This window comes from Quadrisphaera sp. GCM10027208, from assembly GCF_042658805.1.
In the GTDB taxonomy this organism is placed as follows: domain Bacteria; phylum Actinomycetota; class Actinomycetes; order Actinomycetales; family SCSIO-59966; genus SCSIO-59966.
Genome location: NZ_JBHSRC010000003.1, coordinates 114368 through 229710, shown reverse-complemented (window position 1 = coordinate 229710; position 115343 = coordinate 114368). Strand labels below are relative to the sequence as shown.

At 73.7% G+C, this 115343-nt stretch carries 100 protein-coding genes, 6 rRNA genes, 2 pseudogenes and 1 riboswitch (1 of these 109 cut by a window edge); of the genes and pseudogenes, 97 read left to right on the top strand and 11 right to left on the bottom strand.

Features of this window, described 5'->3' with window-relative positions:
* The 4 genes from ACFP6A_RS06495 to ACFP6A_RS06480 all read left to right on the top strand — a co-directional run.
* A protein-coding gene (locus ACFP6A_RS06495; protein WP_379602499.1) for a DNA polymerase III subunit alpha crosses the window boundary here: on the top strand, positions 1-3661 show its 3' portion. It extends 443 nt beyond the left edge of the window; only the last 3661 of its 4104 coding nucleotides appear in the window; the start codon falls outside the window, past its left edge; it ends in the stop codon at positions 3659-3661.
* Positions 3662-3686: 25 nt separating this feature from the next.
* Entirely contained in the window at positions 3687-4484 is a 798-nt protein-coding gene (locus ACFP6A_RS06490; protein ID WP_379602497.1) for a methyltransferase domain-containing protein, read from the top strand.
* 84 nt (positions 4485-4568) lie between these two features.
* Positions 4569-5726, top strand: coding sequence for a DNA polymerase IV (gene dinB, locus ACFP6A_RS06485; RefSeq protein WP_379602894.1), 1158 nt, complete (start codon positions 4569-4571; stop codon positions 5724-5726).
* A 91-nt stretch (positions 5727-5817) separates the two neighbouring features.
* Positions 5818-6213 (top strand): DUF3040 domain-containing protein, encoded by a 396-nt coding sequence (locus ACFP6A_RS06480; protein WP_379602495.1) that lies wholly within the window; start codon positions 5818-5820, stop codon positions 6211-6213.
* On the opposite strand, the gene ACFP6A_RS06475 is transcribed toward ACFP6A_RS06480, so the two are convergent.
* Genes ACFP6A_RS06475 through ACFP6A_RS06465 form a run of 3 tightly spaced genes read right to left on the bottom strand, consistent with a single transcriptional unit; the run spans position 6158 to position 10823 of the window.
* Entirely contained in the window at positions 6158-8503 is a 2346-nt protein-coding gene (locus ACFP6A_RS06475) for a transglutaminaseTgpA domain-containing protein (RefSeq protein WP_379602493.1), read from the bottom strand. The genes ACFP6A_RS06480 and ACFP6A_RS06475 overlap by 56 nt on opposite strands.
* Positions 8500-9840, bottom strand: a complete 1341-nt coding sequence (locus ACFP6A_RS06470) for a DUF58 domain-containing protein (protein WP_379602491.1) — start codon at positions 9838-9840, stop codon at positions 8500-8502. Before ACFP6A_RS06470 ends, ACFP6A_RS06475 begins: the two co-directional genes overlap by 4 nt.
* A gap of 5 nt (positions 9841-9845) precedes the next feature.
* Complete coding sequence (locus ACFP6A_RS06465) at positions 9846-10823, bottom strand: AAA family ATPase (RefSeq protein ID WP_379602489.1); 978 nt, start codon at positions 10821-10823, stop codon at positions 9846-9848.
* Positions 10824-11184: 361 nt separating this feature from the next.
* Here ACFP6A_RS06465 and mraZ point away from each other — a divergent pair, with 361 nt between their 5' ends.
* The 22 genes from mraZ to dnaE all read left to right on the top strand — a co-directional run bounded on the left by mraZ (position 11185) and on the right by dnaE (position 36364).
* The gene (mraZ, locus tag ACFP6A_RS06460; protein WP_379602487.1) at positions 11185-11613 is read left to right on the top strand and encodes a division/cell wall cluster transcriptional repressor MraZ; all 429 of its coding nucleotides are present in this window, start codon (positions 11185-11187) and stop codon (positions 11611-11613) included.
* 206 nt (positions 11614-11819) lie between these two features.
* A complete protein-coding gene (gene rsmH / locus ACFP6A_RS06455) occupies positions 11820-12800 on the top strand; it encodes a 16S rRNA (cytosine(1402)-N(4))-methyltransferase RsmH (RefSeq protein WP_379602485.1) in 981 nt (326 codons plus the stop codon).
* Positions 12797-13276 (top strand): hypothetical protein, encoded by a 480-nt coding sequence (locus ACFP6A_RS06450; protein WP_379602483.1) that lies wholly within the window; start codon positions 12797-12799, stop codon positions 13274-13276. Before rsmH ends, ACFP6A_RS06450 begins: the two co-directional genes overlap by 4 nt.
* Before the next feature lie 47 nt (positions 13277-13323).
* Positions 13324-15117: a peptidoglycan D,D-transpeptidase FtsI family protein gene (locus ACFP6A_RS06445; protein ID WP_379602481.1), complete on the top strand. Its 1794-nt coding sequence runs from the start codon at positions 13324-13326 to the stop codon at positions 15115-15117.
* Positions 15118-15134: 17 nt separating this feature from the next.
* Entirely contained in the window at positions 15135-16721 is a 1587-nt protein-coding gene (locus tag ACFP6A_RS06440) for a UDP-N-acetylmuramoyl-L-alanyl-D-glutamate--2,6-diaminopimelate ligase (RefSeq protein WP_379602479.1), read from the top strand.
* The gene (murF, locus tag ACFP6A_RS06435; protein ID WP_379602477.1) at positions 16718-18163 is read left to right on the top strand and encodes a UDP-N-acetylmuramoyl-tripeptide--D-alanyl-D-alanine ligase; all 1446 of its coding nucleotides are present in this window, start codon (positions 16718-16720) and stop codon (positions 18161-18163) included. The genes ACFP6A_RS06440 and murF overlap by 4 nt, the downstream gene beginning before the upstream one ends.
* Positions 18160-19245, top strand: coding sequence for a phospho-N-acetylmuramoyl-pentapeptide-transferase (gene mraY / locus ACFP6A_RS06430; protein WP_379602476.1), 1086 nt, complete (start codon positions 18160-18162; stop codon positions 19243-19245). The genes murF and mraY overlap by 4 nt, the downstream gene beginning before the upstream one ends.
* Positions 19242-20768: a UDP-N-acetylmuramoyl-L-alanine--D-glutamate ligase gene (gene murD, locus ACFP6A_RS06425; protein WP_379602474.1), complete on the top strand. Its 1527-nt coding sequence runs from the start codon at positions 19242-19244 to the stop codon at positions 20766-20768. The genes mraY and murD overlap by 4 nt, the downstream gene beginning before the upstream one ends.
* Positions 20769-20771: 3 nt before the next feature.
* Entirely contained in the window at positions 20772-22082 is a 1311-nt protein-coding gene (gene ftsW, locus ACFP6A_RS06420; protein ID WP_379602473.1) for a putative lipid II flippase FtsW, read from the top strand.
* Positions 22079-23188 carry an undecaprenyldiphospho-muramoylpentapeptide beta-N-acetylglucosaminyltransferase gene (gene murG / locus ACFP6A_RS06415; RefSeq protein WP_379602471.1) on the top strand — a complete coding sequence of 370 codons (1110 nt, stop codon included), beginning with the start codon at positions 22079-22081 and terminating at the stop codon, positions 23186-23188. The genes ftsW and murG overlap by 4 nt, the downstream gene beginning before the upstream one ends.
* Positions 23185-24624, top strand: a complete 1440-nt coding sequence (murC, locus tag ACFP6A_RS06410; protein ID WP_379602469.1) for a UDP-N-acetylmuramate--L-alanine ligase — start codon at positions 23185-23187, stop codon at positions 24622-24624. Before murG ends, murC begins: the two co-directional genes overlap by 4 nt.
* The gene (locus ACFP6A_RS06405) at positions 24621-25592 is read left to right on the top strand and encodes a cell division protein FtsQ/DivIB (protein ID WP_379602468.1); all 972 of its coding nucleotides are present in this window, start codon (positions 24621-24623) and stop codon (positions 25590-25592) included. The genes murC and ACFP6A_RS06405 overlap by 4 nt, the downstream gene beginning before the upstream one ends.
* A 236-nt stretch (positions 25593-25828) precedes the next feature.
* Entirely contained in the window at positions 25829-27118 is a 1290-nt protein-coding gene (ftsZ, locus tag ACFP6A_RS06400; RefSeq protein WP_379602466.1) for a cell division protein FtsZ, read from the top strand.
* Positions 27119-27179: 61 nt separating this feature from the next.
* The gene (gene pgeF, locus ACFP6A_RS06395) at positions 27180-27878 is read left to right on the top strand and encodes a peptidoglycan editing factor PgeF (RefSeq protein ID WP_379602465.1); all 699 of its coding nucleotides are present in this window, start codon (positions 27180-27182) and stop codon (positions 27876-27878) included.
* An 11-nt stretch (positions 27879-27889) separates the two neighbouring features.
* On the top strand, positions 27890-28615 hold the full coding sequence (locus tag ACFP6A_RS06390) for a YggS family pyridoxal phosphate-dependent enzyme (RefSeq protein ID WP_379602463.1): 726 nt from the start codon (positions 27890-27892) through the stop codon (positions 28613-28615).
* Positions 28616-28720: 105 nt separating this feature from the next.
* The gene (locus ACFP6A_RS06385; protein ID WP_379602461.1) at positions 28721-29206 is read left to right on the top strand and encodes a cell division protein SepF; all 486 of its coding nucleotides are present in this window, start codon (positions 28721-28723) and stop codon (positions 29204-29206) included.
* A 46-nt stretch (positions 29207-29252) separates the two neighbouring features.
* Entirely contained in the window at positions 29253-29552 is a 300-nt protein-coding gene (locus ACFP6A_RS06380; protein ID WP_379602459.1) for a YggT family protein, read from the top strand.
* Between the two features lie 94 nt (positions 29553-29646).
* Complete coding sequence (locus ACFP6A_RS06375; protein ID WP_379602457.1) at positions 29647-30357, top strand: DivIVA domain-containing protein; 711 nt, start codon at positions 29647-29649, stop codon at positions 30355-30357.
* 173 nt (positions 30358-30530) lie between these two features.
* Entirely contained in the window at positions 30531-31112 is a 582-nt protein-coding gene (locus ACFP6A_RS06370) for a TraR/DksA family transcriptional regulator (protein WP_379602455.1), read from the top strand.
* 49 nt (positions 31113-31161) lie between these two features.
* Positions 31162-31719, top strand: coding sequence for a signal peptidase II (lspA, locus tag ACFP6A_RS06365; RefSeq protein ID WP_379602453.1), 558 nt, complete (start codon positions 31162-31164; stop codon positions 31717-31719).
* Positions 31712-32635, top strand: a complete 924-nt coding sequence (locus tag ACFP6A_RS06360) for an RluA family pseudouridine synthase (RefSeq protein ID WP_379602451.1) — start codon at positions 31712-31714, stop codon at positions 32633-32635. The genes lspA and ACFP6A_RS06360 overlap by 8 nt, the downstream gene beginning before the upstream one ends.
* Positions 32636-32827: 192 nt before the next feature.
* Positions 32828-36364 (top strand): DNA polymerase III subunit alpha, encoded by a 3537-nt coding sequence (gene dnaE / locus ACFP6A_RS06355; protein ID WP_379602449.1) that lies wholly within the window; start codon positions 32828-32830, stop codon positions 36362-36364.
* 41 nt (positions 36365-36405) lie between these two features.
* Here dnaE and ybaK read toward each other — a convergent pair whose 3' ends face one another.
* Positions 36406-36915 (bottom strand): Cys-tRNA(Pro) deacylase, encoded by a 510-nt coding sequence (gene ybaK / locus ACFP6A_RS06350; RefSeq protein WP_379602448.1) that lies wholly within the window; start codon positions 36913-36915, stop codon positions 36406-36408.
* An 8-nt stretch (positions 36916-36923) separates the two neighbouring features.
* A complete protein-coding gene (locus ACFP6A_RS06345; protein ID WP_379602446.1) occupies positions 36924-37574 on the bottom strand; it encodes an LON peptidase substrate-binding domain-containing protein in 651 nt (216 codons plus the stop codon).
* A gap of 43 nt (positions 37575-37617) precedes the next feature.
* On the opposite strand from ACFP6A_RS06345, the gene hisD reads away from it, so the two are divergent.
* A complete protein-coding gene (gene hisD / locus ACFP6A_RS06340) occupies positions 37618-38934 on the top strand; it encodes a histidinol dehydrogenase (protein WP_379602445.1) in 1317 nt (438 codons plus the stop codon).
* Between the two features lie 29 nt (positions 38935-38963).
* Here hisD and thpR read toward each other — a convergent pair whose 3' ends face one another.
* On the bottom strand, positions 38964-39545 hold the full coding sequence (gene thpR, locus ACFP6A_RS06335; RefSeq protein WP_379602443.1) for an RNA 2',3'-cyclic phosphodiesterase: 582 nt from the start codon (positions 39543-39545) through the stop codon (positions 38964-38966).
* Positions 39546-39641: 96 nt separating this feature from the next.
* Here thpR and ACFP6A_RS06330 point away from each other — a divergent pair, with 96 nt between their 5' ends.
* From ACFP6A_RS06330 to ACFP6A_RS06295, 8 genes are all read left to right on the top strand, one after another.
* Positions 39642-40739 carry a histidinol-phosphate transaminase gene (locus ACFP6A_RS06330; RefSeq protein WP_379602441.1) on the top strand — a complete coding sequence of 366 codons (1098 nt, stop codon included), beginning with the start codon at positions 39642-39644 and terminating at the stop codon, positions 40737-40739.
* The gene (gene hisB / locus ACFP6A_RS06325) at positions 40736-41350 is read left to right on the top strand and encodes an imidazoleglycerol-phosphate dehydratase HisB (RefSeq protein WP_379602439.1); all 615 of its coding nucleotides are present in this window, start codon (positions 40736-40738) and stop codon (positions 41348-41350) included. Before ACFP6A_RS06330 ends, hisB begins: the two co-directional genes overlap by 4 nt.
* Complete coding sequence (locus ACFP6A_RS06320) at positions 41347-42006, top strand: hypothetical protein (protein WP_379602438.1); 660 nt, start codon at positions 41347-41349, stop codon at positions 42004-42006. The genes hisB and ACFP6A_RS06320 overlap by 4 nt, the downstream gene beginning before the upstream one ends.
* Before the next feature lie 20 nt (positions 42007-42026).
* Positions 42027-42665 (top strand): imidazole glycerol phosphate synthase subunit HisH, encoded by a 639-nt coding sequence (gene hisH, locus ACFP6A_RS06315; protein WP_379602437.1) that lies wholly within the window; start codon positions 42027-42029, stop codon positions 42663-42665.
* Positions 42662-43195, top strand: coding sequence for a hypothetical protein (locus tag ACFP6A_RS06310; RefSeq protein WP_379602436.1), 534 nt, complete (start codon positions 42662-42664; stop codon positions 43193-43195). Before hisH ends, ACFP6A_RS06310 begins: the two co-directional genes overlap by 4 nt.
* Positions 43196-43298: 103 nt before the next feature.
* Positions 43299-44033: a bifunctional 1-(5-phosphoribosyl)-5-((5-phosphoribosylamino)methylideneamino)imidazole-4-carboxamide isomerase/phosphoribosylanthranilate isomerase PriA gene (gene priA / locus ACFP6A_RS06305; protein WP_379602892.1), complete on the top strand. Its 735-nt coding sequence runs from the start codon at positions 43299-43301 to the stop codon at positions 44031-44033.
* A complete protein-coding gene (locus ACFP6A_RS06300; RefSeq protein WP_379602434.1) occupies positions 44030-44740 on the top strand; it encodes an SseB family protein in 711 nt (236 codons plus the stop codon). The genes priA and ACFP6A_RS06300 overlap by 4 nt, the downstream gene beginning before the upstream one ends.
* 177 nt (positions 44741-44917) lie before the next feature.
* Positions 44918-46234: an MFS transporter gene (locus tag ACFP6A_RS06295; RefSeq protein ID WP_379602433.1), complete on the top strand. Its 1317-nt coding sequence runs from the start codon at positions 44918-44920 to the stop codon at positions 46232-46234.
* Positions 46235-46244: 10 nt separating this feature from the next.
* On the opposite strand, the gene ACFP6A_RS06290 is transcribed toward ACFP6A_RS06295, so the two are convergent.
* Positions 46245-46625, bottom strand: coding sequence for a DUF1844 domain-containing protein (locus tag ACFP6A_RS06290; protein ID WP_379602432.1), 381 nt, complete (start codon positions 46623-46625; stop codon positions 46245-46247).
* A 343-nt stretch (positions 46626-46968) separates the two neighbouring features.
* On the opposite strand from ACFP6A_RS06290, the gene infC reads away from it, so the two are divergent.
* The 21 genes from infC (at position 46969) to rrf (ACFP6A_RS06185) (ending at position 71253) form a co-directional block, all read left to right on the top strand.
* Entirely contained in the window at positions 46969-47541 is a 573-nt protein-coding gene (infC, locus tag ACFP6A_RS06285; protein WP_379602431.1) for a translation initiation factor IF-3, read from the top strand.
* A 79-nt stretch (positions 47542-47620) separates the two neighbouring features.
* Positions 47621-47815 carry a 50S ribosomal protein L35 gene (gene rpmI, locus ACFP6A_RS06280; RefSeq protein ID WP_379602429.1) on the top strand — a complete coding sequence of 65 codons (195 nt, stop codon included), beginning with the start codon at positions 47621-47623 and terminating at the stop codon, positions 47813-47815.
* Between the two features lie 31 nt (positions 47816-47846).
* Positions 47847-48221 carry a 50S ribosomal protein L20 gene (gene rplT / locus ACFP6A_RS06275; protein ID WP_379602427.1) on the top strand — a complete coding sequence of 125 codons (375 nt, stop codon included), beginning with the start codon at positions 47847-47849 and terminating at the stop codon, positions 48219-48221.
* A 29-nt stretch (positions 48222-48250) separates the two neighbouring features.
* Entirely contained in the window at positions 48251-49111 is an 861-nt protein-coding gene (locus tag ACFP6A_RS06270) for a TrmH family RNA methyltransferase (RefSeq protein WP_379602425.1), read from the top strand.
* Positions 49112-49147: 36 nt separating this feature from the next.
* Positions 49148-50218, top strand: a complete 1071-nt coding sequence (locus ACFP6A_RS06265) for an ATP-binding protein (protein ID WP_379602423.1) — start codon at positions 49148-49150, stop codon at positions 50216-50218.
* A 21-nt stretch (positions 50219-50239) separates the two neighbouring features.
* A complete protein-coding gene (pheS, locus tag ACFP6A_RS06260; RefSeq protein WP_379602421.1) occupies positions 50240-51334 on the top strand; it encodes a phenylalanine--tRNA ligase subunit alpha in 1095 nt (364 codons plus the stop codon).
* Positions 51334-53871 (top strand): phenylalanine--tRNA ligase subunit beta, encoded by a 2538-nt coding sequence (gene pheT / locus ACFP6A_RS06255; RefSeq protein WP_379602420.1) that lies wholly within the window; start codon positions 51334-51336, stop codon positions 53869-53871. The genes pheS and pheT overlap by 1 nt, the downstream gene beginning before the upstream one ends.
* Entirely contained in the window at positions 53864-54676 is an 813-nt protein-coding gene (locus ACFP6A_RS06250; protein ID WP_379602419.1) for an SDR family NAD(P)-dependent oxidoreductase, read from the top strand. The genes pheT and ACFP6A_RS06250 overlap by 8 nt, the downstream gene beginning before the upstream one ends.
* A 46-nt stretch (positions 54677-54722) precedes the next feature.
* On the top strand, positions 54723-55766 hold the full coding sequence (gene argC, locus ACFP6A_RS06245) for an N-acetyl-gamma-glutamyl-phosphate reductase (protein WP_379602417.1): 1044 nt from the start codon (positions 54723-54725) through the stop codon (positions 55764-55766).
* Complete coding sequence (gene argJ / locus ACFP6A_RS06240) at positions 55763-56917, top strand: bifunctional glutamate N-acetyltransferase/amino-acid acetyltransferase ArgJ (RefSeq protein WP_379602416.1); 1155 nt, start codon at positions 55763-55765, stop codon at positions 56915-56917. Before argC ends, argJ begins: the two co-directional genes overlap by 4 nt.
* Before the next feature lie 58 nt (positions 56918-56975).
* Positions 56976-57857 carry an acetylglutamate kinase gene (gene argB / locus ACFP6A_RS06235; RefSeq protein WP_379602890.1) on the top strand — a complete coding sequence of 294 codons (882 nt, stop codon included), beginning with the start codon at positions 56976-56978 and terminating at the stop codon, positions 57855-57857.
* Entirely contained in the window at positions 57854-59074 is a 1221-nt protein-coding gene (locus tag ACFP6A_RS06230) for an acetylornithine transaminase (RefSeq protein WP_379602415.1), read from the top strand. The genes argB and ACFP6A_RS06230 overlap by 4 nt, the downstream gene beginning before the upstream one ends.
* Positions 59071-60015: an ornithine carbamoyltransferase gene (gene argF / locus ACFP6A_RS06225; protein ID WP_379602413.1), complete on the top strand. Its 945-nt coding sequence runs from the start codon at positions 59071-59073 to the stop codon at positions 60013-60015. The genes ACFP6A_RS06230 and argF overlap by 4 nt, the downstream gene beginning before the upstream one ends.
* Positions 60012-60587, top strand: coding sequence for an arginine repressor (locus ACFP6A_RS06220; protein WP_379602411.1), 576 nt, complete (start codon positions 60012-60014; stop codon positions 60585-60587). Before argF ends, ACFP6A_RS06220 begins: the two co-directional genes overlap by 4 nt.
* Entirely contained in the window at positions 60584-61996 is a 1413-nt protein-coding gene (gene argG / locus ACFP6A_RS06215) for an argininosuccinate synthase (protein ID WP_379602409.1), read from the top strand. The genes ACFP6A_RS06220 and argG overlap by 4 nt, the downstream gene beginning before the upstream one ends.
* A 26-nt stretch (positions 61997-62022) precedes the next feature.
* Positions 62023-63435, top strand: coding sequence for an argininosuccinate lyase (gene argH, locus ACFP6A_RS06210; RefSeq protein WP_379602888.1), 1413 nt, complete (start codon positions 62023-62025; stop codon positions 63433-63435).
* A complete protein-coding gene (locus ACFP6A_RS06205; protein WP_379602408.1) occupies positions 63432-64151 on the top strand; it encodes a DNA-3-methyladenine glycosylase in 720 nt (239 codons plus the stop codon). The genes argH and ACFP6A_RS06205 overlap by 4 nt, the downstream gene beginning before the upstream one ends.
* Before the next feature lie 56 nt (positions 64152-64207).
* Positions 64208-65476, top strand: coding sequence for a tyrosine--tRNA ligase (gene tyrS / locus ACFP6A_RS06200; protein ID WP_379602886.1), 1269 nt, complete (start codon positions 64208-64210; stop codon positions 65474-65476).
* Positions 65477-66021: 545 nt separating this feature from the next.
* Positions 66022-67544 (top strand): 16S ribosomal RNA (locus ACFP6A_RS06195).
* 396 nt (positions 67545-67940) lie between these two features.
* A 23S ribosomal RNA gene (locus tag ACFP6A_RS06190) occupies positions 67941-71056 on the top strand.
* 80 nt (positions 71057-71136) lie between these two features.
* Positions 71137-71253, top strand: a 5S ribosomal RNA gene (gene rrf, locus ACFP6A_RS06185).
* Between the two features lie 261 nt (positions 71254-71514).
* On the opposite strand, the gene ACFP6A_RS06180 is transcribed toward rrf (ACFP6A_RS06185), so the two are convergent.
* Entirely contained in the window at positions 71515-71724 is a 210-nt protein-coding gene (locus tag ACFP6A_RS06180; protein WP_379602407.1) for a hypothetical protein, read from the bottom strand.
* Between the two features lie 875 nt (positions 71725-72599).
* On the opposite strand from ACFP6A_RS06180, the gene ACFP6A_RS06175 reads away from it, so the two are divergent.
* The 25 genes and pseudogenes from ACFP6A_RS06175 (at position 72600) to ACFP6A_RS06055 (ending at position 102217) form a co-directional block, all read left to right on the top strand.
* Positions 72600-74122: ribosomal RNA gene (locus ACFP6A_RS06175) — 16S ribosomal RNA — on the top strand.
* Positions 74123-74518: 396 nt separating this feature from the next.
* Positions 74519-77634: ribosomal RNA gene (locus ACFP6A_RS06170) — 23S ribosomal RNA — on the top strand.
* Between the two features lie 80 nt (positions 77635-77714).
* Positions 77715-77831 (top strand): 5S ribosomal RNA (rrf, locus tag ACFP6A_RS06165).
* The 16S, 23S and 5S rRNA genes sit together here, the layout of an rRNA operon.
* Before the next feature lie 287 nt (positions 77832-78118).
* Positions 78119-78913 carry a hypothetical protein gene (locus ACFP6A_RS06160; RefSeq protein ID WP_379602406.1) on the top strand — a complete coding sequence of 265 codons (795 nt, stop codon included), beginning with the start codon at positions 78119-78121 and terminating at the stop codon, positions 78911-78913.
* Positions 78914-79003: 90 nt separating this feature from the next.
* On the top strand, positions 79004-79423 hold the full coding sequence (locus ACFP6A_RS06155) for a tetratricopeptide repeat protein (protein WP_379602405.1): 420 nt from the start codon (positions 79004-79006) through the stop codon (positions 79421-79423).
* Positions 79420-80427, top strand: coding sequence for an HAD-IIA family hydrolase (locus ACFP6A_RS06150; RefSeq protein WP_379602404.1), 1008 nt, complete (start codon positions 79420-79422; stop codon positions 80425-80427). The genes ACFP6A_RS06155 and ACFP6A_RS06150 overlap by 4 nt, the downstream gene beginning before the upstream one ends.
* A 10-nt stretch (positions 80428-80437) precedes the next feature.
* Positions 80438-80689: a hypothetical protein gene (locus ACFP6A_RS06145; RefSeq protein WP_379602403.1), complete on the top strand. Its 252-nt coding sequence runs from the start codon at positions 80438-80440 to the stop codon at positions 80687-80689.
* 3 nt (positions 80690-80692) lie between these two features.
* Positions 80693-81547, top strand: a complete 855-nt coding sequence (locus tag ACFP6A_RS06140; RefSeq protein WP_379602402.1) for a TlyA family RNA methyltransferase — start codon at positions 80693-80695, stop codon at positions 81545-81547.
* Positions 81544-82455 (top strand): NAD kinase, encoded by a 912-nt coding sequence (locus tag ACFP6A_RS06135; protein ID WP_379602400.1) that lies wholly within the window; start codon positions 81544-81546, stop codon positions 82453-82455. The genes ACFP6A_RS06140 and ACFP6A_RS06135 overlap by 4 nt, the downstream gene beginning before the upstream one ends.
* 15 nt (positions 82456-82470) lie before the next feature.
* Positions 82471-84159 carry a DNA repair protein RecN gene (gene recN / locus ACFP6A_RS06130; RefSeq protein ID WP_379602885.1) on the top strand — a complete coding sequence of 563 codons (1689 nt, stop codon included), beginning with the start codon at positions 82471-82473 and terminating at the stop codon, positions 84157-84159.
* A 39-nt stretch (positions 84160-84198) separates the two neighbouring features.
* The gene (steA, locus tag ACFP6A_RS06125) at positions 84199-85431 is read left to right on the top strand and encodes a putative cytokinetic ring protein SteA (RefSeq protein WP_379602398.1); all 1233 of its coding nucleotides are present in this window, start codon (positions 84199-84201) and stop codon (positions 85429-85431) included.
* On the top strand, positions 85428-86456 hold the full coding sequence (locus ACFP6A_RS06120) for a copper transporter (RefSeq protein WP_379602397.1): 1029 nt from the start codon (positions 85428-85430) through the stop codon (positions 86454-86456). Before steA ends, ACFP6A_RS06120 begins: the two co-directional genes overlap by 4 nt.
* Entirely contained in the window at positions 86453-87295 is an 843-nt protein-coding gene (locus ACFP6A_RS06115; protein ID WP_379602396.1) for a hypothetical protein, read from the top strand. The genes ACFP6A_RS06120 and ACFP6A_RS06115 overlap by 4 nt, the downstream gene beginning before the upstream one ends.
* Positions 87292-88938: a lipid II flippase MurJ gene (locus ACFP6A_RS06110; RefSeq protein ID WP_379602395.1), complete on the top strand. Its 1647-nt coding sequence runs from the start codon at positions 87292-87294 to the stop codon at positions 88936-88938. Before ACFP6A_RS06115 ends, ACFP6A_RS06110 begins: the two co-directional genes overlap by 4 nt.
* The gene (locus ACFP6A_RS06105; protein ID WP_379602393.1) at positions 88935-90113 is read left to right on the top strand and encodes a glycosyltransferase family 4 protein; all 1179 of its coding nucleotides are present in this window, start codon (positions 88935-88937) and stop codon (positions 90111-90113) included. Before ACFP6A_RS06110 ends, ACFP6A_RS06105 begins: the two co-directional genes overlap by 4 nt.
* Positions 90114-90146: 33 nt before the next feature.
* On the top strand, positions 90147-91859 hold the full coding sequence (locus ACFP6A_RS06100; protein WP_379602883.1) for a CTP synthase: 1713 nt from the start codon (positions 90147-90149) through the stop codon (positions 91857-91859).
* A 5-nt stretch (positions 91860-91864) separates the two neighbouring features.
* On the top strand, positions 91865-92545 hold the full coding sequence (locus tag ACFP6A_RS06095) for an NUDIX domain-containing protein (protein ID WP_379602882.1): 681 nt from the start codon (positions 91865-91867) through the stop codon (positions 92543-92545).
* 25 nt (positions 92546-92570) lie between these two features.
* Positions 92571-93485: pseudogene (locus ACFP6A_RS06090) on the top strand (LLM class flavin-dependent oxidoreductase); the annotation flags it as partial.
* 99 nt (positions 93486-93584) lie between these two features.
* Entirely contained in the window at positions 93585-95855 is a 2271-nt protein-coding gene (locus tag ACFP6A_RS06085; protein WP_379602392.1) for an LLM class flavin-dependent oxidoreductase, read from the top strand.
* Between the two features lie 102 nt (positions 95856-95957).
* Entirely contained in the window at positions 95958-96608 is a 651-nt protein-coding gene (locus ACFP6A_RS06080; protein WP_379602391.1) for a hypothetical protein, read from the top strand.
* Between the two features lie 112 nt (positions 96609-96720).
* Complete coding sequence (locus ACFP6A_RS06075; RefSeq protein WP_379602389.1) at positions 96721-97506, top strand: matrixin family metalloprotease; 786 nt, start codon at positions 96721-96723, stop codon at positions 97504-97506.
* Between the two features lie 130 nt (positions 97507-97636).
* Entirely contained in the window at positions 97637-98038 is a 402-nt protein-coding gene (locus tag ACFP6A_RS06070) for a YkvA family protein (RefSeq protein ID WP_379602387.1), read from the top strand.
* Between the two features lie 119 nt (positions 98039-98157).
* Entirely contained in the window at positions 98158-99303 is a 1146-nt protein-coding gene (locus ACFP6A_RS06065) for a DUF4192 domain-containing protein (RefSeq protein WP_379602386.1), read from the top strand.
* 48 nt (positions 99304-99351) lie between these two features.
* Positions 99352-99469: riboswitch (SAM riboswitch) on the top strand.
* 253 nt (positions 99470-99722) lie between these two features.
* On the top strand, positions 99723-101045 hold the full coding sequence (locus tag ACFP6A_RS06060; RefSeq protein WP_379602384.1) for a bifunctional o-acetylhomoserine/o-acetylserine sulfhydrylase: 1323 nt from the start codon (positions 99723-99725) through the stop codon (positions 101043-101045).
* A complete protein-coding gene (locus tag ACFP6A_RS06055; protein WP_379602383.1) occupies positions 101042-102217 on the top strand; it encodes a homoserine O-acetyltransferase in 1176 nt (391 codons plus the stop codon). Before ACFP6A_RS06060 ends, ACFP6A_RS06055 begins: the two co-directional genes overlap by 4 nt.
* Positions 102218-102229: 12 nt before the next feature.
* On the opposite strand, the gene ACFP6A_RS06050 is transcribed toward ACFP6A_RS06055, so the two are convergent.
* Entirely contained in the window at positions 102230-102706 is a 477-nt protein-coding gene (locus ACFP6A_RS06050; RefSeq protein ID WP_379602381.1) for an NUDIX domain-containing protein, read from the bottom strand.
* Positions 102707-102806: 100 nt separating this feature from the next.
* Between ACFP6A_RS06050 and ACFP6A_RS06045 the strand changes: the two genes are divergently transcribed.
* The 16 genes and pseudogenes from ACFP6A_RS06045 to ACFP6A_RS05970 all read left to right on the top strand — a co-directional run bounded on the left by ACFP6A_RS06045 (position 102807) and on the right by ACFP6A_RS05970 (position 114481).
* Positions 102807-103208, top strand: coding sequence for a universal stress protein (locus tag ACFP6A_RS06045; RefSeq protein WP_379602380.1), 402 nt, complete (start codon positions 102807-102809; stop codon positions 103206-103208).
* Positions 103209-103211: 3 nt separating this feature from the next.
* Positions 103212-103322: pseudogene (locus ACFP6A_RS06040) on the top strand (Fe-S cluster assembly protein HesB); the annotation flags it as partial.
* 26 nt (positions 103323-103348) lie between these two features.
* Positions 103349-104755: a recombinase family protein gene (locus ACFP6A_RS06035; protein WP_379602379.1), complete on the top strand. Its 1407-nt coding sequence runs from the start codon at positions 103349-103351 to the stop codon at positions 104753-104755.
* A gap of 68 nt (positions 104756-104823) precedes the next feature.
* Entirely contained in the window at positions 104824-105243 is a 420-nt protein-coding gene (locus tag ACFP6A_RS06030; RefSeq protein ID WP_379602377.1) for a hypothetical protein, read from the top strand.
* A 126-nt stretch (positions 105244-105369) separates the two neighbouring features.
* Positions 105370-105654 carry a hypothetical protein gene (locus tag ACFP6A_RS06025; protein ID WP_379602376.1) on the top strand — a complete coding sequence of 95 codons (285 nt, stop codon included), beginning with the start codon at positions 105370-105372 and terminating at the stop codon, positions 105652-105654.
* Positions 105651-105968, top strand: coding sequence for a hypothetical protein (locus ACFP6A_RS06020; RefSeq protein ID WP_379602375.1), 318 nt, complete (start codon positions 105651-105653; stop codon positions 105966-105968). The genes ACFP6A_RS06025 and ACFP6A_RS06020 overlap by 4 nt, the downstream gene beginning before the upstream one ends.
* A 113-nt stretch (positions 105969-106081) precedes the next feature.
* Positions 106082-106336, top strand: a complete 255-nt coding sequence (locus ACFP6A_RS06015; protein ID WP_379602373.1) for a hypothetical protein — start codon at positions 106082-106084, stop codon at positions 106334-106336.
* A complete protein-coding gene (locus ACFP6A_RS06010; RefSeq protein WP_379602371.1) occupies positions 106333-108612 on the top strand; it encodes an AAA family ATPase in 2280 nt (759 codons plus the stop codon). The genes ACFP6A_RS06015 and ACFP6A_RS06010 overlap by 4 nt, the downstream gene beginning before the upstream one ends.
* A 169-nt stretch (positions 108613-108781) precedes the next feature.
* On the top strand, positions 108782-109051 hold the full coding sequence (locus tag ACFP6A_RS06005; protein WP_379602369.1) for a WhiB family transcriptional regulator: 270 nt from the start codon (positions 108782-108784) through the stop codon (positions 109049-109051).
* Between the two features lie 283 nt (positions 109052-109334).
* Entirely contained in the window at positions 109335-109556 is a 222-nt protein-coding gene (locus ACFP6A_RS06000; RefSeq protein ID WP_379602368.1) for a hypothetical protein, read from the top strand.
* The gene (locus ACFP6A_RS05995; RefSeq protein ID WP_379602366.1) at positions 109553-109993 is read left to right on the top strand and encodes a hypothetical protein; all 441 of its coding nucleotides are present in this window, start codon (positions 109553-109555) and stop codon (positions 109991-109993) included. Before ACFP6A_RS06000 ends, ACFP6A_RS05995 begins: the two co-directional genes overlap by 4 nt.
* A 164-nt stretch (positions 109994-110157) precedes the next feature.
* Positions 110158-111000 carry a phage major capsid protein gene (locus tag ACFP6A_RS05990; protein ID WP_379602364.1) on the top strand — a complete coding sequence of 281 codons (843 nt, stop codon included), beginning with the start codon at positions 110158-110160 and terminating at the stop codon, positions 110998-111000.
* Between the two features lie 235 nt (positions 111001-111235).
* The gene (locus ACFP6A_RS05985) at positions 111236-111607 is read left to right on the top strand and encodes a hypothetical protein (RefSeq protein WP_379602362.1); all 372 of its coding nucleotides are present in this window, start codon (positions 111236-111238) and stop codon (positions 111605-111607) included.
* Positions 111600-111830: a hypothetical protein gene (locus ACFP6A_RS05980; RefSeq protein WP_379602360.1), complete on the top strand. Its 231-nt coding sequence runs from the start codon at positions 111600-111602 to the stop codon at positions 111828-111830. Before ACFP6A_RS05985 ends, ACFP6A_RS05980 begins: the two co-directional genes overlap by 8 nt.
* Positions 111809-112369, top strand: coding sequence for an HhH-GPD-type base excision DNA repair protein (locus ACFP6A_RS05975; RefSeq protein WP_379602880.1), 561 nt, complete (start codon positions 111809-111811; stop codon positions 112367-112369). Before ACFP6A_RS05980 ends, ACFP6A_RS05975 begins: the two co-directional genes overlap by 22 nt.
* Before the next feature lie 198 nt (positions 112370-112567).
* Positions 112568-114481, top strand: a complete 1914-nt coding sequence (locus ACFP6A_RS05970; RefSeq protein WP_379602358.1) for an RNA polymerase sigma factor — start codon at positions 112568-112570, stop codon at positions 114479-114481.
* Positions 114482-114505: 24 nt separating this feature from the next.
* Here the strand turns inward: ACFP6A_RS05970 and ACFP6A_RS05965 are convergent, their stop codons facing one another.
* Entirely contained in the window at positions 114506-114994 is a 489-nt protein-coding gene (locus tag ACFP6A_RS05965; protein WP_379602356.1) for a DUF456 domain-containing protein, read from the bottom strand.
* Between the two features lie 67 nt (positions 114995-115061).
* A complete protein-coding gene (locus ACFP6A_RS05960; protein WP_379602355.1) occupies positions 115062-115289 on the bottom strand; it encodes a hypothetical protein in 228 nt (75 codons plus the stop codon).
* Between the last annotated feature and the right edge of the window lie 54 nt (positions 115290-115343).

Sequence of the window (115343 nt, the reverse complement as noted above, 5' to 3'; positions counted from 1 at the left end):
GTCCCGGCTGGTCTCGGCGACCCACCTGCGGGGCGAGCGGGGCACCCCGGTGGCGACCGCTGCCCTCGTCGGCGAGCACGCCGAGGCCGCCGACGGGACCCCCGCCCTCACCGTGCTGCTGGGTCCGGGCTCCGAGCTGGGCCGCGCCGTCCTGGCCCGCCGGACCGACCTGGCCCGGGCCGTGCTCGCCTCCTGGTACTCCGTCCTGCCGCCCGGGTCGCTCGCCGTCGAGGTGGTCTGCCACCGGGGACCGGACGGCACCCCCGGCAGCCTCGGGCACGCGGCCCGGATGCTCGCCCTGGCCCGGGAGGCCGGGATCCCGGCCGTGCTGACCAACGCCGTCCGGTACGCCACCGGTGAGGACGCGGCGACCGTCGACGTCCTCGACGCCGCCCGGCGGCTCGTCCCGATGGACGCCCGGCACCTGGACCGGACCACCGCCCAGGGCTACCTCAAGGGTGCCGAGGAGATGGCCGCCCTGGCGGCCGAGGTCGCCCGGGCGGCGGGCGGGAGCGGACCCGCCGACCTGCTCACCGGCACCGAGCGGGTCGCCGCCCGGTGCCGGCTCGACCCGGTCCGGGACCTCGGCCTCGGCTCGGTGCACCTCCCCGAGCCGGCCGTTCTCGGCCTCGGCCCGGACGACGACCCCGACGCCGTCCTGCGGGCCCGGTGCGAGGCCGGGATCGGCCGCCGCTACCCGGGCGCCGGGCAGCGCCAGCTCGCCGCGGTCCGGGCCCGCCTCGACGACGAGCTGGCCACCGTCGCCGCGCTGGGCTACCCGACGTACTTCCTCACCGTGGCCGACGTCTGCGACCTCGTCCGCTCGATGGGGGTGCGGGTCGCCGCCCGCGGCTCGGGGGCCGGCAGCCTGGTCAACCACCTGCTCGGCGTCTCGGGGGTGGACCCGATGGCGCACGGCCTGCTGATGGAGCGGTTCTGCACGCCGCTGCGCACCGAGCTGCCCGACATCGACATCGACGTCGAGTCCGCCCGCCGCACCGAGGTCTACGAGCGGGTGATCGAACGGTTCGGCGGGCAGCGGGTGGCCGCGGTGTCGATGATGGACACCTACCGGGTCCGGCACGCCGTCCGGGACGCCGGCGCGGCGCTCGGGATGCCGCCGGGCGAGATCGACGCGATCGCCACGGCGTTCCCGCACATCCGCGCCCGGGACGCGCGGGCCGCGCTCGCCGAGCTGCCCGAGCTGCGCGCCTCCGGGATCGGCTCCTCCCGGCTCGACCTGCTCCTCGACACCGTCGAGCGGCTCGACGGGCTGCCCCGGCACGTCGCGCTGCACCCGTGCGGGGTGCTGCTGTCGGACGCCACCCTGCTGGACCGCACCCCGGTCGAGGCGAGCTGGCAGGGCTTCCCGATGAGCCAGTACGACAAGGACGACGTCGAGGTGCTCGGCCTGCTCAAGCTCGACGTGCTCGGGGTCCGGATGCAGTCGGCGATGGCGTACGCGCTCGAGGAGGTCGAGCGGGTGGACGGGGAGCGCGTCGACCTCGACGCGGTGCCGCTGGACGACGAGCCGACGTTCCGGCTGATCCGCTCCACCCGCACGCTCGGCTGCTTCCAGATCGAGTCACCCGGGCAGCGCGAGCTCGTCGGCAAGTTCGCCCCCCAGGACTTCGCCGACCTCGTCATCGACATCTCGCTGTTCCGCCCGGGCCCGGTGAAGTCCGACATGGTGACCCCGTTCCTGTCGGCGCGGCAGGGCTGGCGGGCGCCGGAGTACCTGCACGAGACGCTGCGTGAGCCGCTCGCCGAGACCTACGGGGTCGTCGTCTTCCACGAGCAGGTGCTGCACATCGTCGCGCGGACCGCCGGGGTGAGCCTGGCCGAGGCCGACGAGGTCCGCCGTGCCCTCGGCTCCCGGGACGGGCAGGCCGAGGTGGAGGCGTGGTGGCGGCCCCGGGCCGCGGCGAACGGCTACTCCCCGCAGGACGTCGACCGGATCTGGACGGTGCTGCGCTCCTTCGCCTCCTTCGGGTTCTGCAAGGCGCACGCGGCCGCGTTCGCGCTGCCCACCTACCAGTCCGCGTGGCTCAAGACCCACCACCCGGCGGCCTTCCTCGCCGGGGTGCTCACCCACGACCCGGGGATGTACCCCAAGCGGCTGATCCTCGACGACGCGCGCAACCTCGGCATCGCCGTCCTGCCGCTCGACGTCAACCGCTCCGACGGCTGCTACCGGGTGGAGCGGGTGGCTCCGTGCCCGCCCGCCGGCGGTGGCCCCCGGGACGAGCCGCCGCCGGTCGCCTCCGGCGACCCGGGGGAGGGGCTGCGGCTCGACGCCGCGGTGCCGGACGCCCGGGGCTACGGCATCCGGCTGTCGCTGGCAGACGTCAAGGGGATCTCCGAGGCCGAGGTGTCCCGGGTCGTCGCCGGCCGGCCCTACCACTCGCTGGCGGACTTCTGGCACCGCGCGAGGGTGTCCCGCCCGGTGGTGGAGCGGCTCGTCCTCACCGGCGCCTTCGACGCCCTGTACGGGATCGGCTCCCGCTCCCCGGTCCGCCGCCGGGGAGCGGTCACCCGGCGCGACCTGCTGCTCCAGGTCGCCGACCTGGACCGCTGGACCCGGGGTGCCGAGCGGGCCGCCCGCCGGTCCGCGCCCTCCCGCGGCCGCTCCCGGACCGCCGCGACCCCGGCCGCCCCGGTCGAGGTGCTCGCCGCCCGGCAGTCCCGGGCCCCCGCCCGGGTGCAGCCGCCCGACCGGCAGGGCGTCCAGCTCGCGCTCGACCTCGGGGACGCCCCGGAGCACACCGTGCCCAGCGGGTTGCCGGAGCTGACCGGGGCCGAGCGGGTCCGTGCCGAGCTCGAGGTGCTCGGCCTGGACGCCAGCCGGCACGTGCTCGACTTCTACACCCCGCTGCTGGACGAGCTCGGCGTCACCCGCAGCACCGACCTGACCCGGTGCCGCAGCCGCAGCGAGGTGCTCGTCGCGGGCGTCAAGGTGGCCACCCAGACCCCGCCGGTCCGCTCCGGCCGCCGGGTCGTGTTCCTCACCCTCGACGACGCCCGCGGCCCGGTCGACGCGACGTTCTTCGAGGACGTCCAGGGGCCCTACGCCGCCACCGTCTTCGGCGCCTGGCTGCTGCTCGTCCGCGGCGAGCTGCGCCGGACCGGTCCACGCGGGGTCTCGCTGCGGGCCACCGGGGCGTGGGAGCTGCCGCTGCTGTGGGACGTCCACCGCTCGGCGGGCCTCACCGGGGTGCGCGAGCTGCTCGCCGGGTCGGCCGGGTACGACGAGCGAGCCGTGGCCGGGGCCGCACGCAGTCGCTCCACCCGCCCGGTGACGGCGCCGCTGCCCGGGTACGAGCGCGACGACGGGGGGCTGCCCGGTCGGGACGCCGTCCGCAGCGGACCCGCCGAGCGGGGGGCGGCCGCCGCGCACCGGGGTGCCGCGGCCGCCGCGTACCGCGACGCCACTGGCCCGGCCGGGCCGACCGGCCCGGCTGGGCCGGCTGGCCCGGCCGGGGAGCGCGCCGGCCGGCGGGTGCTCGTGCACGCCAGCGGGTTCCGCCAGTCCCCCTACGCCGACGTCCGGCCGGCCGGCGGCGACGTCCGGGACACCCGCAGCACGTCGTCGCGCCGGGAGCGCGACCAGGACCCGCCGCGGCGGCTGTGGCACGCCAGCCCCGGGAGCCCGGGACGGTGACCGGGCGCCGACTACGCTGCCGGTCGTGCCGGAGACCCGAGGCTCGGACCCGCGCGCCAGCGTGCGCACCGCCGTCGTGTGGGACGCCCTGGACGCCGTCGTCGAGGAGATCTCCCGGCGCACCGGCGTCCGCACCCTCGAGGTCGTCGACGTCGGCGGCGGGACCGGCGGGTTCGCCGTCCCGCTCGCCGTGGCCGGTCACCGGGTCACCGTCGTCGACGCCAGCCCGGACGCCCTGGCCGGCCTGCGCCGCCGGGCCGGGGAGGCCGGTGTCCTCGACCGGGTGGACGCCGTCCAGGCGGACGCCGCCGACCTGGTCGCCGCGGTCGGAGCCCGGTCGGCCGACCTCGTCCTGTGCCACGACGTCCTCGAGCACGTCGACGTACCCGCCCGGGTGGCCGCCGCCCTCGCCGAGGTGGTCCGCCCGCACGGCGTCGTCAGCGTGCTCGTCGCCCAGCCGACGGCCGCGGTGCTGCACCGGGTCGTCGCCGGCCGGGTGGCCGAGGCCCTGGAGCTGCTGCGTGCCCCGGCCCCGGCGCTCGACGACACCGACGACCTGCCCCGGCGGCTGGACGCCGCCACCGCCACCGCGCTGCTGCACGCGGCCGGTCTGGACGTGCGGACCCGGCACGGCGTCCGCGTGCTCGCCGACCTCGTCCCGGCCGCAGCCGTCGACGGGGACGTCGAGGCCACCCGGGCGCTGCTCGCCCTGGAGCGGCTGGCCTCCGGCCAGGACCGGTTCACCGACCTGGCCGGTGCGGTCCACCTGCTGGCCCACCCTCGTGCCGCCGGGTCCCTCGGCGCCGGGACCGCGCCGGACTGACCCCCTCCCTGCCCGCCGGGGGCCGTCGTGACCCCCCGCCCCCCGGTCGCGGGCGGACCGGCGGAGACCGTCCTGCACGTCGACATGGACGCCTTCTACGTCTCGGTGTCCCTGCTGGACCGGCCCGAGCTGCGCGGGCTCCCGGTCGTGGTCGGCGGCGGCGCCCGCGGCGTCGTGCTCTCGGCCAGCTACGAGGCCCGCCGGTACGGGGTGCGCTCGGCGATGCCGATGGGCCGGGCGCGCCGGCTGTGCCCCGAGGCGGCCGTCGTCCCCCCGGACCACACCCGCTACGCCGAGGTCTCCCGCGGGGTGATGGAGGTCTTCCGCTCGGTCACCCCGGTGGTGGAGCAGGTCAGCCCCGACGAGGCCTTCCTCGACGTGGCCGGGGCCCGGCGGCTGCTCGGCGACCCGGTGCGGATCGCCCGGCTGCTGCGCGACCGGGTCGCCGACGAGCAGGGCATCACCTGCTCGGTCGGGATCGCGGCCGGCAAGCTCGTCGCCAAGCTCGCCTCCACCCGCAGCAAGCCGGACGGCCTGCTGCACGTCCCCCGGGAGCGGACCGTCGAGTTCCTCCACCCGCTGCCGGTCGGTGCGCTGTGGGGCGTGGGGGAGCGCACCGCCGAGCAGCTGCGCCGGCTCGGCCTGCACACCGTCGGCGACCTCGCCCACACCCCGGCACCGACGCTGCGCCGCGCCCTCGGTGACGCCCTCGGGCAGCACCTGCACGACCTGTCCTGGGGCCGGGACACCCGCCCGGTCGTCGGCGGCGCCCCGGCCCGCAGCGTCAGCGCGGCGGAGACCTTCTCCCGGGACGTCGACGACCCCGACGTCGTGCGCCGCGAGCTGCTCCGGCTCGCCGAGCGGGTCGCCGCCCGGCTGCGGGCCACCGGGTCAGCCGGCAGGACGGTGTCGCTCACGGTCCGGTTCGCCGACTTCACCACCGTGAGCAGGTCCCGCACCCTGGCCGAGCCCACGGACCTCGGCCGGCAGGTGTACGCCACCGCCCGGGAGCTCTACACCGCGCTGCGGCTCGACCGGGCCCGCATCCGCCTCGTCGGCGTCCGGGTCGAGCAGCTCGTCGACGCCGGGCAGCAGCACCACCAGCTCACCCTCGACGAGTGGCCGGAGGACTGGCGCCGGGCCGAGCACGCGGTGGACCGGGCGGCGGCCCGGTTCGGGGCCGGAGCGGTCCGCCCAGCAGCCCTCATCGCGACCGCCGAGGACGACCGCAGCCGGCCCTGAGAGGTCCACCGCATCCCCGGCTTTCGCGCCGGGCGACGGCGACCTATCCTGAGTTCTCCACCACCCAGGGCTCGACCGCAGGAGGTCGACAGTGCCTCTCTCCGAGCACGAGCAGCGACTGCTCGCACAGATGGAGCAGCAGCTCCTGTCCGAGGACCCGAAGTTCGCCTCGGCGATGCGGGGTCGCCGCTCGGTCGCCCGACGGCACCTCGCCGTCGGGGTCCTCGGCGTGCTGGCCGGTCTGGTCCTGCTCGTCGTCGCCGTGTCCCAGAACGTCATCCTGCTCGGCGTCCTCGCCTTTCTGCTCATGCTCGGCGGCGCGATCTACGCGTTCTCCGCACCGCGCGGCCCGGTCGGCGTCGTCGACGGGTCCGGCCGGCCGCGGCCCCGCAGACCGGGCCAGGGACCCGCCTCGCAGGGCTCCGGGTCCTTCATGCAGCGGCTCGAGGAGCGCTGGGACCGTCGCCGCGGGGACCGCGGGTTCTGAGCGCGCGCAGCCGTCCGGCCAGCCGCCGCTCGGCGGCGTCCGCGGCCGTCCCCGCCCGGACCAGCCCGGAGCGCAGGTGGGCCACCCCCGAGCCGGGTAGCAACCGGGCCCGCCACCGGACCCCCCGCCCGACGCCGGCGTGCAGCGCCCGCTCGACGGCGCGCACGTCCCGGCGCAGGGTGGCGACGCCGGCGGTCCCGCCGTCCCGCGCGTAGCGGGCCCGCTCGACGACGGCGACGACGGCGTCCAGCGCCTGTCGGCCCGCGTCGTCGAGGTGCCCGCCGAGCCGGCGGCCGAGCTGGCGCGGGGTGAGCGGCCCGTCGGCGTCCAGCCCCAGGTCCGCCGCCGACTCCCGCAGCGTCGTCCACGCCGCCTCCGGACCCGCGCCAGGATCCGGCGAGCGGGCCGCCGACCGCCACCGAGACCGGCGGACCACCCGGGAGGTGACGAGCGGAGCGCCCGCCAGGGCCAGGGCGAGCAGCACGCCGGAGACGGCCCGCCACGGGACGGCGGCCAGCACCTCCGCCAGTGACGTCCCGGCGGCGGCCGCCGCGTCGTCCGCGGCCGAGGTGCTCGCGCCCCCCTGCTCCGGCGGCGGCGCGGACGTCGGCAGGTCCGTCGGGTCCCGGTCGGCCACCACGGACGGCGGGGGAGCGGCCCAGGACGGCAGCGAGCCGGTCCGGGTCGAGGGGGTGGGCTCGAACCGCACCCAGCCGACCCCGGCGAAGTACAGCTCCGGCCAGGCGTGCGCGTCCCGCACCGAGACCGTGTAGCTGCCGTCGGGCTGCCGCTGCCCGGGCAGGAACCCGACAGCCACCCGGGACGGGATGCCGAGGGTGCGGGCCATCACCGCCATCGAGGAGGCGAAGTGCACGCAGTACCCGGCCCGTTGGGCGAGGAAGTCGGCCAGCGCCGACGCGCTGTCGGCGGCCGGCGCGGTCAGCGAGTACCGGAAGCCGCCCTCGTTGCGGAACCACTGCTGCAGCCGGACGGCCTGCTCGTACGGCGTGCCGTCGCCGGCCACCTCCGCGGCGGTGGCGGCCACGCTCGCCGGCAGGTCCGCCGGCGGGGTCCCCCAGCGGGCGACGACGTCCGCCGGTGGCGGCGGGGCGTCCAGCAGCTGCTCGGGTGTCGGGGTGACCTCGAGGTAGAAGGCGTCGTAGCTCATGCCCGGGCTCGTCGACACCCCGTCACCCAGCACGTTGAGGGTGTCGTCGTACAGCCAGGGGCCCATGACGTCGACCCGGGTGGTCGGGTAGGGCACCGGCAGCCAGACGCTCTCCAGCCCCTGGACGGTGATCCGGAACCGCTGGCCCTGCGCCGTGACCTCGTCCGAGAGCCCGGGTGGGGCCGGCAGCCCGCCGGCCGCGGTGTCGCTGCGCGGCAGCGGCTCCAGCCGGGGCCGCCACTGCTCGCCGTCGTAGAGGTCGTTGGTGACGAGCCGCAGCGGCTGGGGCGTCCCCGTCGTCGTGTAGGTGAGGACGGTGTCGTCCCGCGGCGTGGTGAGGTTCTCCCGCAGGTCGAGGATCGGGTTGACCACCGAGATCCGCCCGCCCTGGCCGGGTCCGTCGCCCGTCCCGCTGCCGAGGTGCAGGGCCTCCCCGAGGCCGGGGACGACGGTCGGCACGACGACCGCGCCGGCCAGGGCCAGCGCCCCGACCCGGCGGCCGGTCGCCGCCAGTGGCGCAGGCCCCCCGCCGTCGCCGTCCAGCACCCGACCCCAGCGGCCGACCCGCTCGCCGGCGTCGGCCGCGACGAGCACCAGGTAGCCGGCGCCGGCCAGGACGAACCAGTACCAGTCGAGCCCTCCCGGAGCGAGGGCCGCCGGCACGAGGTAGACGGCGAGCAGCGGCAGCCCGGCGACCGCGGGCTGGCGCAGGCCCACCGCGACCGTGTCGACGACGAGGACCACCGCCCCGACGCCGGCCGAGACGAGCAGCCGGATCCCGGCCTCCGCGGGCGCCGGCGCGGCCACCGTGGCCACGAGGTCCGCCCCGGCGGCCGCGACGGCGATCAGCTCCCCGGTCGTCGCCACCGTGGGCAGCACCCCCCACCACGCCTCGGCCCGCGCGTACAGCCAGGTCAGGACGAGCAGCCAGGCGACGAGGCCGGCCGCCAGCGCCACCCCCGGGTGCCGGGACAGCCGGCGCGCCGCAGCCGTCGCGACGGCCACCGCGCCGACCGTGACGACAACCTCGACGAACCACCGGACGCCCTCGACCAGGGTGGACAGCGTGGCCGCGGTCAGCAGGGTGGCCACGACCGCGGCGAGCGGCAGGTGCGACCTCATCGCGCCGCCCCCGGCGCCCGGGCCGGGCCCCCTCCACCCGGCGAGAAGCCTGCCGGCCCGCCGTCCCGGGTGGCGTGCCGCTCGACGAGCCGCCGCCAGGCCTGCGGCACCGGCGTGGTCGCCTCCGGCTCCACCACGCTCCACCCGGCACGGTCCAGGACGAGAGCGGCCCGACCGCGGGCGGCGTCGACCTGGTCGCGGCGACGGCCCGGCAGCGTCGTCCAGGTGGGGGTCGCCAGCAGCAGCGCCAGCCCCGCGGCCCCCCGTCGCGGCAGCGCGGCGACCGGCTCGACGTCCGCGGCGTCCACCTCCCCGAGGAGGCTGACGACCAGCCCGTCCCCGCCGCTGCGGGTCAGCGCCCGGTGCGCCTCCTGGAGCTCCAGCGGGCTGCCGGGGGTGACGACGGCCAGCCGGTCGAGCAGCTCCCCGACCCCCTGGCGGCTGTCCCGGCCGGTCCACGGCGTCTCGACGTCGTCGGTGAGCACGCGGACCCCGTACCCGGACTCCGCCAGCAGGGCGGCGATCGAGGCGGCGGCGCTGACCGCCCACTCGAACGAGGACGCCGGGCCCTCACCACGGTGACCGACGGCGCGGGTGTCCAGGACGACGGTCGCCCGCAGCAGGTGCGGCTGCTCGTCCCGGCGGACCATGAGCTCACCGCGGCGGGCGGTGGAGCGCCAGTGCACCCGGCGCAGGTCGTCCCCGTGGCGGTACTCCCGGGTGGCGACGTCGTGCTCCCCGGCGGCCGCCGCCGTCGTGGCGACCGACTCCCCGGCACCGGTCCAGGCGCCGGAGGCCCGCAGCGGCAGCAGCGGGTGCACCCGGGGGACGACGACGAGCGGGTCGGTGGCCGTGAACGACCGGGTCACCTCGCACATCCCGAACGGGTCGGTGACCCGCAGCGACAACGGCCCGACCTGCCAGCGTCCCCGCACGTCGCTGCGGACCGGGTAGGTGACCGCCACCGAGCCGCCGGGAGCCAGCCGGGCCACGACGAACCGGGGCCGGGAGCCGAGCACGTACGGGACGTCGTCCTGGGCCAGCAGGACGCCGGTGGGCAACCGGGCCAGGTTCGTCAGCTCCAGGCGGACCGAGGCAGGCTGGCCCGCCGCGACCCGTGGCGGGGTCACCGTCCGCTCGTGCCCGACCTGGTGCCGGGCACGAGCCACGAGCAGCACGCTGGCCAGCGGCAGGGCGACGAGCAGCACTGCGACCCGCAGCAGGTCCCGCTGGCCGAGGACGACGGCGACGGCGGCGACCGCGGCACCGGCCGCGAGGAAGGACCGGCCCCGGGTGGTGAGGCCGGACAGCGCGGTCGCCGCGGCGGGGGACGCCACCGTGCTCAGCGCCCCCGTCCGCCCGGCACCGGCACCCGGGACAGCACGTCGTGCACGACGTCGGCGACTCCGCGGCGGGCCAGCTGGGCGTCAGGGCTCAGCAGCACCCGGTGCGCCAGCACGGCAACGGCGAGCTGCTGGACGTCGTCCGGCAGGACGTGGTCTCGGCCCGCCAGCGCGGCGGCCGCCCGCGCCGCCCGCAGCAGGTGCAGGCTGGCCCGCGGGGAGGCGCCCAGGCGCAGGTCCGGGTGCTCCCGGGTGGCCGCGGCGACCGCGACGACGTACTCCTTGACGGCAGGCGCCGCCCACACCCCGTGCACGGCGTCGATCATCGCCCGCACGTCCGCGGCGTCCGCCACCGGCTGCAGCGCCGCCAGCGGGTCCGCGGTGGAGTGGTTCTCCAGCATGTCGAGCTCGGCGGTCGTCGACGGGTATCCCATGGACACCCGGGCCATGAACCGGTCCCGCTGCGCCTCCGGCAACGGGTAGGTCCCCTCCATCTCGACCGGGTTCTGGGTCGCGACGACGATGAACGGCCGCTCCAGCGGGTAGGTGACCCCGTCGACGGTGACCTGCCGCTCGGCCATGCACTCCAGCAGCGCGGACTGGGTCTTCGGGGAGGCCCGGTTGATCTCGTCGCCGACGACGACGTTGGCGAACACGGCGCCCGGCTTGAACTCGAAGTCGCGGACCTCGGCGTTGTAGACGTTCACCCCGGTCACGTCGCTGGGCAGCAGGTCCGGGGTGAACTGGATCCGGCGCACCGAGCAGTCGATCGCGCGGCCCAACGCCTTGGCCAGCATCGTCTTGCCGACGCCGGGCACGTCCTCGACGAGCAGGTGCCCCTCGGCGAGCAGCACGGTCAGCGCGGTGCGCACGACGTCCGGCTTGCCCTCGATCACCGACTCGACCGCCCGGCGCACGGCCTCGGCGGTCCGGGTGAGCTGCTCGAGGGCCTGCGGCTCCACGCTCGCTGCGGTCAACGCGGTCTCCTTCTGGCGACGGTGCTGCGACGGTACGTCAGGTCGGGCCGCCGGCGGGAGCCCTCCACCACCCTCCACCGCGCGGTGTGACCGTGCCCGGCGAGGGCGTGATCGCCACCGGGGGAGGAGAAGCGGGCCGGCCGGGCCGGGTGACGCGTCGTCCGGTGGGCCGGTCCTCCTCCCGTGGCGATCACCGGACGTCGTACGCCCTCCACTTCCCTCCCCGCACCTGACCTGCGGTTTCCGGTCAAGTTCCCGGACGCCGCGGCCGATGGTGGTGTGAAAGTGGAGGACAGTGGAGTACCGTGGGGCATCGCGGAGGTCAGCGGGGCTCCGCGGACGCGGAAAGGTGGTGGGGCCGGTGTTCCTCGGGACGCACTCCCCACGCCTGGACGACAAGGGGCGGCTGATCCTGCCGGCGAAGTTCCGCGACAAGCTCGCCGGCGGCCTCGTCGTCACCCGCGGCCAGGAGCGCAGCCTCTCGGTGTTCCCGATGGCGGCGTTCGAGGCCAAGGTGGCCGAGCTCAGCGCCGGTGCCGGGTCGAGCAAGGCCGCCCGGGACTACCTGCGCGTCCTGCTCGCCGGCGCCTCCGACGAGGTGCCGGACAAGCAGGGGCGGATCACCCTGCCGCCGCCGCTGCGCGCCTACGCCGGGCTCGACCGCGACCTCGCGGTGATCGGCGCCGGGGACCACCTCGAGGTCTGGGACGCCCGCACCTGGGAGGACTACCTCGCCGCCCAGGAGGAGGTCTTCTCCGAGACGTCCGAGGGGGTGGTCGGCAGCCCCTGAGGAGCCGTCGCGCCGCACGACGAGGTCTCCAGCCGCTTCCCGCGTCCTGACGCACTTCCCCGGCGCCAGGCCGCGAGGCGGACTCCTTCCCGGGAGCGGATGGAGACCTGGTCGGGCGGACCGGCCCCACCGGCCACCGCACCACCGCACCACCGCACCACCGCAGCACCGGCAGCACCGCACCAGCAGCACCACGAAGGGTCGAGATGACGCAGGACGACGCCGCCGCGGCACGCCACGTGCCCGTGCTGCTCGAGCGCGTCGTCGCCCTGCTGGCGCCGGCCCTCGCCGAGCCGGGCAGCGTCCTCGTCGACGGCACGCTCGGGATGGGCGGCCACAGCGAGGCGCTGCTCGAGCGCTGCCCGCGGGCCCGCCTGGTCGGCATCGACCGCGACCCGGAGGCGCTCGAGCTCGCCGGACGGCGCCTGGCCCCGTTCGGCGACCGGGTCACCCTCGTCCACGCCGTCGCCGACCGCCTGCCGCAGGTCCTGGCCGGGCTCGGTCTCGAGCACGTCCAGGGGGTGCTCCTCGACCTCGGCGTCAGCTCCCTGCAGCTGGACGAGGATGGCCGCGGTTTCGCCTACGCCCACGACGCGCCGCTCGACATGCGGATGGACCCCACCGAGGGACCCACCGCCGCCGAGGTGCTCAACACCTACCCGCTCGAGGAGCTGGTCCGGGTGCTGCGCGAGTACGGCGAGGAGCGCTTCGCTCGGCGGATCGCCGCCGCCGTCGTCCGCGAGCGCGAGCGCGAGCCGTTCGCGCGCAGCGGTCGTCTCGTCGACCTCGTCCGCGCCGCCGTGCCGGCGCCCGCCCGGCGCACCGGCGGCAACCCCGCCAAGCGCACCTTCCAGGCGCTGCGGATCGAGGTGAACGGCGAGCTCGAGGTGCTCGAGCGGGCCCTGCCGGCCGCCGTCGGCGCGCTCGCCGTCGGCGGCCGGATCGTCGTGGAGTCCTACCAGTCCCTGGAGGACCGGATCGTCAAGCGGGTGCTCGCCGAGGGCGCCCGCAGCACCACCCCCGTCGACCTGCCGGTGGAGCTGCCCGAGCACGCCCCCGAGCTCCGCCTGCTGACCCGCGGCGCCGAGACCGCCGACGAGGCCGAGACCGCCGCCAACCCCCGTGCCGCCTCCGTCCGGCTGCGCGCCGCCGAACGAGTCCGACCCCCGCGAGGGAGAGCCGCATGAGCACCGCCACCGCGCCCGCGTCCCCACCGACCAGCGCCCCGGCGGCCGCCGTCGCGTCGGCTGCCACCCCGGTCCCGCGCCAGCGGACCACGCCGTCGACGTCCCCGGGACGGCGCGGCGCCCCGCCGCGGCTGCAGGTGGTGAGGGCGCCGGCCGGCCGGCGGCGCACGGTCCCGTTCGTCGCGGTGGTCGCCGCCCTGCTGGCGTCGACGCTGGTCGCGCTGCTCATGCTCAACATCGCGCTGTCCCGCGGGGCCTTCACCGTGCACGAGCTCGAGCGGCGCAGCGACCTGCTGGCCGAGGAGCAGCAGGCACTCGCCGAGCGCCTCGCCGTCGAGGCCTCACCCGCTCGGCTGGCAGAGCGGGCCGCCGGGCTGGGGATGGTCCCGAACGAGAACCCGGCCGGCCTGCGGCTCGAGGACGGCGCGGTCCTCGGGACGCCGGCGCCCGCGGCACCGCCTGCGGTCGCGCCCTGACGGCCCCCGACGTGACCAGCCCCAGACGACCGCAGGACGGAGCGCGCGTGACCCAGCCTCCCCACCCGGCCCTGCGGTCCGCCCCCCGGCTCGGGTCCCCCGACCGCCGGCTGCGGATCACGCTGCTCGCCGTCCTGTTCGTGCTCAGCCTGTTCGTCGGCCGGCTCGTGCAGATCCAGGGGCTCGACGCCTCCGCGCTGGCGGCCGAGGCCCTCGGCAACCGGCTGCAGGAGCACACGGTCCCCGCCGTCCGCGGTGACATCACCGACGCGGACGGCGTCGTGCTGGCCGGCACCGTCGAGCGCCGGAACGTCACCGTCGACCAGCGGGTGGTCGGTGAGTACCGCAAGCGGGTCGGCGACAGCGTGCAGACCGTCGGGGTGCAGGGCGCCGCCGAGGACCTCGCCCCGCTGCTCGGGCTGGAGGTCGAGGAGGTCGCCGAGCGGATCACCGGCGACCGCCCGTTCGCCTACGTCGCCAAGGGGGTCACCCCCCAGGTGTGGCGGGAGGTCGCCGCCCTGCAGATCCCCGGCATCCTCAGCGAGCCGGCCTTCGACCGCGTCTACCCGGCCGGGAACGTGGCGGGCAACCTGCTCGGCTTCCTCGGCAGCGACGGCACCCCGCTGGCCGGCCTGGAGATGACCCACGACGAGGTGCTCGCCGGCACCGACGGGATGCGCCGGTACGAGCAGGGCCGCACCGGTGAGCGGATCTGGACCGACGAGGCCGCCGAGGTGCCGCCGGTCCCCGGCGGCGACGTCCGGCTCACGCTGCGGCGGGACCTGCAGTGGTACGCCGAGCAGGTGCTCACCGAGCAGGTCGAGGAGATGGACGCCGAGTGGGGGTCGGTGGTCGCCATCGACGTGGACAGCGGGGAGCTGCTGGCCTTCGCCGAGGCACCGAACGTCGACCCCAACGACCCCGCGTCGACGCCCGCCGAGGACCGCGGCACCCGGGCGCTGAGCGACGTCATCGAGCCCGGCTCGACCGCGAAGGTGATCACCGCGGCGGCGGCCCTCGAGGAGGGCGTCACGACACCGACGGAGAAGCTGTCCGTCCCCTACCGGTACACCACGTCGAACGGGCAGACGTTCCGCGACTCCTCCCCCCACGGCGTCCAGCAGCTCACCTTCGCCGGGGTGCTCGGCAAGTCCTCGAACACCGGCACGGTCATGGTCGGGGAGCGGCTGTCGGTGCAGCAGCGGTACGACTACCTGCGCGCGTTCGGCATCGGCCAGCCGACCGGGCTGAACTTCCCCGGTGAGACGAGCGGCATCCTGCACGACGCCGAGGACTGGGACGGCCGGACGAAGTACGCCGTCCTGTTCGGGCAGGGCTTCTCGCTCAACATGCTCCAGGCGGCCCAGGTGTTCGCCACCATCGCCAACGACGGCGTCCGGGTCGCCCCCCGCCTGGTGGCCGGCACCACCGACCCGGACGGCACCTACCACCCGGCCCCCGAGCCGGAGTCGGTGCGCGTGGTGAGCCCGCAGACCGCCCGCGCCGTCCGGGAGATGCTCGAGGGCGCCGTCGGCGAGGACGGCACCGGCGCCAACGCCGCCGTGCCCGGTTACCGGGTGGCTGGCAAGACCGGGACCGCGCAGGCGCCCAAGGAGAACGGCCGCGGGTACAGCGGCTACACCAGCTCCTTCATCGGGATGGCCCCGGCCGAGGATCCCCAGGTGGTCGTCGCCGTCACCCTCCAGCGGCCGAAGAACGCCCACTACGGCGGTACCGTGGCCGCACCCGTGTTCTCCGACGTCATGACCTACGCGCTGCAGGAGCTGCGGGTCCCGCCCAGCGTCGAGGAGCCCGACCTGCCGCCGATGGAGTGGCAGTGAGCGCTAGCCTCGCCGCCGTGCCGACCCCCGCCCGGAGGTCCGACCACGGGAGCCCCGGCCTGCCCCGGCCGGCCCGCGTCCCGGGGCGCACCCTCGCCGACCTCGCCGACTCCGTGGGCGCCGTGCTCCGGCCGGGCACGGCCGGTGACACCGTCGTGCACGGGGTCACCCTGGACTCCCGGCAGGTCCGCCCCGGGGACCTGTACGCGGCCCTGCCCGGCGCCCGGGCGCACGGCGCCGACTTCGCCGCGCAGGCCGCGGCCGCCGGTGCCGTGGCCGCGGTCACCGATCTCGCCGGGGTGCAGCGGGTGGGCGGCGCCGGGCTGCCCGCCCTCGTCGTGGCCGACCCGCGGGCCGTGCTCGGCGCCCTCGCCGCCGACGTCTACGGGCGCCCGGCGGCGGACCTGCTGCTGCTCGGCGTCACCGGGACGAACGGGAAGACCACCACCGTCCACCTGCTCGACGCCGCCCTGCGCGCCGCCGGCCGCCGCACCGGTCTGGTCGGCACCGTCGAGGTCCGGGTCGGCGACGAGCGGGTGCCCAGCTCGCGGACCACCCCGGAGTCGCCGGACGTGCACGCCCTGCTCGCCGTCATGCGCGAGCGCGGCGTCACCGCCTGCTCGATGGAGGTGTCCAGCCACGCCCTGGCCCTGCACCGCGTGGACGGCGTCGTGTACGACGTCGCCGCCTTCACCAACCTGTCCCAGGACCACCTGGACTTCCACCGGGACATGGCCGACTACTACGCCGCCAAGGCCACGCTGTTCACCCCGGCGCGGTCCCGGCGCGGCGTCGTGTGCGTCGACGACGAGTGGGGACGCCGGCTGGCCCGCCAGGCGGCCGTCCCGGTCGTGACGGTGACGACCCGGCCGGACGCCGACGCGGACTGGACGGCCGGACCGGGGCAGCCGGACCCCTCCGGGACCACCACCGCGTTCACCCTCCGGCACCGCGACGGACGCCGGCACCGGCTCGTCAGCCCCCTGCCCGGCGACTTCAACGTGGCCAACACCGCCCTGGCGTTCGTCGTCCTGCTCGAGGCGGGCCTGGACCCCGAGGCGGCGGCGGCCGGGCTCGCCGGCGCCCCCGGCGTGCCGGGCCGGATGGAACCGGTGCGCACCGGTGCCCCCGGGGAGCCGCTGGCGCTCGTCGACTACGCCCACACCCCCGACGCCCTGGCCGCCGCGCTGCGGGCGCTGCGCCCCGCCACACCCGGCCGGCTCGTCGTCGTCCTCGGCGCGGGCGGGGACCGGGACCCCGGCAAGCGCCCGGCGATGGGTGAGGCCGCGGCCCGCGGGGCCGACCTCGTCGTCGTCACCGACGACAACCCGCGCTCGGAGGACCCGGCGACCATCCGGGCGGCCGTGCTGCAGGGGGCGCGCGCCGCCGGTGGGGCCGACGTCCTCGAGGTCCCCGACCGCGCCGAGGCGGTCGCCGTCGCGCTCGCCGCGACCACCGGCCCGCAGGACACGGTGCTCCTCGCCGGCAAGGGCCACGAGAGCGGTCAGGAGGTGGACGGGACGGTGCACCCGTTCGACGACCGGGTCGTGCTGCGGGCGGCCCTCGCGGCCCGGGCCGCCGTGGCGCCGGAGGCGGGCCGGTGATCCCGCTGACCCTCGCCGAGGTCGCCGACGCCGTCGGCGGCCGGCTCGCCGGCGGCGCCGCCCCCGACAGCGTCGTCACCGGCCCGGTCGTCGTCGACTCCCGGCAGGCCGCACCGGGGGCGCTGTTCGTGGCGCTGCCCGGCCAGCGCGCCGACGGGCACGACTTCGCCGCCGCGGCGGTCGGCCAGGGCGCCGTCGCCGTGCTCGCCGAGCGCGAGCTCGACGTGCCGTGCGTCGTCGTCGGCTCGGGGACCGGTGCCCTGGGCGCCCTGGCCCGGGCCGTGGTCGACCGGCTCACCGCCCCCCGTCCCGGCAGTGCGCCGGGGCTCGACGTCGTCGCCCTGACCGGTTCCTCCGGCAAGACCTCCACCAAGGACCTGCTGGCCGCGGTGCTCGGGGCCGCCGGCCCCACGGTCGCGCCGTCCGGGTCGTTCAACAACGAGGTCGGCGTCCCGCTGACCGTGCTGCGGGCCGACGAGCAGACCCGCTTCCTCGTCGTCGAGATGGGCGCCCGCGGGGTCGGGCACATCGCCCACCTGTGCCAGGTCGTCCCGCCCCGGGTCGGGGTCGTCCTCAACGTCGGCAGCGCGCACCTGAGCGAGTTCGGCTCCCGGGAGGGCACCGCCCGGGCCAAGGGCGAGCTCGTCGAGGCGCTGCCGCCCGCCCGGCGGGGCGGCGTCGCCGTCCTCAACGCCGACGACGACCTCGTCGCCCGGATGGCGACGCGGACCACCGCCGCGGTCCACTGGTTCGGCGAGTCCGCCCGCGCCACGATCCGCGCGCAGGACGTCGACCTCGACGCCGGCCGCCCGGTCCTCACCCTCGTCACCCCCGCCGGCAGCGCGCCGGTCCGCCTGCGGCTGTACGGCGAGCACCAGGTGCCCAACGCGCTGGCCGCCGCCACCGTCGCGCTCGCCCTCGGCCTGGAGCTGCCCGCCGTCGCCGAGGCGCTGAGCGCCGCGGAGCCGGCCAGCCGCTACCGGATGGAGGTCACCGAGCGCCCCGACGGCGTCACCGTCATCAACGACGCCTACAACGCCAACCCGGAGTCGGTGCGGGCCGCGCTCAAGGCGCTCGTCGCCATCGGCCGCGGCCGGCGGACCTGGGCGGTCCTCGGGGAGATGCTCGAGCTCGGGGAGTCCTCGGCGGCCGAGCACGACGCCGTCGGCCGGCTCGCCGTGCGGCTCGACGTGTCCCGGCTCGTCGCCGTCGGTGCCGGCGCCCGCGCCGTGCACACCGGGGCCGCGCACGAGGGCTCCTGGGGCGAGGAGTCGCTCGCCGTCCCGGACGTCGCCGCGGCCGAGGCGCTGCTCGCCGAGGAGCTGCGCCCGGGCGACGTCGTCCTGGTCAAGGCGTCGAACGCGGTGGGCCTGCACGCCCTCGGTGAGCGCCTGGCCGCCGGCGGGCACCACCCGGACGACGCCGGCGAGGTGGTCCGGTGAGGACCGTCCTCGGCGCCGCGGGCATCTCGCTGCTGCTGTCCCTGTTCGGCACGCCGCTGTACATCCGCTTCCTCGTCAAGCGGGGCTACGGGCAGTTCATCCGCGACGACGGCCCTACGACGCACCACACGAAGCGCGGCACCCCGACGATGGGCGGTGCCGTGATGATCGGTGCCACCGTCGTCGGCTACCTGCTCGCCCACGCCCTCACCGGCACCGGGGTGACCGCCAGCGCACTGCTCGTCCTGGGCCTCATGGTGGGCCTGGGCTTCGTCGGGTTCCTCGACGACTTCATCAAGATCACCAAGCAGCGCAGCCTCGGCCTGCGGACGGTGCCCAAGCTCGTCGGCCAGTCCCTCGTCGCCGTCGTGTTCGCGGTGCTGGCGCTGCAGTTCCCCAACGAGGCGTGGCGCACCCCGGCCTCGACGAAGATCTCCTTCATCCGGGACACGAACCTCGACCTGGCCTTCGCCGGCACGTTCGTGGGGATGCTGCTGTTCGTGCTGTGGGCCCAGCTCATGGTCGCCGCGACGAGCAACGGGGTGAACCTCACCGACGGTCTCGACGGCCTGGCCACCGGCGCCACCGCGTTCGTCGCCGGCGCCTACGTGCTCATCGGGCTGTGGCAGTCCAACCAGTCCTGCCAGCTCGTCGCCCAGGCCGGCCCGAACTGCTACGAGGTCCGCGACCCCCGGGACCTGGCCGTGGTCGCCGCCGCCCTCACCGGCGCCACGTTCGGCTTCCTGTGGTGGAACGCGTCCCCGGCGAAGATCTTCATGGGTGACACCGGCTCCCTGGCCCTGGGCGGGGCGCTGGCCGGGCTGGCCATCACCACCCGCACCGAGCTGCTGCTCATCCTGCTCGGCGGGCTGTTCGTCATCATCACGCTGTCGGTCCTCATCCAGGTCGCCTCGTTCAAGCTCACCGGCAGACGGGTCTTCCGGATGGCCCCGCTGCAGCACCACTTCGAGCTCGTGGGCTGGGCCGAGGTGACCATCGTGATCCGGTTCTGGATCATCGCCGGGCTGTTCGTGGCCCTCGGGCTGGGGATCTTCTACGCCGAGTGGCTGGTGCGGTTGTGAGCCGCACGGACACGCTGACCTCCGCGGACGCCGACTGGTCCGGTCTGCGGGTGGTCGTCACCGGCCTGGGGGTCAGCGGGCTCGCCGCCGCCGCCGCGCTCGCCGAGCGCGGCGCCCGGGTGAGCGTGCTCGACGAGCGGGACGGACCCGAGCAGCGGGACCGGGCGGACCTGCTGCGCGTGCTGGGGGCCGACGTCCGGCTCGGCCCGCAGGCCACCGCCGGTCTCCCGGACGTCGACGGCGCGGCCCCCGAGGTCGTCGTCACCTCCCCGGGCTGGCGGCCCACCGCGCCGGCACTGGCCGCCGCCGCCGCGGCCGGCGTCCCGGTCTGGGGAGAGGTCGAGCTCGCCTGGCGGATGCGCCCGCCCACCGGGGGCGCGCCGTGGCTGACCCTGACCGGGACGAACGGCAAGACGACCACGGTGCGGATGCTCACCGCCGTCCTGCAGGCCGCCGGTCTGCGGACCACCGCGGCCGGCAACGTCGGCACCCCGCTGCTGGAGGCGGTGCTGCACCCCGACCCCTACGACGTGATCGCCGTGGAGCTCTCGAGCTTCCAGCTGCACTGGGCGTCGTCCCCGGCGCCGCGGGCCAGCGCCTGCCTCAACGTCGCGCCCGACCACGTCGACTGGCACGGCTCGATGGAGGCCTACGTCGCGGCCAAGGGGCGGGTGTACGAGCGCACCCAGGTGGCCTGCGTGTACAACGTCCAGGACCCGACGACCGAGCGGCTGGTCCGGGAGGCCGACGTCGTCGACGGGTGCCGGGCCGTCGGTTTCACCCTCGACGTGCCGGACGTGTCGATGCTGGGCGTCGTCGACGACGTGCTGGCGGACCGGGCGTTCGTCCCCGAGCGGCGCACGTCCGCGGCCGAGCTGGCCACCCTGGCCGACCTCTCCCCGGACGGCGCCCCGGTGCCCCCGCACACCGTCGCCAACGCGCTGGCCGCGGCGGCGCTCGCCCGCGCCCACGGCGTGCCCGCCGCCGCCGTCCGCGACGGGCTGCGGGGGTTCCGTCCCGACCCGCACCGCATCACCCGGGTCGCCTCCGTGGCCGGGGTGGACTGGGTCGACGACTCCAAGGCCACGAACCCGCACGCCGCCGACGCGTCCCTGGCCGCGTTCGGCCCGGTCGTCTGGGTGGCCGGTGGCCTGGCCAAGGGCGCCGCCTTCGACGACCTGGTCCGCCACCACCGCGACCGGCTGCGCGGGGTGGTCCTCATCGGCGTGGACCGTGAGCCGCTGCGCGCAGCGCTGAGGCGACACGCACCGGATGTCCCCGTCGTCGAGGTCGACCCCGGCGAGACTGGGCGGGTGCCGGTTCCCTCGAGCGCCGCCGGGCGCGCCGTGATGGACGACGCGGTCCGCGCCGCGGCGGCGATGGCGCAACCCGGCGACACGGTCCTGCTGGCGCCCGCGTGCGCCTCCATGGACCAGTTCCGGGACTACGCCTCCCGCGGGGACGCCTTCGCCGACGCCGTCCGGGCCCGGGTCCGCGCCACCCACCCCGGCGCCGAGGGCTGAGCCGTGGCCGTGCTCACCGCCCCGCCCCGCACCCCGGAGCAGCGCGGCCGGTCGTGGTCGACCGCGCTCGTCGACCGGCTCACCCGCTGGGAGACCCCGGTCACCAGCTACTACCTGCTGCTCGGCTCGACCCTGCTGCTCGTCGGCATCGGCCTGGTCATGGTGCTGTCGAGCTCGAGCGTCGAGTCCTACGCGGCCAGCGGCTCCTCCTTCGCGGTGTTCTCCCGCCAGGCGGTGTTCGCCGCGGTCGGCGTGCTGCTCATGTGGGCGGCCTCCCGGGTCCCGGTGCGCGCCTGGAAGCGGTGGGCCTGGCCGCTGCTCGGCCTCGCCCTGATCGGTCAGCTCCTCGTCCTCACCCCGCTCGGCGTGGGGGTCAAGGGCAACACGAACTGGATCGAGGTCGCCGGGGTGCGGGCCCAGCCGTCGGAGGCGGCCAAGCTCGCCCTCGCCGTCTGGCTCGGTGCGGTGCTGGCCCGCAAGCGGCACCTGCTGAGCAGCTGGGCGCACGTGCTCGTGCCGGTCGGCCCGTTCGCCGGTCTCGTCGTCGGGCTCGTCCTCATGGGCAACGACCTCGGCACCGCGCTCGTCCTGCTGGCCATCGTCGGCGGCGCCCTGTTCGTCGCCGGGGTCCCGGCGCGGATGTTCGCCGTCGCGCTCGGGCTGGCCGGTGCCGCGGCCGCGGCGCTCGTCGTCACCAGCCCCAACCGGATGCAGCGGATCGACTCCTGGCTGTCCGCCGAGTGCACGGACTACTGGGGTGCGTGCTGGCAGACCACCCACGGCAAGTGGGCGCTGGCGTCCGGCGGCTGGTGGGGGGTCGGACTGGGTGCGAGCCGGGAGAAGTGGTCGTGGCTGCCCGAGGCGCACAACGACTTCATCTTCGCCATCATCGGTGAGGAGCTGGGACTGCCCGGCACCACCGTCGTCATCCTGCTGTTCGCGGCGATGGGAGTCGCCTTCGCCCGGGTCGTGCGCCGCACCGACGACCTGTTCGTCAAGATCACCACAGCCGGGGTGCTCGCCTGGGTGGTGGGCCAGGCGATGATCAACATCGGCGTGGTGCTCGGCCTCCTGCCCGTCATCGGGGTCCCGTTGCCGCTGGTGTCGGCCGGCGGGTCGGCGCTGGTGTCCACGCTCGTGGCGCTCGGCATGGTGCTGTCCTTCGCCCGCGCCGAGCCGGGCGCTCGGGAGGCCCTGCAGGCCCGGCCGGGCGTCGTCCGGCGCTCGCTGGCCGTCGTCCCGCTGCGCACCCCGGCCGGGGCCGGGCCCGGCTCCCGGCCGGCCCCGCGCCCACGCCGTGGAGGCCCGCGGTGAGCGAGGGCCTCGCGGTCCTGCTCGCCGGCGGGGGCACCGCCGGCCACGTCGCCCCGCTGCTCGCCACCGCCGACCGGTTGCGGGCCGACGACCCCAGGACGCGGGTGCTCGTGCTGGGCACCACGCAGGGTCTGGAGGCCCGCCTGGTCCCCGAGCGCGGCTACGAGCTCGCCGTCGTGCCCCGGGTGCCGATGCCACGGCGGCCCGGCGCGGACCTCCTCCGGCTGCCCGGACGGCTGCGTGGCGCCGTGCGCGCCGCGCAGGACGCCGTCGACCGGGTCGGTGCCGACGTCGTCGTCGGCTTCGGCGGGTACGTGGCAGCCCCGGCCTACCTCGCCGCCCGCCGGCGCCGGGTCCCCCTCGTCGTCCACGAGCAGAACCGGCGGCCAGGTCTGGCCAACCGGCTCGGCGCCCGGTTCGCCGACGCCGTCGCGGTCACCTTCGCGGACACCCCGCTGCCGCGCGCCGAGCTGACCGGTCTGCCGATGCGACCGGAGATCCGCGGGCTCGACCGCGAGGCGGCCCGGACCGCTGCCCGCGAGCACTTCGGTCTGCGCCCGGACCTCACGACGCTGCTCGTGTACGGGGGGAGCCTGGGGGCCCAGCGCCTCAACAGCACCGTCGCCGCCGTCGCCCCGGACCTCGCCGCGGCCGGCGTCCAGGTGCTGCACGGGTGCGGCGCCGGCAAGTCGGTCGACCTGCCCGCCGACCGGCCCGCCGACGTGCCGTACGTCGTCCGGGAGTACCTCGAACGGATGGACCTCGCCTACGCGGCCGCCGACCTCGTCGTCGGCCGGGCCGGCGCCGGGACGGTCTGCGAGGTCACCGCCGTCGGCCTGCCCGCCGTCTACGTCCCGCTGCCGATCGGCAACGGGGAGCAGCGGCTCAACGCCGAGCCCGTCGTCCGGGCCGGTGGCGGGCTGCTCGTCGAGGACGCCGAGTTCACCCCGCAGTGGGCCCGGGCCCGGCTGCTGCCGCTGCTCGCCGACCGCGCCGCGCTCGCCGAGACCGCGCGGCGGTCGGCGGCGCTGGGGGTCCGGGACGGCGACGAGCGGCTCGCCGCCGTCGTCCGCCGGGTCGCCGCTGCCCGGGGGGGCGCGCGGTGAGCCCGCGGTTCGACCTGTCCGCCCCGGTGCCCCCCGCCCGCGACCTCGGGCCGGTGCACTTCGTCGGGGTCGGCGGCGTGGGGATGTCGGGGATCGCCCGCATCCTGCTGGCCAGGGGCGTCCCGGTCAGTGGCAGCGACGCCAAGGACCTGCCGGTGCTCGCGGCACTGCGTGCCCTCGGCGGCGACGTCGCCACCGGCTTCGACCCGGCGCGGGTCGCCCGGGCCCGCACGGTCGTCGCGTCCTCGGCGATCCGGGACGACAACGTCGAGCTGGTGGAGGCCCGCCGGCGCGGGCTCACCGTGCTGCACCGCTCCCAGGCCCTGCACGCGGTCATGCAGGGCCGCCGCGGCGTCGCCGTGGCGGGGACGAACGGCAAGACCACCACCTCCTCGATGCTCACCGTCGTCCTGCAGCACGCCGGCTGGGACCCGTCCTTCGCCATCGGCGGCGACCTCGCCACCGCGGGCACGAACGCCCACGACGGCACCGGCGAGGTCTTCGTCGCCGAGGCGGACGAGAGCGACGCGTCGTTCCTCGTCTACCGGCCCGAGCTGTCGGTGGTGACGAACGTCCAGCCCGACCACCTCGACCACTACGGCACCGCGGCCGCCGTCGAGGCGGCGTTCGCCGAGTTCAGCCGGCGGATCGTCGGTGACGGCGTGCTCGTCACCTGCCTCGACGACCCCGGCGCCGCCCGGCTCGCCGACCTGGCTCGCAGCGAGGGCCGCCGCGTCCTGAGCTACGGCGAGCACCCGGACGCCGACGTCCGGCTCACCGACGTCACGCCGCGGGGTGGACGGGTCGCCCTCACCGTCGTCGACCGGGGGCGGCGGGTCGGCGACGCGCTGCTGCGGGTGCCCGGTCACCACAACGCCCTCAACGCCGGCGCCGCCTACGCCGCGGCGGTCACCCTCGGCGTGGCGCCCGCCGTCGCCCTCGAGGGCCTGGAGGCCTACGCCGGCACCAGGCGGCGGTTCGAGCCGCGCGGCGGCGCCGGTGGGGTACGCGTCTACGACGACTACGCGCACAACCCGGCCAAGGTGGCCGCGGCGGTCGCCACCGGACGGACCGTCGCCGACGGCGGCCGGCTCGTCGTCGTGTTCCAGCCGCACCTGTACAGCCGGACCCTCGACTTCGCCGACGAGTTCGGGGCGGCCCTGTCGGGCGCCGACGAGGTCGTCGTCATGGACGTCTACGCCGCCCGGGAGGACCCGGTCGCCGGCGTCACCGGCGAGCTGGTGGCCCGGGCCGTCGACCTGCCGCCCGGCCACGTCCGGTACGTGCCGTCCTGGTCGGCGGTGGCCGGGGAGGTCGCCAGGCTCGTCCAGCCCGGGGACGTCGTGCTCACCGTCGGGGCCGGAGACGTGACGATGATCGGTCCGGAGGTGCTGGCGCTGCTCGACCAGGACCGCGAGCGGGAGCACACGGCGTGAGCCGGCGACCGACGCCGCCCGTCCGCCGGCGTCCCGCCGGCGCGGGGGGGACGTCGTCCCGCCAGGACGCCGACGTCCGCAGCGCCTCCCCGGCCGCACCGGTGCGCACCGGTCGCCCGCGGCCTGCCCGCGCTGCCCGGTCTGCCCGGCCTGCCCGCAGCGCGCCACCGGACCGCACCACCTCGCGGGCGGCCACCCCGACGGCCGGTGGCCGGTCGTCCGGTCACGGCCCGCTGGTGCCCGGCTCCGCGGCCCGGTTCGCCGCCCGCGCCCGGGCGGCCCGGCGGCTGTCCTGGCGGCCCGTGCTCCTCGCGCTGGCCGCCGCGGCCCTGGTCGCCGTGGCCGGGTGGGCCGTCCTGGCCTCCCCGCTGCTCGCCGTCCGGGAGGTCGGGGTGGTCGGGAACGACCGGGTCCCCCGGGCCGAGGTCGTCGCCCTGGTGGAGCCCGCGGTCGGCACCCCGCTGGCCCGGGTCGACACCGGCGCCCTGGAGGAGGACGTCGCCGGGCTGCCCCTGGTCAAGGAGGTGGACGTCGTGCGGGCCTGGCCGCGGACCCTCGAGGTGCGCCTGGTCGAGCGCGTCCCGGTCGCGGCCGTCCCGGCCGACGACGGGTTCGCGCTGGTCGACCTGGAGGCCGTCGTCGTGGCCCACCAGGACGACGCCCCGCCGGACCTGCCGGTGCTGGACGTCGACGTCTCCGGCGACCCGGACGCCTCCGGGCGCGCGCTGGCCGCCGCCATCGAGGTCGTCACCGCGCTGCCGGCCGAGCTCGCCGCGGACGTCGCCTCCGTGGGCGCCGTCAGCCGGGACGACGTCCGGCTGACGATGCGGGACGGCGCCGCCGTCGTGTGGGGGAGCGCGGACGACAACGCGCTCAAGGCCCAGGTGCTCCAGGCGCTGCGCGGCCAGCCGGCCGAGGTGTACGACGTCAGCGCACCGCTCGTGCCGGTCACCCGCGCCGCGGACTGAGCCGGCACCCGGCGCCGGCGAGAAAACCGCAACCGAATCCGTGTGTCCCGGCGTGGCGGGTTGTCCCTCGGCGCCGTTGCCTCCTAGCGTCCGGGACACGACGTAGTTGACATAACTATAACCCTCTACCTGAAGGTGAGGGTCCGGCGACCGGGCCCGCACCGCGGCGTGGAAGAACCCCCTACCCAGCGGGCCGACCGGCCCGACCAACTCTCGGACGAAGGCGAGAAGACCCCGTGGCAGCACCGCAGAACTACCTCGCGGTCATCAAGGTCGTCGGCATCGGCGGCGGTGGCGTGAACGCGGTCAACCGGATGATCGAGGTCGGTCTGAAGGGTGTCGAGTTCATCGCCATCAACACCGACGCCCAGGCCCTGCTCATGAGCGACGCCGACGTCAAGCTCGACGTGGGTCGTGAGCTCACCCGCGGCCTGGGCGCCGGGGCCGACCCGGACGTCGGCAAGAGGGCCGCCGAGGACCACGCCGAGGAGATCGAGGAGGTCCTCAAGGGCGCCGACATGGTGTTCGTCACCGCCGGTGAGGGCGGCGGCACCGGGACCGGCGGCGCCCCGGTCGTCGCCCGGATCGCCCGCCAGCTCGGCGCCCTGACCATCGGCGTGGTCACCCGGCCGTTCACCTTCGAGGGCCGGCGACGCGCGAACAGCGCCGAGACCGGTATCGCCGAGCTCCGCGAGGAGGTCGACACCCTCATCGTCATCCCCAACGACCGGCTGCTGTCCATCAGCGACCGCAACGTCAGCGTCCTGGACGCCTTCCGGTCCGCCGACCAGGTCCTGCTCTCCGGCGTCCAGGGCATCACCGACCTGATCACCACGCCGGGCCTCATCAACCTGGACTTCGCCGACGTCAAGTCGGTGATGTCGAACGCCGGCAGCGCCCTCATGGGCATCGGCTCGGCGCGTGGGGAGGACCGGGCCGTCCAGGCCGCGGAGCTGGCGATCTCCTCCCCGCTGCTCGAGGCGAGCATCGACGGCGCCCACGGCGTGCTGCTGTCCATCCAGGGCGGCTCGGACCTCGGGCTGTTCGAGATCAACGAGGCGGCCCGGCTGGTGCAGGAGGCGGCCCACCCGGAGGCGAACATCATCTTCGGCGCGGTCATCGACGACGCCCTCGGCGACGAGGTCAGGGTCACCGTCATCGCCGCCGGCTTCGACGGCGGGACGCCGAACCGGCGCCGTGACGACCGGGCCCTGGGGCAGGTCTCCGGCCGGTCGGTGAACGGAAACGGGGCCGCCCCGGCCGGGGCCCGCCCGCACACCGCCTCCCAGGGGGCGACCCAGCACGGCGCCCCGACCGACGGCGGGGTGCAGTTCACCCCGTCCGGGCCGGGTCGTCCCGGGGCAGCGGTCGGCGCCGGGGAGGACACGGCGGCCACCGGGTCGGCGGCGTCCCCGGACCGCGCGGACCGTGAGCCCGTCCAGGTGCCCCGGGTGGTCGAGCCCGAGCCCCGGTCCGCGCGCGCTGAGGACGACGACCTCGACGTCCCCGACTTCCTGCGGCCCTGAGCCACCGGGACCGCCGGTGCTCCGCTGGTCCACCGCCGACCCCGGCCCGCGGGGACGGGTCGTGAGGGCGCTCACCTCACGGGCCGGCGGCGTCAGCCGCGGCCCGTGGGCCGGCCTCGACCTGGCCGAGCACGTCGGCGACGACCCGGACGACGTGGCCGAGAACCGCCGCCGGCTCGCGGCGGTGATCGGGGTGCCCGTCGAGCGGCTCGTCGTCGCCCGGCAGGTGCACGGCGCCGGCGTCGAGACGGTCCACGGCCCGTGGCCGGCCGGTCCTCCCGAGGCCGACGCGCTCGTCACCGGCGAGCCCGGCACGGTGCTGGCGGTGCTCGTCGCCGACTGCGTGCCGGTCATGATGGTGGCCCCCGACGAGGGGCTGGTCGCGGTCGCCCACGCCGGACGGCGGGGGCTCGTCGCCGCAGTGGTCCCGGCCACGCTCGAACGGATGCGCTCCCTGGGCGCCGGGCGTGTGCTGGCCACGATCGGGCCCTCGGTCTGCGGGGCCTGCTACGAGGTGCCGGCCGAGCTGCGCGACGAGGTCGCCGCCGACCACCCGGTGACGGCCACGACCACGCGGTGGGGCACCCCCGGGCTCGACGTCGCCGCCGGCGTGCACGCGCAGCTGCTCGACGCCGGCGCCGAGGTGGAGCAGGTGCCGGGGTGCACGTTCGAGGACCCGGACCTGTACAGCTACCGGCGGGACGGGGTGACCGGGCGGTTCGCCGGCCTGGCCTGGCTGGACGACGGCAGCCTGCGCTGAGCGAGGAGCGGGTGGACGAGAAGCAGGTGGACGAGGAGCGGGTCGCCGCGCTGCGCGCCGGGCTGGAGACGGTGCACGCCCGCATCGACGCTGCGTGCGCCGCCGCCGGCCGCGACCCTCGGGACGTCCACCTCGTCGTGGTGACGAAGACCTTCCCGGCCGCCGACGTCCGCGCGCTGGCCGGTCTCGGCGTCCGGGACGTGGGGGAGAGCCGCGACCAGGAGGCAGCGGCCAAGGCCGCCGAGCTCGCCGACCTCGACCTGCGGTGGCACTTCGTCGGCCGGCTGCAGACGAACAAGGCCGCCTCGGTCGCCTCCTACGCGGCCTGGGTGCACTCGGTGGACCGGGTGCGGCTGGTCCCCGCCCTGGCCCGGGGCGCCGAGCGCGCGGGGCGGACCCTCGAGGTGCTGGTGCAGGTGGGCCTGGACACCGACCCGGCCGAGGCCGCCCGCCGCGGCGGGGTCGCGCCGGCCGGTGTCGCCGCACTGGCCGAGGCCGTCGCCTCCGAGCCGCGGCTGCGACTGCGCGGGGTGATGGGAGTCGCCCCGCGGCGGGGACCGGCCCGCCCGGCGTTCGAGCGGCTGGTCCGGATCGGGGCGCAGCTGCGGCAGGTGTACCCGGGCGCCTCGGCGGTCTCCGCCGGGATGAGCGGCGACCTCGAGGACGCCGTGGCGGCCGGCGCGACACACCTGCGTGTCGGCAGCGCGGTCCTCGGATCCCGGCCACCGCTGCAGTAGCGTCGCCGCGTCGGGTCCGCCCGTACCCGAGGCACCCCAGGACGGCACGGTCACAGGACGGCCGCAGGACAGCGGCAGGAACAGTCGCAGGACGAGGAGCAGACGATGGCAGGCGCGCTGCGCAAGACGATGGTCTACCTCGGGCTCGCCGAGGAGGACGAGCGCTACGAGTCCTACGACGGCCACGACGAGGAGCAGCCGGTGAGCGACACGCACCAGGACCGTGCCGAGCGTCCGGAGCCCCGCCGTGCCCAGGTCACCCCGATCACCCGCGACCGGGTGACCCGGGTGGTGGCCGAGCCGGTCAGCGACCTGCGCCGGATCACCACGATCCACCCGCGGACCTACAACGACGCCAGGAGCATCGGCGAGAGCTTCCGCGACGGCGTCCCGGTGATCATGAACCTCACCGACATGCAGGACTCCGACGCCAAGCGTCTGGTGGACTTCTCGGCCGGCCTGGTGTTCGGCCTGCGCGGCAGCATCGAGCGGGTGACGAGCAAGGTGTTCCTGCTCTCCCCGGAGAACATCGAGGTCGACGGCGCCGACCGGACCGGGACCCAGCCGTCCGGGCTGTTCAACCAGTCCTGACGCCCGCAGGACGCCGGCCCGCCGGGCACCTGGGACACTGACCCGCGTGGGTGCGATCTTCGGAGTCCTCTCCTTCCTCGTCTGGCTGTACATCCTCGTCCTGTTCGGACGCCTGGTCTTCGACTGGATCCAGGTCTTCTCCCGCGACTGGCGTCCGCGCGGAGCCCTGCTGGTCGTCGCGGAGACGGTCTACAGCCTCACCGACCCTCCGCTGCGCGCCATCCGCCGCGTCGTCAGGCCGGTGCGACTGGGCCAGGTCCAGCTCGACCTTGCGTTTATCATCCTGTTCGTGCTCGCGGGGATCCTGCAGTCCGTCCTCGCCTCGGCTGCCGTCTCGCTGGGTTGAGGCGGCGCACGCGCCCGTCGTCCGCTACCGTGACCGCTGGTGATCTCGATCAGAGGGTCACTTTTGCACTGAACTCACGTCACGAGGTGACCACATGGCGTTGACGCCGGAGGAAGTAGTCAACAAGCGGTTCCAGCCGACGAAGTTCCGCGAGGGCTACGACCAGGACGAGGTCGACGACTTCCTCGACGAGGTCGTCAACGAGCTGCGTCGGCTGAACGCGGAGAACGACGAGCTGCGTCAGAAGCTCGCGGCCTGCGAGCGCCGCGTCGGCGAGCTGACCCGCGCCGGGGCCAGGGCCGAGACGGCCCCGGAGCCGCAGCGGCCCGAGGCTCCCGAGCCGGCCTCCCCGCCGCCCGTCCCCGCGCCCGTGGCCGCCTCGGCGGTCCGCGAGCCGGAGCCGGCGACCCCCGCTCCCGCGGCGGCCTCCAGTGGTCCCGAGGCGGCTGCCGGCATGCTCGCCCTGGCGCAGAAGCTGCACGACGACCACGTCAAGGCCGGCGAGGAGCAGCGCGACAAGCTCGTCGCAGAGGCCAAGGAGCACGCCGCCCGCCTCGTCCGCGAGGCGGAGGAGAAGCAGCGTCAGACCCTCGGCGCGCTGGAGCAGGAACGCTCGGTGCTCGAGCGGAAGATCGACCAGCTCCGGGCCTTCGAGCGGGAGTACCGCAGCCGGCTGAAGAGCTACCTGGAGAGCCAGCTGCGCGAGCTGGAGAGCAGTGGCACCGTCGTCCCGTCCGGTCACGGAGCCCAGCAGCCGCAGCCGGGCGGCGGCTTCGGCTTTGCCGGTGGCGCGATCTCCGGCTGACTCGTCCGACCAGCGGCCACGGGTCGGGACCCTCGGGTCCCGGCCCGTCGTCGTCCCGGGGGTAGAGGGAGCAGGACGGATCTCGGCGTGGAGCCTTGAGCCTGTCGCAGCCGGGGCCTACTGTTCGCCGCACGTGTCGGCCCGCGGGGGGTCGGGCGGAGGAGGCGACGAGGATGGCGGAGTCCGCCGCGGGCCAGGCGCGACCGGCGAAGAAGACTGTGCCGGCGAAGAAGACGGCGACGGCGAGAAAGACTGTGCCCGCGAAGAAGACTGTGCCCGCGAAGAAGACGGCGACGGCGAAGAAGACTGTGCCCGCGAAGAAGACTGTGCCGGCGAAGAAGGCGGGGAGCAAGGTTCCCCCGAGCGCGTTGCCGGTCCGCGAGGACGAGACACCGTGGACCGCTGCCGAGCTCGAGGCGGTGCGCTCCGACCTGCTGGCCGAGGTGGACCGCCTGCGGGCGGAGATCACCGCTGCCGAGGACCAGCTGGCCACGCTCATCGCCGACTCCGGCGACGGGGGCGGCGAGGACCAGGTCGACAGCGGGACCAAGGCCTTCGAGCGCGAGCACGAGATCACGCTCGCCAACAACGCCCGCGAGGCGCTGGCGCAGAACCTGCACGCGCTCGAGCGGATCGACGCCGGCACCTACGGCACCTGCGAGAGCTGCGGTGCCCCGATCGGCAAGCGGCGGCTCCAGGCCTTCCCGCGGGCGACGCTGTGCGTGCCGTGCAAGCAGCGGCAGGAGCGACACTGACCCTGCGCCGGGATGCCGGCCCCGCCGACATGGCAGGCTTGCCGACGCCATGGACGACACCGCCGCGGGCAGCAGCCCCGCCTCGCCCGGCCCGCGCCGCCACCTGCTCGCCCTGCTCGCCGCCGTGGCCGGCGTCGTCCTCCTCGTCGACCAGCTGACCAAGGCGCTCGCCGTGGAGCACCTCGACGAGAGCAGCTCGGTCCCGCTCGTGGGCAACCTGCTGTCGCTGCGGCTGCTGTTCAACCCGGGTGCGGCGTTCTCGCTGGCCACCGGGATGACGTGGGTGCTGACGCTGGTCGCGGTGGGGGTCGTGGTCGTCATCGTGCGGGCCGCCCGCCGGCTCGGCAGCCGCATCTGGGCCGTCAGCCTCGGGCTCCTGCTCGGCGGCGCCCTCGGCAACCTCGTGGACCGGCTGGTCCGACCGCCCGCGTTCGGTCGCGGCCACGTCGTCGACTTCATCGCCTACGGGGACTGGTTCGTCGGCAACGTCGCCGACATCGCGATCGTCGTGGCTGCCGGGCTGGTCGTGCTGCTCGGGCTGCTCGGCATCGACCTCGACGGCGTGCGCCGACGGCCGGAGTCCACGCAGGAGACGACCGGTGCCTGAGCGCCGGGTGCTGCCCGTCCCCGAGGGGCTGGAGGGCGAACGGGTCGACGCCGGGCTCGCGCGCCTGCTCGGCCTGTCCCGGTCCCGTGCCGCCGACCTCGCCGCGGGCGGCGGAGTGCGGGTCGACGGTGCCGTCGTCGGCAAGTCCGACCGGCTGCGCGCGGGCGCCCTGGTGGAGGTCGAGATGCCCGACGCGGCGACCGTCCCGGTGCCGGCCGAGCCGGTGCCCGGGATGCGCGTCGTCCACGACGACGACGACCTCGTCGTCGTCGACAAGCCGGTCGGGGTGGCGGCGCACCCGAGCCCGGGCTGGACCGGCCCGACCGTCGTCGGCGGACTCGCCGCCGCCGGCTACACCATCGCCACCTCGGGGGCGGCCGAGCGGCAGGGCGTCGTCCACCGGCTCGACGTCGGCACCTCCGGCCTCATGGTCGTCGCCAAGAGCGAGTACGCCTACTCGCGGCTCAAGCGGGCGTTCAAGGACCGCACCGTGGACAAGGTCTACCACGCTCTCGTCCAGGGCCACCCGGACCCGCTGACCGGCACCATCGACGCGCCCATCGGCCGCCACCCCCAGCACGACGGGAAGTGGGCCGTCACCGCAGCCGGGAAGCCGAGCGTCACCCACTACGAGGTCCTCGAGGCCTTTCGTGCGGCGTCCCTCGTCGAGGTGCACCTGGAGACCGGCCGCACCCACCAGATCCGGGTGCACTTCTCCGCGCTGCGGCACCCGTGCGTCGGTGACCTCACCTACGGTGCCGACCCGGTGCTGGCGGCCCGGCTCGGGCTGCAGCGGCAGTGGCTGCACGCCGTCCGCCTGGGGTTCGAGCACCCCGGCACCGGGCAGTGGCTCGAGCTCACCAGCGACTACCCCGCGGACCTGGCGACCGCGCTGGACCGGCTCGCCGGCGGCTGACTCGCTCCGCCGGCCGGGTCCGGCTCCGGCGACACGCCGAGCGGCCTGGGCTGCCGCAGGGGCGTCACCGGATGTCGCTGGCGGAACCTAGACTCGCTGTCGCACGACCAGGCCGGTCAGCGCCCGAGAGCGCAGGCCGGCCGCCTTCCCCGGGTCGTCGACGTCCTGACCCCACCAGGAGGCGCACGCACCATGCCGTCGGGCAGCACCAGTGACCAGTTCGTCCACCTGCACGTGCACACCGAGTACTCGATGCTCGACGGTGCGGCCCGGGTCGACGACCTGTTCGCCGAGGCCGCCCGGATGGGGATGCCCGCACTGGCCACCACCGACCACGGCTTCGTGTTCGGCGCCTACGACTTCTGGAAGACCGGCCGGCGGTACGGGGTCAAGCCGATCATCGGCCTGGAGGCGTACGTGACGCCGGGCACCCACCGGACCGACCGGACCAGGGTGAAGTGGGCAGAGGGCGGGCGGGACGACGTCTCCGGCGGCGGGGCGTTCACCCACATGACGCTGCTGGCCCGCACCACCCCGGGGATGCACAACCTGTTCCGGCTCGCCTCCAGGGCCAGTCTCGAGGGGCACTTCTACAAGCCCCGGATGGACCGTGAGCTGCTCAGCCAGTACGCGGACGGCCTCATCGCCACGACCGGTTGCCCGTCGGGGGAGGTGCAGACCCGGCTCCGCCTCGGCCAGTACGACCGGGCCGTGGCGGCGGCCGCGGAGTTCCGCGACATCTTCGGGGCGGAGAACTACTACGTCGAGCTCATGGACCACGGGCTCGACATCGAGCGCCGGGTGCAGAAGGACCTGCTGCGGCTGGCCGAGGACCTCGCGCTGCCCGTCGTGGCCACCAACGACCTGCACTACACCCGCGCCGAGGACGCCACCGCGCACGCCGCGCTGCTGTGCGTGCAGTCCGGGTCCACCCTCGCCGACCCGAACCGGTTCAAGTTCGACGCCGACGACTTCTACCTCAAGTCCCCGGCCGAGATGCGCCACCTGTGGCGGGAGATCCCCGAGGCCAGCGACAACACCTTGCTCATCGCGGAGCGCTGCGAGGTCTCCTTCACCGAGGGGGAGGGCCGCTACATGCCGCGGTTCCCCTGCCCGCCGGGGGAGAACGAGGAGTCCTGGTTCGTCAAGGAGGTCGAGAGAGGCCTGCTCGAGCGCTACCCCGACGGCGTGCCGGACCGGGTGCGCCAGCAGGCGCGCTACGAGACCGAGGTCATCGTCGGCAAGGGCTACGCCGGGTACTTCCTCGTCGTCGCCGACTTCATCACCTGGGCCAAGGAGCACGGCATCCGGGTCGGGCCCGGTCGTGGCTCCGGCGCCGGCTCGATGTGCGCCTACGCGATGCGGATCACGGACCTCGACCCGCTGCAGCACGGGCTGATCTTCGAGCGGTTCCTCAACCCTGAGCGGATGTCGATGCCGGACTTCGACGTCGACTTCGACGAGCGCCGCCGGGGAGAGGTGATCCGGTACGTCACCGAGAAGTACGGCGACGACCGCGTCGCCATGATCGTCACCTACGGGACGATCAAGGCCAAGCAGGCGCTCAAGGACGCCAGCCGGGTCCTCGGGTACCCGTTCTCGATGGGGGAGCGGCTCACCAAGGCGATGCCGCCCACCGTCATGGGCAAGGACGTCCCGCTGTCGGGCATCTTCGACCCGGAGCACAAGCGGTACGCCGAGGCGGGGGAGTTCCGGGCCCTGCACGAGCAGGACCCGGACGTCCAGAAGGTGGTCGCGACCGCACGCGGGCTCGAGGGCCTCAAGCGGCAGTGGGGCGTGCACGCCGCTGGTGTGATCATGTCGAGCGAGCCGCTGATCGACCTCATCCCGATCATGCGCCGGGAGCAGGACGGCCAGGTCATCACCCAGTTCGACTACCCGACCTGCGAGGCGCTGGGCCTGGTCAAGATGGACTTCCTGGGCCTGCGCAACCTCACCATCCTCGACGACGCCCTGCAGAACGTCCGCGCCAACCGCGGCGTCGACGTCGACCTCGACGCGCTGAGCAAGGACCCGACCGACCCCGCGACGTACGCGCTGCTCGGCCGCGGGGACACCCTCGGGGTGTTCCAGTTCGACGGCGGCCCGATGCGTTCGCTGCTGCGGCTGATGAAGCCGGACAACTTCGAGGACATCTCGGCCGTCGGCGCGCTCTACCGGCCGGGACCGATGGGTGCCGGGTCGCACACCAACTACGCGTTGCGCAAGAACGGCCAGCAGCCGGTGTCCTACCCGCACCCCGAGCTGGCCGAGGCCCTGGAGCCCATCCTGGGGACGACGTACGGCCTCATCGTGTACCAGGAGCAGGTGATGGCCATCGCCCAGCGCCTCGCCGGGTACACCCTGGGCAAGGCGGACCTGCTGCGCCGGGCGATGGGCAAGAAGAAGCGTGAGGTGCTCGACGCCGAGTTCGTCGGCTTCCGCGACGGCATGCGCGCCAACGGCTACTCCGACGACGCGATCCGGACCCTGTGGGACATCCTCGTCCCCTTCTCGGACTACGCCTTCAACAAGGCGCACTCGGCGGCGTACGGGCTCGTCTCGTACTGGACCGCCTACCTCAAGGCCAACTACCCCGCCGAGTACATGGCCGCGCTGCTGACCAGCGTCCGCGACGACAAGGACAAGTCCGCCCTCTACCTCAACGAGTGCCGGCGGATGGGGATCACCGTGCTGCCGCCGGACGTCAACGAGTCGGTGGCCACCTACGCGGCCGTCGGCGAGGACATCCGGTTCGGCCTGGCCGCCATCCGCAACGTCGGCCTCAACGTCGTCGAGGCCATCGTCGCCGCACGCCAGGAGAAGGGCGCCTTCACCTCCTTCCAGGACTTCCTGGAGAAGGTGCCCGCGGTGGTCTGCAACAAGCGGACGATCGAGTCCCTGATCAAGGCCGGGGCCTTCGACTCCCTCGGGCACGGCCGGCGCCAGCTGGCCCTGCGCCACGAGGACGCCGTCGACGCGGTCATCGACCTCAAGCGCAACGAGGCGGTCGGCCAGTACGACCTGTTCGGGGGCGGCGACTCCGGTGCGGCCCCCGGCGGGCTGCAGATCGTCCTGCCGGACGTGCCGGACTGGGACAAGCGCGAGCGGCTCGCCTACGAGCGGGAGATGCTCGGCCTGTACGTCTCCGACCACCCGCTGCTCGGCGTCGAGCACGTCCTGGCCCGGTCCGCCGACTGCAGCATCGCTGCGCTGCTCGCCGACGACGCCCGCCCGGACGGCGCGACCGTCACCATCGCGGGTCTCATCACCGGGGTGACCCGCAAGCTGACCAAGAACGGCAACCAGTGGGCGATCGCCACCGTCGAGGACCTCGAGGGCGCGATCGAGGTGCTGTTCTTCCCCCAGACGTACGCGACCGTGTCGACCGTGCTGGAGCCCGACACCGTGTGCGTCGTCCGGGGGCGGCTCAACCGGCGGGACGACGTGCCGACCGTCTACGCGTCCGAGCTGACCCTGCCCGACGTCAGCCAGGGCTCAGCGGGCCCGGTCGTCATCGCCCTGCCGGCAACCCGCTGCACGCCTCCGGTCGTCGGTCAGCTCAAGGAGGTGCTCGCCACCCACCCCGGGGTCACCGAGGTGCACCTGCGGCTCGAGCAGTCCGGCCGGGCGACGCTGATGCGGCTCGACGACGGGCTGCGGGTCACCCCCTCCCCGGCCCTGTTCGGGGACCTCAAGGCGCTGCTCGGCCCCAGCTGCCTGGTCTGAGCCCGCCAGAGCCGGCTGAGCCCGCCTGAACGGGCCGGGTCTCAGCGGCGGGTGGTGATCGCGGCGGTCACCGCCGCCGTGAGCCGGACGAGATCGACCGGGGAGAGCTCGACGTCCAGGCCGCGCCGGCCGGCGCTGACCAGCACGGTCGGCCAGCGGGTCGCGTCCTGCTCGAGGACCGTGGGCAGGCGTCGCCGCTGGCCCAGCGGGCTGATCCCGCCGACGACGTACCCGGTGGCCCGCTCCGCCGAGACCGGGTCGGCCATCTGCGCGCGCCGGCCGCCGACGGCCGCGGCCAGCGCCTTGAGGTCCAGGCGGGCGTCGACCGGCAGCACCGCGACGACGAGCCGGCCGTCGACGCCGGCCAGCAGGGTCTTGAGCACCCGGGCCGGCTCCACGCCGAGCGCCCGCGCCGCCTCCTCGCCGTAGGAGAGCCCCGCCGCGACGGCGTCCGGGTCGTGGTCGTAGGCCCGCACCGTGTGCTGGACGCCGGCCCGGGCCAGGACGGCGGTGGCAGGGGTGGCGGCGGGGGTCACCCGCTTGCGGCTCACCGGCGGCCTCAGCTCGGGCTGGCGGGGGACTGGGTGAGCCGCGGCGCCGGCACTGCGCCGAGGGCCTCGACGAGCCGGCGCTCCCGGCGCAGCAGGCTCCGCTCGGCGAGCAGCCGGCGAGCCGTGTCCGGCTGCTCGAGCAGCCCCTGGCGGTCCGCCAGGTCGAGCACCACGACCGCTGCGACGAGGTAGGACAGCACCCGCGGGCTGCTCGGCAGTCCGCTCTGCGCCAGCCCCACGGCCTGGCGGTAGGCGGCCAGCTCCAGCCCGACCTGCCGGGCCAGGTCGGGCAGGTCGACGTCATCGCCGTCCGGCTCCTCGAGCAGCTCGACCCGGCCGGTCAGGTACGGGGTGCCGGTGTCCGCCAGCCCCAGCAGGCGGAAGCGGCGGGTGCCGGTGGTGACGAGGTCGTACCGGCCGTCGGGGTGCTCGGTCACCTGCCGCAGCCGGGCGGTGCAGCCCACCTCGTACGTGCTCGGCGGCGCGTCCCCGCCCACCTCGACGCCCTGCCGGATCGCGACGACCCCGAGCTCGGCGTCCGGGTCGCCCTCCGAGGTGAGGTCCGCGACCAGCGCCCGGTAGCGCGGCTCGAACACGTGCAGCGGCAGCACGAGCCCGGGCACGAGCACCGTGCTGAGGGGGAACAGCGGCAGCAGCACCCGCCGAGCGTACGCGGGCGCGGCGCCGCCGTACCCTGGTGCGGTGATCCGACGGATGGACCTGCGAGGCCGGCCGCTGCAGTCCCGGCGGCTGCGCGGCGTCGTCCCCCGGGCCGACCTCGACGTCGACGCCGCGGTCGCCGCCGTCCGGCCGATCTGCGAGGACGTGCGCGAGCGCGGCGCCGTCGCGGTGCGCGAGCTGACCGAACGCTTCGACGGCGTCCGGCTCGACCGGCTCCGGGTGCCCGACGACGCCCTCGCCGCCGCGCTCAGGGACCTCGACCCCGCGGTGCGGTCGGCGCTGGAGGAGGCGGTTCGCCGGGTCCGGCTCGTGCACCGCGACCAGCGCCGCGCCGACGTGCGGACCTCGGTCGTGCCCGGCGGCACCGTCACCGAGCGGTGGGTGCCGGTCGAGCGGGTGGGGCTGTACGTCCCCGGCGGCCAGGCGGTGTACCCGAGCAGCGTGGTGATGAACGTGGTCCCCGCCCAGGAGGCCGGCGTCCAGCAGCTCGTCGTCGCCTCCCCGCCGCAGAAGGAGCACGGCGGGCTGCCGCACCCGACGATCCTCGCCGCGTGCGCCCTGCTCGGCGTCCAGGAGGTCTACGCGGTCGGCGGCGCGCAGGCCGTGGCGATGCTCGCCTACGGCGCCCCGGAGGACGACGGCACCGGCTGCGAGCCCGTCGACGTCGTCACCGGCCCCGGCAACGTCTGGGTGGCCGCCGCCAAGCGGGTCGTCAAGGGGGTGGTCGGCATCGACTCCGAGGCCGGCCCGACCGAGATCCTCGTGCTCGCCGACGACTCCGCCGACCCGGTCCACGTCGCCGCCGACCTCGTCAGCCAGGCCGAGCACGACATCCTGGCGGCCGCCGTCCTCGTCACCGACTCCGAGCGCCTCGCCGACGCGGTCGACGCCGAGCTCGAGCGGCAGGTCGCCGCCACGAAGCACACCGACCGGATCCGCACCGCCCTGTCCGGACCCCAGTCGGCGGTCGTGCTCGTCGACGACCTGGACGCCGGCATGGAGGTCGTCGACGCCTACGCCGCCGAGCACCTGGAGATCCAGACCGTCGACGCCGCCGCCCGTGCGGCCCGGGTCCGCAACGCCGGCGCGGTCTTCGTCGGCCCGCACGCCCCGGTGTCCCTCGGTGACTACTGCGCGGGCTCCAACCACGTGCTGCCCACCGGGGGGACGGCGCGGCACGCCAGCGGGCTCGGCGTCCAGACGTTCCTGCGCGGCATCCACGTCGTGGAGTACTCCGCGCAGGCCTTGCAGGACGTCGCCGACGACGTCGTGGCGCTCGCCGACGCGGAGGACCTGCCTGCGCACGGCGCGGCGGTCCGGGTGCGGTTCGACGGCTGAGCCGCCGTTCGACGGCTGAGCCGCCGCCGTTACCGCCCGCCCAGCGGCAGGCGGTGCAGCGTCTCGTGGACGGCCCGGCCGCCCGGGCCCGCGCCGAGCCGCGAGGCGACCAGCGTGATCTCGGTCGCGGTCCACGCCGGTCCGGTGTAGTCGCCCAGCGCGTCGGCCCAGCGGCGCGCGTCCCCGGGGCGCGGCAGCCGGGCCACGGTGAGGTGCGGGCGGAACGGTCCGCCCGCGACCTCGACGCCCGCCCGGCGTCCCGCCGCCCGCGTCCCGGCGGCCAGCCGGCGCAGCGTCTCGTCGTCGCCGGCCACCCCGGCCCACAGCACGGTGGCCCGCGCCGGTCGCGGGAACGCGCCGGCGCCGGCGACCCTGGCCGCCAGGGGTCCGCCCCGGGTCGCCGCCCGGCGGAGCCGCTCGACCAGGGGCGGCACCGCCCGGTCCGGGACCGACGGCAGGAACGCGAGCGTGACGTGCCACTGCTCGACGAGCGTCCAGCGGGCGCCGCCGGCCAGGTCGCGGTGGGGGGTGAGGGCGGCCTGCAGGTGCGCCAGCACGTGCTCGGGCGGCACCACCGCGACGAACATCCGCCGCGTCTCGACGTCGGTCACGGACCCAGCATCTCCGGTGGTGACCGGGCCGAGCTGCCTGGGCTCCTGCCTCCTAGACACCTGCCTCCTAGACACCTGCCTCCTAGACTCTGCCCGGTGAGCCCCCTGGACGACCTGCCGCTGCGTGAGGACCTGCGCGGCCGCACGCCCTACGGCGCCCCACAGCTCGACGTCCCGGTACGGCTCAACACCAACGAGAGCTCCTACGAGCTGCCCGAGGACGTCGCGCTGGCCGTCGTCGAGGCCCTCGCCGGGCAGGTGCGCACCCTCAACCGCTACCCCGACCGTGAGTTCACGGCGCTGCGCGGCGACCTCGCCGCCTACCTAGGCCACGGCCTGACGGCCGACCAGATGTGGGCAGGCAACGGGTCCAACGAGGTGCTCCAGCACCTGCTGCAGGCCTTCGGCGGCCCGGGGCGCACCGCGCTGGGCTTCACGCCCTCGTACTCGATGCACCCGATCATCAGCCGGGGCACCGGGACGGCGTGGGTCGACGGGCAGCGCGAGGGGGACTTCGACCTGGACGCCGAGCACGTCGCCGCCCAGGTCCGGGCCGTCGACCCGGACGTCGTGTTCCTGTGCTCCCCGAACAACCCGACCGGCACCGCCCTGCACCTGGACGTCGTCGAGGCCGCCTACGCCGCGACGTCCGGGGTCCTCGTCGTCGACGAGGCCTACGCCGAGTACGCCCGGCCCGGGACGCCGTCCGCACTCACGCTGCTGCCCGGCCGCCCCCGGCTCGTCGTCACCCGGACGATGAGCAAGGCGTTCGCGCTGGCCGGCGCCCGCGTCGGCTACCTCGCCGCCGACCCCGCCGTCACCGACGCGCTGCGGCTGGTCCGGCTGCCCTACCACCTCTCCTCGCTGACCCAGGCCGCCGCCCGGGCCGCGCTCGCCCGCGCCGACACGCTGCTGGCCAGTGTCGAGGCGACGAAGACCCAGCGGGACCGGATCGTCGGCGCGGTCGCCGACCTCGGCCTGCACCCGGTGCCGAGCGACGCGAACTTCGTCCTGTTCGGTGGCCTGGACGACGAGCGGGCCACCTGGCAGGCGCTGCTGGACCGGGGCGTCCTCGTCCGGGACGTCGGCATCCGGCACCATCTGCGGGTGACGGCCGGCACCCCCGAGGAGACCACCGCGTTCCTCGACGCCCTGGCCGCGGCCCTGACCGACCAGCGAGGAGAGCCCCGATGAGCCGCACCGCCCGCCTCGAGCGTGCCACGAGCGAGTCGAGGGTGGCCGTCGAGCTCGACCTCGACGGCACCGGGGCCTGCCGGGTGAGCACCGGCGTCCCGTTCTACGACCACATGCTGGCCGCGCTGTCGCGGCACTCGCTGATCGACCTCGTCGTCGAGGCCGAGGGGGACACCGGCGTCGACGCCCACCACACCGTCGAGGACGTCGCGATCGTGCTCGGCCAGGCCCTGCGCCAGGCGCTCGGCGACAAGACGGGCATCGCCCGCTTCGGGGACGCCACCGTCCCGCTCGACGAGTGCCTCGTCCAGGCGGTCGTCGACGTGTCCGGCCGGCCGTACTGCGTGCACACCGGGGAGCCCGACGGGCAGCCGTACGCCCTGATCGGTGGCGGCGCCGGCGGGGTGCCCTACGCCGGGTCGCTGACCCGGCACGTGTTCGAGACCCTCGCCCACCACGCCGCGATCGCCCTGCACGTGCGGGTGCTGGCCGGCCGCGACCCGCACCACGTCGTCGAGGCCCAGTTCAAGGCGGTGGCCCGCGCGCTGCGCGCCGCGGTGGCCGTCGACCCGCGGGTGACCGGCGTGCCCAGCACCAAGGGCGCCCTGTGACCGCGCCCGAGCCGGCCGGCCGCCCCGTCGGCGACGAGGCGACCCCGGTCCGCAGCGTGCTCGTGGTCCCGGTCGCGGACGCCGCGCGGACGGCCGCGGCCGCCGCCCTGGTCCGCGTGGCCGCCACGGCCGTCCCGCTGGACGGCGCCGGGACCGGCCTGGTCCTCGAGCACCAGGGGGGTACCGAGGAGTCCGCTCACCGGGTCTCCCGGGTGCTCGGGGACGTGGAGCTGAGCCTGTTCGAGCGACGCGGGGACCAGGTGGACGCCGTCACGTGGCGGGCCGGGCAGCGTACCGGCGCCACCCCCGGCGGCCGGGCCCTGGCCTGTCTGCCGGACGTCGCCAGCCGGCTCGTCCTGGGCGCCGACCCCGCCACGTTCCCCGGGGCGGTCAGCACCGCGGGGATGTCCCGGGTGGCGGCCGCCCGGGCCGCGGTGGCGGGCTCGCGCGCCGAGGCCCGCTGGGTGGACGCCGCTCGCCGCTGGGACCGGGTCGCCGGCACCGTCGTGCTCGTCCTGCTCGCCGTCGTCGTCACGGTGCAGGCCGTGCGCGCCACCTCTGGTGACGGCTCGGCGCTCCTGCTCGGTGTCGGGGTCGCCCTGCTCGGGCTGCTGGCGCTGCGGCAGTGGCGCCGGTACGGTCCCGGCGCCGGCTGACCCTTCCGTACCCTGACGTCATGCCCAGCCCGCGCGTCGTCGTCCTCGACCACGGCTCCGGCAACGTCCGCTCCGCCGTCCGGGCGCTCGAGCGGGTCGGCGCCGACGTCGAGCTGACCGCCGACCGGGCCGCGGCGGCGGAGGCCGACGGCCTCGTCGTCCCCGGGGTCGGGGCCTTCGCCACCGTGATGGCCGGTCTGGACGCCGTCGGCGGCGGGCAGGTCGTCGGCCGCCGGCTGGCCGGCGGGCGCCCGGTGCTCGGCATCTGCGTGGGGATGCAGGTGATGTTCGACCTGGGGGTGGAGCACGGTCACCGCACCGCCGGGCTGGGGCAGTGGCCGGGTACGGTCGAGCGGCTGCCCGCGGACGTCGTCCCGCACATGGGGTGGAACACCGTCGAGGTCCCCGCCGGCTCGACGCTGTTCGCCGGGGTCGAGGACGAGCGGTTCTACTTCGTGCACTCCTACGGCGTGCTGCGCTGGGAGATGCGGTCGGGTCACGCCCGGCTGCGTGCCCCGCTCGTCACCTGGTCGCAGCACGGCGGCCGGTTCGTCGCCGCGGTGGAGAACGGCCCGCTGTCGGCGACCCAGTTCCACCCGGAGAAGTCCGGGGACGCCGGGGCCGCCCTGCTGGAGAACTGGGTCCGGTCCCTGAGGTGAGCCTGGCGCGTCTCCTGCTGCCGGGCCAGCTGCCTGACGGAACCCTCCTGCCGTGGTCCCGCATCGCAGGCGTGACCGGCTATCCGTCCGCCGTCGACGGCTACACACCGTGGGCGGAGCTCGTCGAGCTCAGGCCCGGGTACGACACCCGGATGATCCCCTCGGCTGCCGCCGGCTGGGTCGACGCGGCGACAGGTCGAGCCCTCGTGCGAGGTCTAGGACACTTCAAGGACGCGGCCTGGACGTGGTGTTCCACAGCGCCGTGGAACCAGGACCGCCTGTGCGCGACGGTAGGTCCGGGCGACGCTCGCGTGACGGCGCGGCTGGACGAGCTGGTGCACCGGTGGGGCTCGGCGGGCTTCAGCGGACGAGCCTGGGCACCGGAGGAAGAGGTAGTGATCGAAGCGCCTCGGTACGCGGACTCGCTGATCCTCACCGCAGAGCGTTCCGTGCTCGAGGTGCTGATGCGTGAGGGGCTGGAGGTCCACCCGGTGAGCCGGGCGCGCGACATACCGATCTGGTGCGACTGAGACGGTCGCTCGGGGCCGGCGCGCCTGCGCGCGGACTGCGGGTGAGCCTCCGCCTGCGGTGGCGGGTCTGGTTCTCACTACCCTCGTGACGGTGATCGACGACCTGCCCGCCCCGCGCCTGCAGCTGCTGCCCGCCGTCGACGTCGCCGGCGGCCGGGCCGTGCGGCTGGTGCAGGGGGAGGCCGGCAGCGAGACGTCCTACGGCGACCCCCTGGAGGCGGCCCTGGCCTGGCAGGCCGCCGGCGCCGAGTGGATCCACCTCGTCGACCTCGACGCGGCCTTCGGGCGGGGCTCCAACGCCGACCTGCTCGCCGACGTGGTGCGCCGCCTCGACGTCGCCGTCGAGCTGTCCGGCGGCATCCGGGACGACGAGTCGCTGCAGCGCGCCCTGGCCACCGGCGCCCGGCGGGTCAACCTCGGCACCGCTGCCCTGGAGGACCCGGCGTGGACCTCCCGGGTCATCGCCGAGCACGGCGACACGGTCGCCGTCGGGCTCGACGTCCGCGGAACCACGCTGGCCGCCCGCGGCTGGACCCGCGAGGGCGGCGACCTGTGGGAGGTGCTGGCGCGCCTCGACGCCGACGGCTGCGCCCGGTACGTCGTCACCGACGTGACGAAGGACGGCACCCTGCGCGGCCCCAACACCGACCTGCTCCGCGCGGTGTGCGCCCGTACCGACGCCGCCGTCGTCGCCAGCGGCGGGATCTCCTCCCTCGAGGACCTGCGGGCGTTGCGTGACCTGGTGCCCCTCGGGGTCGAGGGCGCCGTCGTCGGCAAGGCCCTGTACGCCGGCGCGTTCACGCTGCCCGAGGCGCTCGACGTCGCCGGCCGCCCGTGACCGGCGACCCGCAGGCGGACTCCGCCGGGGTCCCCTGGCAGGGGCGGACCCTCTCCCCGCCCCCCTTCGCCGGCGACGACGGCGCCGCCGACCCCGCCCTCGAGCGGGTGCTCACCGGGTACGCCGCCGGGACCGCGGACCTGGCGGACGTCGTCCGGGCCCTCACCGGCACGCGGCTCGTCGTCCCGGTGGTGGCACGGCCCGGCGAGACGTCCGCCGAGATGGCGACGGTCACCGTGCGGGGCCGGGACGGGCGGGTGGGGTTGCCGCTGTTCACCGGCGTGCGGACCCTGGCCGCGTGGGACGCCGCCGCACGCCCGGTACCGGTGGCGGCGCGCCGGGCGGCGATGTCGGCGGTCGAGGAGGGTGCCGACGTCGTCGTCCTGGACGTCGCCGGGCCGGTCATCGTCGTGCTCCCGCGGCCGGCCGTCTGGGCGCTGGCCCAGGGGCGCCCGTGGGTCCCGTCGCCGGCGGACCCCGCCGTGGCCGAGGCGGTCCGCCGGGCGCTGGCCGGTCTGCCGGAGGTCACCACGGTGCGCTGCGAGCCCGGCGGGCGGGCCGAGCTCCGCGTCGTCCTCGCCGTGCGGCCCGGCCTGGGCCGGGCCGGGCTCGACGCGCTCACCGGCCGGGTCTCCCAACGCCTGGCCGTCGACCCGGTCGTGGCCGAGCGGGTCGACTCCGTGGAGCTGTCGCTGCGCCCCGCCTGAGCGCCCCCTCGTGGTCGCCACCCTCGTGGTCGCTACCTTCGTGATCGCCACGGGGGGAGGAGTGACCCGGCCACGCGGCCCCAAGCGGCCCGTCACCGGGCCCGGTTCTCCTCCCGGTGTGGCGATCAGGTGACCGCGTAGCCAGGCCACCCCGGCGGGGATGCCATCATTCATCCCATGTCCCTGTCGCCCTACCGGGCCCTGCTGCGCCTGCGCGGGGCCCGCAACCTCCTGCTGCTCGGCGTCGTGGCCCGGATTCCGATGAGCGCCGCGGGCATCGTGCTCGTGCTGTTCGTCGAGGGCACGCTCGGGCGCAGCTGGCTGGAGGCAGGGCTGGTGGGCACCGCGACGACCCTCGGCGCGGCGATCGGCTCCCCGTGGCGCGGCCGCCTGCTCGACCGGTTCGGCCTGCGCCGCACCCTGGCCCCGTCGATCGTGGTCGAGGCGGTGGTGTGGAGCGCCATCCCGTTCCTGCCCTACCAGGGCCTGCTCGTCGCGGCGTTCGTCGGGGGGCTCATGGGGCTGCCGATCTTCACCGTCGTGCGCCAGTCGCTGTCCGTCGTCGTGCCGGAGGCCCAGCGGCGCACGGCCTACGCCGTCGACTCCATCGGCGTCGAGCTGTCGTTCATGGCCGGGCCCGCGCTCGGCGTGCTCGTCGCCACCCAGGTGTCCACGACCGCGGCCATCCTCGGTGTCGGGGCGACGATGGTGCTCTCCGGGATCGCGCTGGTGGTGGCGAACCCGCCGACCCGTAGCGAGCAGCTCGCCGGACGCCGGGTGGGCCGCGACGTCGACGCCGCGGACGTCGTCTCCCGTAGCGCGCCGGTGTCACCCTCGGACGCCGAGCGCGCACTGCTCGAGGACGGCGCCGTGGTGCCGGCGCCCGCGGAGGGGGCCGGCGGCGGCCGCGGCGTGCGCCGTCCGCGGATGCTCACCCCCGCGATCCTCGCCGTGCTCGGCGCGGCGGCCGGCGTGACGGTCGTCCTGTACGGCACGGACATCGGTGTCGTCGCGGTGCTTCGGGAGGCCGACGCCATCGGGATGAGCGGCCTGGTCTTCTTCTTCTGGGGCCTGGGATCCATCCTCGGCGCCCTGGTCTACGGCGCCCTGCCCCGCGCCGTCCACCCGCTGTGGCTGCTGCTCGCCCTCGCCGTCCTCACGGTGCCGATCGGCCTCGCCGACTCCCCGTGGACCCTCGCGCTGGCGATCCTGCCCGCCGGCATGCTCAACGCCCCGGTGATCTCCTCGACCGCGGAGATGGTCGCGCGGCTCGTGCCGGAGCACCGTCGGGGGGAGGCGATGGGCTGGCACGGGTCGGCGATGACGATCGGCGGCGCGGTCGGCGGACCGCTCGCCGGGACCGCGGTCGACGCGGTCGGGCCGTGGGGAGGGTTCGCGGTCGTCGGCGTGGTGGGGGCGGTGATGGCGCTCGGCGCGCTCGGCGCCCAGAGCACCCGTCGGCGCCGGCGCGCCGCTCACGCCCTCGCCGCCTGAGCAGTCCGGGTCAGGACACCGGCCCGGTCAGCCGCTCCCCGGGCCCCTGCCCCGGCGGGTCGGGGACGACGGACGCCTCCCGGAAGGCGAGCTGCAGCTGGCGCAGGCCCTCGCGCAGCAGCCGGGCGTGGTCGCTGCCCACCTCCGGCGCCGCCGCGGTGACCAGGCCGGCCAGGGCGGTGATGAGCTTGCGCGCCTCGTCGAGGTCCGTCCACCTCCCGTCGGCCTCGTCCTCGGACAGCCCGCACTTCACTGCGGCGGCGCTCATCAGGTGCAGCGCGGTCGTCGTGATCACCTCGATCGCGGGGACCTCGGCGATGTCCCGGACGGCCTGCGGGTCGCCGGGCAGGAGGGGCTCGGCGTCCGCCGGGTTGTCGGGTCCGCTCGTCATGCTGGTAGCCTCTCAGACGACCGACCGGTGTCGACCGGCCCTCTCCTGGTGGGAGCGCCGAGCGGTGCCGGTGCGTGAAGCGGAGAGACCTCCCACCCGCACGGCCCCCGGGTCGTCGGGTCCCGTCGGTCGCGGCGCGCCAGCACGGCGTCCGCGACCCGCCCGTCCGAGCGGGCGCCGCCCGTGGCGGCGTGGCTCGTCCGGGCGCCGACCGGTACCGGCAGGCCTCCGCCAGCGCTCGCAGGCGGGGGCCTTTCCCGCGTGCGGTGGTCTCCCGACATCGTCGAACGAGGAGCAGCACATCAGCGAGCCGCGTATCAACGACCGGATCCGCGTCCCCGAGGTGCGCCTGGTCGGTCCCAACGGTGAGCAGGTCGGCATCGTGCGGGTCGAGGACGCCCTGCGCCTGGCGCAGGAGGCGGACCTCGACCTCGTCGAGGTGGCCCCCCAGGCCAAGCCGCCGGTCTGCAAGCTCATGGACTACGGCAAGTACAAGTACGAGGCCGCCATGAAGGCGCGGGAGGCCCGCAAGAACCAGGCCAACACCGCGCTGAAGACGGTGCGCCTCCGGCTCAAGATCGACCCGCACGACTACGAGACCAAGCGTGGGATGGCGGAGAAGTTCCTGCGCGCCGGCGACAAGGTCAAGGTCATGATCATGTTCCGGGGCCGGGAGCAGTCCCGCCCGGAGATGGGCTTCCGGCTGCTGCAGCGCTTCGCCGCGGACGTCGCCGAGGACGGCTCGGTGGAGTCCGCGCCGCAGCAGGACGGCCGCAACATGGTCATGGTCATCGGCCCGCACAAGAAGAAGGCCGAGGCCAAGGCCGAGCAGCGGCGCCGTCGTGAGCAGCGCGAGGACGCCGAGCGGCAGGACGCCGAGAAGCAGGACGCCGAGAAGCAGGACGCCGAGCGGTAGTCCTCGAAGGACCAGCGTCCTGGCGGCTGCCAGGACCAGACACCCCTGTCCGCAGGGACGCAAAGGAGAGACGGCAGCCATGCCGAAGCAGAAGACGCACAGCGGCGCCAAGAAGCGGTTCCGCCTCACCGGGAACGGCAAGGTCATGCGCGAGCAGGCCAACGCCCGCCACCTGTTCGAGGGCAAGCCCTCCACGCGCACCCGCCGGCTGGCCCAGGACGTCGTGACGTCCCCCGCCGACGTCAAGAAGGTCAAGAAGCTCCTCGGCAAGTGAGCCGAGCCCCCGACAATCGAGGAGTACTCACGTGGCACGCGTGAAGCGGGCGGTCAACGCCCAGAAGAAGCGCCGGGAGACGCTCGAGCGCGCCAGCGGTTACCGCGGGCAGCGCTCGCGGCTCTACCGCAAGGCCAAGGAGCAGGTCACCCACTCGCTGGTCTACAGCTACCGGGACCGGCGCGCTCGCAAGGGCGACTTCCGCCGGCTGTGGATCCAGCGGATCAACGCCGCGGCCCGGGCCAACGGGATGACGTACAACCGGTTCATCCAGGGCCTCAAGGCCGCCGGCATCGAGGTGGACCGCCGCATGCTCGCCGAGCTCGCCGTCAACGACGCCGCGGCGTTCGCGGCCCTGGTCGAGACCGCCCGGGCCAACGTCCCGGCGCAGGGCTCGGCCGCCTGAGTCGCACCAGGCCTGACCGAGCACCAGGCATGACCGAGCGCCCGGCCCCGCCGGTGCTGGCCAGCCCCCGCAGTGAGCGGGTGCGGGCGGCCCGGCGGCTGGCCGGGCGCTCCGCACGTTCCCGTGCAGGTGCGTTTCTCGTCGAGGGCCCGCAGGCGGTCCGCGAGGCCGTGGCCGGGCACGCCCCCGGCCGGCCCGGCGCCGTCCGCGAGCTGTTCGTCACCGCGGACGGCGAGGCCCGGCACCCGGGGATCGTCGCCGCCGCCGGTGCCGCCGGGGTCCCGGTCCGGCGCTGCACCGACCAGGTGCTCGCCGAGCTCGCGGACACCCGCACCCCCCAGGGGCTGGTCGCCGTCTGCGACCTCGTCGACGTGCCACTGGCCACCGCCGTGGAGCCGCCTCCCCGCCTCGTCGCCGTCCTCGTCCACGTCCGCGACCCGGGCAACGCCGGCACCGTGCTGCGCGCCGCCGACGCCGCGGGCGCCGACGCGGTGGTGCTCACCGACTCCAGCGTCGACGTCCACAACCCCAAGGCGGTCCGGGCAACGGCCGGCAGCCTGTTCCACCTCGACGTCGTCAGCGGTGTGCCGGTGGCCGACGCTGTCGCGGCCCTGCGGGACGCCGGCTGCGCCGTGCTGGCCGCGGACGGCGGCGGCGACGTCGCCGTCGACGACCTCGCCGGCGCCGCCGAGGCCGGCACCGGCTCGCTCACCGGTCCGGTCGCCTGGCTGTTCGGCAACGAGGCCTGGGGCCTGGCCGCGGGCGACCGCGCGCTCGCGGACGCCGTCGTGCGGGTCCCGGTCCACGGCCGGGCCGAGAGTCTCAACCTGGCCACCGCCGCCGCCGTCTGCCTGTACGCCACGGCGCGGGCCCACCGTCCCCGGCGCTGACGCCCCGCACCGGCCACGGCTGGCTACCCTCGGCGCGTGGACGGACACCCGGGCGCCGGCGGTCTCGGCGGTCTCGGTGACCTCGACGAGCTGCCCGACGGGCTCGTCGTCGCCGACGCCGACGCCCGGGTCACCGTGCTCAACGCCGCCGCCGAGCGGATCACGGGCCTGCGCGCCGCCGACGTCCTGGGCGCCGACGTCCGCACGGTCCTGCCGCTGCAGGACACCAGCGGCCGCCGCTGGTGGACGGTCACCGACCCGTGGGGCGGGCTGCGGACCCGCACCGGCCACCGGGAGCGGGTGCTCGTCCTGCCCGGCCACGACGAGGTGCTCGTCACCGCCCGCTACGTGCGCGGGGACGACCTGACCCTGCGCCGGGTCGTGCTGATGATCCGCGACACCGAGGGCCGTCGCCGGGCCGAGCACGACCACGCCGGGCTGATCTCCACGGTCGCGCACGAGCTGCGGTCCCCGCTCACCAGCGTCAAGGGCTTCACCTCGACCCTGCTGCGGCGCTGGGACCGGTTCACCGACGAGCAGAAGCTGCTCATGCTGCAGACCGTCGAGGCGGACGCCGACCGCGTCGGACGGCTCATCACCGAGCTCCTCGACGTCTCCCGGATCGACGCCGGCCGGTTGCCGGTGCGCAAGCAGGTGGTCGACGTCGAGCGGGCACTGCACGGCCAGGTCGAGCGGATGGTCGCCGCGGGACAGGACGCCGACCGGTTCGCCGTCGTCGTCGACGGCCCCGTCCCGGAGGTGTGGGCCGACCCCGACCGCCTCGAGCAGGTGCTGACCAACCTCGTCGGCAACGCCGTCCGGCACGGCGACGGCCAGGTGACGCTCACCCTGGCCGCCGACCCGGACGGCGACGGCGTCGTCGTCTGCGTGGACGACGAGGGTGAGGGGATCGCCGAGGACAACCTGGGATTCGTGTTCACGAAGTTCTGGCGCGGTGAGCGCCGCGGCGGCACCGGGCTGGGGCTGTACCTCGTCCGGGGGCTGGTGGAGGCCCACGACGGCCGGGTCACCGTCTCCCGGGCACCCGGCGGGGGCGCCCGGTTCCGGGTCACCCTGCCCCGGGGCACCCCGGCCGGCCAGGTCTGACGCTCTGGGACACTGACCCGCATGTCCGCCCCGAACAAGCAGTTCGACCCGGTCGAGGTGACCCCGTTGAAGCCCGAGGAGGTCGAGCGCGCCCTCCACGACGCGCTCGCGGCAGTGGCCTCCGCCGACTCCCTCGAACGGCTCAAGACGGTCCGGATCGAGCACGACGGCGACCGCAGCCCGTTGGCGCTGGCGAACCGGGAGATCGGCGCGCTGCCCCCGGCGGCCCGCGCCGAGGCCGGCAAGCGGGTCGGCGGGGCGCGGGCCCGGCTCCGCCAGGCGCTCCAGCAGCGCCAGGCCGAGCTCGAGGCCGAGCGCGACGCCCGGGTGCTCGTCGAGGAGACCGTCGACGTCACCCTGCCGGTCGACCGGCGCCGGCGCGGTGCCCGGCACCCGCTGACCACCCTGCAGGAGCGGGTCGCCGACCTCTTCACCTCGATGGGGTGGGAGATCGCCGAGGGGCCCGAGGTGGAGGCGGAGTGGTTCAACTTCGACGCCCTGAACTTCGGCGTCGACCACCCGGCCCGCCAGATGCAGGACACCTTCTTCGTCGACCCGCCCGAGGCCGGTCTCGTCCTGCGCACCCACACCTCACCGGTGCAGGCCCGGTCCCTGCTGGAGCGCGGCGTCCCGCTCTACGTCGCCGTGCCGGGGCGCACCTTCCGCACCGACGAGCTCGACGCCACGCACACCCCGGTGTTCCACCAGGTCGAGGGTCTCGCCGTCGACGAGGGCCTGACGATGGCCCACCTCAAGGGCACCCTCGACCACTTCGCCCAGTCCGTGTTCGGGCCGGGTATCACCACCCGGCTGCGACCCAGCTTCTTCCCGTTCACCGAGCCGAGTGCCGAGATGGACGTGCGCTGCTTCACCTGCGACGGCACCGAGCCGTCGTGCCGCACGTGCAAGGGCACCGGCTGGATCGAGTGGGGAGGGTGCGGGATGGTCAACCCGAACGTGCTGCGCGCCTGCGGGGTGGACCCCGAGCGCTACTCCGGGTTCGCGTTCGGCATGGGGATCGAGCGGACGCTGATGATCCGGCACGGGGTCGCCGACATGCGGGACATGGTCGAGGGCGACGTCCGCTTCACCGCCCAGTTCGGGATGGAGGTCTGATGCGGGTCCCGCTGGAGTGGCTGCGCGAGCACGTCGACGTCCCTGCCGAGGCGACCGCGCACGACGTCGCCGCGGACCTCGTCCGGGTCGGCCTGGAGGAGGAGGCCGTGCACGGTGGTGACGTCACCGGACCGCTCGTCGTCGGCCGGGTCCTCGAGTACGTCGAGGAGCCGCAGAAGAACGGCAAGACGATCCGGTGGTGCTCGGTCGACGTCGGGGACGACGCGGCCGACGGGCCCGCCGGTCGCGGACGCGGCATCGTCTGCGGCGCGCACAACTTCGCCGTCGGCGACCTGGTCGTCGTCGTGCTCCCGGGCGCGGTGCTGCCGGGGCCCTTCCCGATCAGCGCCCGGCGCACCTACGGGCACGTCTCCGACGGCATGATCTGCTCGGCCAGGGAGCTGGGCCTCGGCGAGGACCACACCGGGATCATCGTGCTGCGCGAGTACGGCTTGGACGCCGCACCGGGTGACGACGCCATCGGCCTGCTCGGTCTGGACCAGACGACCGTCGAGGTCAACGTGACCCCCGACCGCGGGTACTGCCTGTCGGTGCGCGGGGTGGCCCGCGAGTACGCCCACGGCCGCCGGCTCGACGTCACCACGGCCTACCGCGACCCGGCCGACCTCCCGGTGCCGGACCCCACCGACCGGGGCTACCCCGTCGTCCTCGCCGACGCCGACCCGCTGCACGGCGTCCCGGGCTGCGACCGCTTCGTCGCCCGGGTGGTACGGGGCATCGACCCCGGCGCACCCGCCCCGTTCTGGATGCGCCGCCGGCTGCAGCAGGCGGGGATGCGCCCGATCTCGCTGGCCGTCGACGTGACGAACTACGTGATGCTGCTGCTCGGCCAGCCGCTGCACGCCTACGACCTGGCCACCCTCGACGGCCAGATCACCGTCCGCCGGGCCCGGGACGGCGAGCGGCTTCGCACCCTGGACGGTGTCGAGCGTGCCCTGCACCCGGAGGACCTGCTGATCACCGACGGCGAGGCCGGCGCCCGGGTCATCGGCATGGCCGGGGTGATGGGCGGCGAGCTCACCGAGGTGTCCGCGGCCACCCGCGACGTCCTGATCGAGGCCGCCCACTTCGACCCGGCGACCGTCGCGCGCACGGCGCGCCGGCACCGGCTGCCCAGCGAGGCCAGCCGCCGCTTCGAGCGCGGCGTCGACGACGACCTGCAGCCGGTCGCGGCCGAGCTCGCCGTCCGGCTCCTCGTCGAGCACGGCGGCGGCACGGCCGACCCCGCGGTCACCGACGTCGACGAGCGGCCGGCCCGACCCTCGATCCGGATGCGGGCCGACGAGCCGAGCCGGCTCATCGGCCGGGACTACCCGCTCGAGCGGGTCGTCGAGCTGTTGCGCCAGGTCGGCGCCACGGTGACGGCCGACGGCGACCACCTCGTCGTCACCCCGCCGAGCTGGCGCGGTGACCTGCGCCAGCCGGCCGACCTGGTCGAGGAGGTCGCCCGGCTCGACGGGTACGCCGAGATCCCCTCGGTGCTGCCGCTGGCCCCGGCCGGAGGCGGCCTCACCCTGGAGCAGCGGCTGCGCCGCAGCGTCGGGCGCGCCCTGGCCGAGACCGGCCTGACCGAGGTGCTCAGCTACCCGTTCACCTCACTCGAGCGGGCCGACGAGCTCGGGCTGCCCGCGGACGACCCGCAGCGGCGCGCCGTCCGGCTGGCGAACCCGCTGTCGGAGGAGCAGCCGCTGCTGCGCACCACCCTGCTCGCCACGCTCGTCGACACCCTGCGCCGCAACGTCGGACGCGGGAGCACGGACGTCGCCCTGTTCGAGGTCGGCTCGGTCACCCTGCCGGGGACCGGTGCCGTCGCCCCGCGCCCCGGGGTCGCCGGGCGCCCGTCGGACGCCGAGCTCGCCGCCCTCGAGGCGGCCGTCCCGGACCAGCCGCTGCACGTCGCCGGGGTGCTGGCCGGCCACCGGGTGCTGCCGGGGTGGTGGGGACCGGGCCGCCGCGCCGACCACACCGACGCCATCGACGCCGCCCGCACCGTCGCGGACGCCGTCGGCGTGCCGGTGACCCTCCGCCGCGAGGCGGTCGCCCCCTGGCACCCCGGCCGGTGCGCCGCCCTGCTCACCCCGGACGGCGAGGTCGTCGGACACGCCGGTGAGCTGCACCCGAAGGTGACCGCGGCCCTGGAGCTGCCGGCCCGCAGCTGCGCCTTCGAGCTCGACCTGACCGCTCTCCTGCAGCGTGCGCCCGGACCGGTCCAGGCCCGACCGGTGAGCACCTACCCGCTGGCCAAGGAGGACGTCGCGCTCGTCGTCCCGGCCGACGTGCCCGCCGCCGACGTCCTGGCCGCGCTGCGGGACGGCGCCGGGGACCTCCTGGAGGACGTCCGGCTGTTCGACCTCTACACCGGGGAGCAGGTGCCGCCGGGGCACCGGTCGCTGGCGTTCGCCCTGCGGCTGCGGGCCCCCGACCGGACGCTGACCGCGCAGGAGGCCGCCGCGGTGCGCGCGGCGGCGGTGCAGGAGGCGGCCCGGCGGACCGGGGCGGTGCTGCGCGGTGCCTGACCGTGGGGACCCGCCCCCGGCCCGCACGGCGCTGGTCACCGGCGCCACCGGTGGTATCGGGTCCGTGCTGGCGGTCGGTCTGGCCCGGGCCGGCCTCGACGTCGCCGTGCACGGCCGGGACCGCGACCGTCTGGAACGGGTCCGCGCGGACGTCGCGGCGGCCGGGGTCCGGTGCGTCGCCGTGACCGCCGACGTCACCGACTGGGACGAGGTCCGGGCGATGGTCGACGAGGTCGGCTCCGCGCTGGGGCCGCTCGACCTGCTCGTCAACAACGCGGGCCGGATCGAGTCCACCGAGGTGCCGATCTGGCAGGCCGACCCGGCCGAGTGGCGCGCCGTCGTCGAGGCCGACCTCATCGGCCCGTTCCACCTCGTCCGCGCGGTGGTGCCCGGCATGGTCGAGCGCGGTGGCGGGCGCGTCATCGACCTGAACTCCGGCTCCGGCACCCGCGACATGACGGTGTACTCGGCGTACAACGCGGCCAAGACCGGCCTGTTCCGCATCGGCGGGGGCCTGCACGCGGCCGGGTACGGCCTTGGCCTGCGCGCGGTCGAGCTGGCTCCCGGTGTCGTCGACACCCCGATGACCCGGGGCATGGCCGTGCACGCCGGACGCACCGACTGGACCGACCCCCAGGACGTCGTGGATCTCGTCCTCGCCGTGGCCCGGGGGGAGCTCGACGGGCTGTCGGGACGCTACCTGCGGGCCGGCGCCGACGACCTCGACGACCTGCGCCGGCGTTCCCGGGACGGCGTGCCCGGGCACGGACGGACCCTCGGTCTGCTGCCGTGGGAGGCCGAGTGACCCGCCAGGCCGAGTACTCATGCTCTGTCGTGTATAGTTATGCGTCATGGTGAGCGTCGCAGTCGCCGGAGCCAGCGGCTACGCCGGCGGCGAGGTGCTGCGGCTGCTGCTGGGCCACCCGCAGGTGCGGGTCGGTGCGGTCACCGCGCACACCCAGGCCGGCCAGCCGCTTGGGGAGGTCCACCCCCACCTCGTCCCGCTCGCCGACCGCCCGCTCGACGCGACGACCGCCGACGTCCTGGCCGGGCACGACGTCGTCGTCCTCGCCCTGCCGCACGGCGCCTCCGCACCGCTGGCCGCCGAGCTGGGTGAGGACGTCGTGGTCATCGACTGCGGCGCCGACTTCCGGCTGGCCGACGCCGCCGCGTGGGCACAGTTCTACGGGGGGGATCACGCCGGCAGCTGGCCCTACGGGCTGCCCGAGCTCCCGCTGGCCGGCGGCGGGCGCCAGCGCGACCTCCTCCGCGGCGCCCGCCGGGTCGCCGTCCCCGGCTGCTACCCGACCGCGACGTCCCTGGCGCTGGCCCCCGGCCTGGCTGCCGGCCTGCTCGACCCGGACGACGTCGTCGTCGTCGCGGCCTCCGGCACCTCCGGCGCCGGCCGGTCCCTCAAGGTGCACCTGCTGGCCAGCGAGGCCGGCGGCTCGATGTCGCCCTACGGGGTCGGCGGGGTGCACCGGCACGTGCCGGAGATCGAGCAGAACCTCGGCCGGGCCGCGGGGGAGCCGGTCCGCGTCTCCTTCACCCCCACGCTCGCCCCGATGTCCCGGGGCATCCTGGCCACCTGCACGGCCCGGCTGCGCCCCGGCGTCGACCCTGGCTCGGTGCGCCGGGCCTGGCAGGACGCCTACGCCGACGAGCCGTTCGTCGTCCTGCTGCCCGAGGGGCGCTGGCCGCGCACGGCCGACACCCTCGGGGCGAACACGGTCCACCTGCAGGTGACGGTGGACGAGCGGGTCGGCCGCGTCGTCGTCGTGGCTGCCGTGGACAACCTCGCCAAGGGCACCGCGGGGGCCGCGGTCCAGTGCCTCAACCTGGCGGTCGGTCTGCCCGAGGCCGCCGGGCTGACCACGACGGGCCTCGCGCCGTGAGCGTCACCGCCGCCCGCGGCTTCCGCGCCGCGGGGGTCACCGCGGGGCTCAAGGCGAGCGGACGGCCCGACCTCGCTCTCGTCGTCAACGACGGGCCGCGGCACGACGCCGCCGTGGTGCTGACCACCAACCGGGTGCAGGCCGCCCCCGTGCTGTGGACGCGTCTGGCGCTCGCCGACGGCCGGTGCGACGCCGTCGTGCTGAACTCCGGCGGGGCCAACGCGTGCACCGGCCCCGAGGGGTTCGCGGACGCCCACGCCACCGCCGAGCGGGTCGCCGCGGTGCTCGGCGTGTCCGCCGGCGACGTGGCCGTGTGCTCCACCGGCCTGATCGGGGAGCGGCTGGCGATGGACCGGCTGCTGCCCGGCGTCGACGCCGCCGCCGGCGCCCTGTCCGCGGACGGAGGCACCGCCGCGGCCGAGGCGATCCTCACCACCGACACCGTCCGCAAGGAGACCGTCCGCGAGCTCGCCGACGGGTGGACCGTCGGCGGGATGGCCAAGGGCGCGGGGATGCTCGCCCCGGCACTGGCGACGATGCTCGTCGTCCTGACCACCGACGCCGTCGTGGACGCGGCAGACCTGGACGCCGCACTCCGGGCGGCCACCCGGGTGACGTTCGAGCGGGTCGACTCCGACGGCTGCATGTCGACGAACGACACGGTGCTGCTGCTCGCCTCCGGCGCCTCCGGCGTCCGCGTCGACGCCGGCGTCCTGCAGGACGTGGTCACCGACGTGTGCGCGGAGCTGGCGCGGATGCTCGTCGCCGACGCCGAGGGGGCCCGGCACGACGTCGCGGTCGAGGTCCGCGGCGCCGCCACCGAGGACGACGCCGTCGAGGTCGCCCGCGCGGTGGCCCGCAGCAACCTGGTCAAGACCGCCGTCTTCGGCGAGGACCCCAACTGGGGCCGGGTGCTGGCCGCCGTCGGGACCACCGCCGCAACCTTCGACCCCGACCGTGTCGACGTCTCCTTCAACGGGGTGCGGGTCTGCCGCGGTGGTGGCATCGGGGAGCCGCGGGACCTCGTCGACCTGTCCGGCCGCGAGGTGCACGTCCTCGTCGAGCTGCACGCCGGTGAGCAGGCCGCGACCGTGTGGACCAACGACCTCACCCACGACTACGTCCACGAGAACAGCGCGTACTCCACATGAGCGACGACACCAGATGAGCGACGACACCGGCACCCGCCGCTGGGGCACCAGCCGGCCGATGCGCCCGTTCGACCCCGAGGCGGACGCCCGGCGCGCCGGCGTGCTGCTCGACGCCCTGCCGTGGCTCAAGGAGTTCCACGGCCAGGTCGTCGTGGTCAAGTACGGCGGCAACGCCATGGTCGACGACACCCTCAAGGCCGCCTTCGCCGAGGACATGGTGCTGCTGCGCTACGCCGGTATCCGGCCCGTCGTCGTCCACGGCGGCGGTCCCCAGGTCACCCGGATGCTCGACCGCCTCGGCATCGCCACCGAGTTCCGCGGCGGGCTGCGGGTCACCACCGACGAGGCCGCCGACGTCGTGCGGATGGTGCTCGTCGGGCAGGTCGGCCGCGAGCTCGTCGGACTCGTCAACGGGCACGGACCGCACGCCGTCGGCCTGTCCGGCGAGGACGCCGGGCTGTTCACCGCCCGCCCCACCCGGGCCGTCGTCGACGGCGAGGAGGTGGACCTCGGCCGGGTGGGGGACGTCACCGACGTCCGGCCGGCCGCGGTCCTCGACCTCGTCGAGGCCGGCCGGATCCCCGTGGTGTCCTCGGTGGCGCCGGGGCCGGACGGCAAGGTGCTCAACGTCAACGCCGACACCGCGGCCGCCGCGCTCGCCGTCGCCCTCGGCGCGGTCAAGCTCGTCATCCTCACCGACGTCGAGGGCCTGTACGCCGACTGGCCGGACCGCTCCTCCCTCGTCGAGGCGATCACCGCCGACGAGCTCGAGCAGGTGCTGCCCGAGATCGACTCGGGGATGCGACCGAAGATGCAGGCCTGCCTGCGGGCGGTGCGCGGCGGCGTCCGGCGGGCGACCGTGGTGGACGGCCGGCTGCCGCACGCGCTGGCCCTGGAGATGCTCACCAGCGAGGGGACCGGGACGATGGTGACGCCGTGAACGGCACCGACGACCTGCTGCGCCGGTACGGCGCGGCCGTGATGAACACCTACGGCACCCCGCAGCGGGTCCTGGTCCGGGGCCGGGGCGCCGAGGTCGAGGACGCCGACGGGCGCCGCTACCTCGACCTGCTCGGCGGGATCGCCACGAACGTCCTCGGCCACGCCCACCCGGCGCTGGTGGCCGCGGTGACCGACCAGCTCGCCACCCTCGGGCACGTCTCGAACTTCTTCGCCACCCGCCCGCAGATCGAGCTCGCCGAGGAGCTGCTCGCCCTGCTCCTCGCGCCGCCGGGGTCGCGGGTGTTCTTCTGCAACTCCGGCGCCGAGGCGAACGAGGCGGCCTTCAAGCTCGCCCGCCGCACCGGGCGCCCGCACGTCGTCGCCGCCGTCGACGGCTTCCACGGTCGCACGATGGGCGCCCTCAGCCTCACCTCCCGGGCCGCCTACCGGGACCCGTTCGCCCCGCTCGTGCCCGGTGTGCGGCACGTCCCGTTCGGTGACGTCGACGCGCTGGCGGCCGCCGTCGACGAGCAGGTCGCCGCCGTCGTCCTCGAGCCGATCCTCGGCGAGGGCGGAGTGCGGCCCGCCCCGGACGGCTACCTGACCGCGGCCCGCGAGATCACCGCCGCGGCCGGGGCGCTGCTCGTCCTCGACGAGGTGCAGACCGGGATCGGCCGGACCGGGGCCTGGTTCGCCCACCGGCTGCCGGGTCTGGGCCTGCCGGACGGCGTGCTCCCGGACGTCGTGACCCTGGCCAAGGGACTCGGCGGTGGCATCCCGGTGGGCGCGGCCGTCGCCCTGGGCGAGGGGCCGGGGGCGCTGCTGGGCCCCGGTCAGCACGGGACGACGTTCGGCGGCAACCCGGTCGCCGCGGCCGCGGGGCTCGCGGTGATCCGCACGGTCCGGCAGGAGGGGCTGGTGGAGCGGGCCGCCGTGCTCGGCCGCCGGATCACCGCCGGCGTCACCGCGCTGCAGCACCCGCTGGTGGCCGGCACCCGCGGGGCCGGCCTGCTGCAGGCGATCGTGCTGCGCCGCCCGGTCGCCGCCGACGTCGTGGCCGCCGGGCTGGACGCCGGCCTCATCCTCAACGCCGTGGCCCCGGACGCCGTCCGGATCGCCCCACCGCTCGTCCTCACCGACGAGCAGGTCACCCGCCTGCTCGACGCCCTGCCCGGCGTCCTCACCGCCGCCGACCCCGACCGGGAGAGCCGATGACCCCCGCCCCTCGCCACTTCCTGCGCGACGACGACCTCACCCCGGACGAGCAGGCCGAGGTGCTGGCCCTGGCGGCCCGGCTCAAGGCCGACCGGTTCTCCCGCCGTCCGCTGCAGGGCCCGCTGACCGTCGCCGTCCTGTTCGACAAGCCCTCCACCCGCACCCGGGTCTCGTTCAGCGTCGGCATCGCCGAGCTCGGCGGCTACCCGCTCGTCCTGGACACCGGCACCAGCCAGATGGGCCGCGGCGAGCCGGTCGAGGACACCACCCGGGTCCTGGACCGGCAGGCCGTCGCCATCGTCTGGCGGACGTTCGAGCAGGCCCGCCTGGAGGCGATGGCCGCGGTCTCCCGGGTCCCCGTCGTCAACGCCCTCACCGACACCTTCCACCCCTGCCAGGTGCTCGCGGACCTGCTGACGGTCACCGAGCGGCGCGGCCGGCTCGCCGGGCTCACCCTGGCCTACCTGGGCGACGCCGGGAACAACATGGCCCACTCCTACGCCCTCGGCGGGGCCACCGCCGGGATGCACGTGCGGCTGGCCGGCCCGCAGGGCTACCTGCCCGACCCGGACGTCGTCGCGGCCGCCCAGCGGATCGCCGCCGGCACCGGCGGGTCCGTCACCGTGCTCACCGACCCTGCGGCCGCCGCGGACGGCGCCGACGTCCTGGCGACCGACACCTGGGTCTCGATGGGGCAGGAGGACGAGGCCGCCGCCCGGGAGGCGCCGTTCGTGCCGTTCGCGGTGGACGAGGGCGCGCTGGCCCGCGCCGCTGACGACGTCGTCGTCCTGCACTGCCTGCCGGCCTACCGCGGCAAGGAGATCGCGGCGTCCGTCATCGACGGGCCGTCCTCCGCCGTCTGGGACGAGGCGGAGAACCGGCTGCACGCGCAGAAGGCGCTGCTCACCTGGCTGCTGGACGGCTCTGCGGGCGCACCGTGATCCCGGCGACCAAGGCCGCTCGGCACGCCCGGATCGCCGACCTGCTGGCCCGCCGCGAGGTCCGCTCCCAGGGCGAGCTCGCCGAGCTGCTGGCCGCCGACGGCCTCACCGTCACCCAGGCCACCTTGTCCCGCGACCTGGTGGAGATGGGCGCCGTCCGGGTCCGCGGCGTGGACGGCGGCCTCGTCTACGCCGTGCCCGGCGAGGGCGGCGACCGGACCCCTCGCGCCGGGGTGACCCAGGAGGTGCTGACCGGCCGACTGGCGCGGCTGTGCGAGGACCTGCTGGTGACCGCCGAGGCCTCGGCCAACCTCGTCGTCCTGCGCACCCCTCCCGGGGCGGCCCAGTTCCTGGCCTCCGCCGTCGACCACGCCGCCCTGCCGGAGGTCCTCGGCTCGATCGCCGGCGACGACACCGTGCTGCTGATCTGCCGGGACCCGCACGGCGGCCCCGACGTGGCCCGCACCTTCCTCGCGCTGGCCGGGCGCCCCGAGCCGCCCGACCCGGTGCCCGACCCGGTGCCCGACCACCACACCCCGCACCCGACCGACCGGAGAGACGACACACCGTGAGCAAGGTCCTCACCACCCTCCCGCGCGGCGAGCGCGTCGGCATCGCCTTCTCCGGCGGGCTCGACACCTCCGTCGCCGTCGCGTGGATGCGCGACAAGGGCGCCGTGCCGTGCGCCTACACCGCCGACCTCGGCCAGTACGACGAGCCGGACGTCTCCGGCGTCCCCGGCCGTGCCCTGCAGTACGGCGCCGAGCTGGCCCGGGTCGTCGACTGCCGCCGCGAGCTCGTCGAGGAGGGCCTGGTCGCCATCGCCTGCGGCGCCTTCCACATCCGCTCCGCCGGCCGGGTCTACTTCAACACCACCCCGCTGGGGCGGGCCGTCACCGGGACGCTCCTGGTGCGGGCCATGCACGCCGACGGCGTCGACATCTGGGGCGACGGCTCGACGTTCAAGGGCAACGACATCGAGCGGTTCTACCGGTACGGGCTGCTCGCCAACCCGGCCCTGCGCATCTACAAGCCGTGGCTGGACGCCGAGTTCGTGGCCGAGCTCGGCGGCCGTGCCGAGATGAGCCGGTGGCTGCGCGAGCACGACCTGCCCTACCGGGACAGCGAGGAGAAGGCGTACTCCACCGACGCCAACATCTGGGGGGCGACGCACGAGGCGAAGACCCTCGAGCACCTCAACGTCCCGCTGGAGACCGTCCAGCCGATCATGGGGGTGCGGTTCTGGGACCCGGACGTCGAGATCGCCCCGGAGGACGTCACCGTACGTTTCGAGCAGGGCCGGCCGGTCGCGGTGAACGGCACCCGGTACGACGACCCGGTCGAGCTCGTCCACGTCGTCAACGCGATCGGCGGCCGCCACGGACTCGGGATGTCCGACCAGATCGAGAACCGGATCATCGAGGCGAAGTCGCGTGGCGTCTACGAGGCCCCGGGCATGGCGCTGCTGTGGATCGGCTACGAACGGCTGCTCAACGCCGTCCACAACGAGGACACCATCGCCGCCTACCACGCCGACGGCCGCCGCCTGGGCCGGCTGCTGTACGAGGGGCGCTGGGCCGACCCGCAGGCGTTGATGCTGCGCGAGTCCCTGCAGCGCTGGGTCGCCTCGCTCGTCACCGGTGAGGTCACCGTCCGGCTGCGGCGCGGGGAGGACTACACCATCCTCGACACGCGTGGTGCGGCGTTCTCCTACCACCCGGACCGGCTGTCGATGGAGCGCACCGAGTCGCCCGCCTTCGGGCCGACCGACCGGATCGGCCAGCTGACGATGCGCAACCTCGACATCGCCGACTCCCGGATGCGGCTGGAGCAGTACGCCAGGCAGGACCAGCTCCCGGCCGGACCGCTGTTCGCGGCGCTCGAGGCCGGCGGCGCCGAGCAGATCGCGGAGAACCCCGCGGTGCGCGGCGAGCAGGACGCGGCGCTCGACAACGCCGCCATGGAGGCCGGGACGGACTGATGGACGACGACGGCCGGGACGGACTGATGGACGACGAGAGCGGCACGAGAGCAGGCAGCCTGTGGGGCGGCCGGTTCACCGGCGGCCCCTCCGACGCGCTGGCCCAGCTCTCCCGGTCAACGCACTTCGACTGGCGGCTCGCCCCGTACGACCTGGCCGGGTCGATGGCGCACGCCCGCGTGCTGCACCGCGCCGGGCTGCTCGACGACAACCAGCTCGCCGCCATGCTGTCCGGCCTGCAACAGCTCCTCGACGACGTCACCTCCGGTGACCTCACCCCGCACCCGGACGACGAGGACGTGCACTCCGCCCTGGAGCGGGCGCTGATCGAGCGCGTCGGCGCGGACCTGGGCGGGCGCCTGCGGGCGGGCCGGTCCCGGAACGACCAGATCGCCACCCTGCTGCGCATGTACCTGCGGGACGCCGCCCGTCGCCTGTCGGGCCTGGTCCGCGACCTCGTCGCCGCCCTCACCGAGCAGGCCGAGCGGCACCTGGGGGTCGCCATGCCGGGGCGCACCCACCTGCAGCACGCGCAGCCGGTCCTGCTGTCCCACCACCTGCTGGCGCACGCCTGGCCGCTGGTGCGTGACCTCGAGCGCTGGCGCGACTGGGACCGCCGGGCCGCGGTGTCCCCGTACGGGTCCGGTGCGCTGGCGGGCTCCTCGCTCGGACTGGACCCCCGGCTCGTCGCCGCCGACCTCGGGTTCGACGACAGCTCGCCGAACTCCATCGACGCCACCGCGTCCCGGGACGTCGCGGCCGAGTTCGCCTTCGTGGCCGCCATGGTCGCGGTCGACGTCTCCCGGCTGGCCGAGGAGGTCGTCCTGTGGGCAACCCGCGAGTTCGGGTTCGTCGAGCTCGACGACGCCTACTCGACGGGGTCGAGCATCATGCCGCAGAAGAAGAACCCCGACGTCGCCGAGCTCGCCCGCGGCAAGGCCGGCCGCCTCGTCGGTGACCTCACCGGCCTGCTCACCACGCTCAAGGCGCTGCCGCTGGCGTACAACCGGGACCTCCAGGAGGACAAGGAGCCGCTGTTCGACGCCGTCGACACCCTCGCCGTGCTGCTGCCCGCCTTCACCGGCATGGTGGCGACGCTGCGCTTCCGGACCGAGCGGCTGGAGGAGCTCGCGCCGCAGGGCTTCTCGCTGGCCACCGATGTGGCGGAGTGGCTGGTCCGCCGGGGCGTGCCGTTCCGAACCGCCCACGAGGTGGCCGGCACCTGCGTCCGGGTGTGCGAGCAGCGGGGGATCGACCTCGTCGACCTGGGGGGGGAGGACCTGCGCCGGATCAGCGAGCACCTCACTGCCGACGTGCGGGAGGTCCTCACCGTTCAGGGGTCCCTCGCCTCCCGGGACGCCCGTGGCGGGACCGCCCCGGTGCGGGTCGCCGAGCAGCTCGACGAGCTGCGTGCGGCGCTGGCGGCACTGGCCCCGTGAGCACCGCCGCGCCGTCCGGGCCCGAGCCGGTGGACGCTGACCGGCTGGACCGCGGGTTCTTCGCCCGCCCTGTCCTCGAGGTGGCCCCGGACCTGCTCGGGTGCGTCGTCGTCCGCCGGGACGCGCAGGGGACGGTCGCCGTCCGGTTGACCGAGGTCGAGGCCTACGCCGGGCAGGACGACCCGGGTTCGCACGCCTACCGGGGTCCGACCCCGCGCACCGCCGTGATGTTCGGCCCTGCCGGGCACGTCTACGTCTACCTGAGCTACGGCATGCACTGGTGCGCCAACCTCGTCTGCGGGCAGCAGGGCAGCGCGTCGGCGGTGCTGCTGCGCGCCGGGCAGGTCGTCGACGGTCTCGACCTGGCCCGCAGCCGCCGTCCGACCGCCCGCCGGGACGTCGACCTCGCTCGGGGGCCGGCCCGGCTCGCTGCGGCCCTGGGGCTGCACGGCGGCGAGTCCGGGCTGGACGCGTGCGCTCCCGGCGCTGCGCTGCAGGTGCTGCGCGGCCGGTCCGTCGACCCGGCCGCGGTCCGCACCGGTCCGCGGGTCGGGGTCAGCGGGCCGGGCGGGGACGGCGGCCTGCACCCGTGGCGCTACTGGGTGGACGGCGAGGCGACGGTGTCCGCCTACCGCCCGGCCACGCGGCGCAGGGCGGCTCAGACCAGTAGCCGGCGATCGGGCAGGCTTGACCCCGGTCGCCGGCCGGTCCGGTGACCGAGCCGGACGGCGAGAGGCAGCCGGACGGCGCCGACGACCCGGAGGGACCGACCGTGACCCACGTCCTCGACGAGCTGAGGTGGCGCGGCCTGGTGGCCGAGTGCACCGACGAGACCGCGTTGCGGCAGGCGCTCGACGACGGACCGGTGACGTACTACGTCGGCTTCGACCCCACCGCGCCGAGCCTGCACGTGGGCCACCTCGTGCAGGTGCTCACCGCCCGGCGACTGCAGCAGTACGGGCACCGGCCGATCGCCCTGGTCGGCGGAGCCACCGGGCTCATCGGGGACCCGAAGGCCACTGGGGAGCGGACCCTGAACGACCCTGAGGTCGTCGCCTCCTGGGTCGACCGGATCCGCGGCCAGATCGAGCCGTTCCTGTCCTTCGACGGTCCGAACGCGGCCACGGTGGTCAACAACCTCGACTGGACCGCCGAGATGTCGGCCATCGAGCTGCTGCGCGACGTCGGGAAGCACTTCAGCGTCAACCGGATGCTCGACCGGGAGGCCGTCGCCACCCGCCTCGCCTCGACCGGCATCAGCTACACCGAGTTCAGCTACGTGCTGCTGCAGAGCAACGACTTCCTCGAGCTGCACCGCCGGTTCGGGTGCTCGCTGCAGCTCGGCGGCAGCGACCAGTGGGGCAACCTCACCGCCGGGGTCGACCTGATCCGGCGCGTCGAGGGCCACCGGGCCCACGCCCTGGCGACCCCGCTGCTCACCAAGGCCGACGGCACGAAGTTCGGCAAGACCGAGGGACAGGCCGTCTGGCTCGACCCGGCGCTCACCAGCCCGTACGCCTTCTTCCAGTTCTGGCTGGCCGCCGAGGACGCCTCCGTGGCCGACTACCTGCGGGTCTTCACCTTCCGCGACGCGGACGAGATCGCCGCCCTGGAGGTCGCCACCCGGGAGCGGCCGGCCGCCCGGGAGGCGCAGCGGGTGCTGGCCCGGGACGTCACGGCCCTCGTCCACGGGCAGGACGCCGCCCGTCGCGCCGAGGCCGCCGGCCACGCCCTGTTCGGCCGGGGAGACCTGGGGGACCTGGACGAACGCACCCTGGCCGAGGCCCTGGCCGAGGTGCCGACCGGAGCGGTGACGGCGGAAGACCTCGTCGACGTGCCCCGGCTGCTGGTCGCAGCCGGTGTGGTGCCGAGCATCTCCGCCGGACGACGGGTGGTCGCCGAGGGCGGGGCCTACGTGAACAACTCCAAGGTCACCGACCCCGACGCGGCGGTGGGAGCCGAGCAGCTGCTGCACGGTCGCTGGCTGGTGCTGCGGCGTGGCCGGCGCACCCTCGGGGCGGTCGAGGTCCGGCCGTCGTGAGCCGGTTCGCGACTGCCCCGGCGCAACCGCCCTGGGTGATTTGACGGCGAGTGCGGGCGCTGCGTACTGTTCCCGTCGTTCGCCCGGCAGGAGGCACGGACACCGCACGGTGGCCGGTCCCCGGGTGAGCCACCCAGAACCGGACGCCGGAGCCGTGGTCACGACCAGGGTCGCCGGAGTGCTAGGCTGGGCCGCCGCGCCGGACACCGTCGGGAAGTCTCCCGAGGGGTACCGGACGGCACAGAGGTAGGTCACGCCCCGTCTGTTGCGGCCTGTGTGGTTGTGGTGGGTGGTGCGCGTCCGTTCCTTGAGAACTCAACAGCGTGCTTAAAAGTCGATGCCGAATGGCCTCGTCGTGCTGGTGGTGCTGCTGCGTTGTGTGGTGGTGCTGGTGGTGGATGGGGCGTGTTTGGTGATGCGGTGCCTGCCTGTCTCGTCGGGTGGGTGCTGTTTTGCCAGGTTTGATTCCTGACCTCCTTGCCGGGGGGTTGGGGTCTCTATTGAGCGGTGTCCTGTCCCTGTGTGGGGTGGGTGCCGGTTTGTCATCAATGGAGAGTTTGATCCTGGCTCAGGACGAACGCTGGCGGCGTGCTTAACACATGCAAGTCGAACGGTGAAGCTGGTGCTTGCACTGGTGGATCAGTGGCGAACGGGTGAGTAACACGTGAGCAACCTGCCCCCGACTCTGGGATAACTCCGGGAAACCGGTGCTAATACCGGATATGACACTGCCGGGCATCTGGTGGTGTGGAAAGTTTTTCGGTTGGGGATGGGCTCGCGGCCTATCAGCTTGTTGGTGGGGTGATGGCCTACCAAGGCGACGACGGGTAGCCGGCCTGAGAGGGCGACCGGCCACACTGGGACTGAGACACGGCCCAGACTCCTACGGGAGGCAGCAGTGGGGAATATTGCACAATGGGCGAAAGCCTGATGCAGCGACGCCGCGTGAGGGATGAAGGCCTTCGGGTTGTAAACCTCTTTCAGCAGGGAAGAAGCGCAAGTGACGGTACCTGCAGAAGAAGCGCCGGCTAACTACGTGCCAGCAGCCGCGGTAATACGTAGGGCGCAAGCGTTGTCCGGATTTATTGGGCGTAAAGAGCTCGTAGGCGGTTTGTCGCGTCTGCTGTGAAAACCTGGGGCTTAACTCCGGGCCTGCAGTGGGTACGGGCAGACTAGAGTGCGGTAGGGGAGACTGGAATTCCTGGTGTAGCGGTGAAATGCGCAGATATCAGGAGGAACACCGGTGGCGAAGGCGGGTCTCTGGGCCGTAACTGACGCTGAGGAGCGAAAGCGTGGGGAGCGAACAGGATTAGATACCCTGGTAGTCCACGCCGTAAACGTTGGGCGCTAGGTGTGGGGCTCATTCCACGAGTTCCGTGCCGCAGCAAACGCATTAAGCGCCCCGCCTGGGGAGTACGGCCGCAAGGCTAAAACTCAAAGGAATTGACGGGGCCCCGCACAAGCGGCGGAGCATGCGGATTAATTCGATGCAACGCGAAGAACCTTACCAAGGCTTGACATACAGGGAAATCTCGCAGAGATGTGAGGTCCGCAAGGGTCCTGTACAGGTGGTGCATGGTTGTCGTCAGCTCGTGTCGTGAGATGTTGGGTTAAGTCCCGCAACGAGCGCAACCCTCGTCCTATGTTGCCAGCGGGTCGTGCCGGGGACTCATAGGAGACTGCCGGGGTCAACTCGGAGGAAGGTGGGGATGACGTCAAATCATCATGCCCCTTATGTCTTGGGCTTCACGCATGCTACAATGGCCAGTACAAAGGGCTGCGAGACCGTGAGGTGGAGCGAATCCCAAAAAGCTGGTCTCAGTTCGGATTGGGGTCTGCAACTCGACCCCATGAAGTCGGAGTCGCTAGTAATCGCAGATCAGCAACGCTGCGGTGAATACGTTCCCGGGGCTTGTACACACCGCCCGTCACGTCACGAAAGTCGGTAACACCCGAAGCCGGTGGCCTAACCCCTTGTGGGAGGGAGCTGTCGAAGGTGGGACTGGCGATTGGGACGAAGTCGTAACAAGGTAGCCGTACCGGAAGGTGCGGCTGGATCACCTCCTTTCTAAGGAGCGTCTGGCGTGGCCGGTTTGTGCTGGTCGCGTCCAGGGCCATGCCCGGGGCGAGTGTTCTCGGGGTGGTGCTCGTGGGTGGAACATCGGCTAGTTGGTCGTCGCGTGGTGCGTCGGGCGTTAGTACGGTCACGGCTCTTCGGGGTTGTGGTGGGGAACGCGTCTGGCGTGTCGGGTGGCGGTCTGGGCACGCTGTTGGGTCCTGAGGGTGCGGGCGTTGGTGTCTGTTCCTTCTGGGCTGCTGGTGCTCCCGGGTGGGGGTGCTGGTGGTTGCGGGTCATCCTGTCGGTGTACTGGTCTTCTTCGTGGGGGCCGGCGCCGGGTGTGGGGTGGTGCCGCCCGTAGCTTGAGAACTGCACAGTGGACGCGAGCATCTTTGAATACTTTGTGGCCAAGTTTTTAAGGGCACACGGTGGATGCCTTGGCACCAGGAGCCGATGAAGGACGTAGGAGCCTGCGATAAGCCTCGGGGAGTTGGCAACCGAACTGTGATCCGAGGATGTCCGAATGGGGAAACCCGGCTGGAGTCATGTCCAGTCACCCGCGCCTGAACACATAGGGCGTGCGGAGGGAACGTGGGGAAGTGAAACATCTCAGTACCCACAGGAAGAGAAAACAACAGTGATTCCGTCAGTAGTGGCGAGCGAACGCGGAAGAGGCTAAACCGGTCACGTGTGACAGCTGGTAGGCGTTGCGTGGTCGGGGTTGTGGGACCTGTCTGTCTCAGCTACCGATGAGGCGGGGAGTGAGAAAGTCGCGTCATAGTCGAAGGGCATTGAAAGGCCCGGCACAGAGGGTGCAACCCCCGTAGGCGAAATGGCGTGGCCTCCCGATGGGGATCCCAAGTAGCACGGGGCCCGAGAAATCCCGTGCGAATCTGGCAGGACCACCTGCTAAGCCTAAATACTCCCTGGTGACCGATAGCGGACAAGTACCGTGAGGGAAAGGTGAAAAGTACCCCGGGAGGGGAGTGAAATAGTACCTGAAACCGTGTGCCTACAAGCCGTCGGAGCCTCTGTGCGGGGTGACGGCGTGCCTTTTGAAGAATGAGCCTGCGAGTTAGTGGTACGTGGCGAGGTTAACCCGTGTGGGGAAGCCGTAGCGAAAGCGAGTCCGAACAGGGCGACTGAGTCGCGTGCCCTAGACCCGAAGCGAAGTGATCTACCCATGGGCAGGTTGAAGCGCGGGTAAGACCGCGTGGAGGACCGAACCCACCAGGGTTGAAAACCTGGGGGATGACCTGTGGGTAGGGGTGAAAGGCCAATCAAACTTCGTGATAGCTGGTTCTCCCCGAAATGCATTTAGGTGCAGCGTCACGTGTTTCTTGCCGGAGGTAGAGCTACTGGATGGCTGATGGGCCCTACCAGGTTACTGACGTCAGCCAAACTCCGAATGCCGGTAAGTGAGAGCGTGGCAGTGAGACTGCGGGGGATAAGCTCCGTAGTCGAGAGGGAAACAGCCCAGACCACCAGCTAAGGCCCCTAAGCGTGTGCTAAGTGGGAAAGGATGTGGAGTTGCACAGACAACCAGGAGGTTGGCTTAGAAGCAGCCACCCTTGAAAGAGTGCGTAATAGCTCACTGGTCAAGTGATTCCGCGCCGACAATGTAGCGGGGCTCAAGCACACCGCCGAAGCTGTGGCATTCACGCGTGTGCCCGGCCGGTCCTTCGGGTCCGGTCCAGGCGCGTGGATGGGTAGGGGAGCGTCGTGTGGCGAGTGAAGCGGCGGGGTGACCCAGTCGTGGACGCCACACGAGTGAGAATGCAGGCATGAGTAGCGAAAGACGGGTGAGAAACCCGTCCGCCGAATGACCAAGGGTTCCAGGGCCAGGCTAATCCGCCCTGGGTAAGTCGGGACCTAAGGCGAGGCCGACAGGCGTAGTCGATGGACAACGGGTTGATATTCCCGTACCGGCGAAGAACCGCCCATACCGAGGCCGGTGATGCTGAGCGTGCGAAGCCGTGTCGGCCCTTCGGGGCCGGTGCGGGGGAGCGCGCGACCCGAACCGGTAGTAGGTAAGCGCAGTAACAGGGGTGACGCAGAAGGGTAGCCTCCGCGTGGCGATGGTAGTCCACGTCCAAGGGTGTAGGGCGAGGTGTAGGCAAATCCGCACCTCACGCAGCCTGAGACCTGATGGTGACCGCGAATGCGGGAAGCAGGGTGATCCCATGCTGCCGAGAAAAGCCTCGGCGCGAGGTTCTAGCCGCCCGTACCCCAAACCGACTCAGGTGGTCAGGTAGAGAATACCAAGGCGATCGAGAGAATCATGGTTAAGGAACTCGGCAAAATGCCCCCGTAACTTCGGGAGAAGGGGGGCCGGACGGATGACGGCACGTGCTGCCTAGTCCGGAAGGCCGCAGAGACCAGGGAGAAGCGACTGTTTACTAAAAACACAGGTCCGTGCGAAGTCGCAAGACGATGTATACGGACTGACGCCTGCCCGGTGCTGGAACGTTAAGGGGACGGGTTAGCCTCACGGCGAAGCTCAGAACTTAAGCGCCAGTAAACGGCGGTGGTAACTATAACCATCCTAAGGTAGCGAAATTCCTTGTCGGGTAAGTTCCGACCTGCACGAATGGCGTAACGACTTCTCCGCTGTCTCAACCATGAACTCGGCGAAATTGCACTACGAGTAAAGATGCTCGTTACGCGCAGCAGGACGGAAAGACCCCGGGACCTTTACTACAGCTTGGTATTGGTGTTCGGTACGGCTTGTGTAGGATAGGTGGGAGACTGTGAAGTCGGCACGCCAGTGTCGGTGGAGTCACCGTTGAAATACCACTCTGGTCGTTCTGGACATCTAACCTCGGTCCGTGATCCGGATCAGGGACAGTGCCTGGTGGGTAGTTTAACTGGGGCGGTTGCCTCCCAAAAGGTAACGGAGGCGCTCAAAGGTTCCCTCAGCCTGGTTGGCAATCAGGTGTCGAGTGCAAGTGCACAAGGGAGCTTGACTGCGAGAGAGACATCTCGAGCAGGGACGAAAGTCGGAACTAGTGATCCGGCCGTGGTTCGTGGAAACGCGGTCGCTCAACGGATAAAAGGTACCCCGGGGATAACAGGCTGATCTTGCCCAAGAGTCCATATCGACGGCATGGTTTGGCACCTCGATGTCGGCTCGTCGCATCCTGGGGCTGGAGTAGGTCCCAAGGGTTGGGCTGTTCGCCCATTAAAGCGGTACGCGAGCTGGGTTTAGAACGTCGTGAGACAGTTCGGTCCCTATCCGCTGCGCGCGCAGGAGACTTGAGAAGGGCTGTCCCTAGTACGAGAGGACCGGGACGGACGAACCTCTGGTGTGCCAGTTGTTCCGCCAGGAGCACCGCTGGTTAGCTACGTTCGGAAAGGATAACCGCTGAAAGCATCTAAGCGGGAAGCCTGCTTCAAGATGAGGTCTCCACGGGGCTCGACCCCGAGAGGCTCCCAGCTAGACTACTGGGTTGATAGGCCGGACGTGGAAGCGTGGCAACACGTGAAGCTGACCGGTACTAATAAGCCGACAACTTGCCCACACACTCACCGAGTGCTCTGCGTCCACTGTGCGGTTCCCGAGATACGGTCGGCCCACCACCGAACGACATCTCCATAGAGTTCCGGCGGCCATAGCGTCGGGGAAACGCCCGGTCCCATTCCGAACCCGGAAGCTAAGCCCGACAGCGCCGATGGTACTGCGCGGGAGACCGCGTGGGAGAGTAGGACACCGCCGGACAACACCCACACGATGACGGTCACCCCCACACCCGGGGGTGACCGTCATCCGCGTTCCCCCACCCCTTCCCTTTGTCCGTGATCATGCAATCCCGCCACCCTGCGCGACCCACGCCTGATCAGTCCCCGGCCCCTGTCCGTGATCATGCAATCCCGCCACCCCGGTTGCTCTCCGGTGCCCGCTCCCAGACGTTTGGTGTGTGTGTGGCACGACAGCCAGACAAAGCTGCGCCCATGCAGCGCTCAGTGCTGGAGGTGGTGCTCAGCTGCCGCTGACGGCCGGGGTGGCTGAGGGCAGGGGCCGCAACTGGGCCAGGGCGTCGACGATGGCAGCCCGGTCGGTTCTGGGCTGCATGGCTGACGGCGGTGCGGCGAGCACGGTGGCCAGGCGCGCCTCGAGCGCGTCGGGGTGCGGTGGCATATCGGCCGGACCGCGCAGGTGGTCCTGGGGACGCCCGGGAGGACTGTTCATCGGCCACAGCGTCCCCGGGGGCGGTTAGCTCGAGGGCCGGCATGAGTGGGGCGCCGATGTGATGGCGCGGGGTAAGTACGCGGCCGCGACGTTGGTCGCGGCCGCCCGCGTGGTGCTCCAGAGCGTCCCTGTGCCGGCGTGACGCGGCACGAGTTCGGCACGATGCGAGACACGCAGCGGGGTCCGGGGTGGCGGGATTGCATGATCACCACCAGGGGGCCGGACGGAGGGCTCACCACAGGCTCCCTCGCGGTCCGGCCGTGCTCCTGGCGCTGTCCGGCCGTGCTCCTGGCGCTGTCCGGCCCTGCTCCTGGCGCTGTCCGGCCCTGCTCCTGGCCTCGGCACGCGGCGCCGTGGGCGCCGAGCGCCGGGCGGGACAAGGACGACCCTGGACCGTGCTACTCTAGGGACACCGCTGGAGGCACGGACTCCTCAGGGAGGCCGGTCCGCGGTGAGTACCGAGGGGCGCCTTGGATTTGGAGCGATGCTCGCAAGGTGCTAGGCTCGGTCACCGCTCGAGCGCCAGAGTTACCAAAAGCCCGACTGTGCTTCGGTGCTCGCTCGAGCAAGAAGGTTCATGCGGTAGCCCCGTCTGTTGCGGCCTGTGTGGTTGTGGTGGGTGGTGCGCGTCCGTTCCTTGAGAACTCAACAGCGTGCTTAAAAGTCGATGCCGAATGGCCTCGTCGTGCTGGTGGTGCTGCTGCGTTGTGTGGTGGTGCTGGTGGTGGATGGGGCGTGTTTGGTGATGCGGTGCCTGCCTGTCTCGTCGGGTGGGTGCTGTTTTGCCAGGTTTGATTCCTGACCTCCTTGCCGGGGGGTTGGGGTCTCTATTGAGCGGTGTCCTGTCCCTGTGTGGGGTGGGTGCCGGTTTGTCATCAATGGAGAGTTTGATCCTGGCTCAGGACGAACGCTGGCGGCGTGCTTAACACATGCAAGTCGAACGGTGAAGCTGGTGCTTGCACTGGTGGATCAGTGGCGAACGGGTGAGTAACACGTGAGCAACCTGCCCCCGACTCTGGGATAACTCCGGGAAACCGGTGCTAATACCGGATATGACACTGCCGGGCATCTGGTGGTGTGGAAAGTTTTTCGGTTGGGGATGGGCTCGCGGCCTATCAGCTTGTTGGTGGGGTGATGGCCTACCAAGGCGACGACGGGTAGCCGGCCTGAGAGGGCGACCGGCCACACTGGGACTGAGACACGGCCCAGACTCCTACGGGAGGCAGCAGTGGGGAATATTGCACAATGGGCGAAAGCCTGATGCAGCGACGCCGCGTGAGGGATGAAGGCCTTCGGGTTGTAAACCTCTTTCAGCAGGGAAGAAGCGCAAGTGACGGTACCTGCAGAAGAAGCGCCGGCTAACTACGTGCCAGCAGCCGCGGTAATACGTAGGGCGCAAGCGTTGTCCGGATTTATTGGGCGTAAAGAGCTCGTAGGCGGTTTGTCGCGTCTGCTGTGAAAACCTGGGGCTTAACTCCGGGCCTGCAGTGGGTACGGGCAGACTAGAGTGCGGTAGGGGAGACTGGAATTCCTGGTGTAGCGGTGAAATGCGCAGATATCAGGAGGAACACCGGTGGCGAAGGCGGGTCTCTGGGCCGTAACTGACGCTGAGGAGCGAAAGCGTGGGGAGCGAACAGGATTAGATACCCTGGTAGTCCACGCCGTAAACGTTGGGCGCTAGGTGTGGGGCTCATTCCACGAGTTCCGTGCCGCAGCAAACGCATTAAGCGCCCCGCCTGGGGAGTACGGCCGCAAGGCTAAAACTCAAAGGAATTGACGGGGCCCCGCACAAGCGGCGGAGCATGCGGATTAATTCGATGCAACGCGAAGAACCTTACCAAGGCTTGACATACAGGGAAATCTCGCAGAGATGTGAGGTCCGCAAGGGTCCTGTACAGGTGGTGCATGGTTGTCGTCAGCTCGTGTCGTGAGATGTTGGGTTAAGTCCCGCAACGAGCGCAACCCTCGTCCTATGTTGCCAGCGGGTCGTGCCGGGGACTCATAGGAGACTGCCGGGGTCAACTCGGAGGAAGGTGGGGATGACGTCAAATCATCATGCCCCTTATGTCTTGGGCTTCACGCATGCTACAATGGCCAGTACAAAGGGCTGCGAGACCGTGAGGTGGAGCGAATCCCAAAAAGCTGGTCTCAGTTCGGATTGGGGTCTGCAACTCGACCCCATGAAGTCGGAGTCGCTAGTAATCGCAGATCAGCAACGCTGCGGTGAATACGTTCCCGGGGCTTGTACACACCGCCCGTCACGTCACGAAAGTCGGTAACACCCGAAGCCGGTGGCCTAACCCCTTGTGGGAGGGAGCTGTCGAAGGTGGGACTGGCGATTGGGACGAAGTCGTAACAAGGTAGCCGTACCGGAAGGTGCGGCTGGATCACCTCCTTTCTAAGGAGCGTCTGGCGTGGCCGGTTTGTGCTGGTCGCGTCCAGGGCCATGCCCGGGGCGAGTGTTCTCGGGGTGGTGCTCGTGGGTGGAACATCGGCTAGTTGGTCGTCGCGTGGTGCGTCGGGCGTTAGTACGGTCACGGCTCTTCGGGGTTGTGGTGGGGAACGCGTCTGGCGTGTCGGGTGGCGGTCTGGGCACGCTGTTGGGTCCTGAGGGTGCGGGCGTTGGTGTCTGTTCCTTCTGGGCTGCTGGTGCTCCCGGGTGGGGGTGCTGGTGGTTGCGGGTCATCCTGTCGGTGTACTGGTCTTCTTCGTGGGGGCCGGCGCCGGGTGTGGGGTGGTGCCGCCCGTAGCTTGAGAACTGCACAGTGGACGCGAGCATCTTTGAATACTTTGTGGCCAAGTTTTTAAGGGCACACGGTGGATGCCTTGGCACCAGGAGCCGATGAAGGACGTAGGAGCCTGCGATAAGCCTCGGGGAGTTGGCAACCGAACTGTGATCCGAGGATGTCCGAATGGGGAAACCCGGCTGGAGTCATGTCCAGTCACCCGCGCCTGAACACATAGGGCGTGCGGAGGGAACGTGGGGAAGTGAAACATCTCAGTACCCACAGGAAGAGAAAACAACAGTGATTCCGTCAGTAGTGGCGAGCGAACGCGGAAGAGGCTAAACCGGTCACGTGTGACAGCTGGTAGGCGTTGCGTGGTCGGGGTTGTGGGACCTGTCTGTCTCAGCTACCGATGAGGCGGGGAGTGAGAAAGTCGCGTCATAGTCGAAGGGCATTGAAAGGCCCGGCACAGAGGGTGCAACCCCCGTAGGCGAAATGGCGTGGCCTCCCGATGGGGATCCCAAGTAGCACGGGGCCCGAGAAATCCCGTGCGAATCTGGCAGGACCACCTGCTAAGCCTAAATACTCCCTGGTGACCGATAGCGGACAAGTACCGTGAGGGAAAGGTGAAAAGTACCCCGGGAGGGGAGTGAAATAGTACCTGAAACCGTGTGCCTACAAGCCGTCGGAGCCTCTGTGCGGGGTGACGGCGTGCCTTTTGAAGAATGAGCCTGCGAGTTAGTGGTACGTGGCGAGGTTAACCCGTGTGGGGAAGCCGTAGCGAAAGCGAGTCCGAACAGGGCGACTGAGTCGCGTGCCCTAGACCCGAAGCGAAGTGATCTACCCATGGGCAGGTTGAAGCGCGGGTAAGACCGCGTGGAGGACCGAACCCACCAGGGTTGAAAACCTGGGGGATGACCTGTGGGTAGGGGTGAAAGGCCAATCAAACTTCGTGATAGCTGGTTCTCCCCGAAATGCATTTAGGTGCAGCGTCACGTGTTTCTTGCCGGAGGTAGAGCTACTGGATGGCTGATGGGCCCTACCAGGTTACTGACGTCAGCCAAACTCCGAATGCCGGTAAGTGAGAGCGTGGCAGTGAGACTGCGGGGGATAAGCTCCGTAGTCGAGAGGGAAACAGCCCAGACCACCAGCTAAGGCCCCTAAGCGTGTGCTAAGTGGGAAAGGATGTGGAGTTGCACAGACAACCAGGAGGTTGGCTTAGAAGCAGCCACCCTTGAAAGAGTGCGTAATAGCTCACTGGTCAAGTGATTCCGCGCCGACAATGTAGCGGGGCTCAAGCACACCGCCGAAGCTGTGGCATTCACGCGTGTGCCCGGCCGGTCCTTCGGGTCCGGTCCAGGCGCGTGGATGGGTAGGGGAGCGTCGTGTGGCGAGTGAAGCGGCGGGGTGACCCAGTCGTGGACGCCACACGAGTGAGAATGCAGGCATGAGTAGCGAAAGACGGGTGAGAAACCCGTCCGCCGAATGACCAAGGGTTCCAGGGCCAGGCTAATCCGCCCTGGGTAAGTCGGGACCTAAGGCGAGGCCGACAGGCGTAGTCGATGGACAACGGGTTGATATTCCCGTACCGGCGAAGAACCGCCCATACCGAGGCCGGTGATGCTGAGCGTGCGAAGCCGTGTCGGCCCTTCGGGGCCGGTGCGGGGGAGCGCGCGACCCGAACCGGTAGTAGGTAAGCGCAGTAACAGGGGTGACGCAGAAGGGTAGCCTCCGCGTGGCGATGGTAGTCCACGTCCAAGGGTGTAGGGCGAGGTGTAGGCAAATCCGCACCTCACGCAGCCTGAGACCTGATGGTGACCGCGAATGCGGGAAGCAGGGTGATCCCATGCTGCCGAGAAAAGCCTCGGCGCGAGGTTCTAGCCGCCCGTACCCCAAACCGACTCAGGTGGTCAGGTAGAGAATACCAAGGCGATCGAGAGAATCATGGTTAAGGAACTCGGCAAAATGCCCCCGTAACTTCGGGAGAAGGGGGGCCGGACGGATGACGGCACGTGCTGCCTAGTCCGGAAGGCCGCAGAGACCAGGGAGAAGCGACTGTTTACTAAAAACACAGGTCCGTGCGAAGTCGCAAGACGATGTATACGGACTGACGCCTGCCCGGTGCTGGAACGTTAAGGGGACGGGTTAGCCTCACGGCGAAGCTCAGAACTTAAGCGCCAGTAAACGGCGGTGGTAACTATAACCATCCTAAGGTAGCGAAATTCCTTGTCGGGTAAGTTCCGACCTGCACGAATGGCGTAACGACTTCTCCGCTGTCTCAACCATGAACTCGGCGAAATTGCACTACGAGTAAAGATGCTCGTTACGCGCAGCAGGACGGAAAGACCCCGGGACCTTTACTACAGCTTGGTATTGGTGTTCGGTACGGCTTGTGTAGGATAGGTGGGAGACTGTGAAGTCGGCACGCCAGTGTCGGTGGAGTCACCGTTGAAATACCACTCTGGTCGTTCTGGACATCTAACCTCGGTCCGTGATCCGGATCAGGGACAGTGCCTGGTGGGTAGTTTAACTGGGGCGGTTGCCTCCCAAAAGGTAACGGAGGCGCTCAAAGGTTCCCTCAGCCTGGTTGGCAATCAGGTGTCGAGTGCAAGTGCACAAGGGAGCTTGACTGCGAGAGAGACATCTCGAGCAGGGACGAAAGTCGGAACTAGTGATCCGGCCGTGGTTCGTGGAAACGCGGTCGCTCAACGGATAAAAGGTACCCCGGGGATAACAGGCTGATCTTGCCCAAGAGTCCATATCGACGGCATGGTTTGGCACCTCGATGTCGGCTCGTCGCATCCTGGGGCTGGAGTAGGTCCCAAGGGTTGGGCTGTTCGCCCATTAAAGCGGTACGCGAGCTGGGTTTAGAACGTCGTGAGACAGTTCGGTCCCTATCCGCTGCGCGCGCAGGAGACTTGAGAAGGGCTGTCCCTAGTACGAGAGGACCGGGACGGACGAACCTCTGGTGTGCCAGTTGTTCCGCCAGGAGCACCGCTGGTTAGCTACGTTCGGAAAGGATAACCGCTGAAAGCATCTAAGCGGGAAGCCTGCTTCAAGATGAGGTCTCCACGGGGCTCGACCCCGAGAGGCTCCCAGCTAGACTACTGGGTTGATAGGCCGGACGTGGAAGCGTGGCAACACGTGAAGCTGACCGGTACTAATAAGCCGACAACTTGCCCACACACTCACCGAGTGCTCTGCGTCCACTGTGCGGTTCCCGAGATACGGTCGGCCCACCACCGAACGACATCTCCATAGAGTTCCGGCGGCCATAGCGTCGGGGAAACGCCCGGTCCCATTCCGAACCCGGAAGCTAAGCCCGACAGCGCCGATGGTACTGCGCGGGAGACCGCGTGGGAGAGTAGGACACCGCCGGACAACACCCACACGATGACGGTCACCCCCACACCCGGGGGTGACCGTCATCCGCATCTTCAGCCACGTCCACAGGAGCCCACATGGCCGAGCACCCGACCTCTGGTGGACCGCGCGGCCGCCGCCGCCCCGGCGCTTCTGCGGCCGGGGGGTCGCAGGGCGGCGGTCCGCGACGGCAGGACGCAGGCGCAGGGCAGGGGGGACGTCCCGGGCGCCGCGAACGTCCCCGGCGTGGGGACGTGTCGGCCCGCCCGGACCGGCGTGATGGCCCCGGCCTGGGCGACCGCAGGGTGCGAACCGATGGGGTCACGTCGGCCACTTCGGCCCGATCGCGTGGCGAGCGGCGGCCCGGGCGACCAGACCAGGACGTCACCCCGCGACCGCAGGACCCGCCTCTACCCGCGGACGTCACCGGCGAGCAGCTGGACGCCGGTGTCCGCAGAGACCTGCGCTCCCTCAGCAAGGAGGGTGCCGAGAAGGTGGCCCGGCACCTCGTCATGGTGGCGCGGCTGCTCGACGTCGACCCGGTCTCCGCCTGGGAGCACGCCCAGGCCGCCAGACGGCGGGCCGGGCGGCTCGGTGTCGTCCGGGAGGCCGCCGGTCTCGCCGCCTACCGGGCCGGCCACTACGACGAGGCGCTGCGCGAGCTGCGGACGGTGCGGCGCCTCACCGGTGACCAGTCGCTGCTGCCGGTGATGGCCGACTGCGAGCGTGGCCTCGGCCGGCCCGAGCGCGCACTGGAGCTGGCCGCATCGCCCGAGGTCGCTGCACTGGACGAGGAGGGCCAGGTGGAGATGCGGCTCGTCGCGGCCGGTGCCCGGATGGACATGGGTAACCCGGCGGCGGCCGTCGTGCTGCTGCAGCCCCTGGCCCAGCGGGCCCAGGCCAGGGCCGTCCCGTGGCGTGCCCGAGTGTGGTCCGTGCTGGCCGATGCCCTCGAGGCCGCGGGGCGCCCGGCAGAGGCTCGCGAGTGGCTGGAGCGGGCGGCGGACGCGGACGACGCGGGCGAGACCGGGGCCGCGGAACGACTCGGTCGTGTGGTCCCGGAGCCGGGCGAGACCATCGTGGACCTGCTCGAGGACTGAACCGCCCGCTCAGCCGCCGGGAGGCTGTGCCCCTCGGGGATCCGGGTCCGGGTTCGCAGCCCGACGGGTGGCACCGTACGGTCTGGAGACATGCCGGAGACATCCCCAGGTCAGCCCCAGGGCGGCCCCTACGAGTGGCTGCGGCGAGGAACGCAGCTCCTCCAGGACGGGCACGCCGCGGCGGCAGCCACCGTTCTGCAGCACGCGGCCGAGTCCGAGCCGGGTTCCGCCATGGTGCTGGAGACCCTCGGCCGGGCACAGTTCGCGGCAGCCCGCTACGACGACGCCGCAGCCACCTTCGCCCGGCTCGTCGAGCGCAACCCCGACGCGGACTACGCCCGGTTCGGCCTCGGCTCCGCGCTGGCCCGGCTCAACCGGTTCGAGGAGGCGGCCGAGCACCTGGCGCTGGCGGTCGCGATGCGCCCCGACCGCCGCGAGTACGCCGACCGGCTCCGGCAGGTGCGGGCGACGCTGACCGCCCGGCGGGACGCCGGTCTCGCCGACCGGTGAGCGGCGTCCTGGTCGACGAGCACGACCTGCTCGTCCTCGACCTCGACGGGGTGGTCTACGTCGGCGCCGAGGCCGTGGCCGGAGCCGTCGAGACGCTCACCGCGGTGCACGAGGCCGGCACCGCGCTGCGCTACGCCACGAACAACGCCTCCCGCACGCCGGCTCAGGTGGCCGGGCACCTGCGCTCACTCGGCGTGCCCGCCGAGACGGACCAGGTCGTCACGTCCTCGCAGGCTGCTGCCCGGCTCGTCGCCGACACGCTCGGCGACGCAGGGCCCGTCCTGGCCGTGGGTGGACCCGGCGTCGCCGACGCGCTGACCGCAGCGGGTCTGGACGTCGTCTCCTCGGCCGACGACCGGCCCGTGGCCGTGGTCCAGGGGTACGGCCCGGACGTCGGGTGGCGGCAGCTGACGGAGGCAGCCCTGGCGGTGCGCGCCGGCGCCAGATGGGTGGCCACCAACGTCGACCCCACCCTGCCCACCGAGCGGGGTCCCGCGCCCGGCAACGGTGCTCTCGTCGCCGCCGTCCGGACCGCCACGGGAGCCGAGCCGCTCGTCGCCGGCAAGCCGCAGCCCACGTTGTTCCAGGTCGCGGCCCGGGGAGCCCGCTCGCCGCTGGTCGTCGGGGACCGACTCGACACCGACGTGGCCGCCGCGCGGGCTGCCGGGATGCGCTCGCTGCTCGTGCTCACCGGGGTGACCCGGCCGGAGGACCTGCTCGCCGCCGGCCCGCTCGAGCGGCCCGACCTCGTCGGCGCCGACCTGCGCTGCCTGCTCGAGCCGCCCCGGGTGGTCCCCGCGGCACCCGAGGGCGGCTGGTGGGTGAGCGGGACGGCGCAGGCTCGTCTCCACGACGGCCGCCTCCAGGTCCGGGCCGGCGACGACGACGTCCAGACGCTGTGCGCCGCGGCCGCCGCGGTCTGGGACGCTCGTGACGACGGCCGGTGCCCGGACCTCACCGAGGTCGCCGATCAGCTGCGGGACGTCGTCACCACCCGGCGGTAGCGTGACCGCCGTGCACGACGACAACCAGCCGGACGCCGCAGCAGACCGCACGAGACCGTCTCCCGCAGCGGAGCCCCCAGCGGAGCCCCCAGCGGAGCCGGCCGCTGACCCGGCGGTCCCCCGGACCGGTGACCCCGACGTGGACGCCGCCGTGCGCCGGCTGGCCGCCCTGGACCCGCGCGCACCCGCCGCCGAGCAGCTGCCCGAGCTCGTCGCGGTGCACGAGGCGCTGCAGCAGCGACTGTCCGCGGCGGTGGAGTGAGCGGTGGCGCGACGGCAGCGGCTCGACGCGGAGCTCGTGCGGCGGGGGCTCGCGCGCTCCCGTCAGCACGCCGGTGAGCTGGTCGCCGCCGGACGGGTCGCCGTGGCCGGGCGGACGGCGGCCAAGCCCGCCACTCAGGTGGAGCTCGGCGCCGCCATCGAGGTCGCCGACGCCGCCGCCGGCCCTGCGTACGTCAGCAGGGGTGCGCACAAGCTCGCCGGCGCGCTCGACGCGTTCGACGGCGTCGTGGTGGAGGGCCGACGGTGCCTCGACGCCGGCGCGTCGACCGGTGGCTTCACCGACGTCCTCCTGCGTCGCGGCGCCGAGCACGTCGTGTGCGTGGACGTCGGGTACGGCCAGCTGGCATGGTCGCTGCGGCAGGACCCCAGGGTTACCGTCCTGGACCGGACCAACGTACGGGAGCTGACCCCCGACCAGGTGGCTCCCGCCCCCGGGCTCGTGGTCGCAGACCTGTCGTTCATCTCCCTGCGGCTGGTGCTGCCCGCCCTGGCACGCTGTGCCACGGCGGACGCCGACTGGGTGCTCATGGTCAAGCCCCAGTTCGAGGTGGGCCGGGAACGACTGGGAGCCGGCGGGGTGGTCCGGCAGCCCGGGCTCCGGGCCGAGGCGGTGCGCGACGTGGCGGCGGCCGCCGCCGCCGAGGGCCTGCGGGTGCGCGGCGTTGTGGCCAGTCCGCTGCCCGGTCCCAGCGGCAACGTCGAGTACTTCCTGCACCTCGCCCGGGACGCGGACGACCCTGGGGCAGTCCTGCGCTGGGACGAGGCGGAGCGCTCCCGGGTCGCCGCGCTCGTCGACCGGGCGGTGGCCGAGGGGCCCAGCGGGGCGGGTGCCCGGTGAGCGGGACCACCCGGCGCGTGCTGCTGCTCACCCACACCGGCCGTCCCGCCGCCCGCACCGCCACCGCGGACCTGGTCCGGCGTCTCGCCGACGCCGGCCTGGAGCCGGTCATGCTCGCGCAGGAGGCGGACGAGGTCCCCGGCACCGAGCAGGCGACCAGGGTCGACGGTCTGGGCCCGGACGTCGACCTCGGGCTCGAGCTCGTCGTCGTGCTCGGCGGGGACGGCACCGTGCTGCGGGCCGCCGAGGTCGTCCGCGAGCACCCCGTCCCGCTGCTGGGGGTCAACCTCGGGCACGTCGGCTTCCTGGCCGAGATCGAGCCGGACGACCTCTACGACACCGTTCGCCGGGTCGCGGCCGGTGACTACATGGTCGAGGAGCGGATGACCCTGGACGTCACGGTGCGCCTGGGGGAGCGGCTGCTGGCCGAGACGTGGGCGGTCAACGAGGCGTCGGTGGAGAAGGCCAACCGGGAGCGCATGATCGAGGTGGCCACTGAGGTCGACGGGCGCCCGGTGTCGACCTTCGGCGCCGACGGTGTCGTCATGGCCAGCCCGACCGGGTCCACCGCCTACGCCTTCTCCGCCGGAGGGCCCGTGGTCTGGCCGGAGGTCGAGGCGCTGCTCATGGTGCCGATCTCGGCGCACGCCCTCTTCGCCCGCCCCCTGGTGGTCGCCCCGAGCTCCGTGCTGGCGGTCGAGGTCGTCAACCGCAGCCCGGTGGGCGGCGTCCTGTGGTGCGACGGACGGCGCACCGTGGAGCTGCCGCCCGGCGCCCGGATCGAGGTGCGTCGCGGCAGCCGCCCGATCCGGCTCGCCCGGCTCGTCACCGGTCCGTTCACCGACCGGCTGGTGGCGAAGTTCCAGCTGCCGGTGACCGGCTGGCGCGGACCGGTGCAGGAGGGCTGAGACGTGCTCGAGGAGATGCGGATCCGCTCCCTGGGAGTCATCGACGAGGCCGTCCTGGAGCTCGGTCCCGGGCTCACCGTGCTCACCGGCGAGACCGGCGCCGGCAAGACGATGGTGGTCACCGCGCTCGGCCTGCTCCTCGGGGCCCGGGCGGACGCCGGGACGGTGCGCAGCGGCACGTCCAGCGCGGCCGTGGAGGGCCGGTTCGTCGTCGACCCGCAGGGTCCGGTCGCCGCTCGCGCCCGGGAGGCCGGGGCCGACCTCGACGACGACGCGCTGATCGTCGTCCGGACCGTCGCGGGGTCCGGGCGCAGCCGGGCGCACCTCGGCGGCCGGTCGGTGCCGGTGGGCGTGCTGGCCGAGCTGGCCGACGACCTCGTCGCCGTCCACGGACAGTCCGAGCAGGTGCTGCTGCGCAGCCCCGCCCGGCAGCGAGAGGCCGTCGACCGGTACGCCGGCGAGGAGGTGGCCGGCCTGCTCGCCGACTACAGGGACGCCTACGCCTGTGCCGCCGCGGTGCGCGCCGAGCTCGACGAGCTCACGACGCGAGCTCGCGAGCGCCGCCAGGAGGCAGACCTGCTGCGGCTCGGGCTCGAGGAGATCGAGGCCGTCGACCCGCAGCCCGGTGAGGACGCCGACCTGCTCGCCGAGTGGCACCGGCTCACCCACGCCGAGGACCTGCGCGCCGCCGCAGCCGGCGCTCACGCCGCACTGCTGGGCGACCCGACCCTGCCCGAGCCCGGCCCGGACGCCGCCGGCCTGCTCGACGCGGCCCGCCGCCTGCTCGACGGCGTCCGGGAGCACGACCCGGCCCTGGCCCGGCTCGCCGACCGGCTCGCCGAGATCGGGTACCTCGCCGCGGACGTCGCCACCGAGCTCAGCTCGTACGCCGAGTCGGTCGAGGACGACCCGGTGCGCCTGGCCGGCGTGGAGGAGCGCCGCGCCGCCCTCGGCGCCCTGACCCGCAAGTACGGCCAGGACGCCGACGCCGTCCTGGCCTGGGCCCGCGACGCCGCCCGTCGGCACGCCGAGCTGGAGGGGGACGACGAGCGGGTCGAGACGCTGCGGGAGGAGCTGGCCGGGCTCGACCGGCGGCTCGGTGACCTCGCCGCCGCCCTGCACGCGGCCAGGGCCCGGGCCGGGCACCGCCTGGCGGCGGCCGTCACCGCCGAGCTGGCCGAGCTGGCCATGCCGCACGCCCGGCTCACCGTCGACGTCCGCCGCCGGGAGGAGCTGGGGCCGCACGGCGGGGACGACGTCACCCTGCTGCTCGCCCCGCACACCGGCGCCGAACCCCGACCGGTGTCCCGCGGCGCGTCCGGCGGCGAGCTGTCCCGGGTGATGCTCGCCCTCGAGGTGGTGCTCGCCGGCGCCGACCCGGTGCCCACCTTCGTGTTCGACGAGGTGGACGCCGGCGTCGGGGGGAGGGCCGCGGTCGAGGTCGGGCGTCGCCTGGCCCGCCTCGCCCGCACCTCCCAGGTGATCGTCGTCACCCACCTGCCCCAGGTGGCCGCGTTCGCCGACCGCCACCTGCTCGTCGCCAAGGACGACGACGGCCAGGTCACCTCGAGCCTCGTCGCCGACCTCGACGACACCGCCCGGGTCCGCGAGCTGGCCCGGATGCTCGCCGGGCAGGAGGGTTCCGACACCGCACGGGCGCACGCCGAGGAGCTGCTCGCCGCCGCCCGGGACGGCGCCGCCTGACCCGCTCCCGCCCCAGGTCGTGGGAGCATCGGGCCCGATATGCGCAACCTTCTCAGCCGCCGACGCAAGCCCGAGGCCCTGCCCGGGGTGAGCGGGATCGCACGCGTGGACCCGCGGACCAAGGACCTCACCAAGAGGTTGCGGCCCGGTGAGATCGCCGTCATCGACCACATGGACATCGACAAGGTGTCCGCGGAGGCGCTCCTCGCCTGTCGTCCGGCCGCCGTCGTCAACGCGGCGCCGAGCACCTCCGGGCGCTACCCGAACATGGGCCCCGGCATCCTCGTCGGTGCCGGCGTCACGCTCGTCGACGCCGCCGGGCCGGCCGTGATGTCGCAGATCGAGGAGGGGCGGCGGGTACGCGTCCACGAGGGACGTGTCCTGCTGGTTCGCGGAGCCGAGGAGATCGAGGTCGCCCGGGGGCAGGAGCTCACCGAGGAGTCGGTCGCCGCTGCGATGGAGGACGCCCGCGCCGGGCTCTCCGTCCAGCTGGAGTCGTTCGCCACCAACACGATGGAGTACCTCCGCAAGGAGCGGGACCTGCTCCTGGACGGGATCGGCGTCCCGGACGTACGTACCCGCTTCGAGGGCCGTCACGCGCTGGTCGTCGTCCGCGGCTACCACTACCAGGAGGACCTGCTGACCTTGCGGCCCTACATCCGCGAGTACCGACCCGTGATCATCGGAGTGGACGGCGGGGCGGACGCCGTGCTCGCGGCCGGCCACCGCCCGGACATGATCGTGGGGGACATGGACTCGGTCTCCGACCGGGCGCTGACCTGCGGGGCCGAGGTGGTCGTGCACGCCTACCGGGACGGTCGGGCTCCTGGCCTCGACCGGGTCCGCAGCCTGGGCGTGGACCCGGTCGTCTTCCCCGCGACGGGTACGAGCGAGGACGTCGCCATGCTGCTCGCCGACGACAAGGGCGCCGAGCTCATCGTCGCCGTCGGCACCCACGCCACGCTGGTGGAGTTCCTCGACAAGGGCCGCGCCGGGATGGCGAGCACGTTCCTGACCCGGCTGCGGGTCGGCGGCAAGCTCGTCGACGCCAAGGGCGTCTCCCGGCTCTACCGGCAGCGCATCTCCAACCTCCAGCTGGGGCTGCTCGTCCTGTCCGGCCTGCTGGCCCTCGGTGTCGCCCTGGCGGCCACCACCGCGGGCCAGGCGTTCTACGCGATCGCGTGGGGTTGGGTCAACGACGCCGTGATCGTGGTGCGGGACTGGTTCACGGGGCTGTTCGGTCCCGGGCAGGAGGTGGTGGGGCAGCCGTGATCGACTTCAGGTACCACCTCGTCTCCCTCGTGTCGGTGTTCCTGGCGCTGGCCATCGGCGTGGTGCTCGGTGCCGGTCCGCTGCGCGAGTCCATCGGCGACCAGCTGACCAACCAGGTGGAGGCGCTGCGGCAGGACAAGGAGAACCTCCAGCTGGCCGTCGGCAACCGGGACGAGCAGATCCGGCAGCGGGACCAGTACGTCGCCGCCACCGCGCCGCGGCTGCTGGCCGGGCAGCTGACCGGGCGGAGCGTCGTCGTCGTCGCACTGCCCAGCGCCGGCCGGGAGGCGGTGGACCTGCTCGCCGACGAGCTGGAGGTCGCCGGCGCCGACGTCCCCGGCCTCGTCAGCGTGCTGTCGGCGTGGACCGACCCGGGCGAGCAGGCGTTCCGCCGCAGCCTCGTCGGTCAGCTGCTGCCCTTCGTGGACCCGGCGCCTGAGGCGGCCGGCGGCACCCAGGGTGACCTCGCCGCCGTCCTGGCCTGGGCCGTGTCGGCTCCCGCCGACGGGGCCCCGGACGCCACGGCCGAGGCCGAGACGGCGGTCGAGGGTCTGCGCAGCGGAGGGCTCGTCGCCGTCGACGGGGACGTCGTCCAGCAGGCCGACGTCGTCCTCGTCGTGACCGGCGCACCACCGGCGGGCGAGGACGACGAGGCCTCCGCCGCGGCGGTCGAGGACTCCGAGCCGTGGTTGGCACTGCTCGCCGAGGCGGACGCCCGCTCGGCCGGCGCCGTGCTCGCCGGGCCGGTGGAGGCCGCCGGTGACACCGGGCTGGTGGGTGTCGTCCGGCAGGAGGGGGTCCCCGACGGGGTCTCCACGTCCGACGCCGTCGACACCCCGATGGGCCGGGTCGTCGCGGCCCTGGCCTTGCGCGAGCAGCTGGCCGGCGGGCAGGGCCACTACGGGGTGGCGTCCGGCGCCGAGGCGGTCGTCCCGGAGCCGGTGGACCTGCCTGCCCCCGCGGACGCCGGCACTGAGGTGCCCACCGACGTCCCCACCGACGACCCGGACGACGGCACGCCGTGAGCCCGGTGCGGGCCGCGCTGGCCGCGGCGGCAGGCGCCCGGACCGCGTGGGCGGTCCTGACCCGGGTGACCCCTGGAGGAGCCCAGCGCTGGGAGCGCACCAACCACCGGGGGGAGCCGGTGACCCTGCTCGAGGGTCCCGCGTACGCGCTGGGCGCCCTGACCGGGGTGCTGGCAGCGCCCGGACTGCCGCGGCGGGTCCGGGCCGGTGCCGCCGTCGCCGTGGGGTCCGCGGCGGTCCTGGGCGCGCTCGACGACCTCGTCGGCACCGGTACCGACAAGGGGCTGCGGGGGCACCTCGGCGCCCTGGCCCGCGGCCGTCTGACCACCGGCGCGGTCAAGGTGGGCGGCATCGGGGCGGCCGGCCTGGCTGCGGCCGCCACCGTGCTGGGGCGGCGCAGGCCGGGGGCGGCGGGTGTGCTGGACGTCGTCGTCGCCGGCGGTGTCGTCGCCGGCAGCGCCAACCTGCTCAACCTGCTCGACCTGCGGCCGGGCCGGGCGCTGAAGGTGACCCTGCTGCCGGCCGCCCTGGCGCTCACCGCCGGCCCCGGCGGCACCCTGCTGGCGGCCGGCGCGGGGGCCGCCGCTGCCCTCGTCGCGGAGGACCTGGGCGAGCGGGCCATGCTCGGTGACACCGGAGCCAACGCGGCCGGTGCCCTGCTGGGCTGCGCCGCGGTCGCCGCGACGGCCGACGCCGGGCGGACCGGCGCCCTGACCCGGGCAGGGCTGCTCGCCGGGCTCACCGGTCTGACTCTGGCCAGTGAACGGGTCAGCTTCACCAGCGTGATCGAGCGGACACCCGTCCTGGACGCCCTCGACCGGCTGGGCCGCCGGGCGTGAGCCACCCCGGCGGCGCACTCACCCGGCGCCAGCTCGCCGGCACCCTGATCGGGGGCGCGGCCGCCGTCGCCGTCGTCACCCTGCTCGCACGGGTCGTCGGCTTCGGGCGGTGGCTGGTGTTCTCCGGCACCGTGCACGCCGAGTGCGTCGGCACCGCCTACGCGACCGCCAACCAGCTGCCCAACGTCCTCTACGAGGTCGTCGCCGGTGGCGCCCTGGCGGCCGCCGTCGTCCCGCTGCTCGCCTCCCCGCTGGCCCGCGGCGCCCGCGAGGAGGTGGACCGGACCGCCAGCGCCCTGCTGACCTGGGCGGTGGTCCTGCTGCTGCCGGCCGCGGTCCTCCTGGCTCTGCTCGCCCGACCGCTGACCGGGCTCCTGCTCGGCGGCGAGGACTGCACCGCCCAGGCCGCCCTGGCCGCCCGGATGCTCCTCGTCTTCGCCCCGCAGGTGCTCCTGTACGGCGTCGGGGTCGTGCTCACCGGGGTGCTGCAGGCGCACCGGCGCTTCCTGTGGCCGGCCATGGCTCCGCTCGTGTCGAGCCTCGTCGTCATCGCCGCCTACGCCGCCTTCGCCGTCCTCGCCGAGGGCAGCCAGGACGACGCGGCCGCCCTGCCCCGCGCCGCCGAGGCCGTCCTGGCCTGGGGCACCACCGCGGGCGTCGCCGCGCTGACCCTCCCCCTGCTGCTGCCGGTGCTGCGCACCGGAACCCGTCTGCGCCCTTCCCTCTCCTTCCCTCCGGGAGTGGCCCGTCGCGCACGTGCCCTGGCCGGCGCCGGGCTCGCCGCCCTGCTCGCCCAGCAGGTCGCCGTCGTCGTCACCCTGCTGCTGGCGAACTCCCGCGGTGGGACGGGCGCGTGGCCGGTCTTCCAGTACGTGCAGGCCGTCTACCTGCTCCCGTACGCCGTGCTGGCCGTCCCCCTGGCCACGGTGGCCTTCCCACGGCTGGCGCACCACGCCGCCACCGGGGCCCGGGACGCGTTCGCCGTCGCGGCCGCCGGCACCACGCGGGCGCTGCTGCTCGTCGCCGTCACCGGCGCGGCGGGACTGGCTGCGGTCGCGCCGGCGGTGACCGCGGTGTTCTCGGCCCTGGACCGGGCCGACGTCTCGGTGATGACGGCCGCGCTGACGGCGATGGCTCCCGGTGTCGTCGGGTTCTCCCTGGTCGCGCACCTCGGCCGGGCGCTCAACGCGTTGCACCGGGCCCGGGCGGCGGCGCTCGCCACCGCGGCCGGCTGGGCCGGCGTCGTCCTCGTCTCCGCGGTGGTCGTCGTGTGGGTGCTGCCGCCGCGGGACGCCGTCACCGGCCTGGCAGCAGGCACGAGCGCCGGGATGCTGCTCGCGGGTGCGCTGCTGCTCGGGGCGCTGGGCCGCGCGGCCGGGCCCGCGGCCCTGGCCGGGGTGCCCCGCACCCTCGGCGTCCTGCTCGGCTGCGGGGTCGCCGCGGCCTGGGCCGGTCGGGTCGTCGTCGACCTCGTCCTGCCGCCGGGTTCCGGCGGTGGGACCGCTGCAGTCGGTGCTGCGCTCGCCGCCGGCGTGGCCGGAGGGCTCGTCGTCCTGGCGGTGACGGCAGCCGGGGTGGCTGTCGGCGACCGGTCCACCGCCGGCCGGACGATGGCGGTGCTGCGCCGCAGGGACACCACGTGACCGGCGACCGGACCGTCCCCTCCGAGCAGCCGCCGACGCGAGGACGTCGACGGGTGCTGCTGCTCGTCGGGCACAGCACCGGTGGTATCGGCGCGCACGTCCACAGCCTCGCCACCGGGTTGCCGGCGCACGGGTGGACCCCGGTGGTCGCGACCAGCCCGCGGACGGCCTCCCGGTTCGACCTGGGCCCGGACGTGCACCTGGTGTGGCCCGGGCGCCGCGGCGCCGTGGGCCGTCTGCGGCGGCTGCGCTCGCTCGTCGCCGGTGTCGACGTCGTCCACGCCCACGGCCACCAGGCCGGGCTGCTGGCGGTGCTGCTCGCCGCCACGGTGCGTCGCCGCCGCCCGCCGGTGGTCGTCTCCTGGCACAACGCCGTGCTCGGCGGCGGCTGGCAGCGGCGCCTGCGGGCCCTCGGCGAGGTCGTGCAGGCCCGCCGGGCCGACCTGCTGGCCGGAGCCTCCCGGGACCTCACCGACCGGGCCGTCGCCCTCGGTGCCCGCGCCGCGGTCACCGCCCCGGTGGCCGCGCCTGCCGCCGGCCCGTGGGCAGGCGACCGGGCCGCGGGACGCCGGGAGCTGGCCCGGGAGGTCGCCGAGGAGGTCGCCGGGGAGCCGGCCGAGGAGGTCGCCGGGGAGCCGGCCGACGGACCGGTCGTGCTCACCGTCTCCCGGATCGCCCCGCAGAAGAACCTCGCCGTCGTCGTCGAGGCCGCCGCCCGGCTGCGCCGGCGGACCGGCCTGCGCTGGCTCGTCGTCGGCGACGGCGACCCGGCGCTGCTGGCAGCGCTGCGCCGCCAGGTGGTGTCGGCCGGCGCCCCGGTGCACTTCCTCGGCGCCCGGCGGGACGTCGTCCGGCTCATGGGACTGGCCGACGTGCTCGCCCTGGCCAGCTCCTGGGAGGCGCGGGCCCTCGTCGTCCAGGAGGCGATGGCGGCCGGTCTGCCGGTCGTCGTCCCCGCGGTCGGCGGCCTGCCCGAGCTGGTCGGCGACGCCGGCGTGCTCGTCCCGCCCGGGGACGCCGGGGCGCTGGCCGACGCCGTCGCGACCCTGCTCGACGACGACGCGGCACGAGCCCGGCTGGCCGACGCCGGACGCGCCCGGTTCGCCGAGCTGCCCGACGAGGCACAGGTCGTGGCGCAGTGGTCGGACCGCTACACCCGGCTGTTAGCCTGGTAACCCGTGGTGGAGCGGACGGCCCCGCGGGGGTCCATGAGGTCGGGTGCACCGTCGGGCGGCTCCGGGGTCACCCAGCACATCTTCGTCACCGGCGGGGTGGCGAGCTCCCTCGGCAAGGGCCTCACCGCCTCCAGTCTCGGTCACCTGCTGCACGCCAGGGGGCTGCGGGTCTCGATGCAGAAGCTCGACCCGTACCTCAACGTCGACCCCGGCACGATGAACCCGTTCCAGCACGGCGAGGTGTTCGTCACCAACGACGGGGCGGAGACCGACCTCGACATCGGCCACTACGAGCGGTTCCTCGACGTCGACCTCGACGCGGCCGCGAACGTCACCACCGGCCAGGTCTACCTGACCGTCATCGCCCGCGAGCGGCGCGGGGAGTACCTGGGGGACACCGTCCAGGTCATCCCGCACATCACCAACGAGATCAAGGCGCGGATGCGTGCCCAGGCGGTCCCGGGCCGGGACGGCGTGGCCCCGGACGTCATCATCACCGAGATCGGTGGCACCGTCGGCGACATCGAGTCGCTGCCGTTCCTCGAGGCCGCCCGGCAGGTGCGCCAGGAGGTCGGCCGGGACAACGTGTTCTTCCTGCACGTGTCGCTGGTGCCGTTCATCGGCCCGAGCGGGGAGCTGAAGACCAAGCCGACCCAGCACTCGGTGGCCTCGCTGCGCAGCATCGGCATCCAGCCGGACGCCATCGTGCTGCGCTGCGACCGTGACGTCCCGGACGCCACCAAGGCCAAGATCGCCCTGATGTGCGACGTGGAGGAGGAGGCCGTCGTGGCCGCCGTCGACGCGCCGTCCATCTACGACATCCCCAAGGTGCTGCACTCCGAGGGCCTGGACGCCTACGTCGTCCGCCGGCTCAACCTGCCCTTCCGGGACGTCGACTGGACCGGGTGGGACGACCTGCTGCGCCGGGTGCACCGGCCCGCCCACCGGGTCGAGGTCGCCCTCGTCGGCAAGTACGTCGACCTGCCGGACGCCTACCTGTCGGTGACCGAGGCGCTGCGCGCGGGCGGGTTCGCCGTCGACGCGAAGGTCGACATCCGCTGGGTCGCCTCGGACGGGTGCGACACCCCCGAGGGTGCCCGGCGGCTGCTCGAGGGCGTCGACGCCGTCTGCGTGCCGGGCGGTTTCGGCATCCGCGGCATCGAGGGCAAGGTCGGCGCCCTGCGCTGGGCCCGGGAGAACAAGGTCCCCACCCTCGGGCTCTGCCTGGGCCTGCAGTGCATGGTCATCGAGTACGCCCGCAACGTCGCGGGGCTGACCGGGGCGTCGTCCTCGGAGTTCGACCCCGACTGCGAGCACCCGGTCATCGCGACCATGGACGAGCAGAAGGCGATCGTCCAGGGCGACGGCGACCTCGGTGGCACGATGCGGCTCGGGCTGTACCCCGCCGTGCTGGTCGAGGGCTCCGTCGTCGCCGAGGCGTACGGCGCCACCCGGGTGGAGGAGCGTCACCGGCACCGCTACGAGGTGAACAACGCCTACCGCGCCCGGTTGGAGGAGGCGGGGCTGGTCTTCTCCGGCACCAGTCCCGGCCGCGAGCTGGTGGAGTTCGTCGAGCTGCCCCGCGACGTCCACCCGTACTACGTCTCCACCCAGGCCCACCCCGAGTTCCGCTCCCGCCCCGACCGAGCCCACCCGTTGTTCCGCGGCCTGATCGACGCCGCCGTCGACCGGCAGCGCGAGGGTCGCCTGCTCGAGGTGGACGTCGGCGAGCCGGTCGTCCCGTGAGCCAGGTGGCGCCGTCCGGGCCCGGGGATCCACCTGGCCCCCAGCACCCCGACGACCCGGCGGCACTCCGGGACCGGCCTGCCGGGCGTCCGGTGCTCACCAGCGAGACGCTCCTCACCGGGATGGTGTGGGACGTCGTCCGGGACACCGTCGACCTGGGCCCGGCCGGGACCGTCCGGCGCGAGTACGTGCGGCACCCCGGTGCCGTCGGCGTCCTGGCCCTCGACGAGGGCGGGCGGGTGCTGCTCGTGCGCCAGTACCGGCACCCGGTCCGCCGTGAGCTGTGGGAGCTGCCCGCCGGCCTCCTCGACGTCGACGGCGAGCCACCGCTGGAGGCCGCCCGTCGCGAGCTGGCGGAGGAGGCCGACCTGCGGGCCGCCCGCTGGCACGTTCTCGTCGACTGGTTCAGCTCCCCGGGCGGGATGGACGAGACGGTCCGGGTGTACCTGGCCCGCGACCTCACCGAGGTACCCGGCACCGAGAGGCACGTGCGGGTGCACGAGGAGGCCGGCCTGGTCGCCGCCTGGGTGCCGCTGGACGACGCCCGCGACGCCGTCCTCGCCGGGGACCTGCACAACCCGACCGCGGTGACCGGGGTGCTCGCCGCCTGCGCCGCGCGGGACACCGGCTGGTCGACGCTGCGCCCGGCGGAGGCGCCGTGGCCGGGGCACAGGTCCGGCCGCTGAGCCAGAGCCACGAAAGGAGGAACGGATGCCCGACTACGGACACGACCTGCTGTTCGGCTCGTTCATCACCCCGATCGCCTCTGCGCCGGACCAGGTCGTCGCCCTGGCACAGCTCAGTGAGCAGGTCGGACTGGACCTGGCCACCTTTCAGGACCACCCGTACCAGCCGGCGTTCCTGGACACCTGGACGCTGCTGAGCTGGGTCGCGGCCGAGACCGAACGGATCCACGTCGCAGCGAACGTCACCAACCTGCCGCTGCGGCCCCCGGCAGTGCTCGCCCGTGCGGCGGCGAGCCTGGACCTGCTCAGCGGTGGCCGGTTCGTGCTCGGCCTGGGAGCCGGTGGCTTCTGGGACGCCATCGAGGCCATGGGCGGCCGCAGGCTCACCCCCGGTCAGAGCGTCGAGGCGCTGAGCGAGGCCATCGAGATCATCCGCGGCACCTGGGACACCGAGAGCCGTGACCGGTTCGTCGTCGACGGCACCTACTACCAGGTCAACGGTGCCAAACGGGGCCCCGCCCCGGCACACGAGATCGGGATCTGGGTCGGCGCCTACAAGCCCCGGATGCTGCGGCTCATCGGCCGTCAGGCCGACGGCTGGCTGCCGTCGCTCAGCTACACCAAGAGCCTGCAGGACCTCGCCGACGCCAACGCGGTCATCGACGCCGCGGCCACGAAGGCGGGACGAGCCCCGCGGGCCGTGCGCCGCCTCCTCAACATCGGCGGGCAGTTCACCGCGCACGCGAGTGACCGGCTGCTCGTGGGCCCGCCGGAGCAGTGGGTCCGCCAGCTCGCCGCCCTGACCCTGCAGTACGGCTTCAGCGGCTACATCCTCATGGGCGACGACCCATCCACCCTGACGGTCTTCGCCCAGGAGGTGGCTCCCGCCCTGCGCGACCTGGTCACGACGCAGCGCGCGGCGTCGGGCCCCGCTCCGGGCTCGAGCCTGTTCCGCGACGGAAGCTGACAGTCTCAGCAGACTGCCCGGCGCCGTCCTCGTGAAGGACGGGAAGGTGTGAGGACGGGAAGGAGAACGTTCGTGGACTACGGCCACCCACTGCAGCTCGGCACCTTCATCACGCCGACGAACGACGCTCCGCACACCCCGGTCGACCTCGCCGTGCTCAGCGAGGACCTGGGTTACGACCTGGTCACCTTCCAGGACCACCCGTACCAGCCCCGGTTCCACGACACCTGGACGCTGCTGAGCTGGGTGGCCGCCAGAACGACCCGGGTCCACCTGTCCGCCAGCGTGCTGAACGTGCCGATGCGTCCGCCGGCTGTCACCGCCCGGGCGGCGGCCAGCCTGGACCTGATGTCCCGCGGCCGGGTGACCCTCGGCCTGGGGGCCGGCTTCTTCTGGGACGCGATGGCGGCCATGGGCGTGCCCCGTCTCAGCGCCGGAGAGTCGGTCGACGCGCTGGCGGAGGCGATCGAGGTGATCCGCGGTCTGTGGGCCGCCGGCACCCGCTCGCCGCTCGACCACACGGGGGAGCACTACCAGGTACGGGGCGCTGAGCGTGGTCCTGCGCCGGCACACAACATCCCGGTCTGGGTCGGCGGCGGCAGACCGCGCATGCTGCGGCTCGTCGGCGAGCAGGCCGACGGCTGGATCGCCCCTGGGGCCACCACCGGTCTGGGCGGCCTGGCGGCCGGCAACGCCCGCATCGACGCCGCCGCAACCGCAGCCGGTCGCGACCCGCGGGAGATCCGCCGCGTCGTCAACGTCTCGGGACGCTTCACCGCGACCGCAGGGGGGCTGCTCGTCGGCCCACCGAAGCAGTGGGTCGAACAGCTGGTGCCGTACGTGATCGAGGACGGTGTCGGCACCATCGTCCTCGCCTCCGACGACCCGGAGGCGATGCGCCGCTTCGCCGGCGAGGTCGCGCCTGCGCTGCGCGAGGCGGTCGCCGCGGAGCGCGCCGTGCGCGGCACCTCGGTCGGCACGGTGCCCAGCATCTGGGTGCGGGCGCAGCGGCGGGAGGGCATCGACTACGACCACGTCCCGAGCGTCCTGCGCGACGGCGCGGTCGAACCAGGTGATGCCGTCTACCCCTCCGTGCGGTCGGGCTACATGCGCGGCGGGTCACCAGGCCTGGTGCTTCGCGTCAGTGACGCTACCGAGGTCGCCCAGGCGCTGGCCTTCGCCCGCACGCAGCCCGTGCCGCTGTCCGTCCGCAGCGGGGGTCACGGCATCTCGGGCCGCTCCACCAATGACGGCGGCATCGTCATCGACCTGTCACCGATGAACCGGGTCGAGGTGCTCGACGAGGCCAACCGCCTCGTGCGGATCGAAGCAGGTGCGCGGTGGGGGCACGTCGCCCAGGCCCTGCAGCCCCACGGGTGGGCGCTGACCTCCGGCGACTACGGCGGCGTCGGCGTCGGAGGCCTGGCCACCGCCGGTGGCATCGGGTTCCTGAGCCGCCAGCACGGGCTGACCATCGACCACGTCCGCGGCGTCGAGATCGTCCTCGCCGACGGCACCGTGACCCGCGCCAGCGAGAGCGAGAACCCCGACCTGTTCTGGGCCGTGCGGGGGGCCGGGTTCTCCTTCGGCGTCGTCACCGCGTTCGAGTTCCAGGTCGACGAGGTCGGCGACGTCGGCTTCGCCCAGCTCGTCTACGACGCCAGCGACACCGCTGACTTCCTGCGCAGGTGGGGCGCCGCCGTCGAGACCTCCCCGCGCGACCTGACAAGCTTCCTCATCATCGGGCGCCCGAGGAGCGGGCGGGTGATCGCCCAGACCATGACGGTCATCGACTCCGAGGACCCCGACACCGTCCTCGACCGGCTTCAGCCCTTCGCCGGCATCGCGCCACTGCTGGGCCAGCAGGTCCAGCTGACGCCCTACGCCGGCATCGTCACGCCGCCCGTGGGGGCGAACGCCGGCGAGGGTGAACCCGTCAGCCGCAGCGGGCTGCTCGAGCACCTCACGCCCGAGTTCGCCGACGACGCCGCCCGCCTCATCGCCGGTGGCGAGACCTACTGGTTCCAGATCCGTTCCATGGGCGGTGCGACGGCCGACGTCGCACCTGGTGCCACCGCCTTCGCCCACCGGTCGGCGAACTTCCACGTCGTCGTCATGGGAGCCAGCCGGGCCCGACTGGACCCCGTCTGGGACGCCATGCGCCGGCACTTCACCGGCCTGTACGTCAGCTTCGAGACCGACACCCGTCCCGAGCGTCTCCGCGACGCGTACCCGCCGGGCACGCTGGAGCGGCTGCGCGCCCTCAAGCGCCGCTACGACCCCGACAACGTCTTCCGCGACAACTTCGCCATCGAGCCCGCGCCCCAGCCCGTGGGCCCGTGACGGGCAGAGCTGCCAGCGCTCCTCGGTCGCTCCTCGGTCGCTCCTCGGTCGCGGCGGCGACCTCGACGAGCAGTACCGGCCCGTCACCGGCAGGATTCCCTCATGGCGCGAGACCAGCAGCAGAGCTCCCCGTCCACGCTGGACAAGGCGGCCGCCTCCGTGGTGGACCGGTTGATCGACCTCGGCATCGGCGGGGTCGGCCCGTTCGACCCGGCCCGTGACGTGGCCGACGCGGCCCGGGCGGCGTCGCGGTCGGTCGAGGATGCGGTCGACGCCGTCGTGGCCGACCACACCCGGCTGGCCGCCGCAGGTGGGTTCGTCACCGGGCTCGGCGGGTTCGTCACCCTGCCGGTCGCGCTGCCCGCGAACGTCGTCGGCTTCTACCTCGTCGCTGCCCGGATGGTGGCTGCGATCGCTCACCTGCGCGGGCACGACCTGCAGGCGCCGCAGGTCCGCACGGCGCTGCTCGTCACGCTGGTCGGCGGCGACGCCGACGACATCCTCGCCAAGGCGGGGGTCGTCGCGCCGGGCGGCCGGGTGGCGCGGCTCGCCCTGCAGCGCCTGCCCGCTCCGGCGCTCATGATGGTGAACAAGGGCATCGCGTTCCGGCTGGTGAGCCGGCTGGTGTCCCGGGGGGTCGCCCGTCTCGGCCGGGCCGTCCCGTTCGTCGGCGGAGCCGTGGGAGCGGGCCTGGACGGCTACCTGCTGCGCCGGATCGCCACCGCCGCCAAGCGCGAGCTCGCCGAGGTGTAGCGAGCCGCCGGCTGCGCCGGGTGGGCGACAGCGGTCAACCGGCGCCGCCGGCGTGCCGATACGCCGGTGTGGCAGAGCCTCTCGCGGCGGGTGCCGCCGGCGGGTGCGTCCGGTGAGGCCGTCGTTCTGGCCCCTCCTGGGGGCGCTGGCCGCGGCCGTCCTCGCCGTCGTCACCGTCACCGTGCTGCGACCAGAGCTGCTGCCGGGTGGCTCGGCCGCGCCGTCCGGCCACCCGCCCCTGCCGGCCGGGCTCTCCCCGGTGCCGCTCGGCACGCCGGCGCCCGCCCCGGCGGGGGAGGGCGGCTTCCACGTCCTGGCCACCGACGCCGGTCAGCCGGTGCGCTGGGACCCGTGCCGCCCCATCCGCTACGTCGTCGACGACCGCGCCGCCCCACCTGGAGCGGACTACCTGCTGACCTCCGCGCTGGCCGAGGTGCAGCGGGTCACCGGGTTCTCGTTCGTGCGCGAAGGGGTCACCGACGAGGTCCCCGCCGACGACCGCCGACCGGTGCAGCCGGAACGGTACGGCGACCGCTGGGCGCCCGTGCTCGTCGTCTGGTCCGACCCCTCCGCGCACCCGCGGCTGGCGGGGGACGTCGCCGCCTACGCGGGGCCCCAGGCCGTGGACGGCGCGGAGCCGGGCACCCGGCGGTACGTCACCGGCCAGCTGGTGATCGACTCCCCGCAGCTCGGCGAGGCCGCCGCCGGAGCCGCCGGGCTCGCCCGGAGCCGTGCGGTGCTGCTGCACGAGCTGGGCCACCTGGTCGGCCTCGACCACGTCGACGACCGCTCCCAGCTGATGTTCCCGTCGACCACCCCGCTGGTCACCGACTTCGCCGACGGTGACCTGCGCGGACTGGCGGCCGTGTCCGGCGGTCCGTGCCGGACCGACTTCTGAGCCGGCGAGGCAGCGTCCCTGGCGGGGCGGGCTCCCGTGGCGACCGGAACACCGCGGTCGCGACGGGCGTTGGCCATCGCGACGGACGACGGACGACGGACGACGGGCGGCCGGCGCCCGAGGACCGGAGGTGGCTGTGCGGACCCTGCGACGTGCCACGGCGCTCAAGGCCCTGTGGAGTGCGCTGACCCGTGCCGGAGCGACGAGCGGCCACGGCCTCGGCGAGCAGCTGCGCGCCGTCCCCCGGATGCTGCGGGCTGCTCTCACCGGCCGCTACCCAGGCCTGGACCGGCGGCGGCTCGCCGTGATGGCGCTCGCCGCGGTGTACGTCGTCTCCCCGGTGGACCTCGTCCCCGGGGCGGTGTTCCTGCTCCTCGGTGTCGCCGACGACGCCCTCGTCGTCACCTGGCTCGCTGGTGCCCTGCTCAGCGAGGTCGACGCCTTCCTCGACTGGGAGGCCGCCCGTGCCGGCCCTGCCGGCCGGACGGCGGCCGACCAGCCCGACGTCGTCGTCGGCGAGGTCGTGCGCTGAGTCGCCCGTCCTGACCTGCCCTGCCGGCTTGTCCCCCACAGGCCCGATCACCGGTCGTAGCGTCCACAGCCGCCGCCCGACGCGCCCCGGCCGGTGCGGCGGACGGCCACGGTGGAGCCATGGAGCGCACCGTGTGGCGGGCCAGCGAGCCCCGGGACCTGATCGTCTACGCCCAGTACGCCGTCGGCTACCGGCCACGGCAGAGCATGGTGGTGCTCTGTCTGGGGCCTGGAGGGCGCCGGGTCGGTGCGGTCGGGCGGTTCGACCTCGTCCCGGACGACGTCCCCGGTGCCATCGAGGCGCAGTCGGACGCCGTCGCGCTCGTCGCCCGCACCGGCCAGGCTGACGCGGTGGCCGTCGTCGTCTTCACGGACGACGAGCTCCCTGCAGGTCTCCTGCCGGCCGTCCGCGAGCGCCTCGCCGTCGACGGCCGCCCGCTGCTCGACGCCTGGGCCGTCGGCGCCACCCGGTACCGCTGTCTCACCTGCGACGACGACTGCTGCCCCGAAGCCGGGTGGCCGGTCGAGGAGCTGGCGGAAGGCGCCCTCGCCGCCGAGCTCGTCCTCGACGGCCGGGTGCTCCTCGACCGGCGCTGCGACGTCGTCGCCGACCTCACGCCGTCCGCCGACGCGGATGCCCGGGACGTCGCCGGCCGGCTGGCGCCGGTAGCCCCCGCCGCCGGCCACCCGGCGCCCGACGCGTCCCGGCGGGGCGCCGCCTTCGACACGTGGCTGCGGATGCTCGACCGGGAGCCGGAGCGTGCGTCGTCCCTGGAGGTGGCCGAGGTCCTGCAGGCGATGGAGAGCGCCGCGGTCCGCGACGCCGTCATCCTCACCGCCGTGCCCGGGACGCGGAAGGCGGCCCGGGGCCTGGCCACCGGCAGCGCCTTCTCGGTCGGCGACGAGGGCGCCCTGCTGCCCGACCACGACCTCGGCGTCGCCCTGGACGCCGTGTTCGGCGGCGCCGGGACCGCTGCGGGGCCACCGGTGCATCCCGATCGCGACCGGGTCGCCCGGGTCGAGGCGCACCTGCGCCGGCTCGTCCGCCTCGCCCCACCCCGGCACCGGCGGGCCCCCCTGGGCGTGCTCGCCTGGCTGGCCTGGTGGACCGGTCGGGGCGTCCTGGCCGACGAGGTGCTCAAGCTGCTCGAGGCCGAGCACCCCGGCGACACCCTCGGTGAGCTGATCCGGGTGGCCGTGGACCGCGGGCTCCCCCCGCCGTGGGCCCAGCCGGCCGAGGGGCTGCCACAGGCTCCCGCATGCTGAGACAAGGTGTCACCGGCTGGGACGACGCCTCTACAGTCCTGTGCACGAGGTCATGAGCGCCAGCGCCAAGCCCCGGCTCGCTGGCCGGCAACCCTCCACCGCGGTGGGGTGCCCCGGGTGATGACCTGGCCGGCCGTCCGCCGCGGACGACCGGCAAGCGCGGGCCCGCGCCGGGCCCCACGAGACCGGGAGGCCGTCGCCGTGAACCACCACCGAATGCGTCGCTGAGCGCTCGACCCGCTCGCTCGAGCGCTCCCTCGCGACGTCCGCGTCGGCCCGGTCCCACCGGTGCCACCGCGTCGCGGGGCCCGCTGACCCTCTTCTCTGTCGCGACACCCGCTGCGGTGCGGTGCGGCCCTGAGGCCGCGCGCGCCGTCCCCGGTCGCTGCCGTGACCCCCGACGCACAGGAGACCCACCCATGACCACCACCGGATGGTCCTTCGAGACCCGCCAGATCCACGCCGGCCAGACCCCCGACGCCACTACCGGCGCCCGGGCCCTGCCGATCTACCAGACCACCTCGTACGTCTTTCGCGACACCCAGCACGCCGCCGACCTCTTCGCCCTCACGGAGACCGGGAACATCTACACCCGGCTGACGAACCCGACGACCGACGTCGTCGAGCAGCGGATCGCCGACCTGGAGGGGGGCGTGGGCGCACTCCTCGTGGCCAGCGGCCAGTCCGCCGAGACGCTCGCACTGCTCAACCTCGCCGAGGCCGGGGACCACATCGTGGCCAGCCCGAGCCTGTACGGCGGCACCGCCAACCTCCTGCGGCACACGTTCCCCAAGCTGGGGGTGACCGTCGACTTCGTCGACGACCCCGACGACCTCGACGCGTGGCGGCGGGCCGTCCGGCCGACGACGAAGGCGTTCTTCGGCGAGTCCATCGCCAACCCGCGCCAGGACGTGCTGGACATCGAGGCCGTCGCAGGCGTCGCCCACGAGGCCGGGGTGCCGCTCGTCGTCGACAACACGGTCGCCACCCCGTACCTGCTCCGGCCACTGGAGTGGGGGGCCGACGTCGTCGTCCACTCCGCGACCAAGTACCTGGGCGGGCACGGCACCGCACTCGGTGGGGTCATCGTCGACGGCGGCACCTTCGACTACGCGAGCCGGCCTGACCGGTTCCCGGGGTTCAACACCCCCGACCCCAGCTACCACGGCCTCGTCTACGCCCGGGACCTCGGGGTCGGCAGCCCCCTGGGTGCCAACCTCGCCTACGTGCTGAAGGCGCGGGTCCAGCTGCTGCGCGACCTCGGGCCCGCGATCTCCCCGTTCAACGCCTTCCTCATCGCCCAGGGGCTCGAGACGCTCAGCCTGCGGATGGAGCGGCACGTGGCCAACGCCGTCCGGGTCGCGTCCTGGCTGGAGGGCCGGGACGAGGTGGCCTCGGTGGCCTACGCCGGCCTGCCGTCGAGCCCCTGGTACGAGCGGGCCCAGCGGTACGCGCCGCGTGGCTCCGGCGCGGTCCTCGCGTTCGAGCTGCGCGGTGGGATCGAGGCCGGGCGCCGGTTCGTCGAGGGACTCACCCTGCACAGCCACGTGGCCAACATCGGCGACGTGCGCAGCCTCGTCATCCACCCGGCGTCCACGACGCACAGCCAGCTCACCGAGGCCGAGCAGCGGGCGGCCGGTGTGACACCCGGGCTGGTACGCCTCGCGGTCGGGATCGAGCACATCGACGACATCCTCGCCGACCTGGAGGTCGGGCTGACCGCGGCCAAGGCGGTGTCGTGACCGGCGCGCCGGTCCACGGCGCGGCGCCCGTCACCGGCGCCTGGCGGGAGGGGCACCCGCTGGGCGACCGGCGGTTCGCCGACGTCGGTGACCTCCACCTCGAGACGGGCGGGGTCCTGCCGGGCGTCCGGATCGCCTACGAGACGTGGGGCAGGCTCTCACCCGCCGGCGACAACGCCGTGCTCGTCCTGCACGCCCTCACCGGTGACAGCCACGTCACCGGACCACCGGGCGAGGGCCACCCGTCAGCCGGCTGGTGGGAGGGGGTCGTCGGGCCCGGGCGCCCCATCGACACCAACCGTTGGTTCGTCGTCGCCCCCAACGTGCTCGGCGGGTGCCAGGGCAGCACCGGCCCGGCGTCCCGGGGGCCGGACGGCCGGCCGTGGGGAAGCCGGTTCCCGTTCCTCACCATCCGGGACCAGGTTGCGGCGGAGGTCCGGCTCGCCGACGCGCTCGGCATCCGGTCCTGGGCGCTCGTCGTCGGCGGGTCGATGGGGGGGATGCGGGCGCTGGAGTGGGCGGTCGGCGAGCCGGACCGGGTGGAGCGCGCCGCCGTGCTGTGCGCGGGTGCGGCGGCCAGCGCGGACCAGATCGCCTGGGCCCACGCTCAGCTCACGGCGATCCGGGCCGACCCCGGCTTCGCCGGCGGCGACTACTACGAGGCACCGCCGGGGCACGGGCCGCACACCGGGCTCGGCATCGCCCGCCGTATCGCGCACACCACGTACCGGTCCGCCAGCGAGCTCGACACCCGGTTCGGTCGTGCCGCGCAGGCGGGGGAGCAGCCGCTGGGCGGTGGTGGCCGCTACGCCGTCGAGTCCTACCTCGACCACCACGCCGACAAGCTCGTGCACCGTTTCGACGCCGGCTCCTACGTCGTGCTGACCCAGGCGATGAGCTCCCACGACGTCGGCCGTGGACGCGGCGGGATCGCCGCCGCGCTGGCCCGGGTGCGGGCCCGCACCGTGGTCGTCGCCGTGGACAGCGACCGTCTGTACCCGGTCCGGCACGCCGAGGAGATCGTCGAGCACCTGCCGCCGGGTCGCGGCGTCCTGGAGGTCGTCAGCTCGGCCCACGGCCACGACGGCTTCCTCGTCGAGACCGGGGCCGTGGGCGGCCTGCTGCGCCGCGCCCTGACTACTCCGGTGCCGGTGGTGGCGCGCGCCGGCTGACGTGACCGCTGGTCAGCTCCCCAGGCGGCGCAGGACCGCGGTGAGGTCAGGCCACGTGGCGGCCAGCCCCGGGTGCAGCGGAAGCGCCTGCGCCTCGGCCGGATCCACCCAGCGCACCTCGGCGGTCTCGGCGTTGGCCGCGTGCGGCTCGACCGGGCCGCGCGGAGCCCCGATGACGACGGTGTACCGCCAGTCCCCGTGATCGGTGCTCACCCACGTCCCGAGCACCTCCACCGCGTCGGGGTGGACGCCGGCCTCCTCCCAGGCCTCTCGCAGGGCGCTCTCGGTGACGTCCTCGTGGCTGTCCGTGGCGCCCCCGGGCAGTCCCCACGTGCCGCCGTGGTGCGTCCAGTCGGCGCGCAGCTGCAGCAGCACCTCGACGGTCTCGCCGTCGCGCCGAGCCAGCAGCAGGCCAGCGGCTCCGTGCCGCCCCCAGTGCCGGTGACCGCAGCGGCACCGCACCCAGCCGTTCCCGTCGCCGACGCCCACACGGTCACGCTACGCAGAGTCGCGACGACCCGCAGCGGAGGCGGCATGTTCCGGTAGCGTGCCCTCCAGCGGAGGCCCGCACGAGCAAGGAGGCTCATCGATGGCGATCGTTGTCGGTTACGTCCCGACCAAGGAGGGCCGCGCGGCCCTGAAGACGGCGGCCGCCGAGGCACGCCTGCGCAACACGAAGATGATCGTCATCAACAGCAACCGCGGCGGTCGCGACCTCGACGCCGAGGAGGCGCGGCGTTACGAGGACGAGCTGGCAGCCGTTCGCCAGCAGCTGGACGAGGTCGGCGTGGAGCACGAGGTCCGGCAGCTGGTCCGCGGTCTTGAGCCCGCCGAGGACCTCATCGCGGTCGCCGAGGAGACCGGCGCGCAGATGATCGTCATCGGGCTGCGACGTCGGACGCCGGTCGGCAAGCTCATCCTGGGCTCCAACGCGCAGCGGATCCTGCTCGACGCCCCGTGCGCCGTGCTGGCGGTCAAGGCCGAGCACTGACCTGTGGACGGTCGCCCGCACCGGCTCCGGCTCGCCCTGGACGAGCGGGCCGACGAGCTGCTCACCCGGGACCCGTTCGCGCTGCTCGTCGGCATGCTGCTCGACCAGCAGGTGACCTAGCCAAGTAGTACGGTCGAGCCATGGCAGGCACCGCGATCTACTGTCGCATCTCGCAAGACACCGAGGGGAAGGCGCTCGGCGTCGCCCGCCAGGAGGCCGACTGCCGCGACCTGGCCGAGCGGCTGGGGCTGCCCGGTGTCGTCGTGTTCGTCGACAACGACCGCGGCGCCAGCACCCGCTCGCGCAAGACCAGGCCTGCGTTCACCGAGATGGTGACCCGCGCCGAGACCGGGGAGTTCGGCGCCATCGTCGCCTACTCGACGTCCAGGCTTACCCGGCGGCCGCTGGAGTTCGACCAGCTGATCACGCTCGCCGAGCGCCGGCACGTCCGCATCCTGACCGTCGTCTCCGGGCAGGTGAGCCTGGACACCGCTGACGGCCGGGCCGTCGCCCGCACGCTCGCGGCGTGGGACGCGGCCGAGGCCGAGCGCACCGCCGAGCGGGTCGCTCGCAAGCACCTCGAGAACGCGATGAACGGCAAGGCCGTGGGCGGCACCCGGCCGTTCGGGTACGAGGCCGACAAGGTGACCGTCCGCCCCGTCGAGGCCGACCTGATACGGCAGGCGGCCGCCGACGTGATCGCCGGTGTGCCGGTGCGGGCGGTCGCTCGCCTCTGGGCCGAGGCAGGCGTGGTCTCCCCGCGCGGGCTGCCGTGGTCACACCGGACGCTGCGGCAGATGCTCAAGGGACCACGGCTCGCCGGTCTGCGGGTCCACCGCGGGCAGCTGCTCACCGGGGCGGACGGCGAGCCCGTGCGCGGTCAGTGGGAGCCGATCCTGGACCTGGACACGCACCGGCGGGTCGTGGCCGCGCTGACGACACCGGACACTCGCTCACGGCGACCCCGGCGCGGCGCTCGGCACTACTTGCTGACCGGGGTCGTGCGGTGCGGGGTCTGCAACGCGCCGATGTACGGCAACCGCTACGCCGAGGGACGGCACTACTACGTGTGCAAGCCGTCGGCGGGGTCCGCCCACCCGCACACCAACACGGTGAGCGGGGTAGGGGTCGACGGCGCCGTCGAGGCGCTCGTGCTGCGCTACCTGGACCGGCAGGGCGACCTGCCGACCGCCGAGCCCGCCCCGTTCGCCGGCGCGGCCCGGCTCGACGCCGTGAACGCACAGATCAGCGAGCTGATGGCCGCGTTCGTCGCGGGCACCCTGTCCGGCGCGGTCGTGTTCCCCGCCGTCGAACGGCTGGAGGCCGAGCGGGACGCGCTGGAGGCCGACCGCGCGGTGCACGACGCGCCGACCGGGCCGGACCTGTCGCGGATCGACCGGGAGACGTGGGCCGGGTGGGACACCGACCGGCGCCGGGCCGCCGTCGAGGCGCTGCTCGACGCGGTGCTGATCCGGCCGGCGACACGGCGGCAGAACCGGCTCGACCTCGACCGCATCGAGGTCGTGTGGAAGGAGCAGCGGCGATGAGCGAGCGCCAGCCAAGACCCCCCGCCAGAGGGCGCCTGGCGCGGCGCCTGGCGCGGCACGGAGGGGTCGTGCCGCCCGCCTACAAGTCGGCCCTGCCGATGGTGACGTGGCGGGCCGAGGCCTGCCGGTGCCGGCTGCTGACCGTGTACCTCACACCCGCAGGCTGGGTGCTCGACGGTGAGGACTTCCGCATCCCGGTCCCCGCGTGGCTGGAGCGGATCACGGCGGCCGGGCAGCTGCCGGACGGGCTGGCCGGGACCTTGGACGAGTACCGGGCGGGCCGGTTCGCCGCCTTCACCCCGGGCCGGGTGGCCGGGGTGCACGAGACGCTCGACGTGGACCCCGAGACGTGGCCGGCGACTCGCTTCGAGGTGGGCTGCCGCCACGGCCACGGGTACGTCGACCTCGCGGACGTGGCGGCTGACTGCTCGCAGGTTCGCGCGACACGCCGACCGTTGCCGGACCCGGCCCGGCGACTGGTCTGGTAACGTCTCCCTCACGTTGTAGTGCTTAGCGGCACGCACCAGGGGCCGAGAGGTCCGTGGCAGCGGCCCGCGGCCAACTACTCGACCGGGTGAGAGTCGAGCGAGTCCCGAAAGCGGGGCACGTTCACCATGCACCCGAAGATCGCAAAGACCCGTTCGAGGGTCGGTGTCGCCTACAGGACGGGCGACCCCCAGGCCATCGCTGAGGCGAGCCGCGACCACGCCGCCGCCAAGATCGAGACGTTCATCGAGCGCACCCTGGCCGCCGCGCCGCCGCTGACCGACGAACAGCGCGACAAGCTCGCCCTACTACTGCGCGCCGGAGCACCGCCGGGGCGGCCGGCTGCCTTCGCATCCGGCGGAACCACGAGCGCCGAGACCGGGACTGAGGCACGCCCGGGTGATGCCGCGTGACCCGCGTCGAGCAGTTGGTCCGCTGGACCCACACCGCGCTCGCCGCGGCGGCCGGGGTGCACGTGTCCCGGTCGAAGGTGTCCCGCCTGTGCCGTGACTACGTGAACCTCGTCGAGCCCACGGGGGTCGCCTTCCCTGCCTACCTGGCCCGCCAGGTCGCGGAGCTGAGCCCCCGCCAGGCCCACGTGCTGACCGCGCTCTACTACCGGGGCTTCGACCCGACCGGGGACCGTGCCGCGGCTGTTGTGGACGCCGGCCGCACGACCCGCACGACCGCCGAGCGTGTCCTCGCGAGCGGGGTGGCCGGGCGATGAGCGCAAACGAACGCCGCCCGGCGGGGAACCGGGCGGCAGGAGCTGGTGGCGGACCGAAGCTCGACACCGAGTCTACGGCCTTCGGGGCCGTCCCGTGGGAACCGTCCGCCTGGATGCGTCAACGGCTCGCCGAGCGTGTCGAGCGGGCCGTCCGTGAGCGTGCCGCGGCCGGCGGGGACGTCGCGGTCGTGATCCCCCTCGGCCGCACCGGCGCACCGGGCAGCGAGCAGGACCGCAGCTGTGACAGGTGCGGCACCTACGTCCCGGTCGGCACTGAGTTGCTGATGCTGGTCTTCGCACCGGAGCCCTGGCTGCGCGTCGTCGGCGGGCTGTGCCCGGCGTGCTGGACCCGGGAGGCCGGACGATGACCGCCGACCTCCGCAAGTACCTGTCGGCCGTGTTCGGTGACACCGCCGGGCACGCACACCTCGCTGTCGGGACCGGGCCGCACGTCACCGCAGCGGGCAAGTACGCCCACCGCGAGTGGACGGAGACCGCCTACGCCTGGCCCGGTGAGGCCGACCAGCTGGCGCGGGCCGCCCTGCGGGAGTCCGCGGCCGGCGCCGACGTGTACCTGTGCCCGTACGTCACCCACGGGCGCCGCCGGGCGAAGGGCGCCGCGGTGGCCCGCCGGCTGGTGCACGCCGACGTCGACGCGGCCGTGCCGGTCGACAAGGTGGCCGAGCTCGGCGGGTTCGCCGTCGCGTCCGGCTCGCACGGTCACGGGCACGTGTACGTGTCCCTGATCGAGCCGGTGCCGGCGCACGTTCACACCGCCCTGTGCCGAGCGCTCGGGGAGCACCTGGGCGCCGTCGACGCGAAGATCAGCGACAACGACGTGCTGCGCCCGCCGGGGACGATGAACTACAAGCCGCCGACGTTCGGCCGGGGCGACCCGGCGCCGGTGACGTGGCTCGTAGAACCGTCCGGCGTGTCGTGGCGGGCCGGGGACCTGGCCGCCGCGCTCGGGGTGACGCTGCCCACGGCCGACGCCCCGCAAGGTCCGTCCGGGGCCGTCGAGCGGGTCGACCCCGACGCCCTGCCCCGGCGGGTCCGGGAGGCCCTGTCGCTGCTGAGCGGGGACCGGTCGGCCGACACGATGCGCGTGGTCGGCGCCTGCCACGACGCCGGACTGACCCTGGCGCAGACCCGCGGTGTCGTGCGTCTACGGGAGGATCTGACGGCCCGGCTCGCCGAGCGCCGCGACGACGACGTGCTGACGTGCTGGCTCAAGGCCACCGACGAGCGCGCCCAGCGCCGCGCCGGGGCCGAGTGGGCTGTAGAGGCCACCGGCGCCGCGAAAGGCCCCCAGGAGGCCACCCAGGCCGCCCATGAGGCCGACGACGGCCCGACGTCCCTGCACGAGCAGTGGGTCGCCGAGGAGCTGCGCAAGCTGCGGATCCGCGCTGAGGCCCGGGAGAGGTTCGACGCCGAACGGGCCGCCGCGCTCGAGGTCCCACCGTTCGACGCTGGCCTGCTCGCCGAGGTGCTGGCCCGCCCCGTCGAGCCAGCGCACCGGGTCGAGGGGCTGATCCCCTCGGACGCCGGCTCGCTCATCGTCGCCCAACGGAAGACCGGAAAGACGACGCTCGAGCTGAACCTGGCTCGGTGCTTCCTGACCGGGGAGGCCTTCCTCGACAGGTTCACCGTCCGCCCGCTCGGCGCCGGCGCCAGGGTCGGCCTGCTCAACTTCGAGGTGTCCGCCGCCCAGCTCGCCCGGTGGGCCGCCGACGTCGGCGTGCCGGTCGACCGGCTGGTGCTGGTGAACCTGCGAGGCCGACGCAACCCGTTCGCCCACGACGAGGACCGGGAACGGCTGGCCGCATACCTGCGCTCCCTGGCCGTCGAGGCGCTGATCGTCGACCCGTTCGGACGCGCCTACACCGGCAAGAGCCAGAACGACCCCGGCGAGGTGGGCGCCTGGCTCGGAGACCTCGACCGGTTCGCCCGCGGCGACGTCGGCGCCACCGACCTCGTGCTCACCGCACACGCCGGCTGGAACGGGGAGCGCACCCGCGGGTCCTCCGCGCTGGAGGACTGGGCCGACTCGATCATCACTCTGACCCGGGACGCCGAGGACGAGACCCAGCGCTACCTGCGCGCCGAGGGCCGTGACGTCGACGTCGACGAGGACCGACTGCACTTCGACCCGGTGCGCCGGTGGCTGTCCCTGACCGGGACGGGCTCGCGCAAGAAGAGCAAGGAGAGCCGGGCCGTCGAGACGGCGATGAGCGAGGTGGTGCAGTTCGTGGCGGCACACCCGGGCGCGTCAGGCAACGAGATCGAGCTGGGCGTCGAGGCGAACAAGGGAGTCGTGGCGAAGGCTCGGCGGGCGCTCGTCGCGTCGGGCGAGCTGATCGAAGAGTCACGGCGGGGACGGGGTGGCGGGAAGGCGTATCGAGTGGCGCCAGTTGACCACTCGCCCAAACCTCCCCCAAGTTCCCCCAACCTCCCTCCGGGGGCAGTTAGAACCTCCCCAACCTCCCTTATAGAAGGGGAGGTTCTAAAGGGGAAGTTCAGAACCGAACCTCCCCCGCCCCCTGATACCGACCTGGGATGCCCGGACTGTGGCCGGCCCCTCGACGGCGACCCGCTCCCCGGCTGCGGAGCCCGGCAGCTGCACACCGGGGGGCTGGACCTGTGATCGTCCTCGACTGGTCCGCGGCCGAACACTGGTCGCCCCGCCGCGGCCGCTGCCCGCACTGTGGCCGGCTGACGAACCTGCGGAACACCGCCGGCCGACCAGCGCACAAGGTCTGCACCGAGCGAGCCGTGGCTGAGCAGGTCCGCCCCGTCGACGAGGGGAAGGCATCGTGACCGGCCCGGCCGTCGAGGCCGCCTTCCTCCGGCTCGCCGCCCGGCTCGTCGAGCTGGACGACACCGGGACGACCTGGCCCTGCCGCAACCGCGGAGACCTGTGGTACTCCGACGACGCCGACGAGCGGGCCGCCGCCGCCGAGCTGTGCGCCCCCTGCCCGGCGCTCGACGAGTGCGGTCGGTACGCCGCCGCCGCCCGCGAGCGTCACGGCGTGTGGGCCGGCCGGGACCGCACGCCGTGCCGTCGCAAGGAGAACGACCGATGAGCAGTGCCAGACCGTTGATCCACGACCCCGACTGCCGCTGGGCGAACGTCGAGGAACGTCACTTCGTCGACCGCCCGGGCTGGGTGTACGGCCGGTGCCGGACCTGCCGGGCAAGCGGGTGGCGCCAGGAGCAGCTACCGCCGGCACCGCCGCCCGCGTCCCGGTTCGTCTGCCGTGAGCACCCCGGTCAGCCCGTCACCTGGAAGGGCACCGGCTGCGCCCGCTGCGCCGAGGACCGGCGCCCCACCGAACCCCGACCGCGAAACCGACAAGGAGACACACCATGAGTCACATGCCCGACCCCGCACCCCGAGACGTCGTGCCGCCCACCGAGCAGCCCACGCTGCGCGTGGGTGCGGTCGTCGACGTCACCTTCGGCGGCGCCGTCATCGAGGACCCCGGCGGCGCGCCAATCGGGATGGAGCAGAACATCACGTACCGCGGCCTCGTCGTCGACGAGGAAGGCACCATCGTCGGTTGGATCAGAGAGGACAACGAGGCATGAGCGCCAACACCGAGACCAACACCGAGACCAACACCGAGGCCGTCGAGCAGGAGCCGGAGCAGGTCGAGCAGCCCGACGACACCGACGAGAACGGCAACCGTGAAGCCGCCAAGTGGCGCCGCCGCCTCCGGGAAACCGAGGCCGAACGGGACCAGCTGCGCGGCCAGGTCCAAGCCCTGCAACGCGCCGAAGCCGAGCGGATCGCCGGGGAGACCGTCCGGGCACCCGCCGCGCTGTGGGCCGCCGGCGTGGACGTCGCCGACCTGCTCGACGACACCGGCGCCATCGACCCCGCGAAGGTCCGAGACGCAGTGCAGGCGGCCGCCGAGCAGCTCGGCCTGGCCCGCTCCCCACGGCCAGACCCCACCCAGGGGCAGCCGTTGCAGCACGGCGACAGGAAGCCGACCTTCGAGGGTGCGTTCGCGCCCCGCCCGTGACCCTGGGGCGGTATCCTGGTCGTGGACGCACGAGCAGGGCCAGGTGCTCGCCAGTGCAGGTCCAGCCGCCCCCGCGGGGCAGCACGGCAGGCCAGGGGCCGCCGAGCAGAACACTCACCCGTTCCTAGCTCGGCGGCCCCGCGCCGCCAGAAAGCGAGCCCGTCATGGCCACCGAAACCACCACCAGCGCCCGGGCGTGGAGCCCGGACGTCAACACCTTCGCCCCGGAGGACGCCGTCCCTGAGGCGCTCATCCTCCAGACCTCCACCAGGCTCGGCGAAGTCGAGGGCGACGCCCCCGCCGTGCGGGTCGCGTTCGTCGACGACGACGACGCGCAGTTCACCGCCGAGGGTGCGGACATCCCCGAGGCCGACCCGGCGCTCAACGAAGTGCTCGTCTATACCGGGAAGATCACTCAACTCGTTCACCTGTCCCGGGAACAGTTCCTCCAGGCCGGCACCGCCGACAAGATCGCCCAGTCCGTGCGCCGTGCCGTGACGAAGAAGGCGGACCAGGCCTACCTGGCCCAGGCCGCCCCCGTCACGCCCGCGGTCACCCCGCCGGCGGGTCTGCTCAACATCACCGGCATCGAGCCGGGCGGGGCCGTCGCCGACGACCTCGACGTCCTGGTCGACCTGCTCGCCACGCTCGAAGGCAACGGCGCCACGCCGTCCCACATCATCCTCGACCCGACCGGCTGGGCATCGTTGAGGAAGTTCAAGACCGCCACCGGCGAGGCCACGTCCCTGCTCGGTGCGGGCACCACGGACGCGCAGCGGATGCTGCTCGACCTGCCGGTGATCGTCTCCGGTGCGATGACCGCAGGCTCGGGTCTCGTCATCGACAAGAGCGCCGTCGCCTCCGCCGTGGGCGCCGTGAGCGTCGCACAGTCCGAGCACGTCTACTTCGCCAGCGACGGTGTGGCCCTGCGCTGCACGTGGCGCATCGGGTGGAACGTCGTCCGTCCCGACCGGCTCGGCAGCTTCACCGTCACCGAGCCCGTCTAAGCCCCTCGACAGTGGCGCGGCGAGGCCGCACCGTGCGCGGGCTGATCAGAGGCCAGCACCGCGGGCGGACACCTGGAGACGGCGTGCGACGACTCCGGTCCGCGGCCCCGCGCCGCTGTCGAGGCCACCCTCTTACCCCTCTCCCCCCGTGGCGAGGAAGGACCGCTGGAGGTAGGCGCTCGACCTGGGTGCAGTGCAATCAGGAGCCCTCCGGGGCAGACAGGAGAGAACGAACATGGCGAAGAACACCGCGGGTGCCGCGCTGGCGGCCGCGCTGGACGCCGAGCTCACCGAGGGTTTGGAGTGGGACGCCCGCGAGCAGAAGCTGATCGAGACCGCCGCTGACCTGGCGGACCGGCTCGCCGAGGTCAAGAGCACTCTCGACCGCGACGGGGTGACGTCCCTGACGACGACCGGCACCGTGCGAGCGCACCCGCTGCTGGCCGAGCAGCGGCAGCTGTCGGTCGCGCTGGCGAAGGTGCTCGAGTCGGTGCGGCTGCCGGACGAGACCGGGCAGGGCCGGTCGATCACGTCGCTGCGCAAGTCTCGGGCCGCTCACGTGCGGTGGGACCGGGAGGCCGCTGCCCGGGAGGCCCGGAGTGGCTAGGCCGACCCGCACGCCGCCGGCGTCCGTGACGGTCGCGGACGTCCCGGGCCACCTGCTGCGCCTGCCGGGCAGCTACCGCGAGGCCGACGTGGACGAGCAGATCGTCGCCGAGCGGCAGCGCAGGGCCGCCCTGACGGCGTGGCGCCGCCGACACGACCTTGAAGCCGGGTGGCGGGCGCTGGCGGCCGAGAGGCGCCGCCGCTGGCCGAAGGTGGGCCGCTGAGGCTGTGGTCTTGGTCACACCTTGGTCAAGAAATGCGGTGCGACCAGCAGGTACCGATGGAGCAGGCGTTCGCCGGACCGGCACGCCTCGCCGACCGGATGGGGACCGACCGGCTCGACCCGGTCGTCATCGCCGACACGGACCCGGACCGGTTCGCCGACCTCATGGCGCAACCACCCGCCGTCCACCGCTACCACACGAGCATGGCCGCGCGGGTCCAGGCACTGGCCCGTGCCGTGGTGGACGAGTACGCCGGCGACCCGACCCGGATCTGGACCAGCGCCAGCGACGGTGCCGAGCTCAGGGCCCGGCTCGAGCGACTGCCGGGGTTCGGCGTCCAGAAGGCGAAGATCTTCACGGCGCTGCTCGGCAAGCAGCTCGGCATCCGGCCACCGGGTTGGCGGGAGGCGGCCGGGGAGTACGGACCGGACGACGTGCGGATGTCCGCGGCCGACGTCCGGGACGAGGACAGCCTGGCTGCCGTCCGCGAGACCAAGCGGCGGATGAAGGCCGAGAAGAAGGCGGCCGGACGCCGCTGAGCCCCGCGGCGGACCGTCCAGCCCGGGGCGTGCCACAACGTCCGGCCCGGGGCGTGCCACAATGGGACTTGAAATGGTCCTTCGTTCCGCGCGCCCAGATTCGGGCATGCGAACGGTGCCGCTGGTGTTGAGAACGGCGGGCTGGCGATCCTCGTGGTCGTCGTCCGGCTCTGCACTCCAGACGAGGAAAGGCAGTCTGTGTCGTCTTCGACCTCCCGTCAGCTCCCGCCCGAGTTCGCTCACCCAGCGCTCCAGGAGCTGCTGAAGCGCGGCGTCGCCGTGGGCAGCGTCCCGGCTGACGCCGTCCGGAGCGCCTGCGAGCAGGCCGACGTGCCGATGAAGCGGATGAAGGCCGTCCTGCGCTCGCTCGGCGACCACGGCGTGCACGTGGCGGTCGAGCAGCCGCAGCCCAGTCGGGTGGCCGCTGCGTCGGCCCCCCGTGCCCGGTCGACCACTGCCAAGACGGACGACGCTGCCGACGAGGGTGGACGCGCGGCACGGCAGTCGGCGTCGCGCACCTCGGCGAGGAAGGCGACTGCGGCGCAGAAGCCCGCGCCAGAGAAGGCGGCGCCGCAGAGGAAGGCGGCCTCGGAGAGGAAGGCGGCGCCGGAGAAGCCGGCCGCGGAGAAGCCCGCTGCGGAGAAGTCCACTGCGGCGCGCACGTCCACCGGAACCCGCAAGACGGCCGCGAAGAAGGCGGTTCCCGCCGAGGCCACGGCGACGACCGACGAGTCCGGCTCTGCGGAGTCCGGCTCCCCCAAGACCGCCGGGGCCAAGGGCGCGACGGCACGTACGTCCGCGACGGCGAAGAAAGCCCCGGCCAAGAAGGCCTCGGCCGAGAAGGCCCCAGCCAAGAAGGCCCCGGCCAAGAAGGCCCCGGCCGAGACGTCGACGGGGGCGAAGTCGACCGGGGTGAGGTCGACGGCGAGCAAGACCGCCGGAAGGAAGGCGACCGCCAGCAAGACCGCCACGAAGGCCTCGCCCGCGGCGTCCGAGGACGCCCCGGAGGAGGAGATCCTGGCGACCGGCGCGGTCACCGCCGAAGGTGCGGTCGAGGTCGTGGCCGTGGACGTGGACCTGGACGCCGACGAGCCCGAGGTCACCGAGACCCCGGCAGGCGAGGGTACGGACGAGGAGAGCGGTTTCGTCTACTCCGACGCCGACGACGACGACGCCCCGGCCCAGCAGGTGGTCAGCGCCGGCGCCACCGCGGACCCGGTCAAGGACTACCTCAAGCAGATCGGCAAGGTCGCACTGCTCAACGCCGAGCAGGAGGTCGAGCTCGCCAAGAGGATCGAGGCCGGGCTGTTCGCCGAGGAGCGGCTCAACTCCGGCGCCAAGCTCGACGCCAAGTCCCGCCGCGAGCTGGAGTGGATCGCCCACGACGGGCGGCGCGCCAAGAACCACCTGCTCGAGGCGAACCTGCGGCTTGTCGTCTCCCTGGCCAAGCGGTACACCGGGCGCGGGATGCTGTTCCTCGACCTCATCCAGGAGGGCAACCTCGGGCTCATCCGCGCGGTGGAGAAGTTCGACTACACCAAGGGCTACAAGTTCTCCACGTACGCGACGTGGTGGATCCGCCAGGCGATCACCCGGGCGATGGCCGACCAGGCCAGGACGATCCGGATCCCGGTCCACATGGTCGAGGTCATCAACAAGCTCGCCCGTGTGCAGCGGCAGATGCTCCAGGACCTGGGTCGCGAGCCCACTCCGGAGGAGCTCGCCAAGGAGCTCGACATGACGCCGGAGAAGGTCGTCGAGGTGCAGAAGTACGGTCGCGAGCCGATCTCCCTGCACACTCCGCTCGGCGAGGACGGCGACAGCGAGTTCGGGGACCTCATCGAGGACTCCGAGGCGGTCGTACCGGCCGACGCGGTGAGCTTCACCCTGCTGCAGGAGCAGCTCCACTCGGTGCTCGACACCCTGTCCGAGCGCGAGGCCGGGGTGGTGTCCATGCGGTTCGGGCTCACCGACGGCCAGCCGAAGACCCTCGACGAGATCGGCAAGGTCTACGGCGTCACCCGCGAGCGGATCCGGCAGATCGAGTCCAAGACGATGTCGAAGCTGCGGCACCCGTCTCGCTCGCAGGTGCTGCGGGACTACCTCGACTGAGTGGTTGAGGAGCCTGCGGTCCTCTCAGGCGCGTAGGACGGCGTACAGCCACACCCCGCCGGCGAGCAGGGCGGAGGTGAGCTCGATGAGGACGGCGAGGCCCACGGCCCGTAGGGCGATGACGGTCGAGCGCCAGGCGACCGTCCTGTCCGGCAACCGGACCAGCTCGGCGAGGTACAGGGCGCCGACGAAGAACAGCACGAGGCCGACCACGGGTACGAGGAAGAAGCCCGGGATCGCGGCCAGCCCGGCGATGACGAGACTGCGCCGGGGCACTCCCGAGGACGTCATGTGGCGGGCGGCGAGGTAGTACTCGAGGACCTGGCCGACCGCGAGGACCAGGACGACGACCGCGAGCGTCACCCAGGCAGCCGTCGTCTGGACGACGACCGCCCAGACGAGGACGGCGGCCCCGACGAGCAGTGTGCCGGGCAGGACGGGCACGACCGTCCCGACGATCCCCACGACGATCGCCAGTCCGACGATGACGGTGACGTCCTCGGCGAACGGCATCACGGCCGCCGCTGCAACGACGCGGCCCGCCGACACGGGGTCGGCGGGCCGTTGAGGTGGTCGGGGGTCAGCGTTCCTGGTCCGCGGCCGGCGCCGGGGCGCCGGCGAGGCGGTGGGACTCGTCGTGGATGTCGGCCGCGGCCTCCTGCAGCCGCGGGGTGTGCTCGCGCCCGTGGTGGGCGCAGAAGAGCAACTCGCCCCCGGAGCTCAGTCGCACGCGGACGTACGCCTGGGCGCCGCAGCGGTCGCAGCGGTCCGCGGCGGTGAGCGGGGTTGTCGCCAGTGCAGCGGTCACGTCGTCCCTTTCGCTGGTGCTCGTGCCGTACGTCAGGTCCAACAGTGAACCACC

Excerpts from the sequence above, each read along its gene's own strand:
- dinB (WP_379602894.1), top strand. The coding sequence starts at position 4,569 with ATGGACGCCTTCTACGTCTCGGTGTCCCTGCTGGACCGGCCCGAGCTG.
- ACFP6A_RS06475 (WP_379602493.1), bottom strand. The coding sequence starts at position 8,503 with ATGAGGTCGCACCTGCCGCTCGCCGCGGTCGTGGCCACCCTGCTGACC.
- rsmH (WP_379602485.1), top strand. The coding sequence starts at position 11,820 with ATGACGCAGGACGACGCCGCCGCGGCACGCCACGTGCCCGTGCTGCTC.
- ACFP6A_RS06450 (WP_379602483.1), top strand. The coding sequence starts at position 12,797 with ATGAGCACCGCCACCGCGCCCGCGTCCCCACCGACCAGCGCCCCGGCG.
- ACFP6A_RS06385 (WP_379602461.1), top strand. The coding sequence starts at position 28,721 with ATGGCAGGCGCGCTGCGCAAGACGATGGTCTACCTCGGGCTCGCCGAG.
- ACFP6A_RS06375 (WP_379602457.1), top strand. The coding sequence starts at position 29,647 with ATGGCGTTGACGCCGGAGGAAGTAGTCAACAAGCGGTTCCAGCCGACG.
- ACFP6A_RS06370 (WP_379602455.1), top strand. The coding sequence starts at position 30,531 with ATGGCGGAGTCCGCCGCGGGCCAGGCGCGACCGGCGAAGAAGACTGTG.
- lspA (WP_379602453.1), top strand. The coding sequence starts at position 31,162 with ATGGACGACACCGCCGCGGGCAGCAGCCCCGCCTCGCCCGGCCCGCGC.
- dnaE (WP_379602449.1), top strand. The coding sequence starts at position 32,828 with ATGCCGTCGGGCAGCACCAGTGACCAGTTCGTCCACCTGCACGTGCAC.
- hisB (WP_379602439.1), top strand. The coding sequence starts at position 40,736 with ATGAGCCGCACCGCCCGCCTCGAGCGTGCCACGAGCGAGTCGAGGGTG.
- hisH (WP_379602437.1), top strand. The coding sequence starts at position 42,027 with ATGCCCAGCCCGCGCGTCGTCGTCCTCGACCACGGCTCCGGCAACGTC.
- ACFP6A_RS06295 (WP_379602433.1), top strand. The coding sequence starts at position 44,918 with ATGTCCCTGTCGCCCTACCGGGCCCTGCTGCGCCTGCGCGGGGCCCGC.
- ACFP6A_RS06290 (WP_379602432.1), bottom strand. The coding sequence starts at position 46,625 with ATGACGAGCGGACCCGACAACCCGGCGGACGCCGAGCCCCTCCTGCCC.
- rpmI (WP_379602429.1), top strand. The coding sequence starts at position 47,621 with ATGCCGAAGCAGAAGACGCACAGCGGCGCCAAGAAGCGGTTCCGCCTC.
- ACFP6A_RS06270 (WP_379602425.1), top strand. The coding sequence starts at position 48,251 with ATGACCGAGCGCCCGGCCCCGCCGGTGCTGGCCAGCCCCCGCAGTGAG.
- pheS (WP_379602421.1), top strand. The coding sequence starts at position 50,240 with ATGTCCGCCCCGAACAAGCAGTTCGACCCGGTCGAGGTGACCCCGTTG.
- pheT (WP_379602420.1), top strand. The coding sequence starts at position 51,334 with ATGCGGGTCCCGCTGGAGTGGCTGCGCGAGCACGTCGACGTCCCTGCC.
- argC (WP_379602417.1), top strand. The coding sequence starts at position 54,723 with ATGGTGAGCGTCGCAGTCGCCGGAGCCAGCGGCTACGCCGGCGGCGAG.
- argB (WP_379602890.1), top strand. The coding sequence starts at position 56,976 with ATGCGCCCGTTCGACCCCGAGGCGGACGCCCGGCGCGCCGGCGTGCTG.
- argF (WP_379602413.1), top strand. The coding sequence starts at position 59,071 with ATGACCCCCGCCCCTCGCCACTTCCTGCGCGACGACGACCTCACCCCG.
- argH (WP_379602888.1), top strand. The coding sequence starts at position 62,023 with ATGGACGACGAGAGCGGCACGAGAGCAGGCAGCCTGTGGGGCGGCCGG.
- ACFP6A_RS06180 (WP_379602407.1), bottom strand. The coding sequence starts at position 71,724 with ATGAACAGTCCTCCCGGGCGTCCCCAGGACCACCTGCGCGGTCCGGCC.
- ACFP6A_RS06155 (WP_379602405.1), top strand. The coding sequence starts at position 79,004 with ATGCCGGAGACATCCCCAGGTCAGCCCCAGGGCGGCCCCTACGAGTGG.
- recN (WP_379602885.1), top strand. The coding sequence starts at position 82,471 with ATGCGGATCCGCTCCCTGGGAGTCATCGACGAGGCCGTCCTGGAGCTC.
- steA (WP_379602398.1), top strand. The coding sequence starts at position 84,199 with ATGCGCAACCTTCTCAGCCGCCGACGCAAGCCCGAGGCCCTGCCCGGG.
- ACFP6A_RS06100 (WP_379602883.1), top strand. The coding sequence starts at position 90,147 with ATGAGGTCGGGTGCACCGTCGGGCGGCTCCGGGGTCACCCAGCACATC.
- ACFP6A_RS06080 (WP_379602391.1), top strand. The coding sequence starts at position 95,958 with ATGGCGCGAGACCAGCAGCAGAGCTCCCCGTCCACGCTGGACAAGGCG.
- ACFP6A_RS06065 (WP_379602386.1), top strand. The coding sequence starts at position 98,158 with ATGGAGCGCACCGTGTGGCGGGCCAGCGAGCCCCGGGACCTGATCGTC.
- ACFP6A_RS06060 (WP_379602384.1), top strand. The coding sequence starts at position 99,723 with ATGACCACCACCGGATGGTCCTTCGAGACCCGCCAGATCCACGCCGGC.
- ACFP6A_RS06045 (WP_379602380.1), top strand. The coding sequence starts at position 102,807 with ATGGCGATCGTTGTCGGTTACGTCCCGACCAAGGAGGGCCGCGCGGCC.
- ACFP6A_RS06035 (WP_379602379.1), top strand. The coding sequence starts at position 103,349 with ATGGCAGGCACCGCGATCTACTGTCGCATCTCGCAAGACACCGAGGGG.
- ACFP6A_RS06025 (WP_379602376.1), top strand. The coding sequence starts at position 105,370 with ATGCACCCGAAGATCGCAAAGACCCGTTCGAGGGTCGGTGTCGCCTAC.
- ACFP6A_RS06015 (WP_379602373.1), top strand. The coding sequence starts at position 106,082 with ATGCGTCAACGGCTCGCCGAGCGTGTCGAGCGGGCCGTCCGTGAGCGT.
- ACFP6A_RS06010 (WP_379602371.1), top strand. The coding sequence starts at position 106,333 with ATGACCGCCGACCTCCGCAAGTACCTGTCGGCCGTGTTCGGTGACACC.
- ACFP6A_RS06000 (WP_379602368.1), top strand. The coding sequence starts at position 109,335 with ATGAGTCACATGCCCGACCCCGCACCCCGAGACGTCGTGCCGCCCACC.
- ACFP6A_RS05995 (WP_379602366.1), top strand. The coding sequence starts at position 109,553 with ATGAGCGCCAACACCGAGACCAACACCGAGACCAACACCGAGGCCGTC.
- ACFP6A_RS05990 (WP_379602364.1), top strand. The coding sequence starts at position 110,158 with ATGGCCACCGAAACCACCACCAGCGCCCGGGCGTGGAGCCCGGACGTC.
- ACFP6A_RS05985 (WP_379602362.1), top strand. The coding sequence starts at position 111,236 with ATGGCGAAGAACACCGCGGGTGCCGCGCTGGCGGCCGCGCTGGACGCC.
- ACFP6A_RS05965 (WP_379602356.1), bottom strand. The coding sequence starts at position 114,994 with ATGCCGTTCGCCGAGGACGTCACCGTCATCGTCGGACTGGCGATCGTC.